Genomic DNA, 111,812 nt, shown 5'->3' with positions numbered 1-111,812 from the left:
TGCACATTGCAGAGCTTCGGTAATGAAATATGCTAGCGATTGGGAAGAATATGTAATTAGTCAAGCAAGATGGGTGGATTTTAAAAATTCTTATAAAACGATGGATAAGAATTTTATGGAATCCGTCCTTTGGACGTTTAAAGAACTATATAATAAAGGGCTATTATACGCGTCAATGCGGGTAATGCCTTATTCTTGGGCATGCGAAACACCGCTTTCTAATTTTGAAACAAGGCTTGATAATTCTTATCGTGAGAGAGCAGATAAAGCAATAACGGTGAGTTTTGTACTATGTCATCCCGTGGCTACGACCACGGGATCTTTTAAAGAATACCGTATACTCGCTTGGACGACTACGCCTTGGACATTGCCGTCGAACCTAGCCCTCGCAGTCGGTAGTGATATAGATTATGCATTAGTCCCAAAAAATGGTGTTTGTTATATTATAGCTGCTTCTTCCGTCTCTAAATATGCTAAAGAATTAGGACTTAGCGGTGAGGAAAATTTTGAGATAATTAAAGGCTCAGAGCTTCAGGGATTAAGTTATAAGCCTTTATTCGACTATTTCGAGAATCATCCAAACAGCTTCAAGATATTTGCAGGTGATTTCGTGGTTGAGGGTGACGGCACGGGCGTTGTTCATATGGCTCCAGGCTTTGGTGAAGATGACCAAATACTTTGTGAATCAAAGGGGATCTCACTTGTTTGCCCTGTTGATAATAGCGGTAAGTTTACCAAAGAAATTTCTGATTTAGAGGGTTTGCAAGTATTTGACGCAAATGACAAAATAATTATCAAACTGAAAGAGCAAGGAAATTGGCTAAAAACCGAGCAGTATATTCATAATTATCCTCATTGCTGGCGAACAGATACACCTCTTATATATAAGGCTGTTCCGTCATGGTATGTAAAGGTTACACAGTTTAAAGATAGAATGGTAGAATTAAATCAGCAAATAAATTGGATTCCATATCACGTTAAGGATAATTTATTCGGTAAGTGGCTTGAAAATGCCCGTGATTGGTCAATAAGCCGTAATAGATTCTGGGGAACGCCGCTGCCTGTATGGAAATCAGACGATCCAAAATATCCACGCATAGATGTTTATGGCTCTATAGAGGAATTAGAGAAAGATTTTGGAGTTAAAGTTACTGATTTACATCGTCCGTTTATCGACAAACTTACTAGGGCCAATCCTGATGATCCAACCGGTAAATCAACAATGCGTAGAATCGAAGACGTGTTTGATTGCTGGTTTGAAAGCGGCTCAATGCCATATGGGCAAGCCCATTACCCTTTTGAAAATAAAGAATGGTTTGAGGATCATTTTCCGGCTGATTTTATAGTTGAGTATTCAGCTCAAACACGAGGATGGTTCTATACTTTAATGGTGCTATCTACTGCTTTATTTGATCGTCCACCATTTTTAAATTGTATATGCCACGGCGTAATTTTGGATGCTACAGGTCAAAAACTTTCAAAGCGTCTTAATAACTACGCCGATCCGCTGGAGCTATTTGATAAATACGGCTCAGATGCCTTAAGAGTTACGATGTTATCTTCAAACGTTGTTAAAGGTCAGGAGCTATTAATTGATAAAGACGGTAAGATAGTGTTTGATACGCTTCGTCTATTTATCAAACCTATATGGAATGCTTACCATTTCTTTACGATGTATGCTAATGCCGATTCACTTAAAGGCGAGCTTAATTTTGCTTCCGAAAACGTGCTTGATGTTTATATATTATCCAAGCTTAAAATAGCCGTACAAAAAATTGAAGAGAGCTTAGATAATTTCGATACGCAAACGGCTTATCATACAGTTTTAGAATTTTTTGAAGTATTGAATAACTGGTATATAAGGCGAAGTAGAGCTAGATTTTGGAAAAGTGAAAAAGATACAGATAAGCAAAATGCTTATAATACTCTGTATTCATGCCTTGAAACTATGGCTATTGCGATGTCAGCACTAGTGCCTATGATTTCGGAGGCGATATATAAGGGATTACGTCATTGCGAGGACACTCTGTCATCCCGTGGCTTGACCACGGGATCCAGTAAATCAATAAACAACAACACTACAAGTTGTTTTTTGGATCCAGTGATCAAACCATGGGATGACACCCCATCAGTGCCTCGCAATGACGAGATTAGTGTACATCTCTGCAACTACCCTACTCTCTCAGACTTTGAAATAAATCACGAACTAGTTGCTACTATGGATAATGTGCTTGATATTTGCAGTAATAGCCTGTTTATCCGAAGCACTGAAAATATCAGAGTAAGGCAACCACTAGCTAGTATAACTATCATTAGTAAACATAATGATAACCTTAAAGATTTTAAAGATTTAATTAAAGATGAAATTAATGTTAAGGCGGTAATTTATCGTGACGATCTAGAGAATTACGCAAGCAAAAAACTATCGATTAATTTTCCAATGCTTGGTAAACGTTTGCCGCATAAAATGAAAGAGATTATAGCCGCTTCTAAAAAAGGTGAGTGGGAAGCTATCGCAGGCGGTTTAGCTATATGCGGTGAAACCTTAAATAGTGACGAATATAAGCTAGTTTTAGAACCATATTCACATATAAAAGGAGCAGCAAGTTTTGAGAATAATAGTAGCTTGTTAATACTTGATTTAGAGCTAACACCTGAGTTAATAGAAGAAGGATACGCAAGAGACATTGTACGCTTCATACAACAGGCTCGAAAAGATGCCGATTTCTCTATAACTGACAGGATTTTAATTGAGATAATAAGCGAGTTTGATTTATCCAAGATAATTGATAATTATGGAGACTTTATTAAAGAACAAACTTTAGGCGAGTTTGCTAAAAATTTCACGCCTGATTATGTAAGTAAAGTAGAATTAGAGAACCATCAAATACAACTTAAAGTTAAGAGATCGTAAATTATTTTACTATCAATTAAGATATTGGTAATTTACTTAGATTAATCTATAGTACGCACGCTATAAATTAATTTAAGGTAAATTACGCATAAAAGCTTCTCTTTTAAAGCTCTAAGAGATTCTTTGAAAACTGAAAAACAAAAATGATAGTCTTTATGAAGCGGTTCTTCAAGGTCGTTTAGATTTAGTTAAATATTTTATTGAAGAAAAATGGTTTGATGTTAATACTACAATTGATGATCCTGTATACGGAAGTGCTATATTAAGTATTGCTACTATGGAGGAGCATACTGATGTAATGGATTACCTCCTAACAAAAGGTGCTATCCCATCTCAAGGTGTTATATCCGCAATAATAAAAGTTAATGTCAAAATTTTAGAAAAGTTGTTTGAATATGGTGCAACAGCTCGTGGTGATTATTCAGAAGATCCTGTTGCTTTAGTAGTATGCGGTACGATCGAAGCCTATGAACCCAATTATAATAAAGCCCACCTAAAGAACAAGATCTGCTTAAGTATGTAGAAATGCTTAAATTTTTATTAGAGCATGATGGTAATCCTAATGCTCTAATTTTAGAAAGAGGTATAGTAGTCCTTGTAGCATTAAATGCACTTATAGATAAGCCGGAAAATCCTATATATAAAGATATTTGCAAATTATTAATTAAGCATGAAGCTGATACTTCTAAGCATAATAATGATAAGCATAAGAAATATATAGCAATTATAGAAAAGTTAAAAGCATAAATAATGTAAATGTTTCTGAGGCTAATATTGAAACTAAAACAGGTTTTAGATTAGGAGAAACTGTTATCAAAATTCTTTTCACTTGATGAAATTAATACACTTGGTGAAAGTCAAACTCCTTTAGGCGGTGATATAAAAAATATATTTAATTCTGAGCTTGAATAATGTTATTCCTACGGAGACAGTAAAGTATTGTTGAGTAGATACCCAATTCGTCATTGCGAGGAAAAACTATAAGTTTTGACGAAGCAATCTCAGGAGTTTGTTATTATTTCATGAGATTGCCACGCAGCCTACGGCTGCTCGCAATGACGATTTGCTATCCATGCTGGAGTGATATCAACTACTTTATGCAAACTCCAATAATACCTGCCCTCTTACAACATTATCCTTTTCATTAACAAAAATTTTAGCTATTTTTCCGTCTCTTTCGGCTAAAATAAGATTTTCCATTTTCATAGCAGTTAAAATCATAATTTCTTGTCCTGCCGTCACTTCCTGCCCTTCTTTTACCTTTATTGCAGCAATCTGACCGCTTAGAGGAGCTTGTAGTTCGGAGCTTTCTTCCACCACTACTTTTGAGACCATCAACGCTTCAAGTTCTGATATACGAGGAGAGCGTACAAAGGCTTTTACGCTAATACCGGCATGCGATAATAAATAACCGGTTCTGATATTTTCAATTTTAACATTTGTCTTTTTACCGTTAATGATAGCCGTAAAAAGTTCATTACCTAAATTCCAGTTACTACGAATATATATTCTATCGCTTTCATGACGTATATTATAGCCGTTTTCAACAGGTGTAATTAATACGGGGAATAGTTTATCATCGATAGTTACTACCCACCTTGTACCTATTTTGTTAGCCTGATTGTTAATATTGCCGGAAATTAAAGAAGCACGTCTTTGCTCCGATATATAAATAAAAATAGCCGTTGCTAAAAATACAGTAGTTACTTCTGAAGTTAGACTAGCCCCGGAAAAACCGTCAGGATATTCTTCTTGAATAAAGGCAGTAGAAATATCACCGCTAACAAAGCGTGGATGTAGCATTACCGCTTCTAAGAAACTAATATTATGAGCAATACCGTTAATTATATAAGAACTCAAAGCAGAACGCATTACTTCAATTGCCTGCTCTCTTGTTTCACCGTAAGTACATAATTTCGCAATCATTGAGTCATAAAACATACTTACTTCACCGCCAAGCCCAATCCCTGTATCTATACGGATATTAGGACTCTTTGCAGGTTCGGAATAAGCTATAATTCTACCGCTAGAAGGTAAGAAACCTCGGCTTGGGTTTTCGGCACAAATTCGTGATTCAAATGCCCAACCTTTTAATTTTACATCATCTTGTGTAAATGATAATTTCTCGCCGGCTGCGATTTTTATCATCTCTTCAACGATATCTATACCGGTAATTAGCTCAGTAACAGGATGCTCGACTTGCAACCTAGTATTCATCTCTAAAAAATAGAAATTTTTATTGCTATCTACTATAAACTCAACGGTACCAGCCGAATAATATCCCACTTTTTGAGATAAGGATATTACCTGCCGATACATTTCTTGCCTTATATCTTCGGTAATAAAAGAACTTGGTGCTTCTTCAATTACTTTTTGATGGTGACGCTGTATTGAACATTCCCGCTCTCCGAGACATACACTATTGCCGTATTGATCGGCAATTAGCTGAATTTCGATATGACGGGGAGTTTGAATTAACTTCTCAATAAATAATCTATCATCACTAAAACTATTGGCTGCTTCAAGCTTTGCCGACTCAAAAGCATTTGCCATTTCAGCGGGATTATTCACTACTCTCATACCACGTCCACCGCCGCCGGCAGCCGCTTTTACTATTACCGGAAAACCAATCTCTTTAGCAATATCCACCGCTTGCTTAACATCGTTTATAGTTCCCATATAACCCGGAACGGTGCTAACTCCGGCTTCTATCGCTATCTTTTTTGCTTCAATTTTATCGCCCATTTTTTTAATAGTTCCGGCACTCGGTCCTATTAAAACAACACCTTCTCTTTTAAGAATATTAGCAAAATTTGGATTTTCCGATAAAAAACCGTAACCTGGATGTACTGCACTTGCTCCACTTTCACGAATCGCCGAAATAATATTTTTAATAGATAAATAACTTTCCGTTGCAGGGGAATCACCTATATAATAAGCCTCATCTGCATGCTGCACATACATTGAGTTTGTATCTGCTTCAGAATATACTGCAACCGACTTTATCCCCATCTTTTTTAAGGTACGTATTATCCTAACGGCGATTTCGCTACGATTAGCAATTAAAATTTTATCAAATAATGGTTTATTCATAGTTTTTTGTTACAATTTTAGTTTTTGTCATCGCGAGAAAAATTACAAAGTAATTTGACGCAGCAATCTCAGGAGTTTGTTATTGTTTCATAAGATTGCCTTGCAGCCTACGGCTGCTCGCAATGACGATTTGGTATCCACACAGGAATAACGGTTATAACGGCAAGTTATCATGTTTCTTCCAAGGCAGTTCTACTTTTTTAGTACGCAGGAAATTTAATGCCTTACATATTCGCCATCTAGTATTTTGCGGTCTTATAATATCATCTAAATATCCCCTAGATGCCGCAACAAAAGGCGATGTTACTACTTTCCTATATTCATCGATTTTTTGTTTTTTAGCTTCAGGGTTTTTACATTCTTCCTTAAATATTATCTCGGCTGCTCCCTCTGCCCCCATAACGGCGATTTCTGAATTAAACCAAGCATAGTTTATATCACCTCTAAGATGCTTGGAGTTCATAACTATATAAGCACCTCCGTAAGCCTTACGGGTAATTACAGTAATCTTTGGCACTGTAGCTTCCGCATAAGCGTATAACAGCTTAGCCCCATGCTTAATAATACCATCATGCTCTTGAGATGTACCAGGCAGAAATCCAGGCACATCAACAAGGCTTACTATAGGAATATTGAAAGCATCGCAAAATCTAATAAATCTTGCTGCTTTTCTCGAGGCGTTTATATCTAAACATCCTGCTAAATGCAAAGGCTGATTAGCCACAAATCCTACCGGATAACCTTCCATATAACCAAAACCAATAATGATATTCTTAGCAAAATCAGGTTGTAGTTCAAAAAATTCTCCCTCATCAACGATACGCTCAACAAGCTCTTTCATATCATAAGGCTTATTAGGAGTGTTAGGTATTAACGTGCTAAGAGACATATCGACTCTATCGGCAGGATCAACAGTCGAACGAACAGGGAGAGGACTACGATTGGATGACGGAAGGAAATTAAAGAACTTACGAATTTCGAGCAATGCTTCTATATCATTGTTGAATGCAAGATCGACAACGCCGCTTTTAGTGGTATGCATCCTAGCACCGCCGAGCTTTTCTTGGCTTACTTCTTCACCTGTAACGGTTTTTACTACATCGGGACCGGTTACAAACATATAAGAGCTATTCTTAACCATAAATATAAAATCGGTTAAGGCAGGAGAATATACCGCACCACCGGCACAAGGTCCCATAATTAGGGTAATTTGCGGGATAACACCCGAAGCTAAAACATTACGCTGAAATAATTCACCGTATCCGGCAAGAGCATCAACCCCTTCTTGAATTCTTGCTCCCCCTGAATCGTTAATACCGATTACGGGAGCACCGGTTGCTATAGCTTGATCGATAATATCGCAGATTTTCTTAGCATGATATTCGCCTAGAGAGCCGCCGAGTACGGTAAAATCTTGGCTATAAATAAATACCAATCTACCGTTTATCGTACCGTGTCCCGTTACAACACCGTCACCTAAAAACTTTTTATCCTGCATCCCCAAATTATCGCATCTATGGGATACAAACATACCTGTTTCGGTAAAGCTATTCGGATCTAATAATACTTCTATGCGTTCTCGTGCAGTTAACTTACCTTTTTGATGTTGTGCGTTGATCCTAGCTTCACCGCCCCCTTGCCTTGCAATATTTTTTCTTTCATCCAGTAACTCAGGAGAGATTATATTACTTTGATTCATAGATTATTTATAGTTTTATTTTCCAAAATATTCATAATATAATATAATAATGCTAATGTGAAAAGATAATTATTTATGTCATCTACCGAAGATACCAAAAAAAAAACTTCAATAGCCAAACCGGCAGCTAAATTTAATAACTTATCAACTGCTTTAAAAAAGAATTTACAAAGAAGAAAGAAAATACAAAAAGAAAAGAATAATAAAGAAAAAATTGATACTAAGCTCTGTGAACATTTCTAATTGATTTGTTATTTTGAGGAGAATAAAATATGAATTTACATGAAGTAATAATTAAAATTAGTAAAATTTTTTCTCTTTTTATTCCCAAACAAGATATAGAGGAATCTAATAATAATATTCCTGCTAATAGAGAAGCAATGCGCGATTATTATGAAGATTTAAATAATCCTCATTAAAAAGTATTTATCTATATGCAATTTGACATATTAATATAAATTGCTAATATTATTTGACAAAAACCTTAGGTTAGGGTAATAGTTAGAAACTATGACATAATTAAAGTAATATGACAAAATGGTAATTTATGCAAACTATGCGTACTAAACTTGGAGAAGGTGGCAGAATTGTTATTCCTGCATCATTCCGTCAGAATCTTCACCTACTACCAGGTGATGATATAGTATTACATATGAAAGAAAATATAATCTATATTACAACCCCAAATCAAGCTCTAGCTGAACTACAAGCAATGGTAAAAAATTACACTGATTCTACAGGAGAAAGAATCTCTCTTGTAGATGAATTAATAAAATCAAGACGTTTAGAAGCAAGTCATGAGTAATAGAGTAGTACTTGATACTTCAGCACTTTTAGCCTTACTACAAAATGAACCAGGTAGCACAATAGTTAAGCCTTTGATACAATTTTCTTGTATGTCTACAGTAAATATTACAGAAGTATTAACTTCATTGCAACGTATGAAAATTACTATGGATACAGCTTACACCTTAGTTACAGAAATAATACCGTCTATTATTCCATTTGATCTAGAGCAAGCCGCTCATACAGCCCAATTACAACCATACACCCAACCCAAAGGCTTATCACTCGGTGATCGAGCGTGTATTACTTTAGGTATCAAACTACAAGTTCCTATATATACCGCAGATAAAATATGGGCAGAATTAAAATTAAATAATGCTGATATTAAATTGATTCGTTAATTGTAAGTATTAAAATAGAGTATTATATAATATGGACACAAACAAATTATATCTTTTCAAAGATAGACGATTTTTACCAAATTTTATAGTGCAGTTATGCGGTTGTCTTAATGATAATATATTAAAAAATGCCCTAGTAATCCTTATAACATACGGTATTACCGGTTCTTTAAGTAAATATAATAATCTACTTGTTTTAATTGCTAATGCTACTTTTGTACTACCTTTCATAATATTCGCAAGCATAGCAGGACAAATTGCCGATAAATACGAGCGTGCAAATCTTATTAAAATTATTAAGATTTGTGAAATCGGTATAATTGCCTTTGCAATTTATGGATTTCATCATAATAATCTGCTAATTCTGTTTTGTTCTATTTGCTTAATGGGTATACACTCTACTTTTTTCGGTCCAATCAAATATAGCGTATTACCTGATCACCTAAATAAAGACGAACTACTTGGAGCTAACGGCTTTGTTGAAGCCGGAACTTTTATCGGTATTCTTATCGGTACTATAATCGGCAGCTATTATAATACAATCAGCAATAATTTTATAATTTATTCCTTAATTACCATCGCTTTTCTTGGCTTTATTACAAGCCTTTTTTCCCAAAAATCTAAAAACGCAAATCGTGATATTAAAATAAATTTTAATATTATAGATGAAAGCATAAATATGATTAAATATACCAAAGCAAAAAAACAGATATATTTAGCTATACTTGGTATTTCATGGTTTTGGTTTATTGGAGCTGCTATAATTTCTCAAATACCTTTACTTGCTAAGATAACTTTTAAAGCCGATGAGAATGTTGCTAATTTATTTTTAGCGGTTTTCTCGCTTGGTGTTGGGGTCGGTTCATTTTTATGTAGCAAAATATTTGAAGATGAGATTACCGTTAAATATCTATTTATTTCAGCCCTAGGCATTAGTATTTTCGGTATTGATTTATTCTTTGCAAGTAGAATTAGCTCAGTTAACTACGAACCTACTCAACTAAAAAGTATTTTAGTATTTTTATCGAAAAGACATAATTGGCGAATAGTTATAGATTTATTTTTCTTAGCGGCAATAGGCGGTTTATATATCGTTCCTCTTTTTGCGATATTACAGCATTACGCAAACCCTGCTCATCGTAGTCGAATTATTGCCGTTAACAATCTTATCAATTCCATTTTCATGGTGGGATCAACAATTATTTTATCTTTATTATTTTATCTAAATTTCACTATACCTTGGATTATATTATTTATTAGCCTAGCTAATATAATCATTACTATACATATTTACCGTTTAATACCTGAAGTTAAAATTATTCCGTTTAAGCTATTGCGAAGAATATTCCAAATCTGTTTTGATCTTATGTATAAGGTTGAAGTTAAAGGATTTGAAAATTTTCAAAAAGCAGGTAAAAAAGTAGTAGTTGTCGCTAACCATATTTCATATCTCGATCCGCCGCTAATTGCTACTTACTTACGAGAAGAAATGACTTTTGCAATTAGTCCCGATATACAAAAAGTATGGTGGATTAAACCGTTTTTACGTATGGCAAGAACTTTGCCGGTTGATCCAAGTAACCCAATGGCAATAAAGACTTTAGTAAAAGAAGTACAAAGGGATCAGAAAGTAGCAATTTTCCCTGAAGGTAGAATAAGCGTTACCGGCTCTTTAATGAAAATATACGAAGGACCGGGAATGATTGCCGATAAAGCCGGTGCTACCGTTTTACCGGTTAGAATAGACGGTACTCAATTTACTCATTTATCAAAATTAAAAAACATATTAAAAAGAAAAATATTTCCTAAAATTACTATAACCGTTTTACCACCGGTAAAATTCGCTAATATGGATGCTGCAAGCAATCAAGAACGACGCAGTTATATATCTAGGACTCTTTATGATATCATGGCTGACATGATGTTTGAGAGTTCAGACTATAAAAATACTTTATTCTCATCTCTTATAGAAGCTGCTAAAATTCATGGATTTAAGAAAAAAATAGTTGATGATTTTGAAAATAATGCGGTTACTTATCGAGATTTAATATTAAAATCTTTTATCCTAGGTGATTTAATCAAAAAGAATAATATCTTTGGCAGAAATTTAGGCTTAATGTTGCCTAATACCACGAATACGTTAATTACTTTTTACGCTATGCAATCTAGTGGTTATGTTCCTGCTATAATTAACTGGAGCAGCGGCATAAGTACTATTATTAACTCCTGTAAACTTGCACAAATTAAAGTAGTTTACACTTCAAAACAATTTATCGAGAAAGCAAATTTACATGAATTAATAACTAACTTATTAGATTTCGGTATTAAAATAATATATTTAGAAGATTTTAAAAATCAGATTGGTACAGCTCTAAAACTAAAAGCAAAAATAGGAAGTTATTTTGCCCAAACTTATTACAATTATTTTTGTCGTAATCGTGATGACGAAAAACCGGCAGTGATAATTTTTACTTCGGGTACTGAAGGTGAACCTAAAGCCGTATTATTATCTCACAGAAATTTACAAACTAATAGATATCAAATAACTGCTAAAGTACCTTTTAGCCCTGAAGATATAGTATTTAACTCATTACCTTTATTTCATTGTTTTGGTCTTGGTGGTGCAATTATTACAACTTTAAACGGTATTAAGCTGTTTCTATATCCTTCTCCACTAAATTATCGCAGCATTCCCGAAGTTACATACGATATTGGAGCAACTATATTAATGTCTACTGATACTTTTTTAAACGGTTATGCTAATTACGCTCACCCATATGATTTTTACTCATTACGCTATATATTTGCCGGTAGCGAGAAATTAAAAGAATCTACAAGACAATTTTGGCTTAATAAGTACGGCATACGTATTTTTGAAGGGTATGGGATTACAGAAGCCGCACCTATTATAGCTTGCAATACCCCTATGCATAATAAAGCAGGCACGGTAGGAAGATTATTACCGAAAATTGATTATAAGCTTGAGAAAGTAGAGGGAATAAATGAAGGGGGATGTTTATTCATTAAGGGTCCTAACATCATGCTTGGTTACTTAGACTTAGAAAGCAACTATACTTATAAAGAATGGTATGACACCGGCGATATAGTCAAAATAGATTCTGAAGGATACATAACAATTTTAGGACGTTTAAAACGCTTTGCTAAAATAGCGGGAGAAATGATATCTCTTACAAAAATTGAAGAACTTGCAAGCGAAATTGATCCTGATTCCTTACACGCTGCTATTTCTATCCCCGACAAAACACACGGAGAAAAGATTATTTTACTTACTACCGGTTCCGATATAAATAGCGAGAATTTTGCAGATGCCGTATCTAAAGCTCAAATTTCTTTACTACATTTACCGAAAGTAATTATTACCGATTCAGAAATACCTCTGCTTGCAAACGGCAAAATTGACTATCTTGAGATTATGAAAAACCAACAACGTCATCACATGGCTTGACCGGCATTGTTGCATGGCTCGAAAAACCCGTTCATTGTCATCCCGTGGCTTGACCACGGTATCCGGAAAAATAACTAAAAATACTAATATTATTAGTATTTTTAACTAGACCCCGTGGACAAGCGAACTAGGTGACGGTGGTGAAACCGATTCACACAACAACACCGGCTTGACCACGGGGTGACATTTATTTTTTCTTTTGACTATTAATAGCAGCATTCAAAACTAATTTAAACCACTTGCCTAATAACTCTTGATCCTCCATAATTTCAGGTAACACCTTCCAATATGATAGAGTTACAAGTTTATCTTTACTTTGATATACAAATGGCTCAGAACCGAAAGATTGAAAATATTCATAAGTGCTTAGGTCTGACTTAAAATATAATTCATTGCTCTTAATAATTCCCATCATAACACCACCCTTATATATACCATATCCACCAAACATTGCACGAACGGCTACTGAACCATATGGTTCTAACAATTCTTTGACATATTCAGTAAATTCATTTTTGTTCATAATAATCGCTTTAAATACAACAAACCATAAATAAACGTACCTAATATAATAAACAATGGAGTTAAAGGTAAATCAAAGTAGAAAGAGCTAAATGCGGCACAAAAATTAATAAATAAAGATATAAGAATTGATATTATAATCATCTGGGAGGGGCTATATGCTACAAACCGTGCAATCATTGCAGGAATAAGTAAAATAGCAGTTACCATAAGTACTCCGACAATCTTTATAGCAGAAAATACCGATAATGAGAGAAGAAGTAAAAATATTAGCTCAATAATATTAACCTTTAAGCCTTTTATGACTGCAATATCTCTATTGATAATGATAAGAAGAATTTGATTATAAAAATATACTATAAAGCCTATAATAGTTATTAGGACTACTCCTAGTATAATCAAATCATTAAAAGACACGGATAAAATATCCCCAAACAACAAATTCACTATATTATTCTGCAAAGAAGTAAAATAATTAATAACTAAAGCAACAGCTAGCATAAAGCTAGAAATCAAATTAATAACTGCGTTTTTTTCAGAATTATTTTTAAAAATAAACACAAAAAACGAAAAAAGAATTGCAACTATTATGCCTGAATATATTAATGGAAAATGTGCTATAATACTTATGCTAGCCGCTAAAAAACTACTATGAGCAAGCCCATCGCCGAAATAAATATATCTCTTCCATAGGGCAATACAGCCAAGGGGAGCAAATATGCAGCTAATTAAAATTAAGGCTAGTATTATTAAAGTCATCTGAATATATTATATATGTTTGTTGTATGGCCTCTTGTCATCCCGTGGTCAAGCCACGGGATGACATTGGAAAGAATCATAGACTATGTCTTCAATCGATAAAAAAGAATTAGAAAAATTTGAGAAAATTTCTCACAATTGGTGGAATAAGGACGGGGAATTCGGTATCTTACACCGAATAAACCCTATTCGCCTTGAATATATAATAGAGAAAATAACTACGCATTACAATAGACACCTTTCCAAACTCGCTTATAGAGAGGAATTTGTAGGAAACACGCAGCACAGCACCGCAGCGTACATAGAAGTACGTGAGGATGCAAGCAGCGGATTGACGCACAAATTACCTCTAGAAGTAGAGTTTGAGAAGATGTTTAACGATATTTCTAAATTAGAAATATTAGACGTCGGTTGCGGTGGAGGATTAATTGCAACGCCTTTAGCGGCTCAAGGTTTTAACGTTACAGCCATTGATGCATTGCAAAGTAACATTGAAACGGCAACTGCTTATGCTAAGGAAAACGGCATAAAAATAAATTATTTACAATCTACTATAGAAGAATTACAGAGTGACAAACTATATGATGTGGTAATTTGTCTTGAGGTTATTGAGCATGTAGAAAACGTGCAGCAATTCATACTGAATTTGGTGAAGCATATTAAGCCCAACGGTATGGCAATAATTTCCACGATTAACCGCACTAAAAAAGCTTATGTACTTGGAATAACAGTTGCTGAATATGTTTTAGGTTGGGTGCCTAAAAACACTCATGATTATAGCAAATTCCTAAAACCATCGGAAATTTACGAAATGCTTACGGATACCGATGTTGAAATTAAAGAGCTAAAAGGCTTGGTATATGATCCGATTAAAAATGAATGGAAATTAAGCGATGATATAGATGTAAATTATTTTATGTGTTTGGGGAGAAAGAGTATATATCATCCCGCGACTTGATCGCGGGATCCAGTTAACAATACTAATAATATTAGTATTTTTAGTTGTTTTCTGGATACCGTGGTCAAGCTACGGTATGACACAGTTCTTAGTATATATTTAAAAAAGATAATAAATGACTAATAGCGTAATTACTAGATTTGCTCCGTCACCGACGGGGTTTTTACATATAGGTTCAGCAAGAACTGCCCTTTTTAACTACTTGTTCGCAAGGCATCATAACGGTAAGTTTTTGCTTCGCATTGAAGACACTGATAAAGAAAGATCAACGAACATCGCAGTAGAAGCTATATTCTCAGGTCTAAAATGGCTAGGGCTTGATTGGGACGGTGAGGTTATATTCCAGGCTAAACGTAACAATCTTTACAAAGAAACTGCACTAAAATTACTGCAAGACGGTAAAGCATATTATTGTTTTACTAGCCAAGAAGAAATAGAAAGACAGCGACAAAAAGCTTTAGAAAATAAACAGCATTTTATTTTTAACAGCGAGTGGCGTGACAAAGAACCATCTACCTACCCTACTGATATTACACCGGTAATACGTCTAAAAACTCCAAGAGAGGGCAGCATAACAATTCATGATACCTTACAAGGCGAGGTAGTAATTGAAAACTCTCATATAGACGATATGGTACTATTAAGAGCAGACGGCACTGCTACTTACATGCTAGCCGTTGTAGTAGACGATCATGATATGGGTATAACTCATATTATTAGAGGTGACGATCATTTAACCAATGCAGCAAGGCAAATCGCTATTTATCAGGCTTTCGGCTATGAAGTACCTAGCATGACTCATATACCGTTAATTCATGGAGCAGACGGGGCGAAATTATCCAAAAGGCATGGAGCATTAGGCGTTGAAGCTTATAAGGGTATGGGATATTTACCGGAAAGTTTATGTAATTATTTATTGCGTCTTGGATGGAGTCACGGCGATGATGAAATTATCTCAATGACTCAGGCTATAGAATGGTTTAATCTTGATTCACTCGGTAAATCACCTTCTAAGCTTGATTTTGCTAAGATAAATAGCCTTAACGCTCATTACTTAAGAATGCTTGACAATGATAGCTTAACTTCAAAGACTGTAGAGATATTGAAACAAAACTATAAGGTTAGCGAGAAGGAAATAAGCTATATAACCCAAGCAATGCCAAGCTTGTTAGTTAGAAGTGAAACATTACTAGAACTAACACGCCTTGCTCAAATTTATCTCGTAGATTCGCCTATCATCTACAACCAAGATGCAAAAGAAATTATAGAAAATTGCGATAAGGATTTAATCAAACAAGTTATAGAAAACTTAAGCGAACTTGAGCAGTTTGATAAGGAATCCGTACAGAATAAATTTAAAGAAATAGCAACAGCAAACGGCTTAAAGCTGAATGACATTATGAAACCATTAAGAGCTTTAATAACAGGTATGACGGCTTCACCTAGCGTATTTGAAATTGCAGAAATTTTAGGAAAAGAAAATATTTTAAAAAGGTTAAAAATTATATGAAAGATTGTATAAAAAAAATTGCTTTTGTTTTTAGTGGGTTATTTATAATAACCGGCACTTTTGTTTTGTATAGCATAGCAAACATCAACGCATCAACAGCACCAAAAAAGTACGGAGCTTGGACTTTAAATTGTACTCTTAATAATGAGAAAAAACAACTTTGCTTCTTATCACAACAAATTAATAATCTAGAGAAAGATAAAGAAAAGGAAATATTAGCCATTTATCACATAGGTTATTTCAATGGGGAGCAAGAAGAACAGGAATTAAAGATAATCGAAGTAGTCCCATCAAATGTTCAAATTCCGGCAGGTACAGTTATTAATAGCGGTAACAAACGAATATCAGCCGGAAAATACGTAAATTGTACGGTAAACGGCTGTCAGGCTTTAGCTATTATTACAAAAGACGATCTAGACATGATTTTATCTAATGATAATTATTTAGAACTAATCACCACTGACGGTAAACAAGCTAAAATTTCATTTATAAAAGACGGTCTAAAGGAAGGTCTAAAAGCTTTGAGTAGATAGTAACGGAATTTAAGTGCTATGAAATGCTTTTCATCATGATTGCGAGCGACTGAAAGAAGCGTGACAATCTCAGGATTTTGGCACGAGATTGCTTCGTCAAAATTTTCAATTTTTCCTCACACAATGACGACTTGGGTATCCACACAATAACACCTTGTGTCGCTTAACCCATGACGATACGCTATTAAGTTGCTTTAAAGCTTAATTAAGCATCGTGATGGTGTCCATGTCCAGACCCTTTACCACCTAAACTTGCTTCATATTCAAGAACCCCTGATTGATGAAATGCCATGTCTGTATCATCTACATCCATCTTTCTAAAAGAACATGAAATCCTGCTTCTCTTTCCGGAAGAATTATTGAGTGATCCGTAGAAGCAGGTAATTGATGACTCCAAAATGGTTTTTCTTGGCTTATATTTTCAAAAAATGTCTTAAACTCATTAAAAGTTAGTCTTTGAGAAAAGTCAGTAGGATGATCAGTGATCGCATATGTATAACCACGTGTTTTATGTGCCATGGTATAATCCCAATGTATATCAAACTTGTCACCGGCTTTTACTTTATGAACATGATGGTACTTGCTTCCATCTCTCCAATCAAATGTTTTGTCAGATGAAAATTGTCGCATTTCTGCATTAGTATAATTAACAGAATCTCTCTCATCTTCTTTTCCACCGCTAAGAAGAGGTCCCTCTTTAATTGCCGGTGCACTTAGAGTATCATCAGGAAAGTCAACATCACCAGGAAAGGATTTTTTTCCTCCTTCCATCTCATTTTTCTGTGAGCTATCTTAACAACTTTAACTCTTCGCAAACTAAAGCCATTGTCTTCGGTAAGATTACTGCCCCATGATATGGGGTAACATCTAAGATATGCGAAAATTTCTTATCGTACTCTGCTTTATTAGGAGCTATTTTGTTATCAACTAGTTTTTTAGTCATAATTTACCTATTAATTTAAATTGTATTTCGATATATATAAAAATAGATTGAATAATAATCTACCTTTACAATTAACAATGCTTACTAAATTTTTAATATATTGCAAGAAGTTATAAACCATTAAAGTGAAAAAATATTTGAGAATAAATAAAAAAATACCTTTCTTTTTATTAAGTTTTATTAACTATTTTTATATTTTTACTTAAGCTACTAGCTATTATTATAGTAATATATTCAATTTATCATGTTAACAAAAATATAATCCTATTTAAAAATCAAGATATAGTTTAACTTGTGCTTAACCATTGATTATCAATAAATTTAAAAAACAAATATCATGTCTTTCTAAAATCTTATTAATTTTCTTATAAAAATATTTTATACTAATTGTATACATATATTCCTTTTAAAAGAAGTTTAAATAATTAGTAGGTTTATGGAAGATATTGATACTTGGCAGAAAAAATTTGAGGTTTGTGATTATAGTAAAAAATTAATTGATCGAATTAAATATTTGAATACTATAGTAGATTCACCTATAGATATAACAGAAATTGAAAAAGGTCTTTATTATACCCATAAATATCATGCTTCTCAAATGCGTCAATCAGGAGAACCTTATTATTCTCATCCTATAAAAGTTGCAATCATGCTTGCAGATTTTACAGCTCTTGAAGCTCCTAAACTTTACAAATCATATATGATAAATATTGCCCTTCTTCACGATACTATAGAGGATACAATACTTACACATGCTGATATTAGCAAAATTTTTGATAAGAATATTGCCGATAGCGTGAACGTTTAACAAGAATTAAGCCATACGGTAAAATTAGCTCCGGTGAAATGTTAAATTTACTAATCCAAGAACAAAGATATGATATAGCACTTATTAAAGTATTTGATCGCCTACATAATTTACAAACTATAAATGCTAAATCGCCGGAAAAGGCTTTAGAAACAGTAAAAGAAACTATAGAAAGCTTCTTACTCATAGCAGCTTATTTAGAAATACGAACCGTAGAACAACAACTATTAAGTTTGCACTAATTTTATCAAGCAACATTTCCCTTCAGAACAAAAAGAAATATTTCAAAAAATCGGTTTACGAAATTTCTTTTTAAAACTTCAAAATAATACAAAATAAATTAAAGAGTATGCAATACTACTTTAGAAAGAAAAAAAGTGTATATCAGCTAAAAACTATTTTTATATTTCCAGTGTGCAGCTTCACCGCTCTCTGCATGATAATGCATCTTATGATCACGTATTTGTATCTCTATTTTATAATTATCCTCAGTTGTAATAATAGTATGTAAAGATTGATAGCCGTTTGGTTTAGGATTAAGAATATAATTTTTAAATTTATCCTTTTCATGCTCATAAAGATCATGAATTACTTTTAAAGCTTTATAACATTTCTCTTCATCTATTACTACTATTCTTATCGCAAAAATATCTGTTAATTCTTCTAACTTTATACCCTTACGATATAATTTATATAAAATTGATATTGGATGTTTGATCCTACCTGTTATTTGAGCAACAATATCATGTTTAGATAAATTATGATTTAAATGTTTAATAACCCTTTGGAGCAAAAATACCTCCTTAATTTATACTAATTCAGTTAATAGTTATACTTACGAATAACTAAACACCAATTAAAGCAATAAACTTATTAAGTTCTATTAATATTTCTAGTTAATTTGCTATTTTCAGTAAATATTAATAAAACCTAGCTTTAGTTAATATTAATAGGAAAAATTAAGCTTGTGGCGAGCTTCGTACTACCCTACCCTATTATTTTATCTTTTATCCTAAATTCACATTATTTAGATTTCTTTTAGAACCTAATTTTTTAAGTTTTATATATAAAATTTAAATTATCTTATTTTAGTCTTTCTTAACTGTATAAATTATAAGATTTTTTAAAAATAAGAATAGTAATTTTTCTAAAACCTTACTAATTTTAGTTAGCGTAGTTTAACCGACCAAAAGCTAGAAACTTTTATTACTAATTTTTTAAATTAAACGAATATATACATTGTAGATTAACCTTGCCTATAGCTTTAACAAGAAATCTATTCTTATTTAAACCTTTTGATCATCCTATGAGACTGTTTACAGTCTCATAGGATAAATACCAAAGGTTGAGCTATTTTAACTAATTAAAAAATATTTACAATCATTTATTAAAATAATTACAAGAAATTCTATATTTTATTTTTTGAGGAAGAGAGGGAGTTTTATTAAAGAATTTATTTTCAAATTAAGCAAAGAATCGCTTTAAAACCCATTTGTTGCATAAATCAGTTTTTCAGTGTCCTACTGCGACTTGATAATGTGTTGTACAGCACGTTGTTAAAATCGTCATTGCAAGCAGGCATGGCCTGCGTGGACCAGTTTCTTAATTGTCATCCCGCGAGCTTGTAGCGGGATCCAGTTTAAAATACTAATATTATTAGTATTTTTAGTTGTTTTCTGGATACCGTGGTCAAGCCATGATATGACATTGAACAGGTTTTTCGGTCCACGCAACAATGCCTCCTCGCAATGAGGGAAACGAGCAATACAACAAAACGGGTTTATAGACCTATTGCATAACCTATCTTATGGAGATATAGACTTAGAAATCCATACCTCCCATACCGCCACGCGTTGGCATTAGCTCTTTCTTATCAGAAGATTCGTCAACAATTAAAGTTTCCGTGGTAATAATTAACGAAGCAACGGAAGCAGCATCTTGAAGTGCAGTACGCACTACTTTAGCCGGATCAATAATTCCTGCTTTAATCATATCGACATATTGCATATCTTGAGCATTAAAGCCATAATTTTTATCCTTATGTTCTTCTAGTAATTTACCAACTACTACGCCACCGTTTTCACCGGCATTTTCAACAATCTGTTTTAGCGGATCCTTTAAAGCTTCTATTACTATTTCAATACCTGCTTGTTGATCCTTATTCTCTACTTTAAGCTTTGTTAAAGTTTGTGATGCATGAAGTAATGTTACACCGCCACCGGCAACAACACCTTCCTCAACTGCCGCTCTTGTAGCAGCAAGTGCATCTTCAACACGATCTTTACGCTCTTTCACTTCAACTTCCGTAGCACCACCAACCTTTAATACGGCGACACCGCCGGAAAGTTTAGCTAAACGCTCTTGTAGTTTTTCTTTATCATAATCAGAAGTAGTTTCAGCTATTTGAGATTTAATTTGTAATACTCTATCTTCAATATTTTTCTTATCACCATTACCATCAACAATTACGGTATTTTCTTTAGAAATTGTTACTCTTTTTGCCGTCCCTAAACTCTTAATACTCACATTTTCAAGCTTCATACCTAAATCTTCAGTAATAAGCTCACCTTTAGTTAGGATAGCAATATCTTCCATCATTGCTTTTCTTCTATCGCCAAAACCGGGGGCTTTTACTGCCGCAACTTTTAAACCACCACGTAATCTATTGACTACAAGCGTTGCAAGAGCTTCGCCCTCAACATCCTCAGCAATAATTAATAGTGGGCGTTGTGATTGCACTACAGCCTCAAGTATAGGTAACATCGGTTGTAAATTTGATAATTTTTTCTCAAATAGTAAGATGAAAGGGTTTTCAAGCTCAGCAACCATTTTCTCGGAATTCGTTACAAAATACGGAGATAGATAACCTCTATCAAACATCATACCTTTAACTACTTCAACATCGAAGCTAAAATTCTTTGCTTCTTCAACGGTTATCACGCCTTCTTTACCGACTTCCTCCATTGCCTTAGCAATTTTCTCACCGATTTCCTTATCACCGTTTGAAGAGATAGTACCGACCTGTGCGATTTCCTCTTGGCTATTAATCTTTTTACTAGACTTTTTAATTTCCTCTACTACTGCATTTACCGCTAAATCCATACCACGCTTTAAATCCATAGGATTATAACCAGCAGCTACTAACTTATTACCCTCACGAGCTAATGCTCTAGCAAGTACCGTAGCTGTAGTAGTACCGTCACCAGCTACTTCTGCAGCTTTTGTAGCAGCTGATTTTAATAGCTGAGCTCCTGTATTTCTAATTTTATCTTTTAACTCAATCGATTTTGCAACCGTCACACCGTCTTTGGTAATTTTCGGTGAACCAAATGATTGCTCGATAAGTACATTTCTGCCTTTTGGACCTAAAGTAACTTTTACTGCATCTGCAAGTATACCAATGCCCTCTAGCATTTGCTCACGAGCTTTTGAACCGTGTTTAATAAGTTTTGTTGCCATATTTAATTTCTCCTTAAAACAAATAATTAATTAATAATACCAAATACGTCGCTTTCTTTCATAACGATCAGTTTTTCACCTTTAATTTCAATTTCGGTGCCTGCCCATTTACCGTATAAAACTTTATCGCCTACTTTTAGCTCTAAAGGATGAATTTCGCCTTTTTTATTACGAATACCGTTACCTACGGCTACTATTTCACCTTGCATTGGCTTTTCTTTTGCGGTATCCGGAATAATAATTCCACCTTTAGTTTTTTCTTCGTGTTCGATAGGCTTTATTGCAATTCTATCATGCAATGGTTTAAAAGACATTTTAACCTCCAATTATTAAATCTTTAAATGTACATACTATATATATTCTATTTTTGTTAATTCAAGGGGCAAGAATAAAAATTTTTTTATTAGAGGTCTATTCTTTCTCAAAATCCTCTAAACTAGTGCCGTGTTTAATTTTACTCCATTTGAAAGGACAAAAAATTATTTCAAATACGGCTTTATATGAAGCTACAGTATATACTATAAAATAACTAGCCCATAAGATTAAAGCTACTATATCCTGAAATTTTACTTTTCCGCTTTTTAAAGAATTTTTTAATATATACAGAGCAACACTATAAAGATATAAAAGCGAAAAAATACTATTAATAAGCCATAAATAATTAATTATAGAATTTTTATTTATAACAATAGAAAATATTATAAAGGGTAAACTCCAAAAATTATAAGTAGATAAGCCGATGAAAAATGTCAATTGTTATTACTTGCAATAAAGTAAACTTTTGGTATTTATCTTTTTGTGCTTTAAATACAAAAAATGTTTGCAAAAAGCCTTTAATCCAACGTGATCTTTGATTTAGCCAATTACCTAAACTATTCGGAGCTTCTTCTAGAGTATAGGAATCAAGGATAGCTACTTTATAGTTTTGTGAGTAAATTCTTATACCAAGCTCGGCATCTTCTGTGACATTATAAGCATCCCATCCGCCAAGCTTATTTAATATATCCGTTTTAAAATGATTACTAGTACCCCCAAGAGGTGTAGGAAGTTTTAGCAAACTTAATCCTTTCAAGATATATTCAAACCATAAACTATATTCTATATTAAACATTTTGGTTAAAATATTCTCATTTTTATTATAAAAATTGAGCTTAGCTTGAAGACAAACATATTCATCAGATAAACTTCTAAACATTGTTAGAGCTTTAAGTAGCTGTTCAGGTTCAGGTTTATCTTCAGCATCATATACTACTAGATACTCACCACGTGAATATTCTAGAGCATAATTAAGGGCTTTCGGCTTAGTTCTTGGTAAACTTTTCGGAACAGATATAACATGAAAATAAGACGGTAAATTATATAAGGCTACTTCTTTAATCATTAGATAATCGTCATCTTCGATAATAATTTTAACGTCTAGCTTATCTTTTGGGTAATTAATTAATGAAATATTTTTAATTATTGACCTTAACTTACTTAATTCTTTATATAATGGTACTAAAACTGTATAAACTGGTAAAGCTTTTTCCTCATTCTGAGAAATTTTTGGTTTCGCCTGATAATCTTGGATACTACTTGCTTTGTCGTCTATGTAAGATCTCATGTCATGCCCACGAAAGCAGGAATGACATAGAGGAGTGTAGGAATGACATTTGTACCGAAGGCAATTCCTTTACTGCCCTTATAAATAACAGAGATTTTAAAATATTTTGCAAACAATAGCTTATATTATTAGCAACATGAAATAAAACCGGCAGATAAATCAATGTGGATATAAACACGACGAAAAATATTATTATTTTATTGGTATAATTAATATTCTTAGCAATAATCGGTCCGACTTTAAATTCAAGAGCATATTTTGCTTTGATACTAGTTACATGGGCGAAATTTTTTTCTAATAATTTATAAAAATAATATTTCTTGATCAGCATTATAGATCTAAAAATATTATTATTACTAAACAATATTTTTAGATCATTTATAGCAGTTATTTTATTACCATGAACATCTTCATATATAAAATAACCATTCACTACATAGGCTTGTATATAAGAATAATTATAAATTTTAATATAAGCAATATTGCTTATTAGCGGCAATATTTTATTTTCATATAATATATCAATCATTATCTCATTATCGATAATAGCTTTTAAATTAGTAGCTTGTTTTTTACCTAATAAGTTTTTATCTCTGATTATCGGTAATACCGTATTCTACAGTACTACTTACAAATTGCTCTCTTGGTAAGATGATAATTCTACTATCTTCTGCTCTAATCTTTTTATTTGTCGTAAGATTTTTGCATGAAGACTCGGCTGATCACTCACTTTTTTGAGGTATTCCCATAGATAAGCTACTCTTTCTCTTATGTATAAAACGGCTTCTTCTCTTGGCTTTTTCTCGTTTTTTGATATCTTATTAACTTTATTACCCCCTACACTATATCTATATCTTCCCTGCTCTAACGACCATGCCGAGGCATGCACCTTATTAATATTTAAAATAATTATAAGACATATTAGACAATAATATAATCTTAATGCCATAGACGCTTAAATTTAAAAAATACACTGTAATAATAATTATAAATTAAGTAAAGAGCTAAATTAAAAAAAATTTAATTGAAGTAGTATATGGCATATTGTAGTAATAATTTTACAACTTAAAATTCATTCAAAGAGGAAAATATGAACGATCCGAAATATGGAACTATTACTTTTACCAAAGAAAGTAGAACAGCAAATATTAATATATCCCGTGATAAAATAACAATTGGAGCTAATCAGCGTGTTACGTTTGAAACCATAGGTGATATTAAGGAATTGATCTTAGGACCACATAGTAATGTTAAAGTAACAGACCTTAATCATAAGGTATTTATAAATAATACCAATCGAGATAAGATAATTACATTATCAGGTGAACATATTGCTTTTGATGATAATCTATACGCTTAATAAATATGTTATTCCTGTGGAAGCTTGATTGCGTGGATACATGAACCGTCATTGCAAGGAGGCATTGTTGCATGGACCGGTAAAACCCACTGTGTCATCCCGTGGTCAAGCCACGGGATGACAGAGGTGAAATTGATCCACACAACAATGCTTTGCGAGGAGCGAAGCGACACGGCAATCCAGAAAAATAACAAAAAAATGCTATAAATCAGCATTTTTTACTGGATTGCTTCGTCAATAATGACGGGAAAACTGATCCACGTAGCAACTTTCTAAGACCCAAGTAGTACTTGATTTTGTAGTTTAAACAATTCTGCCACGCCGCCTTGGGCAAGTTTTAACATTGCTAAAAACTGCTCTTCGGAAAAAGGATTTTTCTCTGCCGTGCCTTGTACTTCAATTAAATTACCGTTACCTGCAAACACAAAATTACTATCCACTTCGGCATCACTATCTTCCAAATAATCCAAATCTAGTATTGCCTCGCCTTTATATATACCGCAAGAAATAGCTGCAATTTGACTAATTAACGGGTTCACCTTTAAAACTCTCTTTTTCATCAAGGATCTAATAGCTAGGTGCAATGCTACATAGCTCCCTGTTATTGCTGCCGTTCTAGTACCGCCGTCAGCATTAATAACATCACAATCTATGATAATTTGCCTCTCCCCTAGTTTCTTCAAGTCAATTACACATCGCATCGCCCTACCTATCAAACGCTGTATCTCTTGCGTTCTTCCGCCTTGTTTTCCGAGTGCTGCTTCTCTTTTAATACGCTGTGATGTAGAACCGGGAAGCATACCGTACTCGGCAGTAATCCAACCTTGATTTTGTCCCCTCAAGAATGGCGGTACGGTAGTTTCACAAGTAGCACTACACATAACATGCGTATTACCGATTTTAATAAGGCATGAGCCTTCCGCATTAACAAGCGGGGATAATTCTAATGAAATAGGACGTAATTGGTTGCTTTTTCTTCCTGACTGTCTCATAATATTAATTTACCATTGAAAAAATTTTTATTATATCTATATATATCTCAAAAAAGAATATAAATATATAAGTAAATAATATGATAGATTATAATATAGAAAATAATGAACAAACAATAAATGATATTGCTGAAGAGATAGTTGAAACAGCAAATCCAGAGATAACAGCGTTAAAAGCAGAAATTGAAGAGCTAAAAGACAAGCTAATTAGAACTACTGCCGAAATAGACAATACAAGGAAGCGTTTAGAAAAAGCACGTGACGAAGCAAAAGATTATGCAATTGCTACATTTGCTAAAGAACTACTAAATGTTAGTGATAATCTTTCAAGAGCATTAGCACATAAACCGGCAAATTCTGATATAGAAGTCACAAATATTATTGCAGGCGTTCAGATGACTAAAGATGAGCTGGACAAAATCTTTCATAAACATCATATTGAAGAAATAAAGCCGGAAATAGGTTCAATGTTCGACTATAATTTACATAATGCAATTTCGCAGATAGAACATCCTGATCATGCACCGAATAGCATTATTACTTTAATGCAATCAGGATATAAAATTAGAGATAGACTACTTCGTCCTGCTACCGTACAAGTAGCTAAAAAATCTTAATACTAAGATAGAGCTTCAAAAATTGGCTCAATGTTCTACAAGAGCTGCGGTTCGAACTATATTAAGTATACGCAGCTCACCTTGCCTTGTGAACTCCTAGCTCTTTTTGAAGTTGATCTTCGTATAGAAAATGGGGAAAATAATATGAATAGAACCGCTATATTTTGGCTAGTTTTTTTAGGGCTTTTTATAAGCAGTTTTATGCTAATTTCAGACACAGTAAAACCATTTTTTATCGCATCTATAATATCTTACTTACTACAACCTGCTATAGGTTTTATCGCATCAAAATTTAAAATATCAAATAAATTTGCATCAAGCATAATTTATCTGATATTTTTGAGCATATTTTTCTTAAGCTTAACTATTTTAGTGCCGATAATTTATGGACAAATTTTTACTTTTATAAATAATATTCCAAAATATAAAAATTATTTACAAGCAGAAATATTACCGCCTATAATGGCAAAAATTTATTCGATAGAACCTGATATTGCTGATAAAATCAAGAATTCTTTAAGCAATTTTATAAATAGTATATTTACTATACTTGGCAGTATTGCTAATAATTTTTGGCGTTATACCATTATTACTATTAACATATTTGTTTTATTTTTACTTATACCTATAATATTATTCTATTTCCTACGTGATTGGGCTAAAATTATTGCAAACATGAAATCATTATTACCTATAAAAACCCGACCGAAAATCCTTGAAATATTATCGGCAATTAATAATCTGTTATCTGCTTACATAAGAGGACAGCTAAATATTTGCTTATTATTATCTACTTATTATAGTATTGCATTTACCGTAATAGGTATTGATCTCGCTCTTTTACTTGGCATTTTAACGGGATTTTTAGTTATTATTCCTTTTATCGGTACTTTTATATCGTTTCTTTTGACTCTAATTATCGGTTATTTAACTTTCGGCATGACCACAAAATTATTATATATAATGATAATTTATTTAGTTGGGAATATTTTTGAGTCTTATATTTTAACTCCTAAAATTATCGGTGATAAAATAGGGTTGCATCCTCTTTGGATTATATTCTCGATTTTTGCCTGCGGCAGTTTATTTGGAATTATTGGAATATTTTTTGCTATACCGATTGCGGGGATTACAAAAATTTTACTCCTGAATCTAATTAAATTTTATAAATCTAGCAAATTCTATCGAACAGACGGCTAAAAAATTCTTATAACAGTGCAGCAATATATATTTCGTTTTACTACTTCTAATAAATATCATCCTGATGAGTTTATTGTTTCTAGTTCTAACGATCAAGCTTATAATATTATAAAAAATTGGCAGTGCAGCTTTGGCGTTAATCCTTATAAATTTACTTTATTAATTAAAGGACCTTCTTCGTCAGGCAAAACTTATTTAACCAAAATATGGCAAAATTTAAGCAATGCCTATATTATTAAAGATATTTTTTTTAGTGAAGAAATTTTAGAAAAATATAATGCTTTTATCATTGAAGATATTGAAAACTGGCAAGAGCCGGCATTACTTCATATATTTAATATTATTAACGAAAAACAAAAATATCTTTTACTTACCTCATCTGATAAAAGCAGAAATTTTACTTTATCCGATTTATCTTCACGTATTAAATCAGTACTTAGTATTGTATTAAACTCACCTGACAATGAATTAATCAAAATTCTAATATTTAAGCATTTTTCTATTTCTTCGGTAACAATATCCAGACAAATAATAGATTTTCTTTTAGTAAATTTGCCTAGGGAATATTCCAAAATTATAGAAATATTAGAAAATATTAACCATTTTGCTTTAATTTCCAAAAGAAAAATAACAACTTCATTAGTCAAAGAAGTTTTAAATAACTATAATCATAAAATATTGTAACTTTTTCCTTGACTTTAAATCTTCTCAATATAACCTTTCTATAAATTAACTTTTTAGAAAAAAGTGTGTTGGGATACGAAAAAAACAAAAAAGTTTAAACAGAGAACAAAAACGGGCTATAGGCTTACTATCCATAGGTACTTTTTTAGAGTATTTTGATCTTATGCTATATGTTCATATGGCAGTACTACTTAATGAGCTTTTCTTTCCGCAATATGATACTCACGTTAATCGCCTTCTTGCAGCTTTTTCTTTTTGTTCTATTTTTATTTTTAGACCCTTAGGAGCTTTATTATTTGGCTGGATAGGCGATAATATAGGTCGGAAATCTACAGTCATTATTACCACTATGTTAATGTCGTTTTCTTGCATCGTTATGGCTAATCTTCCTACTTATGCCCGTAGGTGCTAGTGCCGCTTGGATAGTAACCATATGCCGTATAGTGCAAGGTATGTCATCCATGGGAGAAAGAGTAGGAGCAGAATTATATTTAACGGAATCTGTCGGAGTTCCTAAACGCTTTCCTGCCGTAGCATTTGTAGGAGTATGTGCTAGCTTAGGATTAACTGTGGCCCTTGGCGTAACAACCTTAGTTACATCCTATGGCTTTAATTGGCGTATCGCATTTTGGGTAGGTGCAGGAATTGCATTAATAGGTAGTGCTGCTAGGACTACTTTACGTGAAACACCGGATTTTGTTGATGCTAAGCGTAGAATACAAGAAACTATAAAAGATAGTAATATAATTGATGTAGCAAAGATAAAAAATAATCCTGTATGGCAGGAAAAAGTTAATAAGAAGACTGCAATCTATTATTTTTTAATACAACTAGCACAACCGGTGTGGTTTTATTTTGCTTATATTCATTGTAGTAATATACTTTAAAGATTCGTTGCACTATACCGCTGAAGCAGTAATACATCAAAATTTTATTATTTCTATAGTAGAATTTTTTGTAGCACTAGCACTTACGTGTTTATGCTATAAATTTCATCCACTAAAAATTTTAAAAACGCAATTAGTAATATTTTTAACTTTTCTTCTATTTAGTCTATTAATATTAGATAATATAACGCAAGGCTGGCAAATTCTCTTAATTCAACTAATTGTAGTTACTTTTTCTCCAAGTGAATTTCCGGCAATTCCAATATTTTATAAAAGTTTTCCGGTTTTTAAACGATTTACCTATGCTAGCTTTATATATGCTTCTTCAAGAGCCGCTATGTATGTAATTAGTTCTTTCGGGCTTGTTTATTTACAGAACGTTTTAATAATTTAGGGTTATTGATGATAGTAATTCCTATTATTATAGGGTATAGCCTCGGTATATCACATTTTAAAAAGCTAGAAGTTGAAGCAGGAAATTATTATTGAATATAAAAGGCGAAATGCGGCGTTCACCTTTTATATAAATTAAATTAGTTATATACTTTATCTTCTTCAGCTAGTTCGGTTTTAATTATTTCAAGCAGAGAAAAAACCTTACAATATTCTTCAAGCTTTTCGTTTATTTTTTGTAGTTCGCTTAAAGCACTACTAAAATCTTCTTGTACTAAATAGGTTTCTACAGTTTTATTCTGTTCTAATGTTTTAAGCATGATATCTTGTAACAATTTATTATAGTGATTTTCTAACTTAGATGTATTTGACATAATGATTAATAAATAACTTTGTATTTTAATTAATATATGAATTTTTTAATAATACAATAACTTTTAGTTAGTTTATGTTATTATTTATTTCTCTTTGCTCTATTAACACTAATTCACCACAAATATTTACTCTAAATTTGCATTTTAAGTAATTTAATTATAGATAACTATTAACAAATTTTAATAATTATCTATAATGCACCCTAAAACAGATTAAAGGCATACAAATAGAACGAATAGAATGGCGAGACCTATAGAAGAAGAAAATAAATATGCACAATTACTAGAAAAAGATTTAGATATTGTAAAGGAACCGAGAAAAAAGCATAATCCAATAATATAAACACAGTACCTAAAAAGCAGCCTCCAATATTTAGAAGTATGGATGATATAGAAATTATACAAAGGCGTAACTTGGAGCGTATAATTTCTCAAGAAACAGTAAAAAGTAAAGATGATTTATATATAATAGAGCAAGAACAGATACAAAAATTAATGAGTAGAGGCACAAACGCCTTAAAAAACCATGAACAACACCCAAATACTATTTATAAAAGTGAGCATAAAGCACAAACTAACTCAAGAACATCCAATATTATAAATAGTATTAAGACCTCAAAAACATGTGGTAATGTAAAGAAAATAAGCAACGTAACAGGAACACAGCTAGCGTACTCGGATTAATAGCAAGTAGTATTATGCTGGCAACTATAGCACCCGCAACAGCTCCATTTATGTTTGTATCAGCTACTGCCATGGCAACATCTATAGTAGGTAAAGCAATAATAGATGTAGTACATACTCGAAAGATACATCTTCTTACACAAGAAAATAAATTATTAGAAAAACATCATGATGATTTGAGTAAACAACAAGCCCTTTTAAAAATTAATCCAAAGTTAAAAGATATTTTAAAAGATGATTGACATATACATAATGATAAACAGCAAACGAAAGACAACAGTAATAAAGGTACCAAATCATTATTTATAGCATCGGTTATAACAAATGGAATAAGTAATATAGTAAACGTGGCGGGGATATCTGCAACTATAGTCGGTAATAATGTAGCACAAATAATTTCATCAATAAATATAGGATTGCAATCATTAAAAGGTTCTAAAGATTCGGTAAATCAGATCCAGGATAGGATAAAGTTAATTAAGGAGCTAAACCATAATATTAATCAAGAAAAACAAAAAGCAGATATAGGTAATTATAAAAATATACAAGCATTAGCAGAGATAGGGTATAAACAAACTATTCAAACCGAAGCATTAACCGCTTTATTACAAGATAAGAATTACTTTAAATTTACCGATCAAGAAAAACAACAGAGATTTAATCAGCTTAGTAAAGAAATAACATTAAGGACAGCATCAGAATATGCTGATACAAAAAAATAACATCACAAAATATAATAGTAGATATACTGAAAGATATAGGTAGAGCACATAGTCCTTTTTATAAACAACCGGAACAAATAACTACTCATAAAAGCGTGTTAACAAAAGCAGTTGAAAATGCAAATACTAACGATCATAAGAAATATAAAACAATACAGTTACAAAAGAAATTAGAACTAAGCGGCACAGAAAATATAGTAAATAGAATCGGGAAACAATTAATTAATAACAATACTATTTCTAATAAAAATACAGGTACGCCAAATAATTATATAAAAAGAATTGCAAAAAAAGATTTAGGGTTCATAAGGTAAAATAGGAAACCATCAATAGACCTCTTGCATAACCTAATCTTATAATGAGGAAACACTCACCTCACACTGCAGTATACAAAAAATATGTGAGGATGTGAGTACCGGATTGACGTACAAATATTTTTTCTCTCAATTAGTTTATTATCATATCATTAAGTCATTAATGAATAGGTAAAAATAAGCTAATAATAAGTTGCACTTCATTGCTTTATTTATCGTATAAAACGAAATTTCCTATTGACTTTTATGTAAAACAGTATAATTTCTTTACAATTTAACTTTCGTAAAGAAATTATGCTCGGCTATGAGAAAGAACAAAGAAGTTTAACACGTAATCAAAAAGAAGCAATAGGATTAATATGTTTTGGAACATTTTTTGAGTATTTTGATTTAATGCTATATATACATATGGCAGTAGTTATCAATGAATTATTTTTTCCTAAAACTGATCCTCAAGTTACTTCGCTTTTATCTGCTGCCGCATTTTGTTCTACTTAACTATTAAGATCATTTGCAGCTTTGGTACTTGGATGGATAGGTGATAATATAGGTCGTAAATCAACCGTTATTATTACCACATTTATAATGGCTATATCATGTTTTATTATGGCTACTACTTTACCTACTTATGCAGAAAAAGGCATCGTAATTTCGTGGATTCTGATAATTTGTCGTATGTCTCAAGGCGTATCTTCTATGGGAGAAATAGTAGGAGCAGAGTTATATGTTACTGAGACTACTAAACCGCCAGTTCAATATACCTATGTTGATATAATAAATATAGCTGCTCAGTGGGGTGGCATTATGGCATTAGCATTTGGTATTATTAGTATTACTTATCTTTTTAATTGGCATTATGCCTTTTGGGGAGGAACTTATAATAGCTTTAGTAGGTTTTATAGCAAGAACTAATTTACGTGAATCAACGGAGTTTATAGATGCAAAACGTCGAATAAAAAATATTTTAGAAAATTTTGGAATAAATGATAAAGAATTATCATTTAAAGAATATGTAGAAGAGAAAATTAATATAAAAACTATTTTATTTCTTTCTTGTAAATTCTGGTTCTGCTTGTGCTTATCTTACTTATATTTATTGTGCATCATTATTAAAAACAAATTTTAATTATACTGCACTCGAAATTATGCAAAATAATTTTTGTCTTGCTATTGCTCAATTAATCTTAATGATTACATTAGTTTTGTTAACAAAAAAATTTCATCCTCTTAAATTATTAAAAGTTAGAGCAATTATATTTTTAATTTGTATGCCCTCTAGTATTTATTTACTAAATAATATAACTACTTCTTCAAGTTTATCTAAAATTCAATTACTATTAGTTATGACAAGTATAACTACCGGTACTGCTGCATCAATACTTTATAAAAACTTTCCAATATTTAAAAGATTTACGTTTACTACTCTTATTTATGCATTTTCATCAATTTTTATATACGTAGTTACTTCGTTTGGCATAGCTTACTTAGTAAATATATTAGGAACTTACGGAATTCTTCTTATTATGATACCGGTAGGTATAGCGTTCTACTGGGGAGTGACACATTTTGAATCACTTGAAAAAGTTCGGTATAATTATTAGAGTTAAAAATCTGTTCCTTCAAATTTAATTCGCTTAAGTTAGTTTGTTGTTTAAATATATTCCAACAAAGTTGAACCAATATATATATTCTATTTTATATATCTCAAGATATGCACAAACTTGTAAAAAGCTCATTAAAGTTTCTTTTATTATTTTTAGCTTTCTCAGGTGATTTAGCTCCTAAAGTCTGTATATTATAGACTCTATCAAAAAGTTTTATAAGTGCCGTATTATATCTTTTCTGTTTAATTAATAGATTTAAGCTTTCTTCAGCAGTGATTTTCCCGTAAGGTTTAATTCTAGTTAGGCCCTATACATGTTTCGCTACCTCTGCTCCAAAAATGCCGTTAATCATTTCTTCAGTTAATTCTGTATCCTCAACAGTATCATGAAGTAAAGCATGGTCGTAAAAAGCTTAGGAACTTCTTCAGCTACAAACTCCGCAAGCATAATCGTCACCTCAATCGGATGAGAATAATAAGGATCACCTGATTGACGCATTTGAGAACCATGATATTTACGAGCGTAGTAAATGCCTTTTTTAACCTCCTCTATATCAATAGGATTTTTTACTTTAGTGTTTAATCTTCGAGTTTATCAAGTAATTTTTTAGCGTAAACGCATACTTCAAACTTTTTTTTCCAAGAGCTTATATCTTCCATAAAAGTTATTTTTTATTTTTGCTAATAATAGTTGATTACAATTAAAGCAAAACTTAAAAAATTGCAATAACAAGTAATTTTTTAACTTTAAATATATTAGTAACTTTTGGTTATTTTGTATTTTAGCAACTATCATTTTACTTTATTAGCTGCTTTAATTTCTACTTCCTCTTGTAATGTATACTTTGCTATTTTTTCCTCTACATTTGAAAAGTTAGCAAAAATAATAGCAAAAGTAATAAATAATGCGGAAAAGGGTTACAGTAGAATTCAGGAAGGTTCCGGCAAGATAAATTTAAAGGAGAGAGTACAAAATTCGCTTGTATCAAGCTTTATGAATTACGCTGTATATGAAAGATTCTAAAAACTCGTATGGATCAGGAAACTCATTCAGTGTCATATCGTGGCTTATTGACCACGATATAGCATTATTACGTGAATCAATTCATCCTATCATCCTAGCCGCTTGGCATTGTTGCGTGGATCGAATCCACTGTGTCACCCCAAAAACAATACAAAATACTAATAATTTTAGTATTTTTAACTGGATCCTAACCCATCTACGGTAGAGATATATTGTTAAAAAATTAAAAGATAAAATAGAAATCGCACCTAATTTAAGGTGATTTACTATACAACTATAATAAAGAACATGGGAATTTAGAAAAAGTAATAAAAAATGCTAAAATTTAGTATTTTTTTACTGGATTGTCTCGCCAATTACTTCGTAATTTTCCTGCAATGGCATTAAATTATTAACTAATATATACTTAGTTAGAAATGCCATTTCACAAAAGTACTGTCTTTCTTGATAGGTTTAACTATTGTAACATTTAAGACTGAAAAGCTTGAGTTTAAGCTTCATGCATTGTTTGATGTTTTCGTTGAAATACTAAAAACTTTTGATTGGTGGGCGATGACGGACTCGAACCGCCGACACTCTCGGTGTAAACGAGATACTCTACCAGCTGAGCTAATCGCCCATATTTTTTATTAATTAGTAAAATAACATTATTTATAATTAATAAGAAGTATATATAAATAATTTAGCAAAATTTTATTAGTTTTTGCTTTTAAATTACCTATAAAGTGTTATTTACTTTCATTCAAACTTTTTATTTGTCTTGATAATCTGCTGATTTTCCTTGAGGCGGTATTTAATTTAATTATATTTTTTTTCACACCTTGCATTATTTTAGACTGAGCAACAGATAAAGCTAAGTTAGCATTTTCTTTATTACCAAGACTGATTTCATGTACAACTTTCTTTATAAAAGTTTTTATTGCACTAGATCTTTTTTTATTGATTAGAGTTCTTTTTACTGTTTGTCTAGCAGCTTTTTTTGCTGAAGAATGATTAGCCATTACCGAGTCCCTTATATTTTAATTTTTAATTCCTTCATTAGCATCTTGCTGTATATTTCCTTTAGCATTAATATCTCTATCTACAAATTCAATATATGCTATCGGTGCTAAATCACCATAACGGAATCCGGTTTTTATTATTCTAGTATAACCGCCAGGTCTATCTTTATATCTAGTACCTAAAATATTTATAAGCTTTTCTATTGCTTTTTTATCTTTTATTTTTGATAAAATGCTTCTTCTTACCATTAAATCAGCTTTTTTAGCTTTAGTAATTAGAGTTTCAATGTAAGGTCTTAATTCCTTAGCTTTTGGTAAAGTAGTTTTAATTTGTTCATGGGTTACAAGTGCTACAGCCATATTAGCGAGCATTGCTTGCCTATGACTACTTGTTACATTTAACTTTCTACCTTTAATTTTATGTCGCATTTTTATTAGTCCTTAATTATAAGAATCTTCATAACGTTTAGATAATTCTTGAATATTTTCCGGTGGCCAATCCGGTACATCCATACCGAATCTTAAATTAAATTTTGCCAATATTTCTTTAATCTCATTTAAAGATTTTCTACCGAAATTTGGAGTTCTCAGCATATCGGATTCCGTTCTTTTTACTAGATCCCCTATATATATTATATTATCATTTTTTAAACAATTTGCCGATCTAACCGATAATTCCAATTCATCAACTCTCTTAAGTAAATAAGGTGAAAACGGTAAAGCATCAGTTTTAACTTGCTTATCTTCTTCCTGTTCTTCAAAAGAAATAAATAATTGTAATTGCTCTTGTAAAATACGTGCAGCCAAACCTACAGCCATTTCAGGTAATAAATCACCGTTAGTTTCTACAAACATAATTAATTTATCATAGTCAGTAACCTGACCTACCCTAGTATTTTCTACCTTATAAGTAACACTCTTTACTGGGTTAAATAAAGCATCTATAGCTATTTCACCAATAGGTAAATTATCCTCATAACTATTTGTGCTAAGTACATATCCTTTACCAACCTTACAAGTTAATTCCATTTCAAGCTGCTTGTTCTTAGCTAGATTACAAATTACATGATCCGGATTCAGTATTTCTACATCATGACCTGTTTCAATCATACCGGCCGTTACAACACAAGGTCCTGTTGCTTTTAATTTCATGATACGTTTTTCTGCAACATGCATTTTTACTTCAATACCTTTAATGTTTAAAATCACTCCCGATACATCTTCTTTTACACCGGGTATAGAAGAAAATTCATGTTCTATAGCAGGGATCTTTATAGAAGTGATAGCTGCTCCTTGTAAAGAAGAAAGTAATACTCTTCTCATAGCATTACCGAGTGTTAAACCAAAACCTCTTTCTAAAGGTTCAACTACAATTTTAGCTTTATTATTGGTTTCCGGAAAATTTTCATAAGCGACTTTATTCGGCTTTATTAAAGTATTCCAATTTTTACTTAACGATAACATTTAATACCTATCTCTTATACTCTTCTTCTTTTTGGTGGTCTTACTCCATTATGAGCAATTGACGATACATCTAAAATTGACGTAACCACAAAATTTTGCCCGAATAAAGCTCTCATTGCTGATTCACGCTGAGCTCCCGGTCCTCCAATCCTAATAGAAATAGTTTTTAGACCATATTCTTTTGCTTTTTCCGACGCTCTATCAATTGTTACTTGAGCTGCATAAGGTGTTGCTTTTCTTGCCCCTTTAAACCCATTACCTCCTGCCGATGCAGAAGAAATAGTATTACCTTGGATATCAGTAAATGTTACTATAGTATTATTAAATGATGCTCGGATATGCACAACACCAAGAGTGATAGTTTTTTTCTTTTTCTTAACTTTAACCGTCTGATTCATTATTTTTTATACTCTATACTTAAACTATTATTTTACAGCTTTTTTCTTTCCAGCTATCGCAATAGCTTTACCTTTTCTAGTTCGAGCATTAGAATGAGTGTTCTGTCCTCTCACCGGCAACTTACGTATATGTCTAAGCCCTTGATAACATCTTATATCTTTCTTTTTCTTAATATTAAGCGTAACTTCTCGTCTTAAATCACCCTCAACTTTATACTCGCTTTCAATAATATTACGTAAGCTTATTAACTCTTGATCCGTAAGTTCTTTAACTTTTTTATCTTTCGATATTTTTGCTTTATTACAGATCTCTGCTGCTATAGTAGGTCCAAGACCGTAAATGTAAGTTAAACTCACAACTAAACGTTTATTATCGGGAATATTAACACTTGCAATTCTTGCCACAAATAATCTCCAAAATTTTACTGGTAACTAGAAAATAATATAAAAATCTTTAATAAAGTCAATTTATTTTTAGTATTTTCTGTATATCAATTTCTATTTCTTGTTCATTTTTACTTCCATTAACTATATAAAAATTACCACTATTTTTATAATAATCTATTAACGGATATGTTTCTGTTTTATATACTTCAATTCTTTTTTTTATTACTTCTTCATTGTCGTCTTTTCTATAATCAAATGTACTTGAACCGCAAACATCACATACATTATCAGTTTTAGGCTGCAAGAAGTAACTATTATATATTTTACCGCAATTTTTACAACTATATCTTCCTAAAACTCTTTTAATTAATAATTCATCTGAAACATCAAAATATATTATTTTAATTTTTTCTTTAATAAATAATTCAAAGAATTTCGCTTGCTCTAAATTACGCGGATATCCATCTAATATATAGCCGTTTTTATATTCAGAGGATAATAAAAAATTTTTGATTACTTGATTAACTATTTCATTAGGGATAAGCTCCCCTTGCTTAACATAATTATTAATTAACTCAGCTTCACTAGTTGATGTTTTAATAATTGTTCTAAATATATCACCGATTGCTATATGTGGTACATCAATTTTTTTAGCTATCTTTTGTCCTTGTGTTCCCTTTCCAGCTCCTGGAGGACCTAAAAAAATTACTATCACTATTTAAGCTCATTTTTAATTTTTTAATTTTACTTTCTTCATTAAACCTTCATACTTACTACTAAATAAGTAAGTTTGAATCTGAGTCATAGTATCAAGTACCACGTTCACTACAATTAAAAAACTCGTACCTCCTAAAGAAAGAGAGATTACATACTTATTCATTAATAGCTCCGGAATTACACATATTACACTTAAATATATCCCACCTATAACCGTAAGCCTTGTAAGTATATAATCAAAATAATCAGACGTATTTTTCCCTGGTCTTTTACCCGGAATATAAGCACCGTATTTTCTCAAATTATTAGCAGCTTCTTCAGAATTAAATACTATTGCAGTATAAAAAAAACTAAAAAACATAATTAATGCTACATACAATAAAATATATACGGGTTTTCCATGCCCTAAGTAATAAGTAAGCATGCCCATAGTTTCTGAATTACTATTAGAAAAATTAGCAAGCGTAGCAGGAAATAGTAAAATTGAACTAGCAAATATTGGAGGTATTACACCAGAAGTATTTAACTTGAGAGGCATATGCGTTGCTTCTCCTCCATAAATTTTATTTCCTACTTGTCTTTTAGGATACTGCACCAATAATTTTCTTTGGGCTTTTTCAAAAAATATAATTATAGCTATTAATACAACTACTCCAATACAAACAGCTATCGCTATTAAAGGCGATAATGCTCCTTTTCTTGATAATTCAAACATACTAATAATAGCACTAGGTACTCCCGAAATTATACCTATAAATATAATTAAAGACGTACCGTTACCTATTCCACGTTGTGTAATTTGTTCTCCTAACCACATTAATAGCATAGTACCTACAACCAAAGTAATTACGGTTGTAACTCTAAAGAAAAAACCCGCTAAAATTACTACAGGACCGGTATTTGTTACAATTGACTCTAAACTTATAGCAACTCCATAAGCCTGAAAAGAAGCAAGCAGAACCGTTAAATATCTCGATAGCTGATTTACTTTTCTTTTGCCGACTTCCCCTTCTTTTTTTAAATTTTCCAAAGGTTTATATGCAACTGACATTAATTGAATAATAATTGAGGCGGTAATATACGGCATAATTGCTAAAGCAAAAATGGACATTCTACCTAGCGACCCTCCGGATAGCATATTGAACATCCCGAGTATTCCGGACTGATTCTTTTCAGCCACACTACTTAAAGCAATTGAATCTATACCGGGTATAGGTATAAAAGACCCAAATCTACATACTATAAGAATGAGAATAGTAAAAACAATACGACTAACTAAATCATTACCGGATTTTTTAGAAAAATTCTGCCCCATATACTATAATAATTTTCCACCTGCTTTCTCGATTAAATCCTTAGCTTTAGAAGAATAAGCATCTAATTTTAATGATAGAGGAGAAGCGAAATTATCACTACAAATAGACAATAATTTCACTAATTTCTTATTATTTTTATTATTAACTACTCCAGCTTCTACCAATTTTTCTTTCGTAATAGTATCATCAGCACTTAAACGCCCATCGGCTAATGCTTCTTCAATATTATAAATATTTATTATATTGTATTTTTTAGTTGAAATACAATTAAACCCTCTTTTAGGTAGTCTTTTGATCATAGGTGTTTGACCACCTTCAAAACCTTTTATTGCAACGCCGGATCTAGATTTTTGACCTTTAATTCCTCTACCGCCGGTTTTGCCTTTACCGCTACCAATACCGCGTGCTATTCTTTTCTTATTTTTTTTAGCACCTATATTATTAGGTAATTCATTTAATTTCATTTAAAAACTCTAATTACATATTTTCTATTTTTAACAAATGCTTTACTTTTTCAACCATCCCTTTGATTGAATTAGTATTTTCAAGAATAATGGTTTTATTAATTTTGTTTAAACCAAGCCCAACTAATGTCAATCTTTGATCATACTTACGACCTATAGCACTTTTAACTTGAGTAATTTTTATATTATTGATCTTATTATTCATAACTTCACCTTACTTATGCAACATTATTCATTAACTTGAATATCAGAAGATTTTACAGATATTTCATTTACTTTTTTATCTCTTCTCATAGCAATAGACTTTGGTGATGCAAGTTTATTTAATGCATCAAATGTTGCAGAAATCATTGCGTAAACATTCGTTGAACCTATTGATTTAGCAACAATATCATGAACGCCTAAAGAATCAAAAATTGCTCTCATAGATCCTCCGGCTATAACGCCTGTACCTGCTTTAGCTCTTCTTAAAATCACTTTAGCAGCTCCACTTTTACCCACAACATCATGGTGAATAGTCCTATTTTGATATAAAGGCACTTTTATCATTCTCTTTTTAGCGGCTTGTTTTGCCTTTCCTCGAGCTTCGTTTACTTCTTTAGCTTTTCCGTGTCCCGCTCCGACTCTGCTGACTTTATCACCGACAACTACATAAGCAGAAAAAGCAAATCTTCTACCGCCTTTTACTACTTTTGTAACTCTATTTACATCAACTAAAACTTCACTTAAAGTCTCTTCATTTGTTTTAACTTTAGACATTACTACAACCTTATAACCTAAAATTTTATTTTCTCTCTAGCTGCATCAGCTAGAGCTTTTACAACACCGTGATACTTATATCCGCCTCTATCAAATACTACTTCTTTTATCCCTGCAGAATCAGCTTTTTTTGCTATTTCTTCACCTACTTTGATAGCATTTTCAATATTACAATGAGATTTTTTTAATTTCTCATCTAAAGTTGAAGCAGAAGCAATCGTTATAGACTTAGAATCATCAATAATTTGTGCATATATATGTCTACCTGACTTAAATATCGATAATCTCACTCTATTAGATGTTTTAGATATTTTATGTCTTACTCTACTTCTTCTTTTTTCAAATTTTAGCTTAGCACTACGCATATTTAACTCTTAAATTTAATTTTTCTTACCTTCTTTACGCGGTATAAATTGATTTTCAAATTTAATCCCTTTTCCTTTATAAGGCTCAGGTGGTCTCTGTTTTATAATAATTGAAGCAAATTGTCCTAACTTTTCTTTATCTGTTCCCTCAAGAATAATAATATTTTGCTTAGGCACCTCTATTTTAATATCTGAAGGTATTTCAATTTTTGTATTATGGCTTTTAGCAAGCATTAAATTTAAATATTTACCTTTTATCATTGCCCTGTAACCGACTCCGTTAATTTCGAGTTTAAGCTTAAACCCTTCTTTAACGCCGGTAACCATATTTGATATTATGCTTCTTGCAGTACCCCACATAGCACGTGCATTTTTATTTGCGGCTAAAGGTTTTACTAAAAGCTTATTTTCTTCCAATGAAATTGCTATATTACCTTTAAAAGTTTTTGATAATTCGCCTTTAGGTCCGGATATTTTTACTTCTAAATCATTTAAACCAACTTTTACACCTTCAGGTATAGTAACCGGCAATTTTCCAACACGTGACATTTTTTTACCTTAAAATACTTTACAAATTACTTCGCCGCCGACATTTTTAATATGAGCTTCTCTATCAGACATAACACCGTAAGGAGTAGAAAGAATATATATACCCATATTATTATAATATCCTTTCAAATCTTTAATAGCAGAATATACTCTTTTTCCGGGCTTTGATACTCTATGAATTTCGCATATAGAAGCATCACCGTTAACAGAGTATTTTAAAGCTACTTCAGTATAACTAATATTATTTTTTTGAGTAGTTACATAATCTTTTATATAACCTTCTTTTTGTAAAACATCTAAAATTGAAGTTTTAATTTTAGAACTAGGAAAAGAAACATTTATTAATTTACTTTTATAAGCATTTCTAATTCTAGTTAACATATCTGCTACATTATCCGTCATTGACATATTATTTACCTATCGACTTTTACCAACTTGACTTAACTACACCAGGAACTAAGCCTCTACCTATTAATTCCCTAAGCTTATTCCTCGATATACCGAATTTTCTTGTAACACCTCTTGGTCTACCTGTAAGCTCACATCTATTTCTTATTCTAGTAGATGATGAATTTCTAGGTAATTGTGCAAGCGACATTACCAAAGAAAAACGCTCTTCTAATGAAATATTTTTATCATAAATTTTACTTTTTAACGCTAAACGTTTATTATGTAAACTTTGTGATTTTTTTTTCCTACTTTCGTTCTTTTTTATAGAACTTACTTTTGCCATTATATATATCCTAAAAATTAATTATAAAAAGGTAAATTAAACCCTGATAACAAAAACTTACTTTCTTTATCTGTTTTAGCAGATGTAACGATTGTAATATCCATACCCCTTATTGTATCGATTTTATCGTAATTAATTTCAGGAAAAACTATCTGCTCTTTTAATCCAAAAGTAAAATTTCCTTTACCATCAAAACTTTTATAAGAAAAACCACGAAATTCTTTAACACGAGGTAACGCAACAATTACTAGCCTTTCTAAAAAATCATACATTCTATCTTGACGTAATGTAACCTTGCAGCCTATTTTCATATTTTCGCGTAACTTAAAGGTTGCAATAGATTTTCTTGCTAACGTTACAACCGGCTTCTGAGCGGAAATCAAAGTAAGATCATTTACTGCATTATTAATTACTTTGGAATCGGCTATTGCTTCCCCTACTCCCATATTTATAACAATTTTCTTAATTTGCGGTATTTCGTGTTTATTTTTATAAGAAAATTCTTTTTGTAAGTATTCAATAATTTTTTGCTGATATAATTCTTTAAATCTTAACATTATTTACCTTCCTTACCGATAATTTCCCCTGATTTCTTTGCTACTCTAACCTTAGAACCGTCTTCTAAGAATTTAAAAGCTACTTTGGTAGGGTTACCAGTTTTTGGATCGATGTGTGCAATATTTGAGATATGTATAGGTAATTCTTTAGTTATTATCCCGCCTTCACTCATTTGATTAGGTTTAGTATGCTTTTTTACTAAATTTACTCCAGAAACAATTACTTTACTGTCCTCAGGAAAAACTTTTAATATTTTACCTTTTTTTCCTTTGTGCTTTCCGGTAATAACAACAACTTCATCACCTTTTTTTACTTTTAATTTAATCATTTATAACACTTCCTCTGCAAGCGACATTATTCTAACATATTTTTTCGCTCTAAGTTCTCTTGTAACAGGACCGAAAACTCTAGTACCGATAGGTTCATCTTGTTTATTCAAAAGCACTAATGCGTTTTTATCAAATTTTATTGTACTACCGTCAGGTCTTACTACTCCGGTTTTTGTACGAACAATCACGCCTTTATAAACATCACCCTTTTTAACCTTACCGCCGGGTATAGCTTCTTTAACAGATACAACTATAACATCACCCAGCTTTGCCACCATATGGTGAGAGCCACCTAAAACTTTAATACACATAACTTTTTTAGCACCGGAATTATCTGCAACTTCCAAGATGCTCTGCATTTGAATCATAAACTACTTCCAATTTTTTATACACGAGAGATAAAATAAACAATCTACCTTATAAAGTCAAAGATTAAAAAACTTTATTCCCCATTTACCACTACCCATGTTTTGGTTTTTGAGATAGGACGACTTTCAATTATACTAACTTTATCTCCTTCTTGATATTTATTTTCTGAATCATGAGCAGCATATTTTTTAGATACTTTCACGAATTTTTTATAAATAGGATGCTTAAACTTTCTTTCTACTTTTACTGTAACCGTCTTATCAGCTTTTGAACTTATAACCACGCCTTGTAACACTCTTTTCGGCATTTTAATATTCCTCACTATTAGATCTTTTTGTTAATTCAGTTTTAATACGTGCTATAGACTTTTTGACTAACGAAAACCTACTAGTATTTTTTAACTCACCTAAAGCTTGTTGAAATCTTAAATTAAACAATTCTTTCTTTAAAAGATTAAGGCTTTTACAAAGCTCTTCTATTGTTTCAATAGATAACTTACTTCTTAATAATTTCAAATCATTCATAACGTCTCACTATCCTTGTTCTAACAGGTAATTTTGCACTTGCAAGCTCCAAAGCTCTAAGTGCAACATTTTCTTCTACCCCTTCAATTTCAAACATAATTCTTCCAGGCGAAACTCTAACTGCAAAAAATTCAGGAGAACCTTTACCTTTACCCATTCTTACTTCGGCAGGCTTTTTAGAAACGGGAACATCCGGAAAAATGCGAATCCATAATCTTCCTTGCCTTTTCATACATCTAGTAGCAGCTTTTCTTCCTGCTTCTATTTGTCTTGCAGTAACACGCCAACCGTCTATAGATTTTAGACCAAATGATCCAAAAGCAAGCGTCGTACCTGCTTTTGCTTTTGAAGCAACTCTACCCTTATGAGCTTTTCTAAATTTTTGTTTTTTCGGAGCTAACATTTTAATACTTCAAATTAATTATATCTTTTATTTTCTGTATATTCACCTTTATAAATCCACACTTTAACCCCTATAACTCCATAAGTAGTTATAGCCTCAGCTGTTGAATAATCAATATCAGCTCTTAAAGTATGTAACGGCATTCTTCCTTCTATATACCACTCGGTTCTAGCAATTTCAGCACCTCCAAGTCGTCCTGAACAATTAACTCTTATACCTTGTCCACCTTGTTTAAATGAAGCCTGAATTGCTGTTTTCATGGCTTTTCTAAAAGAAACTCTTTTTTCAAGCTGTAGTGCTATAGTTTGAGCTACTATAGCAGCATCTATATTAAACTTTCTAACTTCGTGAATATTTATATAAACTTCTTTTAAAGAAGTCATTTTTTCGATAGCTTTTTTTAGCTTATTAATTTCACTACCGTTTCTACCAATAATGACATTTGGTTTTTTAGCATTAATATTAATTATAATACTTTTATTAGAAGGACGTTCGATTAAAACTCTGCTAATTTGAGCTTGATTAAAACCCTTATTTATTAAATTCCTAATTTTTAAATCTTGTATAAAAAGAGTTTTATAATGTTTTTCTGCATATAATACGGAATCCCAACCTTTAATTAAAGTCGGTCCAACTCTAAAACCATGTGCACAAACTTTCTGCCCCATTTTAATTATCCTCTTTTTCTGTAACAGTTATATAAAGATTACTAAAAAACTTATTTATTCTAGTTGCTCTTCCTTTTGCTCTTGGCATAACTCTTTTCATTACTAAAGCCTTACCTACAGTCGCTTTAGTAATAACCAATCTATCTATATCTAGACCTAAATTATTTTCAGCATTTGCAACAGCAGATTGTAAACAATCTTTTACAACTTTTGCAATTCTTTTAGGAGAAAAAGTTAATTGTACCAATGCTTCAGATACTTTCATATTTCTAATAAAGGCTGCAACTAAATTTAGCTTCCTTGGGCTTACTCTAATAGATTTAGCTTTTGCCGTAGCAAAATTTTTATTTTCCTGTACCATATAAATCTTTACTTTCTTTTGACTTTTTTATCTACTCCATGACCGTGAAATGTTCTAGTAGGAGCAAATTCACCTAATTTTCTTCCAACCATTTCTTCATTTACAGAAACCGGAATAAATTTATTTCCATTATGAACAGAAAAGGTAAACCCTACAAAAATAGGCAAAATCGTTGATCTTCTAGACCAAGTTTTAATCATTTCAGATTTACCTAATTCCATTAATTTTTGAACTTTCTTTATTAAATAACCGTCTACAAAAGGCCCTTTCCATATTGAACGTGCCATACTAATACCTAATTAATTTAAAATCTATTTTCTTTTCTTTATGATAAATTTTGAAGTACGTTTATTTTTACGTGTCTTCTTACCCTTTGTTGGGAATCCCCAAGGAGTAACAGGATGGCGTCCTCCTGAAGTTTTACCTTCACCACCGCCATGAGGGTGATCTACAGGATTCATTGCTACACCTCTAACATGCGGTCTCCAACCGAGCCATCTATTTCTACCTGCTTTGCCTAAATTAATATTTTTTTGATCCGGGTTAGATATACTACCTATAGTAGCTTTACAATCTAAAGGTACTAACCTAAATTCACCTGATCTTAATTTAATCTGAGCATATCCTGAATCTTTACCTACTAGATCTACTGAAGTACCTGCAGATCTTGCAATTTGGCCACCCTTACCGACTTTCATTTCAACATTATGTAAAGTAGTACCGATAGGAATAAATTTTAAAGGTAAACAATTTCCTATTTTTATATCAGCATCTCGACTTGATATTACTTTATCACCTACAGATAATTTTTGCGGTGCTAGAATATAAGAATATTCCCCGTCTTCATATTTTATTAAAGCAATAAAAGCAGTTCTATTAGGGTCATACTCTATTCTTTCAACAATAGCAGAAATATCTATTTTATTTCTTTTAAAATCAATAACACGATATAATTTTTTATGTCCTCCACCTCTGTGCCAAGAAGTAATTCTACCTTGATTATTTCGTCCACCGGTTTTAGATATACCTTTAGTCAAAGATTTTAAAGGTCTGCCTTTCCATAAACTAGTTTTATCAACTTGAACTAGCTCTCTAAGAGAAGGAGTAATTGGATTAAAGTTTTTTAAAGCCATTTATTTAATTCCTCCGGCAAAATCGATATTATGGTCTTTTTCTAATGTAACAATAGCTTTCTTTCTATTGATTTGAGTCCCTATAATTCCTTTAAATCTTTTCTTCTTACCTTTAACGTTTAAAATATTCACTTTTTTTACTTTTACTTTAAATATTTCTTCCACAGCCTTTTTAACGGTAAGTTTTTCAGCAAATTTATCTACATAAAAAGCGTATTTATTTTGTTCCGAAAGGGTTGTAGTTTTTTCTGTAATAATAGGTTTTCTAATTAAATCGTAGTATTTATAAGAACTCATCTTAACCTCTTTTCTAAAACGCTCACTGCTTCTTGTGATAATAAGACATATTCATGTCGTATTATATCATAAACATTTGCTCCTATTTGCGGAACAATCATAGTATTATAAATATTTTTTGCAGCTAAAGAAAAATTAATATCTACTTCATTTCCGTCTATTACAAAGAAACTTTTTCCTTGAAACTTGTTTAATATATTTACAAGAGCAGAAGTTTTAGGCTTATCTAGCTTTAAAGAATCTATTATTAATAATTTTCCTTCAGCGAACTTCTCGGATAAAGCATGAATTAAACCAAGTTTTCGTACTTTTTTAGGTAATTTTGTTGCATGACTACGTACTCTAGGTCCGTGAGCTACACCACCACCACGCATCTGTACCGATCTAATGGAGCCTTGTCTTGCATTACCTGTACCTTTTTGCTTAAAAGGTTTTTTTGTGGTTCCTGATACTTCTGATACTGTTTTAGTTTTGTGGTTACCGGACATTGCTTTAGCTCTCTGCCAATCAATAACCTGCTTTATTATATCATCTCTGATAAATTCAACAGCAAATATATCTTCATTTAAGCTAATCTCACCAACTTCTTCATTAGCAAAACTTAATATTTTAGTTTTCATCTTTATTTAACCTTATACAGTCTTATATAAAACTTTTATATAAATAATATTGCATGGCGTTTTGTTAATTTAATAATCTTTAACCTCAACAAACATGTCTAAATATCTATTATCAGTTATTGAAACCTTTTTTATTGCATCTTTTACTGAAAGATACGAATTTTTGTGACCGGGTATACTACCCTGAATCATAATAAGCTTACGCTCTTTATCAACGGCAAATATTTTCAAATTTTGAATAGTAACTTGGTTATATCCCATATGACCGGCCATTTTTTTGCCTTTGAAAACCTTTCCTGGATCTTGTCTTTGTCCTGTAGAACCGTGCGAACGATGGGATATAGAAACACCGTGAGAAGCTTCAAGACCTCTAAAATTATGTCTTTTCATACTACCGGCAAACCCTTTACCTATAGTAGTTGCTGTTATATCCACAAATTGTCCTGCCGTAAAATGATCTACTTCTAGACTTGCTGCTATATCAATAAAATTCTCTTCAGAAATTCTAAATTCTTTTAATTTAGTTTTAGGAGATATTTTAGCATTAGCAAAAACTTGTTTCATAGGTTTGGTTACTCTAGAGATTTTTTTATCTTTTACACCTATAACCAAAGCATTATATCCATGTTTTTCTAGAGTTTTATGCCCTACTACTTGACAATCATCAACTTTTACTAATGTTAAAGAAATTCTTTCTCCTTTATCATTAAAAACACTAGTCATCCCAATTTTTTGAGCAATTATACCGGTTCTCATTTATTCCCCACTCTCTAATTCAATCACTACATCGACACCTGCTGCTAAATCAACTTTACTTAAAGCATCAACAACCGCCGGATTCGGATCATCTATAACTAATAATCTTTTATGCTTTCTAATTTCAAATTGTTCTCTTGACTTCTTATGTACATGAGGAGACCTATTTACGGTAAATCTTTCAATTTTTCTAGGTAAAGGAATAGGACCATTAATGTTAGCAAATGTTCTTTTAACAACACTAACTATCTCTTTTGTAGCTTGATCAAGACTACGATGATCAAATGATTTTAAACGAATTTTGATTTTATTTTTCATTCAGTAAACCTAATATTTAAACAGCAAGATGTTTGTAGACATATTCCCAAACTTCACTTTTAGAGGTAATTTGTACGTCGAGCCGGTATTCGAATCCTCATGTACTTTTATGTACACTGCGGTTCTGCGTTCCGTGTCTTCTTCAAATTCCTCTCTATAAGCCGGTTCAGAAAGATGTCTATTACATCTTAAAATATAAATACCTATTATTAAAAAATAATAGGTATTTATAAAATTAATTATTTATTTTAGTTACTACGCCGGCCCCCACTGTTCTACCACCTTCACGTATAGAGAATTTTAACCCTTCCTGCATAGCAATCGGTTTAATTAATTCCACTGTAAAAGTAGCATTATCTCCAGGCATAACCATCTGCTTATCAGCAGGCAATTTTATTGTACCAGTAACGTCTGTTGTTCTAAAATAGAACTGCGGACGATAGTCATTAGTAAATGGGGTATGACGCCCACCTTCTTCTTTACTAAGCACATACACTTCAGCTTCAAACTTATCATGCGGTTTTATGCTACCAGGTTTTGCGAGAACTTGTCCTCTTTCAACTTCTTCTCTTTTTGTACCGCGTAGTAATATACCGACATTATCTCCGGCTTGTCCTTCATCAAGTAATTTTCTGAACATTTCTACACCGGTACAGGTAGTTTTTTGTGTATCTTTTAGACCGACTATTTCAATTTCCTCACCTACCTTAATTATTCCTGACTCTACTCTACCGGTTACAACAGTACCTCTTCCTGAAATAGAGAACACATCTTCTATTGGCATTAAGAAAGGTTTATCCGTAGCTCTTACAGGCTGCGGTATATAGCTATCTACTGCATCCATTAACTCATTAATAGCTTTTTCACCTTCAGGCTTTCCTTCTAAAGCTTGAAGTGCAGAACCTTTAATAATAGGTATTTCATCACCTAGGAAACCATATTTTGATAATAATTCCCTTACTTCCATCTCTACTAGTTCTAATAGATCAGGATCATCCACCATATCTACTTTATTTAAGAATACTACCATAGCAGGTACACCTACCTGTTTTGCTAGTAATATATGCTCTCTAGTTTGCGGCATAGGACCATCAGCAGCAGAAACTACTAATATTGCACCGTCCATCTGAGCAGCACCGGTTATCATGTTCTTTACATAGTCAGCGTGTCCCGGACAATCTACGTGTGCATAGTGTCTATTTTTAGTCTCATATTCTACGTGTGCAGTAGAAATAGTTATACCTCTTTCTTTTTCTTCAGGAGCAGCATCAATTTGATCATACGCTGTAGCTTTTGCTCCACCTGTCTTAGCAAGTACTATAGTTATTGCTGCCGTTAAGGAAGTTTTACCGTGATCTACGTGACCGATCGTACCTATATTAACGTGCGGTTTAGTTCGTTCAAATTTTGCTTTTGCCATATTATTACTCTCTACAATTTTTTAGGTTTAATACAAGTTAATTTTGTATAAGTGCATTTTTTTGCTAAATTTATTTGTTACCACTATCTCTGGAGCGGGTGATGGGAATCGAACCCACACAACCAGCTTGGAAGGCTGGAACTCTACCATTGAGCTACACCCGCATTGTGGCACTGTTAATAAAATAATTTCAAAGCTATTTTGTTAACAATGCTATATCAATTTTATTCAGATTTATAAATATACACAATTATGTTTTATTTTTAAATAAAATTAAACATAATATACATGAAATCTTTTAAAATAAAATGATATGCTTCCCTGAACCATTTAAGTGGTGGAGGGAGAAGGATTTGAACCTTCGAACGCTTACGCGGGCAGATTTACAGTCTGCTGCCATTGACCACTCGGCCACCCCTCCTAAAGAACTTTACTGTATTAAATAGACTAATTCACTGTAAAATACAATATGTAATTAGTATTAGGACTTAATAAAACTTCTTGCCGAATCATCAAATAAACAAATAGCAGCTTGCACATTTATTTAGTTGTAACTTTCTATAATAAATAGTAGTTTCTGTCAAGAACAAATTACTGACGGTTTTCAATAAGATGCAAAATAAAAAACTTGATTCTAAAAATTGTTATTATATGTATGGGAAACATCCTGTATTTTCTGCTCTAAATAATCCAAAACGTCAAATTGAAAATATTTTATGCACTAGGGAAATTTTTGATACAAACAAAAAATTAATAGGTACTAGATCTTATGAAATTGTTAATAACGATATTTTATCTAAATTACTGGAAAACCAAACACATCAAGGAATAGCTGCAAAAGTTAGACCAATTTTTTCTTACAATCTAGAGGACATAGATATAAAAAACCCAAAATGTAAAATTGCGATTCTTGATCAAATAACAGATACACAAAATATTGGAGCAATTATTCGTAGTGCTGCTGCTTTTGATATAAATGCTATAATATTACCTCAAGATAATTCTCCGAATGAAAGCGGCGGCATTGCTAAAGCGGCTTGCGGTACTTTAGAATTAATACCTATAATTAAAGTTACTAACTTACGCTCATGTATGAATTATCTTAAAAAACACAGCTTTTGGATTATAGGCCTAACAGGTTCTGCAAATGACTACTTTACCGATAAATTAATTTCCGACAAAATAGCATTAGTATTTGGCTCAGAAGATAAAGGCATGCGAAGATTAGTCGAAGAAACATGTGATTATTTAGCCAAAATCCCTATTTCTAAGAGAGTAGAAAGTCTTAATGTATCAAATGCCGCTTCTATAATTTTTCATTCATTACATAAATAATATTTTTAATAAATCAAATATTGTTTTTTATTTACTTCGATATAAATATTTAGTCTACTAAAATTAAAGTCATAAACTTTTATTATATCAATTAATTTGAGAGAAAAGTCATGAAAAGGGGACCAAATGAATAAATTATCGAGAGTTTTGAAAAGCAATTAGACATATTTATAAATGAACTTACAGAAGAAGAGATAACAACGGCTATATTAAACAATTTTTTTGATAAAGTGATAAATAACCTCAAGAATGAAAGATTAATTAATAATACTATATTTGATATATATCAAGGTAAAGCAGTAATTACTAAACCTATATATTCCAATTATATAGAATCTTCCGAACCTAAATATAACGAACATTGGCAAAAATTTTATAGTTTTAATCGTAATCTTATGATAGAAAGCACATTAGTATTTATTGCTAAGAATCTAAAAAAAGCTTCTTTAACAGACAAATTATATTATAGCTTTGCTAAATTAGCCAAGCAATTAGACTTGAATGCAGTAAGTGATCATTTTATGAAAAAAATAGATAATTATATAACATTTAACAATTTATGAAAAATTACAGAACCGAAAGCGATTCTTTTGGAGAAATTCAAATAGAAGAAAAATTTTATTGGGGGGCTCAAACTCAAAGATCTTTAGAAAGTTTTAAAATAGGCAAGCAAAAAATGCCTGAAATTTTAATTCGTGCTCTTGCTATTTTAAAAAAATGTACAGCACAGGTTAATCATGAGCTTGGTGATTTAGAAGCTAAAATAGCTACAAGTATCGATAAAGCCACGGATAGAATCTTAGAAGGTGAATTTGAGGATAATTTTCCTTTAGTAGTTTGGCAAACAGGTTCAGGTACACAAACAAACATGAATATGAACGAGGTTATTGCCTCTATTGCTAATGAAGAATTAACAAGCAAGAAAGGCGGCAAATCTCCAGTACATCCTAACGATCATGTTAATAAAGGACAATCATCCAACGACTCTTTTCCAACCGCTATGCATATAGCAACCGTACTTGCAACTAAACAGCAACTTATACCGGCTTTGAATAATTTATTTACCTCTTTGCAAGACAAGTCAAAAGATTGGGATAAAATCATAAAAATAGGACGTACCCACTTGCAGGATGCAACTCCTTTAACTCTTAAACAGGAATTCTCCGGATATATTACACAAATAGAGTATGCTTTAGAACGCATAGAAGATGCACTAAAAAAAGTTTATCTACTTGCTCAAGGTGGAACAGCAGTCGGCACAGGTATTAACTCAAAAATAGGCTTTGATATAAAACTTGCTGAGAAAGTGGCAGAGTTTACTAAACAACCCTTTAAGACGGCTCCTAATAAATTTGAAAGTCTAGCTGCCCATGACGCACTAGTAGAATTTTCAGGAACTCTTAATACTATAGCAGTTAGCTTAATGAAAATAGCAAATGATATAAGACTGCTCGGCTCCGGTCCAAGATGCGGTCTTGGTGAGCTGCATTTACCTGAGAATGAACCTGGTTCTTCGATTATGCCCGGTAAAGTAAACCCTACACAAGTCGAAGCTTTAACAATGGTGTGCAGTCAGGTGATGGGAAATCATGTTACGGTTACTATTGCCGGCTCAAACGGGCATCTTGAACTTAACGTATTTAAACCCGTAATAATATACAATATCCTACAATCTATAGAGCTGTTATCCGATAGCGTAAATAGCTTTGTTACTCACTGTGTTAAAGGATTAGAACCCAATATAGCACGCATTAATGATTTACGTGATAAATCGCTAATGCTTGTTACAGCTCTTAATCCGCATATCGGCTATGATAATGCCGCAAAAATTGCTAAAGAAGCACATAAGCACCAGATCACTTTAAAAGAAGCAGCTAAAAAACTCACTCTTTTATCCGAAGAAGAGTTTGATAAAATAGTAGTACCTGAAAAAATGGTTGGTCAATCCTAGATTTTAGATAAAGATATTAGTTTAAACTATTAATATTACTGTACAAAATCTTATAAATTAGGATAATATTAAATTAGTCTATTTATTATATTATCTATTTAATGTTATCCTAATGTGAAACAAAATTTATCTAATCAAATTAACCTACTCGAAGCAAAAACTCATTTCTCAAACCTCATACAACGTGTGCAAGACGGAGAGCAAATTACCATTTGTAAGCATAATACGCCGGTTGCCAAAATTATACCTATAACTCAAAAGCCTAAAATGGATAATATAGTAGAAAAATTCGTTGAATTTAGTAAGGGTAAAACATTAGCTCCTTCCTTATACTATTAAAGAGCTTAGAGATGAAGGTAGAAGATGAATAACCGCTCTTTTATATTTAGACTGCTAATTATTGTATGAAGCATGGAGCTACAGTACCATATCTTTGGAAACTTGAAATAACTAATACACTATTAGTATCAGAAAAACGTAATAGATTACATATAGCAGATACAGTTAAATTTATAGATTTATATAATTCTATCCCCCTTAATATATCAAATTTTAATTTTTCCATACATAAAATTATACAAACTGCAAGAGCCAACAATCTTACTGCATATGATACAACTTATTTATTAACTGCCATGCATGAAGGGCTTCCTATGGCCACTAACGATAAAGCATTAATCAAAGCATGTCATAATAACGTCATTCCGCTATTATATAGTGAATTAACTTAAATTACGGACAATTTCTATATCATCTTTTAATTTTTTAAAAACATATATACTCGTTTAATTTGAAAAATTGGCGTCGTCTACCTACTTTTCATTTATTATAAGTATACCGTAAATGGATTAGCATTAGCGGTATTCGCTATGCCCTTAAAAAAATAAAATATTTCTTATAAATCATCCCTAATTCAAGTTAATTCACTATAAAAGAAAATAATCCACATTTTTCATAAAAAGTTTATGGAAATTTCTAAATCTTTTATTATACTTAAACATTAATTATATAAAATAAAAGATTCTCATGGTTTTAAATATAAAAGCTCCTGAAAATATAGTATTAAAGCCGACCATTACGGTTTTCGGCGTTGGGGGTGCAGGTAGTAATGCAGTAAATAATATGATTATTGCTAATCTGCAAGGTGCTAATTTTGTAGTAGCTAATACTGATGCACAATCGCTTGAACATTCTTTATGCACCAACAAAATACAACTCGGTGTTTCTACGACTAGAGGTCTTGGGGCAGGAGCTTCTCCTGAGGTTGGAGCACTTGCTGCTCAAGAATCAGAAAGCGAAACTCGTAGTTACCTAGAAAATAGCAATATGGTATTTATTACGGCAGGTATGGGCGGTGGTACAGGTACCGGTTCTGCACCGGTTATTGCACGCATTGCTAAAGAACTAGGCATCCTTACGGTTGGGGTAGTAACTAAACCTTTCCATTTTGAAGGCGGTCATCGTATGAAAACTGCCGATAAAGGACTTATTGAATTACAGCAATTCGTTGATACTTTAATTGTAATACCGAACCAAAATCTATTCCGTATTGCTAATGAACAAACGACGTTTGCCGATGCTTTCAAAATGGCAGATGACGTATTGCATGCCGGCGTTAGAGGAGTAACGGATTTAATGATTATGCCGGGACTTATTAATCTTGATTTTGCTGATATTAAAGCAGTAATGAGCGAAATGGGTAAAGCAATGATGGGCACGGGTGAAGCTAGTGGCGAAGATAGAGCTATTAAAGCGGCAGAATCTGCAATTTCAAATCCGCTGCTAGATCATAGCTCAATGTGCGGTGCAAGAGGTGTATTAATCAATATTACCGGTGGTTCCGACATGACCTTATTTGAAGTTGACAACGCTGCTAATAGAATTAGAGAAGAAGTAGATAACCTTGATGCTAATATTATTTTCGGTTCAACATTTAATCCGGAACTAAAAGGAATTATCAGAGTATCGGTTGTTGCTACCGGTATTGATGCCGATAAAGTACCGACATATAAACCCGCAATAGCTGAAACTACCAATACAGTTCCTGAAGAAACTTATTCAGGAATTTCTTCTAATGAAGCTATAGCACAACCTACACAAATAGAAGAAATTCCTGATTTTAACAGCTACAGTACCGAAAATATTGAAATTACCGACTCTCCAATGAATCAAAATTTTATCGGAAATGAAAAAGAGCTCGGGTTACATGCAAATACTTTCAACAAATCTGAAGATGACTCACCAAAACCATCATTTTTAGGAAAAATATGGGGTTCTCTGCGTGCTTCAAATAATCAAACTTTAAAACGCAAAAACGTTGTTGTTAGTACTCTAGATCAAGATAATAAAGAATCTGATATTCATGAAATACCGGCTTTTTTAAGAAAGAAACGGGATTAGAATATGAATATAATTTCAGAACAGAATAAAAAAGAATTATTAGAAATAACTGAAAATTTTCCTGCAGATATTGCATTACTAATAAATTATATAAATAAAACATTTAAATGTCACATTCATGATTTATCTTTATCGGATCAAAAAGATTTAAAGTTTTTTATAGCAAAAAGCTTTGCAAATCAAATTGATGTTTGTAAAACTAAAGAACATGCTCAAAATTTTTTACAAGAGATATTGGAAGATAAGCCTGTATATAGTTTAGACATTGACGGAGCAACATACTATGCCGCATTAGATTTTACCGAACTAAATCAAAATAATATGCTGAATACAAGATTTAGCGGAACCTCTCTTGATTTTATAGAAACACTACCTAACTTTTCTAGTGATAAACAAAAATATAAGGCTGAACTAGTTTTTACAGAATTAAAACAAAATAATTTTGCAAATATATATTTGGAAAAACAGCAATATAACTCTCAAAGTATTCTTATTTTAAATATATAAAATAATCACAATAATTACATATTATTTCCTAAAATTATAAACCTTGAAGAACAAGTTATCATAGATGTATTAAATAATTTATTATTATTAGGTGCTTATAATAAATGTAATTTTTTTGAATCCAATAATGGATCAGAAATATATTTTAGATTACCTAATAATGAAAGGCTTGCCATGAAAGTTTTTAGTTTAAATAATCAGCCTATATTAAAAGAAAATAAATTTGAAAATGCTATATTATTTTTAAGTAAAAAATAAACGAAAATGGTGATGTTGACTATAATGAAGGCTTTAGTGCTGATATAGCCGATGGCAAAATAAATTCTTCTTATGTAACTCCTTTAGGCGAGATAATGGATTTGAATTAAAAAAATAATAATATGATAAACAAAATTATACTACTTCTTACATTATGTTTTTTAAATACTCATTTACTAGCTAATAGCGATAAGCGGTTAAAAGATATTGCACTCTACCCTACGCCACTTAAAAATCAAAAGCGTTATGTAATTCATTTACCTACAGAACCTAATGAGGAAAGGTTGAAAGTAGCATTACAAGCTATAAAAGATGCAATGAAAGATTGTAATCGTGTTTGGTTTGGCGGTAAGCTGGAAACAAAAACTTTAGAAGGTTGGGGATATAATTATTATGTAATCGATCAAGTTAGCGATCACCCTGCTAGTACAATGATGGTATACCCAAACGTAAAAGCAACCATACAACCGGTTAGTGTATTTTTAGGCGATAAAACATTTTTTAGATATAATAGCAAACTACCTATCGTAGTATATGCTCCAAAAGATGTTGAACTACATTACGTTATTTGGGCATCAAAATGATATAATCAATTCTGCAAAGGAAGAATAGCTTCTTTAACGTGAGCGTTCACAGGTTTTTCACTGTCACCCCGTGGCTTGACCACGGGGTCTAGAAAAAATAACTTCAACATTGTTATCTACACTACATGTTTAACAAAATAAACATATAAAAATAAATTTTTCTATGTTTTACTGGATCCCATGAATAAATCACGGGATGACAGAGAGGAATAATAAGCCACTCAACACCCGTGAACGGTCACTCTTTCACATCAATATAAACATTGCCCTGTTAAATCCAAAAAATCTTTTTGAACATCGAGGTAGTTCTCTTTTAAACTTGTATAGTAAAAGGATTTACATTGGCATTGCTTAGAAAAAGTTGTTTTATAGTGTAGTTTAGCCTTCCGATGTCATTCCCGCAAAAGCGGGAATGACATCGAAACTTTAGATTAACTCTTTTAGTCAATGCCTAAATTACTCAAAATCTTCCTCTACAGCTTCAACCTCTTGCACTTCCGGTACAAAATGTTTAAGCATGGACTCAATACCGTTTTTTAAGGTAATAGTGGAACTAGGACATCCAAGGCATGCACCACGAAGTGCTAATTTAACTATACCGTTTTCAAAGCCTTTATATATTATATCACCGCCGTCTTGTGCAACAGATGGACGCACCCTAGTTTCAATAATCTCTACGATTTGCTTCTCTATTTCTGAAAGCCCATCAAGGCTATGATTTACATTATCTGCTTTGGTGCTTTCTTCAAATACCGGAAATCCTGCAACAAAATGATCCATAATAACCATTAAAATTTCAGGCTTTATAACTTGCCAATTATCTTCAGCTTGTTTAGTTACTGTTATAAAATCACTACCAAAAAATACTGATTTTACATTATTAATATGAAATAGCGATTCTGCAAGTTTGCTTCTTCCTTTTACTTCAGCAAGCTCACTAAAAAATACCGGCTGATCACTACTTATTTCCTGCCCCGGGAAAAATTTTATTGCATCGGGATTGGGAGTATCTTCAGTTTGAATAAACATAATTAAAGCACACTAATAAATTTGTTGATTATTATAAATTGATAGTACTACTTTTACAATATATTTGTATTTATCTTGGGCATTGTTGCATGGCTCTCAAAAGCCGTATATGTCATTCCTGCGGAAGCAGGAATCCAGTACTGCCTATCCCCGTTATTGCGAGAAAGCATTTATACCGACGAAGCAATCTCATGAAATTTAAGAGAGATTGCCACGTCGCTACGCTCCTCACAATGACAAGTATAAATATTTTTTTAGATTCCCGCTTTTAGCTAGGAATAACATAAGGCGGTAAATATCTAATTAATATATAAGCAGGTATAAAACAAAATCCTGCTACAATAAAGAAATAAGTCCAACCTAAATAAGTAGCTGCATAACCTGAAATACTACCAAACAATATGGTACTAATATGAGCAATAGAAGTAATTAAAGCAATTTGGGTTATACAATATTTAGAACTACAGCATCTTAATTGGTACGAAAAAAACGACGACATAGTTAAGCCATTGGTAAATTCTTGAAAAAAGACCGCTATATACAGACTTGTAATATCTCGATTATAAAAATAGAGAAATAAAAAAGATAGGCTAGATAAAGCATGATATATTAATGCTCTTTTAAGCAAATAAGAATATTCATATTTTCGGCACAAAACCCCGCCTATAAAACCTCCAAGGATTGCAGCACACATACCGAAAGCTTTATAGCCAAGCGCTAAGTCCTTTTTCGTATAACCGATATCGAGATAAAACATATTCGGCATAATTGAAAGAAAATTATCTTGAAGACGATATAGAAGCATAAAACTAACAATTATTAGCCATTTAGGTTTCTCGATAAAGTCATAAAAGGCATGCCAAAATCTATCAAAATCATTAATAATTATCTTATCTTTAAATTTAAGCGGATAGAATATAATTAATAGTAATGACGGTATACATAAAATTGCCATAACACGATAAACATCTTGCCAAGATATGATAGTAGATAAATATAACGCTCCTAAACCTGCTATAAGTATACCTATTCTAAAGCCTGTAGTACAGGCTGCTTCACTTATGCCCCAATTTTTATTTGTAATCAGTAACATCTGTGATGATTGAAGTAACATATCATAAATGGAAGAAAAAAATGCCACAGCTACTAAGCATAAAACAAATGGTATAAAATGAGTGTTAGGGTTAAAATTTGTCAGAACATATACACAAAAAATACAACTAACCAAAGCAATAATTAAACAATATTTATATCCTCGCTTACTTAAAGGAGCAAAACTTACTTTTTCAAGTAAAGGACCCCATAAAAATTTAAATATATGAATAAAATTAACTAAACTAAAAAGCCCGATAGTGATTTTATCAAAACCGGATTCTCGAAGCCAAAAAGAAAGAGTTGAACTGGTAAGTAAATAAATTAAACCTCCGGGAAAAGAAATTATTAATATAAAGAAAATATTAGATATATATTGAAATCGTGAAAAATTTAAACTTATGAACTTATTCTCCTTTTTTATATTTGTCATCACACGCCTTGATCGGCGTTTCTGCATATATCAATTCCACTTCTTTCATCCCGCGACTTGATCGCGAGATCCAGTTTAAAATACTAATAATATTAGTATTTTAAGTTGTTTTTTGGACCCCGTGGTCAAGCCACGGGATGACAATGTAATAACCACCCACACGATCAAAGATCACTCACAATGACGTAAATCTAAACTACGATACTTTCTTTCTTTTATTACCGTAGCTGTTACCGTCAAAGGTTCTTTTACGGCTACTATCAAAAGAATTAAACTTTTTACCGTCACCGCCGGCTCTTTTACCGAATGATCTTTTACGATTATTTTTATCACTTCTAAACTCACTACGTGGCGTAGATTCTCCTTTATTTACTAGACGATCGATTGCACGCCATCTAATAACATCATCAGGAGAAATAAAAGACAACGCATGTCCGGTAGCCCCTGCTCTACCCGTTCTACCTATTCTATGTAAATAATCTTCAGGACACATAGGTAAATCATAATTAATAACATGCTGTGTATGAGGAATATCAAGCCCACGAGCCGCTACATCAGTTGCTACCATTATTCTATGGTTTGACTTACGAAATGATAAAATTACTCTTTCACGTTGATGCTGACTTAAATCACCGTGTATAGCTTCTGCTTTATGATTTTCATATTTCAACATTTTAGCTAGCTGATCGGCAGAGCGTTTAGTTTTCACAAAAATAATTACCGATCCTTCCCTATTACCAAGTTGTTTAGTTAATTCACTAAATTTTTCTTTATCAGAAATATGTAATGATTCCTGTTTTATTTCTGCAGCTGCTTTATTAGTAGCACCTACCGTAATACGTACCGGATTGTTTAGATATTTTTGAGAAAGAGCAATAATATGTTTTGGCATAGTAGCAGAAAACATTAAAACTTGTCTTTTTTCCGGTAAAAATTTATTGATTTCTTCTAACTGTTCTTTCATCCCCATATCAAGCATTCTATCCATTTCGTCAAGTACGGTTATACCTATGCAATCAATTTTTAGACTTCCCCTATTTAAGTGATCGATAATACGCCCCGGCGTACCGATAATCACTTTTGGATTCTTTTTTAATTGCATAAATTGTTTAGGCATCGTTTCACCGCCTATCAAAACTGCACTATTAATTTTATAGGATGTAGTTACTTTATTTAAAGTACTATGTATTTGTATTGCTAGTTCTCTAGTCGGAACAAGAATTAAAGCAGTAGTTTTATTTTTAATAAATGAATCAATTAATGGCAATAAATAAGCGAGAGTTTTTCCTGAACCTGTTTGGCTAGAGGCGAGTATGTCCGACCCCGCTATTGCAACCGGAATCGATTGCTTTTGTATTTCAGTCGGCTCAGTGATATTCATTGTCTCAAGAGCAATAATTAATTCTTCAGATAAATTAAAATTTTTCATTATATAATCCAATATAGTTTTAAATCAAAATATGCACATTATTGATTAGACCTCTTACATAACCCATTTCTAAAGATAATTAAGACATCGACTCTATCCTCTCATCCTCACGCACTTAACTATAGTACGCTTGCGTAGAGTAGAAATCTCTTAATTCCTTTTATAAGATAAATTATGCAAGAGGTCTATCGTATAAAAAATAAGTTATAGTAAATTAAAATAACGACTTATATAATTATCCTGAATCAAAAAATATGCTTAACTAGATTACAAAACACCAACTAAATATATAAAACGATAATGAATAATGAAACTATTTTAGAATCTTATTCAAGCCAGAATAATATTATTAGATTTAGGGCATTTTCACGCCCTTTAGTAAAAATAATTTATTATACTTAAATTATATAGGTTATTATAAGACAAAAATAAAATATTTACTATTTTGATAAAAATAACTAGGCTACCCTAAATTATAAACAATTTTGGATAACTTCTTAATAAATATATTTATTTAATTCTGAGGTTAACAGCATAGGCTTTTCCTTGCTTTTCTTCAAGATCAAAAATTACATCTTGTCCTTCTTCAAGGCTATGTAAACCTGCTGCGTCTACAGCTGATTTGTGTACAAACACATCTTTGCCGCCATTTTCCTGTTCAATAAATCCAAAATTCTTCGTAGAATTATACCACTTAACTTTACCTACTATATTTGTAGCCATAAAAACCTTTATTAGATAGAAATTACTTATTTGAACTTAACACACGCTTATAATAACTAAAACTTAAATTTTACTTTAAGCCTTACTTAAATATAAGAGCCGATAAAAATTCATTATGCAAAACTACCTTACCTTGCAGCATTTGTCAATAAACATGTCAATAACATGCAAAAGAAAGTATTGCTTTCTGAAACTAATCTATCATATTATTACTATTTTGTCACTATTTAAGTTAATTATCTAATAAATTAATGAGTCAACTAACTATTTTATAAGGTGTTTAATAACTTTTTCATATCAGACTAATATATTAACGATAAAAGTACTTGCTTTTTTGTATTTTTTTTATTAACCTGTCACCGTGAATTAAATAGTATACAATATACTGTACACTGATCTTGCCCGCGTGATGGAATGGTAGACATAACAGACTTAAAATCTGTGGAGCGTAAGCTCTTGCCGGTTCAAGTCCGGCCGCGGGTACCATTAACATTAAAACGTACAAGGCTCAACTTTCAGCTATAATCCTAAAGGATTTAATAAAGACCCAATATTATCAAAACTTGGGTTACCTTTGCTAGATAACACTTTTTAATAATTAGTTTATAGAGTATAATTAACATTTTAATAAGTTGTAAATGTTAATATCGTTAATCAATATAACCCAAAACTTACTGTATAGTATAAAAATAAGATTAAATCCTAATGACCCTAAAGTTTATTATGATAAAGGTAGAACTTTAGAAAAGTTAGGAAAGTATAAGGCAGCTCTTAAATGGTTTAATAAGGCTCTTGAATTAGATCCTAGCAACACTGAAGCATACATGGAACATGGCGCGAGGCTGATGTTCTTTAATTTAAATTCAGCACTTCCTAACAAGAATGAACTAGCACTTGAAGCATTTGAGAAAATAATAGAATTAAATCCAAAACATTTTCATGCATATCTTAATAAAGGTATGGTATTAGTTAGGCTAAAAAAATATGACTTGGCTTTAGATGCTTACTCAAAAGCAATAGAGTTAAACCCTACTCATCCTTATGCTTATCATAATAAAGCACAAATTTTAAGGCAACTACAACAATATGATTTAGCATTAGAGTTTTTTGATAAAGCAATAGAATTAGACCCTAATAATCCTACACCTCATATTGATAAAGGTGTTACACTATTTAATTGGAAAAAATATAACTTAGCCCTCAAATCATTTAATAAAGCGTTAGAATTGGACCCTGATAATCCAGATGCAAGTACTAGAAAACAATTACTATTAGATATGCAGAAATAATTTATATACTAAAAAGATCCTTAACGTAAATCATGAGTATTACCAATAGTTACAAACTATCCGACATAGCTAAAACATTAAGATTAACTACTCGTAGGATTCAGCAATTAGTAAAAAACGATATATTACCAAAGCCCATTAATAGCAATTATGATTTAGCGGTATATATTAGAGCTTATGAGAAGTATTTACAATAGTAGAATCTAGGCAAAAACAATTCCGGTAGGAATGGTAAGTACTAGATTAACAAATAAAAAGGATATTTTACAACAACAATCCTTAAAAATACGCAGCTTAAAAAATTAGGACAAGGCAGAGTTTAAGGTTCTCTGTATTATATTCCATGCTATTCAAAACGATTAGCTAATTCTGATCAATTTTGTTGCATAATAAAAGTATAGTTTATTTGTGTTCTAAAGTTTGTTGTAGTTACTAAACAGTCCTACTTACGGGTGCAGAACTTGAGCGTGACGCATCAAGTGAAGTAGTAAAAAGAATCGGCTATAATGCTGTGTTGCGTGGTCACTTAAAACAAACAGAAAAAACCGAACATTTCTATCAAACACCCTGAATCTTTTGCCGTTGCTAGGAAATAATCAACTAGCTTTTCTTGCTACTTCCATAGTACGAATACGATGTTTAATATGAGACCACTCGTTACGTTCTGCAACCTCTAAATCATAATGCGATTGTAGGTTAATCCACATTTGAGCCGAGGTTTGAAAATACTTACCGAGTCGCAATGCCATATCAGCAGTAATTGATCTTCTACCGTGTACTATTGCATGGATACGGCTAGGCGGTACATCAATATCACGAGCTAACCTGTTTTGACTTATATTTAAAGGCTTCATGAATTCTTCTTCTAATACCTCACCAGGCGTTACAAGATCTAGTAATTGGTGCATATAACCTCCTTAATGGTAATCAACAATTTCAACATTATGGGCGTTTCCGTCATGCCAAGTAAAACTATACGCCATTGATCGTTAATACGAATACTATGCTGATCTACTCTATCACCTTTTAATGACTTAAGATTATTACCAGGAGGAGAACATAAATCATTAATATTAATAGCCGAATTTAGTAATTTAAGCTTTCTTTGAGCTTGACGAGAGACTGCACTAAAACATTTTGTAAATTTATTATAAAATAACTTTTCAGTATCAGAACAAGCAAAAGATACAATTCAAGAACTAAATTGTATTTACCTAAATAGTATAAAGCAATACCTTTATTGTTATATGCTTTAGAATAACCAGGATTTAACTTAATGGCTTCATTGCAAACCTCAAGAGCTAATGCATATTTACCTAGTAAATAGAAAAAACCGTATTTTTGAGTAAGATAGATTTATTAAATATATAATTATTACAATTAACAATTATATTTATTGACTTCTTTTAAATTCCCCCTATAAATTACTTCTCTCAAATGATAATTAAACTCTATCATTAATATATAAGCTAATTTTAAAGAGTTAAAATATGAAAAATAAAGAAGAAGAAATTTTAACCTCTGAGTCTTATATTGATGAAGAGGAAGAAAAGAAATTAAAAGCTCAAAATGCAAGGAAAGAGCTTAAGTTAATACTAATAACTCTTGGCATAGTTTTGACTAGTTTTTTAACTTTCTGTTATTTCTTTTTTAATTATGCAGAAGAAAAAGCAGCAGAGTATAAATTACAGCAAGAACAAGAAGCCAAAGCAACTAATAAAACAGAATGATAGTAGCTAAAATACTAAAAGTTAAAATTATTAATACTTCTTTAAGATTAAAAAATTATTTATTATTGCAACCTTATAATTTTTACTTTAATTGTAATCAACTCTTATTAACAAAAATAAGAAATAACTTTTATGGAAGATTTAAGCTCTTGGAAGGAAAAGTTTGAAGTTTGCGTTTACACTAAAAAGCTGATTGATAAACTCGAATATTTAAACACTAAAGTAAAAAATCCTGTTGATATAGAGGAAGTCAAAAAAGGTATCTACTACGCTCATAAATATCATAGTTTGCAAATGCGTCAATCAGGCGATCCTTACTATTCTCATCCGATTGAGGTGGCGATTATGGTAGCAGAATTTGTAACAAATGAAGCTAGTAAACTTTTTACCCATGTTATACTGCAAGCGGCATTGTTACACGATACAATTGAGGATACAGAACTTACTAAAGAAATAATTACCGAAACTTTTGGGATAGAAGTAGCAAAGCACGTAGAAGGGTTAACTAGGGTTAAGCCTTATGGAAAAATTAGTGCAGCAGAAAGCTTAGACTTATTAATAAAGGATATTAACGAAAGTGCATTAATAATTAAATTCTTTGATCGCATGCATAATATGCAAACTATAAGTGCTAAATCACCTGAGAAAATAAAAAAATTGTTGAAGAAACATTACAATCTTTTTTATCACTTGCAGTGTCTTTTGATGTGTGTGAATTAGAACAAGAATTTATAAAATAATGTTTTAAAAGCTATGCAATTGAAAGACCTATTTTTTGATTAAAATCAATTTCTGTTTTATCGAGTTTTTCAAAGTGATTTAATCCAAACATAAACCCTATGCTTATAGGTATCATAATTACTAACATTCCCCAATGTCCGAAAAATTCTGTTAAATAAATAAGCCCAAAAGAAGTAAGAACATACATCATAGCACGGGATAGAGCATATATAAAACTGGTATAAGTAAAGCGTTTAAATACTGGGAAATGTCTATAAAATATAGGCATTGCTGGTGTATCACAAAATCTGAATAAAACTATAAATGATTGAATTAATAATATATCAAAACCGCTTGTACTATAGTTTAATAAATATGGAAATAACAGTATAAAAATTCCAAATATAATTGCTTTTACTCTTAGTATAATTAAAGGATAAATGTAATAACTTAAATATGTTATTATTATGTAGCTAGCAACATGTACTATAGAAACTAAAAAGTTTTGATGGATTATTTGTGCAGGAGTATAGTTAAAAGAATTTTTTAAAATATTTCCACAATGTACGTATATAAAATAAAAACATACAGGACCTGCACACTGAATACAAAATAAAGCTAAGGAAGTTTTTATACTCACTTTCTGGTTCCATAAAGGATTTTCTTCTAATTTGCTTATATCTAAATTAGCTTTTTCAAGTATATTTTTTACTCTTCTTTTTGCATCAGCAAATTCAGGCGTCTCTCTGAGGCGTGTTCTAGCCAATCCTCCAATCATTGCAATACCTGTCTATCCAAAAAGCATATCGCCAATTTGCTCCTGTCGTAGTTGTTAAATATGCTACAAACAATGCTCCCATCCCTCCTAACGAAGTAAAAACAGAAGTTAAAGCTACCCAGCTGCTTTTATCCCTATTTCAGCGTATGTAGGTAAAATTGCCACTATAAAGCAAGATAAAGCCATAATTAAAGCTGTTATAACTACAGCAGTAGATTTACGTCCTAAGTGATCAATATAACCTATAATTATTGCCCCTACAGGTCTACAAATATATGTAGAACAAAAGGCAAAAGCAGAAAGTAAGAAAACAACTTGAGGATCTGAAGTTGGAAAAAATATATCGTTGAGTAATACTGCCATATGAATATATAATAGAAGATCAAAATACTCTAAAAAAGTACCAATAGACAATAATCCTACCGCTTCTTGCTGTTCTCTATTTAACCTTAATTGCTTTTTTTATAGGTCAGCATAATTTCGTTACAAAAAGTTAAATTGTAAAGAAATCTATACTGTTTTATATAGAACGTCAATAGGATTTTTCGCCTTATACGATAAATAGAGAAATGAAGTGCAACTTAACACACTTCACATGTAGTGGAATGTAAGAAGTTAAGATATTTCACAACTTTCTTTAGATATTTGCCCTATATGTTCTACTTCATACTTTTTTTTTCTTGAGGTACTAGACCATGATGAACACAATATCTTTTTATAAACAGCAAATTCTTAAATAACCTTGGTATATATTTGGCACTTGAAGAAATTAAACAATATTTTCAGCTAGAAAAAGTAAGATTATTATCACACATAAAACTCGTTATTTAAAGATGTTTTAAACTGTTCTGACGATAATTTTGGAACAACTGTAATACATAGATTTTTTAAATCAATAAATAGCAACTATCATTAACTATTAAAATCTTCTATTATTTCCTTTAATCCCCTATAAATTCATAAACTCTTTAAATTACTTTCAAATTTTTATTTATATCTTTAATTAAATTTCTATTGCATTCTTAAAACTTTTTATTATGATTTTGTCTATAGCTCATTCTTTAACAAAAAATTAAAATTTATAGAATTTAATAAGAGGATAATATGTATAATTAGAATATTTTTCTAGAATCAATATGCAAAAATTAATAAGATTTTAAAAATTAATTTTTTAATAACTTTCTTGTCATAGATATGAAAATCGATTAGTTGAGTTGAAAGTTAATTTATACAAATCTCATGTTCTATTAGCAGCACAATAAATATGTGATAAATAAACTAATTGAAAGAAAAAAATAAGTAATATACAGTAATGGTTCATTTTTAGATTGAAAAGCAAAAAAATCTATACTATCTTTGGTAGTTATAATTAAATATATTGAAAATATGCTTTTTCAATCACTAAATTTATACTCTATCTTAGTTGCAGGTCTTACAGCTACCGTTATCGTTTTTATGCGTCAGTTATCTTATTACAAACAGCAAATTATTAATAAGGATTTAAAAAATAATACCTGCATATTTTGATAAAAAAATGTTATATAAAATTCTTAATAATAACTGCGACAAATATTCTGCTCTTGAAATGATGAGCAATTAAGCGAATTATTTAGAGATTCTTTAAACTATTTTATTAATGCTTTTATATCAAAATCCGATAAATCAGTTGCAGCAAATAAAGCGTTTAGTATACAAGATGAACATAACAATACTCACAAATTATATGCGTTTTTAGAGAAAAATAAAATATCGGACAAAACACATCAAATGCTTATATATGTCAAAGTACCTTATATAATGACCAAAGACGACGAAGAAAGCTTAAACACTTTCATACACTTGGCTAAGATAATGTAGATTTCCCAAAAATAAAATCAGAACCTCAAGAAAGAAGAATAACTAATTTCAAAACTGTCTATTAGAAAATTATTTTAAAAAGCACCAGTCATTTATATTAAATCACAACTAATAATTAAAAATTGTTGACTTATTTTAAGTATCTTTATATCATAATTTACTTAAATGATATTTAAACTCTATCATTAATTTTTAATAAACTTAAGATATGGTAACACATGGAAAATAAAGAAGAAGAATCAAATATATTACCTGAGTTTATAATTGATGAAGAAGAGGAAAAACGATTAAAAGCTGAAAACTCTAAAAAAGAACTTAAGTTAATATTAATAACGTTTGCAATCATTTTAACTAGTTTTTTAACATTTTGTTATTTCTTTTTTAACTATATAGAAGAAAAAGCAGCAGAATATAAACTACAGCAAGAAGCAGAAGCAAAAAAGTGAGATAAAGCTGAATGATGCAAGCTTATAATATTTCAGCAATTCTCAAATAATCTTGAGGGGTAAGGTTTTCAGCACGATAATTATCATTGATTTTCAACTGAGTTAATACTTCATGTATATTAGGTACAAGATTTTTCAGTGATGACTTGATCATTTTCCGTCGTCCTGCAAAAACAAGTTTTGTTATTCGCTCAACTTTATTTATCAGAGCAATAGACGGCGGATTTTCTAAAGGTATTAGTTTGACTATCGCAGAATATACTTTAGGAGGTGGATAGAAAGCAGTCGGTGCTACGTCAAAGCATTTTTCCACTTTAGCAATTAACTGACATATTACCGATAACCTGCCATATGCTTTAGTTGATGGCATAGCACAAATACGTTCTACTACTTCCTTTTGTAACATGAGAGTCATATTAGTAATTAGTCGTGCTTCTTTCAGCCATCTAATTACTAACTCAGTACCTATATGATACGGTAAATTAGAAATTATAGTTACTTTATAGTCAATTGATTTGGACTCGCCTACATCGTTACTCGTCACTCTCCTATTAGTTATAGGCTTCGCTTCTCGCTTCTTGTATGCAAATCCAACTGAATTGACTATATCATAGCTTAAATCGGTTAAATTTATTTTAAGCGCATCTTGTTTAATAATATTTAGATTAGGATAATATTCTTTAATCTCATTAAGGAGCGGGATGCATCTCTCATCTGTTTCTATAACAGTTAAGGATTCAGGTTTTTTTTGCAATATTGACCTAGTTAACCCTCCGGTGCCTGGTCCTATTTCTAATACTCGGCTATTTTCTGCAAGGTTACTCGCACGTACAATTTTATCACATAGGCTACTGTCAAAAATAAAATTTTGTCCGTGCTTTTTAAGAGGATTAATTTGATGAGATGCTGCATGTTTTGCAATTGAAGGGAGCATGGAGTAATGTTGTTCTAGCTAAAAAAGTTGCATGAATCAATTTTCATCGTCATTGCGAGTGACTGAAAGGAGCGTGACAATCTCATGAAATAGTATAAAATCCTGAGATTGCCGCGTCGAGGCTTTGCCTCTCCTCGCAATGACGAAAAACAGGTATCTCAAGATGACAACATTATTTTTATAGCTGCCTTTTTACGCATATTTTCAAACATTTTTTGTGCTTTTTGCGAAATCTTTTTATTGGTTAGGAAGTTTACTACATAATTATTTTCATCTTCATTAACATTTAAGATTTTTTTGCTGCACACTAATATTATTTCAAATTTGTTATTTACTTCAAAAACATTGCTTGCTTTATCAGGAGTTAAGTCCTTTACAATAGTTTGTTTTATGCCTTCTATCTTGTTAAGCTTATCGGTAATAATTTGCATAGTAGCAAAATTATCATAAAGCGATTTTTTAACATCCGCACATTTTTTTAGTCGATTTTTCAAATTATTCATCTGCGTAAACGCTTTATTGCCACTATCTTTAGATATAAATACTTGCATTGAAATTTCTACGTCTTTTTGATCGCTAGATAAAATTGCGACATCTATTTCTTTATTACTTACTTGTACCGATCTTGATAGACTTGATAAAATATTCATTTTAATCAACTCGGATTTAATTTGGGAAATAAAACTATCAGGATTAACCGATCTGCTTTTTAGATACTGAAGAAGAGAACCGTGAGGCATTTTATTACGATCTTCAATAGATTTAATAGCGTTATCTATCTCTTCTTGCGGAATTTCTCTATCTCCGGCATATTGAAAAAGCAAAGATTCGTCAATTAAGCTCTTGATTGCTAAGTCACTTAGCTGCTTATCTTGAGCAGGCGTTAGACTTTCAACATTATTTAGTGCCATAATCATTTTTTTTCTAGCACGGAACTCATTAAAAGTAATAGGTTCATCATTTACGGATGCTACTATATTCGGTAATGATGCTTGTGCTACATTAAAAGTAAAAAAAACGGTAATGATTAATAATAATTTTCTCATGTGATACTCTGAATAAGTGACCAGTAAGTAGACGAAGTTTTATTTGGAAAAGAGCAAGGAGTCTATAAGTCAAGGAGCGGAGCGTACATTTAGTACGTGAGCACCACAAAACTTATAAGACGACGTAGCCAATTTTTCAAATAAAACGAGTATACTCACATGTTTAAAACTTTTAAACCGATAGAAATAGTCGGCGAAGAGGTAGTCTTTTTGATTCCTCTACTTCCATCGGCTAGATAATCGGAATAAATCTTTGCAGTAATTCTAACACAATCTTTCGCATATGTCACCCTAATAGTTCGAGTAAGCAAATTTGGAGATCGTCTAGAGAGATCAATACGTGCACCAAAGCCTATAGTCCAATTTTCCGCTAGCTGATAATTTATGTCCCCATAAAATTGTCGCACTCTATTATTTGAAACCTTTATACTTTCTACGGAATAATATTTTTTAAGATTGGTAAGCTGAATAAAACTACCTAGAAAGTTAATCTTATCATAGTTAAAATTTCCTCCCACTTCATCTCTAATAGGTCTGAAATATCTATCTTTCCGAAAGCTATAAAACACTTCTAAATTATCAGAAAGATTACCTAGAACCTGCCCTACATTCTCCGTATTATCAGCAGGCAAATCTATACTATATCTTGTATTACGCGACTGTCCTAAAAATAATTTTAAATAATTTTCTTCTTTAGCAATACTAGTATTTAAGCCGTAACTTAATCTATTACCGAAATCATGGCAATCAATACCGCTATAACGGTTGGATAAAAAGATATTTTTTTCGGATAATTCATATTTAGCAGGATCAATTATAACAAAATTTTTATCTTTCTTAGATAGTTTACGTCCCATAGTAAAAGAAACTACCGGCTCAATAAGTAAATTTATCGTTTTTGTTATATTACCTACTAACAAATAACGCCATAAAGTTTGCAATTCCGGTATATTCCTTTGAAATGATTTACTTTCTCTCGGCTTATCTAAATAAGCCCGTCTAGCAAGATAAAAATCGCCTCTATCTTTTGCTACAAAATCAAAAATTTGCCCTGAAGACGTCAGCACATTATGCATCAAGGATAATTGTAAAGAGGTTCTAGCAAGTTGTTTTCCTATTCTTTCTTTGTACATTAACGTATTATTTTCAACAACGATATGGCTATTGTCATTATCATTCAAATTTATCACGTTTTTTGTATTGATTTTCGGTAATACTAGAGGATCGGTATATTTACTATCATTACTACCTAAGCCTTGAAAACTTAATCCTTCCGCCGAAAAATAATCAGTCTCATGAATTTTATTTAAGAATATTTTAGAAGTTAAATATGAAGCGTAGTTATTATAATAATTTTTTAAATAAGCTTTATCCGATGTACGTTCCACCCTGAAACCGTAATCATAAACTTTATCGGTACTAATAAAATTACCGCTTGCTATATAATGATAAGAAGAAACTTTTTTATTTTTCACTACACTTCCGTCTTTTGTTAGAAAATACGGTAATTTACCGTAACTACCTTGAAAATTCATATTATCGGTATCATTCGGGCGATAGCGTGCTTCTAGCTCATAAATTTGATATTTACTAAAAATCCTTGGAGTGAGAGTAAAATCCATATTAGGTTTTGCACGTAGATATAGAGGGATACCAAACCCTTTATTTTTGACGTCAGGCACTAATAATCCGGAAGTTGCAGGTGCTGTAGGAGTCGGATGGAAAAAATACGGTAAGTACAAAATCGGTACGCCATATACTTCAAAAAATACGTTTTTATAAACTACTCTATGTTCTTCGGAATGAATATAAGTATCCTTAGCAGCAATTTGCCAAATAGGGTCTCTATTACAAGTAACATCGCAAGGGGTAAATTCGGCATGGTGCAGCTTAAGATTATTTTCATCTATTCTTTCGGCAAGTTTAGCAATTAAAAGATTATTATCACCGGAAAGCAAAATGAATTCCGATATGATACCTTTCTTAAATTCATCTTTTAAAACCGCTTTGTCTCCCTCTATTATCCGGTTTTGTTTATCCTTAATTCGGATATTACCTTCTGCCCATAAAATATCGTTTTCTATATCATAAAGTAAATTATCTGCCGTTAATAAATACTCATCCGTGATAATTCTTATATTACCTTTAGCATATATCAAATCCTGACTTTCATTATACTCTACGAAGTCGGCTATCATATTGCTTATTTTAATATTTTGACCATTCTTAGAAAGATCGGCAAAACTTACCAAAGAAAATATTATGATAATAAGCAAGCATATTATTCGCAGTAGCATTTATATTAATAAATATATTTTAACAGTAAAAAATAATAGCAAGCTATTAGCAATATATCAAATAATAAAAAATTTTGCTTGCTCTTTTGCAGTGCAAGGTTATTCTATGGAGATGATAACCGTCATTGCGAGTGGACATTGTTGCGTGGATCGATTCCACTACTGTCATACCGTGGTCAAGCCACGGGATGACATCGGAACATTTTTCAAGAACCATGCAACAAAGCCACTCTCAGCTCAAAAAACCAAGTACTAATAAAATGCTAGACAATTTCATTGCAAATCAAGCAACTAAAGAGTTTTCAGTTAGTGACATTTCTAATAAAATTAAAGAATTATTAGAAAATAATTTTAGCTATATTAAGGTAAAAGGAGAAATTTCAGGTTTAAAAATAGCAAGCTCAGGTCATGCTTATTTTAACTTAAAAGAAAATACCGCTATTTTAGCCTGTACTTGCTGGCGTCCTATTCTTGCTAAAATCAAATTTCCTTTAAATGACGGTATGGAAGTGGTGATTAGCGGCAAGCTTTCAAGCTATGCAGGTAATTCACGCTATCAATTATCGGTAGATAATTTGCAACCTGCAGGACTTGGTGCTATGTTGCAAATTCTAAATGAACGCAAAGCTCGTTTAGAAAAAGAGGGACTATTTAATAAGAAACGTATTCCTATACCTTTTTTACCTGATAAAATAGGCGTTATCACTTCAATAACCGGTGCTGTTATTAAAGATATTATTCATCGCATTCGCGAACGTTTCCCGACTCGGATAATAATATGGCCGGTTAGCGTACAAGGCGAAAATTCCGGCAATGAAATTGCTGAAGCAATTGAAGGATTTAACAATTTAGAAGAGATAAATAAACCAAGTGTTATAATTGTTGCTAGAGGTGGCGGTTCTATAGAAGATCTTTGGTCATTTAACGATGAGATCTTAGTACGTGCCGCTTATAACTCAAAAATTCCTATTATTTCCGCAGTAGGCCATGAAGTGGATTATACTTTAATAGATTTAGCAGCCGATAAAAGAGCTCCGACGCCAACTGCTGCCGCAGAATTTGCCGTACCGGTACGATCTATTTTAAATAATACTCTACAATCTTATGAAAAAATATTATTGAATAATACTAGCCGGTTAATTAAATATCACGAACAAAATATAGTAAATTACGATAAAATACACAGATATCTCTCTCACTATATAAATAATAAGCAACAATTACTAGACGAAACCGTTTTTAATTTACTAGATGCTTTACCGTGCTTTATTGAACTACAAGAAACAAAGCTTAAATCTTTTTCTAAAGAAAGAGTTAATCCTGCTAAAATACTCAATTACAAAACATTAGAATTAACACATCAAACAGCTTATCTATCAAAATCGGCAAATAATACTTTGAAAAATTTTGAGTATAAATTAGAATTAAATAGCACGTTACTTGCAAGCCTTGATTATCATAACGTATTAAAACGAGGTTTTGCTATAGTTAAAGGAGAAACGGGTAATTTTTTATCTTCTAAAATTACTGCTGCAAATGAAAAAATTTTTAATATTAAATTTTCTGACGGCGAAATTAAAGTAGTTCGTAATTAAAAATGTCATCCTGTGGCTTGACCACAGGATCTTGTATCACAGGCTGTATCCTGAGATCCCGCAATCAAGTTGCGGGATGACATTAAAAATTACTAGATTCCTGCTTTCGCAGGAATGACAAAACATAATTCTAAAAAAATACAAACCATGAAAATTTTAAAGCTTTTTATTTTTATACTTCTCATTTCTAAAAATTTTTATGCTTTGAGCATAGGTACGAACGAACAACAAGCAATTTTAGAATGCAAAGGGACAGCCGATAAAAAAACTTTGATAAATGCATGGTATGTAAATGAGCCTTACCAATACTTAATTGCTACTTCAAACGGTCGCACTACCGTTTCCGGTATGGATATAGAATTAATTAACGCTATTACCGCAAAAATAGGTATCAATATTGAGTATAATCAAGATAGTTGGTATCAAGATCAATTAGATATTCAAAGTGGCAATGCCGATATGGCTGCAGGAGCTACTTATACTGCTGAGAGAAGTAACTACGCTCATTTTTCAAAACCTTATCGCTTAGAAGAACTATCATTATTTATTATTGAACCACTTGCCAAAAAGTTAAATTTTCAAAATGTTAATGAACTAACAGCACAAATACGCTTATTGAATCTTCATTTAGGAATAGTAAAAGGTACCGTATACGGAGACCCTAAATTTACGGATTTTTTATATAATGAGAAAAATCGGGATATAATTGAAATATATCAAAATGATATAGAATTAGTAAACGGAATAATAAAGAAAGAAATTGACGGTTTTATTAGTAGTAGAATAGTAGGTTCCGTTAATATACTCGGAAGAGCGATAGACAGGAACATATTAGAAGTTCCTTTAAATATTAAAACTCCTATACATTTGATGTTTAGCAAAAAAACCGTATCTTTAAATATAATTGAGCAATTTAATTTTGCGATAGATGATTTTCTTACAAGTAACGAATATAAAAAAATTATTAAGACATACATATACCATATTCTATTACCTAAATCTATAGATTCTCGTTGGTGTCATATTATAGGATTACTTGGCTGCCTTGCTTTTGCTTTTTCAGGAATTATTTTAAGTAGAAGAAAAAATAGTACTTTATTCGGTACATTTTTATTTGCAGTATTACCGTCTATTAGTAGCTGTATAATACTCGACTTAATAGTAAATCATGATACCGGACATTTAAACTTCTATTTTACTCCTTCTTATTTCTATTATATATTTGTAGTAGTTTTACTTAGTTTTACAATTATTAAATTATTCAGCTATTATAATAAACAGATTGCTGAAGATAATTATTTAGAACAATCACTAAATAATATAGTAGCAATTTGCGATTCATTTGGACAAGCAACTTTTATCATTATAGGAGTTGCAATGGTTATTATTCACAAAATCGAGCCTCTAAGTTTTTGGGGACCGTTTTTTGCTTTTATTACAGCTAATTGCGGTGCGATATTACGAGATTTTATTATGAAAGAACATTCAATTAAGAGAATACCAAGAGGAGTGAGTATTGAAATAAGTATATTATGGGGTATAGCCTTTAGCGTATTATTAGATATGTACGGCAGTAATCCAAATTACAATACCATAAAATATTCAATGATTATAGTAATTTCCGGAGCATTCATTACTAATCTTTTAGCTTATCATTTTGGTTTTCTTGAGTGGCGATTCCGTAATGAAAACACAAGCTTAGAAAAACAAACATGAAGATAGTTACTTGGAATATTAATTCCATAAAAACAAGACTTAATTTATTGCGTAATTTTTTATCTAAAGAAAATCCGGATATTTTATTATTGCAAGAAATAAAATGCGAAACCGAGAAATTTCCTTTTGATGAATTATCCGATTTACCTTATAATTTTTATGTTCACGGACAAAAATCATATAACGGCGTTGCTATAATTTCAAAATTTCCTGCCAATGAACTAATTAAGGATTTTCCGAATAATTACTACAGTGATCAAGCAAGATTCTTAGAAATAAAATTATCATTACCTATAGGATTCTGTAATATAATCTCGCTCTATGCTCCTAACGGTTCATTTGTCGGTAGCGATAAATTTGTAGCAAAGCTAGCATTTTATGATAATTTTATTAATTATCTATCAACTAAAAAATCTTTTGACGAAAAAACTATCATTGGCGGTGATTTCAATATTGCACCGTTCGATATAGACGTATATTCACCTAAGCTACTTGCTGAAACTACTTGTTTTACTGAGATTGAACAAAAAAAATTACGTACTATTCTAAATTCCGGGTTTGAGGATTTATATAGATTGATGCATCCGAGTAAACAAGAATTTTCATGGTGGGATTATAGAGCCGGGTGTTTTGAACAAAATAAAGGTATGAGGATTGATATGATCCTTGGTTGTAATAATACTATTGACTATTTAGAAAATTGCTATATGGATTATAATTTAAGGACTCAAGAAAAACCTTCAGATCATATACCGGTAATTGCGAGTTTTAAAAAATAGTCAGTGAATGTCATTGCCTGCGTGGATACCAGACCGTCATTGCGAGGAAAAACTGCAAGTTTTGACGAAGCAATCTCATGCTAAAGTCCTGAGATTGCCACGCTCCTTTTAGTCGCTCGCAATGACAATTTGCTATCCATGCAACAATACCTACGAAAATGACATAAATCACTTTTTAAGAAATAAATATATGTCTCCAAAATTCATGAAATTTTACGAAAAATATATGACGATTGTCGGTACAATCGGCAATTTTATGTTTTATATACAGGCTCATAAGATTTTCACCTGCAAATCTTCAGCTTCCGTTTCTATGCCCGCCTTTACTATAAGTGCTATTGCTCTTTGTAGTTGGCTTATATACGGCATATTAATAAAAAATACACCTATTATAATAGCAAATATAGTAGGTTTTATCGGGGCATTATTAGTTTTCTTAACCATAATAATATATTAATAATGACTAAGAAAATCATTACTTTAGTTGGTCGTCCGAATGTAGGCAAATCAACGCTTTTCAATAGATTAAGCATACATAAAAAAGCTATCGTTCACGATTTGCCGGGAGTCACTAGGGATAGAAAATATACAAAAGGCAAAATTGGCTCTTTTGAATTTTTGTTAATTGATACCCCAGGACTTGAAGAGAATCCTGATAGTATGGGAGCGAGGTTAATGGAACAGACTACTAAAGCAATTTTAGAAGCAGATTTAATTTGCTTTATGGTTGACGGTAGAAGCAGAATATTGCCCGATGATAAGCTACTTGGTAGCTTTGTTAGAAAATATAATAAACCTGCTATATTGGTAGTTAATAAATGCGAGAAAGCTTTTGATTTTGATAAAGAGTACTACAAATTAGGGTTTGATAGTATGGTGGCTATCTCTGCCGAGCATGGCACAGGCTTAATTAATTTATATGACGAGATTATTGCCAAGTTACCAGAATCAATCGAGACAAATATAGCCGATCCAATTAAAGGAGATTGTTTGCAGATAGTAGTTAGCGGCAGACCCAATGCCGGAAAATCTACTTTTATAAACGCTCTTATTAATGATGAAAGATTATTAACCGGTCCTGAAGCCGGCATTACTCGTGAATCAATTGAAATTGATTGGCAATACAAAAATAATCATATTAAATTAATCGATACGGCAGGACTGCGCAAAAAATCTACTATTACAGAATCTTTAGAAAAATTATCGGCATCAGATGCTATTAACAGTATTAAATTTGCTAATACCGTAATCTTAATGATTGATGCTTTAGTCCCTTTAAAACAGCAAGATTTAAATATTGCAAGCCATGTGGTAAATGAGGGAAGAAGTATAGTTATAGTAGTGAATAAATGGGATTTAGTTAAAGAATCCGAAAAAGAAGCATTTCAGGAAGAATTTTATTATCAGATAAATACTCATCTGCCTCAGGTTAAAGGGGTACCAGTTCTATTCATTTCAGCAATAAATAAACAAAATATAGAGCAGGTTTTAGATGCTTGTCTTAAAATCTATAAAATTTGGAATAAAAAAATAACTACCAGCAAATTAAATGAATGGCTTAATTTTACTATGGAAGCACATCCACTACCTCTACAAAAAGGCGGTAAAAGAGTGCGTGTAAAATATATGACTCAAACAAAAACCCGCCCACCTACTTTCAAATTATTCTCTAATAACCCGGAAAAAATTACCGATAGCTATACTCGTTATCTAGTAAACAATATGCGTGAGGCTTTTGACATGCCGGGCATTCCTATTAGATTCACTTACGTAAAAACTAAAAATCCTTATGTGTAGTTTAAAATTAATTAATTTACAAAATTTAAATTTACGTATATACTCGTTTATACAATAATCAAGTATATTATTATGCAAAGTCAAATTAAAAAATGGGGAAATAGTTTAGGTATTAGAATACCTAAATATTTAGCTGGAAAATGACATGTTAGTGAAGGCACATTAGTTAATTTAAAATTAACTAATAACGGTTTAATTATTAGCACAGAAGAATCTGAATTAGATATATTACTAAATAATATTACTGACTCTAATCGTCATCATGAATTATTAAGTAATGATAAGACGAAAGGTAATGAAACATGGTAAATTATATACCTGAAAAAGGTAATATAGTTTGGCTTGATTTTGAACCGCAAAAAGGTAAAGAAATTCAAAAGACACGCCCTGCGGTTGTACTTAGCTCTTACAAATATAATCTTAAAAGCGGTCTTGCTTTATTTGCTCCTATTACTAGTCAAATAAAAAATTATCCTTTTGAAGTAATAATAGATTTTCAGCAAATACAGGGGGCGGTATTATGTGATCAAGTTAGATCAATGGATTTCAAAGTACGTAAAGCAAATAAAATTCTAACATTAAATAAAATACTTATAAATGAAATAATATATAAATTAAAATTACTTCTATAGTTAATATAAACTTTTTCCTTTAGTATTACTATTTTGTAATATAATACTTATTAAGAAAGCAATAGTATCGAGAAACTGCTAGAAAACTTGTTAGTTGATTATCAAGCCGCCTTATTGTTCCAAACACTATTAGATTGACTCGTAATTAGTACACTTTAACCAAACTGTAAATTAGATAAGTTCTCTATTCCAACTACACTTTTTTCTGTTTTTTTATATGTATTATTCCCGGCATTATACTTCATCCTTGTAATTTCATAATGATACTTTGAATTTACAATATAATTTTAATCAAATAATAGCAAGATTTTTCTATGCTCCTCTACCGGATTTTCCTATCTCTCTTTGTCTTTCTTCTAATACCTTATTTGTATGCGGTCCTGCCGCTTCTTTATCTTTACTAAATTTACTATAGTTTCTGCTACTACTCCTAGAACTTTCGGGTCTGATAATAATTTTAACGCCGGCACTATAATTTTACCGTATTCATGTTTGCTAAATTTATCGGCAATCTTAATTAATTCAGGTGCATGTTTCCGGCTATCTTTACTAATTTTTCATCGTCTAATTTTAATTTTTGCCCCTTAGGTTGTTTTATTTAAAAACTCATCTACAACCGGTCCTAAACTACTTGCATGTTTTGTTAATAGTTCAGGAAGGTCTTTTTCAATTATTTTGCTTATTTCCGGATTATGATTTTTAATTTGTATTAAAGTACTAATCAATTCCTTTACCTCTTTTATCTTTTCTTCTTTTGATTTCTCTTCCTTTGGAAGTGACTTAATTAACTGAAATTTTTGTATTACATCGGCAACTTTATCGCTATCGGCAAGAGCGAGGCTTGCAAATTTAGTAATTGACGGCAGAGCATCTTTTAAAAAAGGCGTAGATGCATCTAGTGCCTTATGTATAAACTTCGGATCTTTCCCTTTTGACTCTATTCTTTCCGTTACTTTAGGATGTTTTAAAACATCTAATATACCCTGTTTATTACCATCTAAATATCGCGGTAATTCTTTTTCTAAAACAGGAGATAAATTATCAATAATTTTTTTTTGCATTTTCAACTAACTCTGTTATTTGAGGCTTTTTTCCTTTTAATAACTCTTTTTTAGTTTCAGTATCTAACCCTTCCATATTTAGGTTAATTTTAGTCCAACACTGATTTTCTTTAAGCTGACTATAAGCTTTTATAGCTGAAGGAGTACTTTCAATTAATTTTTCGCTAGAATTTGCAAGTAGTGTTACTGTATTTGCAATTAATTCAGGTTTAGCGATCTTTTGTGCTTTATTATTTATTATATTTTCCGTAATCTGAACTAACCCCTTTTGATTATCAGGATTTTTTAAAAATTGTACTAAATCATGATTAAGAAGGGGGTTTACTTTATCTGAAGTAATAATGTCATGTATATTTTTTAATATAGCACCTTGAGATGACTCGTTTTTTTGTTTAATATTCTTATATATTTCTTGTACTTTTGGGTTTAAATCGCTTTCTAGTGCTTTAGATATTAAATCTACTCCTAGTGTAGATAATTCTCTGATAAATTTAGGAGTTATTTTGTCTAATACATTTATTTTTTCTGTTTCGGAAGTTTGAAAGTTTTTTGTTATTTTGCTAAGCCTCTTACTTAAAATAGGCGTGAGAAGATATGGGATAACTTTAGATTGTAAAAGTGTTTCTTTTGAGCTATTGGATATAGTTTCGGAATGTAAAACAGAAGCACATTTTTTTATAAGCGATTCTGCATCTGCTATTATCTTGCAACCGGCTTCAATAGAACCTACATTAGTGGTAGCACTTCTCACTTTTCTGAGGTTATTAAGCTCCAGTGCAAGATCAGGTAAAACTTGAGAAGCCTTCCATGTAAATTGCAATGCACTAGGAGCATTCCCGACTGCTTGGATAACACTTTGTATTATACCTAAATTATCTTTATTAAGATCTAGATATCGTTTATTTAACTCATCATATTTTTTATTACCTGTTTCAGCCCCAAGAGCTAAATATCCAACTTGAACCCACGAAAGGTTTTTATATTCTTCATCAAGCTGTTGCCTTATATTATGGATTCCTGCTCTTGGCTTTTAGACATTTAAATATCTTTATATAATTTAATATTATTTTACTATAATTATTTAAAGGTTTATAAAATTTTAGTTTTTGTTAATTTTTAAAGTCATGGTTATCTTGCAATAGAATTTTTTACTATAATTCTTCCCTTTCATTCAAAAAGTCTCTAGGTTTTGTAGACATTTAATTAATGATTATAATTATGACTCTTTTTTGCTGCAAATTATAAGATTTTTTTGAAATAGGAGTAGCTATTCCGGCAAAAATCTTATTAATTTTCGCTTCAAAATATCTCATAATTATAATCATTAATTAAATGTCTACAAAACCTAGATCTATACTAACCTCTCCACATAATGAAACAATATTATCCATTATCTTTGGGTCTATATTTGAATTGTTGCACGCTGTATTTTTCTTAAGCCAGTTAGGGTCATGGAATAGGAAGGCTTTGGCCATAGCTCGATGATTTTTGGTAGAGGCTCTATTTTTCTAATACCAGTCCGATACCCAGGCATTAAAGCTTTAACCGGCATCCACCCTACATCACCGATAAAATATATTTCCGAGTAATGCCAAATCAATTTAACCTTATTATTTGTATTCACAAAGATTTTATAATATTCACATTGTACATCATTAAGAAATTCCGTTGCTATAAGGATATATCGGGATGCGTTTCTATACTTACTAAAGCTATATTTTCTAAGTTTTCGGGGCATTGAACAATTCTATCTGAAGCCGTTAATTTCTTAAACTCTTCCTCTCCTATTTTTTCTTTTAGGCTACTTTTGTATTCTTGCTCTTTATCTGAAGGAAATACTAATTTATCATTTTTACAATCAACCAAAAAAGGAGTTTCAATAACATATTTAATAAATAAATCTTTTAGTTTCACAATAATAAATTTCTTAATATATAAGGCTATACTATTAATAATTTTTATATGTCAGATAATATCCTCTAGGCTATCTAGGTAATGCTTTACCAGTCGTAACAACTTCGCTTCAGGGCTTAGATTTTTCACTGCCCATTTTTTAATCCAAGGTTCGGCGAGCTGCCACATATTAACATTACCGTCTAACTGTCTGCCTATCCCTTCCACCATTATCAAAGTCTTTTGTAATAGCAACAACTCCGGTTGTACTTCCATGCCGAAATCTTCCGTGATTTTAAATAAATGTGCAAGCAGCTTACCTATGGAAATATTTTTCGTGGGCATACCTACTATAGGCTCAGTGACTGCTCTACAACTTTGAGCGAATAAACCTAAATCGGTATTTGATGGGATGTAGCCGGCTCTTAAATGTACTTTAGCAACTAATTTATAATCACGTTTTAAAAAGCCGAATAGACTTTCAGCAACGGCTAAACGATCTTTTTCTTTAAGTCTGCCCATAATACCGAAATCGAGTAGAATTATCTTACCTTGCTTGTTTACTAAAATATTTCCTGCATGTAAATCAGCATGAAAAAATCCGTCTCTATAGGCTTGATTGAAAAACATTACGGCAAAATCCTGAGATATTTTTGCAGGTTCTAATCCCATTTCCTTTAGTAGCAAAGTATCATATATAGAAGTTCCGTCTAACCACTCGGTGGTTAGTATATTTTCTGATGTTAAATCCCAATATATTTTAGGGATTATTACATTAATATCATTACGCATATTGTCCATAAGCTCGGAGCTAGCTGCCGCCTCTAAACGTAAATCAAGCTCAAATTTCATAGTTTCATGAAATTTATCAACTACTTTAGTCGGTTTTAGCCTTTTTGCTTTAGAAAATTTTAAGATAATTTTTGCAAGAAAATATAACAGCTTAATATCTCTATTATATCTTTTATGAATATCAGGACGCAAAATTTTTACCGCAACATATTCACCGGTTATAAGTTGTGCTTTATGTACTTGCGAGATTGAAGCAGCGGCGATTGGGGTGTTGTCGAAGTGTGAGAAAGGGAGGGCGTCATGGCTACTCTCTCTTATGTCATTCCCGCGTAGGCGGGAATCCAGTATTGTTTTTTCTGGATCCCCGTTTTCACAGGGATGACATAATGGAGTGCGAGAATGACATAAAAACTCCTTCGTTATCAACTTTCTAGCCACCCCACCATCAAACGGAGGTAGCTTATCTTGCAATAACCTTAAATAATCTGCTATTTCTGCTCCTACTAAATCGGCTCTTGTCGAAAGAGTTTGTCCGAATTTTATATAAATAGGTCCAAGATCGCTTAAACAATCTATTAAGCGTTTGCCGTAATTTTCCCGTGATTTTTTTATTAACGAGACCGGAGCAAACAATAAGGCTAATATATAACCGATAAACCTGAAATATTTAGGGCTTCTTGAATCAATTAAGATTTGCTTTTTACTGATGATACGAAAAATACGTATTAAATTAAAAAAATTACTTATCATATTTTATATGCACTGTGAATAGCAACTATTCCGCCGCTCAAATTTTTATAACCGACTTCCTCAAAACCGGCTTCTTTAATCATTATTCTAAACTCGTCTTGTGAGGGGAATAAATATATACTTTCGACCAAATATTCATACGCCTCTTTATTACCCGCTATCATTTGACCAATACTCGGTATAATATTAAATGAGTAGAATTTATAGAAATCTTTTATGTACCCTTCCTTTACTTTTGAAAACTCAAGACATATAAACTTACCCATCGGTTTTAGAATTCTATAAGCTTCTTTTAAAGCTTTATTAATGTCAGGTACGTTTCTAATGCCGAATGCTATAGTATAATAATCGAAACTATTATCCGGAAACGGCAGTTCTTCAGCACTTGCTACAGTAAATTTAAGGTTCTGAAATAAATTAAGATCAATTGCTTTTTTCTTAGCTTGCTTTAACATTTCTTCATTAATATCGCTTAAAGTTAAAGCGATATTATTACCTCTATCTCTTGCTTTTTTAGCAAGCTTTAAAGCAATATCACCGCTACCGCTAGCGACGTCTAATATATGAGAGTTAAGATTTGGGATTTGCCTAATAAATTCATCTTTCCATAAACGATGTAATCCAAAACTCATTAAGTCATTCATTAAATCATACTTATCAGCGACGTTAGAAAAAATGTTATTTACTAAACCTTGTTTTTTAGTGTAGTCTACTTTTTTAAAGCCAAAATTTGTTTGGTTCATAGTTTTTTATTATAAATATTAGTATCAAATGCCGGAACTTCCTGAAGTAGAAACTCTTAAAAACTCCCTAAAAGATAAGCTAATCGGGCTTATTATAGAAAATGTAGAGTTAAAAAGAGATAAATTACGTTATAAGCTATCCTCGCTTTTAGCTACAGAAATCTCAAATACTAATATACTGGATGTTAGGCGTCGTGCAAAATATTTAATTATAGATTTTAATAATGATTATTCTTTAATAGTTCATCTAGGCATGAGCGGCAGATTTACTCTGCAATCTGCTAATTATAAAACTCAAAAACACGATCATGTGATTTTTGATTTAAATAACTGTGAAAAGCTAATTTTTAATGATACTAGACGATTCGGAATGGTTTATAGCTTTAAAACTAATTTCTTGGAAAAAGAATTTTTTAATGATTTAGGAATAGAACCGCTTTCTGATTCATTGACGCTAGAATATTTAAAAAACAAGCTAAAGATTAGAAAAATACCGATAAAAAACTTGATTATGGATAATAAAATTATAGTTGGAGTCGGTAATATTTATACTTCTGAAAGTCTTCATTTAGCTAGAATTCATCCGGATAAATTAAGTAACGATTTAAATGACGATGAAATAGAAAGTTTAATTAAATCGATTAGAGAAGTATTAACTAAAGCTATAACTGCCGGCGGTACTACTCTTAAAGATTTTGTAAACGGCGATAACAAACCTGGCTATTTTACCCAGCAACTTACGGTTTACGGTAGAGAGGGACAAAATTGTTTAAGCTGCTCTAGCACTATTATCAAGACAAAACATTCAGGCAGGAGTACTTTTTATTGTAAAACTTGTCAATATAGTTAATTCACTTGACATATTTTTTAAAACTATTTATAAACCTCTCTATTACTTATTCAATTAATAGTTGTAAAGTAGACTCCTTGCATAACCTATCTTATAAAGAGGAATTTGAAGGAGACACGAAACGCAGCACCGCAGCGTACAAAAAGGTACGAGAGGATGCGAGTATCGGATCGACGTACAAATTACCTTTAGAAAGAGGTTATGCAAGAGGTCTAATAAAGCCGGTGATTATGGCAGGAGGCAACGGTAAAAGACTATAGCCTTTGTCATCTAAGGATAAACCGAAACAATTTAAAAAAATATTGAGTGATCTAACTTTACTTCAGCAAACATTAAACCGAAATAAATTTTTAGGGCAACCTACTGTTATTATTTCCAAAAAATATGAATCAATCAATAAAAAACAAGCAGCAGAAATAGAATTAATTACCGAGCCTTTACAAAAAAATACTGCCGTTTGTGCCATTATTACGGGATTATCGGCTAAAGCACAAGGATTTGATATTGTAGTGTTACTACCTTCAGACCATCATATAGCGGATAATATAAATTACCTTAATACTATAAATAAGGCTTTACATTATGTTAATGAATTCGGTATTTGCACTATAGGTATTCCTATAAATGTTATAAGTGCCGAGGCTATATAAACACAGGATTATCAATTGCAGAAAATGTTTATCTAGTTGATCATTTCATTGAAAAACCTATATTAGAGCAAGCAAAAAAACATTTTCAAAGTTTCAAAGTAATGAATATTTTTGGAATTCAGGAATTTTTGTATACGATATTAACTTCTTCTTAAACTTAGCAATGAACCTTCAACCTGATTTATTTTATATTGCAGAAAAAGCATTTAATACTGCTGTAAAAAATGAGAATAGTTTGGCAATAGATGATGAGGCTTATAATGAAATCGAAGCAATTTCTATAGACAATGCCATAATGGAATATATTTCGGGAATGGTCATGATAAAAGCTGATTTTGCTTGGAACGATCTTGTCTTGGTACTTGGCATTCCTTATTACAGGTAAAACACCGGAATATAAACGATAATTATTGCGAGGGAAACGTAGTAACAAGTAATACCACAAACTCTTTCATTAGTTCTAATAATAAATTAACCACCGTAGTAGGTCTTGACAATGTCATAATTATCGATACTATGAACGGTCTTTTGGTTGCCGATAAATCAAAAATGAATGATCTAGAGAAAGCTAAAATCCTATTTACCGCTCTTTTTAACGGAAAATCTGATTCATCACTGAATTATGAAATATATGAAAAAGCTTTTCTAAAGAATATTTTATCTTCTGAAGAAATAAAATTAGAAATTATGAAAGGAAATAACGAAGCTTGTTATATTCTTGCTAAAACTTACGAAATAATATTGTAATCCCCAAGATGAATATAACTCTATGTTATTAACATTGATTGGAAGTAAATTAGGAAATACAGAATGTACACAGCTTGTTTATTCATATCCTACAAAATATACAAGCTTTAAATCTACTGTTAACAATTTTATTCAAAACTATATAGGACAGCTTAATATCACTTTTGATGATGCTATATTATCAGCTGCTTACTCCGATACTTTAAATACTTCAATGTTAGGAGACCCAAATTATAATAATACGTATAACCCTGCTTGAACACATATTATTACATAATTTACTGCTAATATTCAAGGCTATTGACATAGTATTATTGCTTATATATCCTATTTTGATGAGGCTTAAACCTCATCATTAAAATATAGCTAATCTTATAAACTTCAAAAATCTGTAAGTTATAGGAACAACTTAGTAATCAAGAGGTTCACTTTAGTTGAGTTACAACATGGAAAATACTACAGAAGAACAAATAATAATATCTGAATTCAAAAATGATGAAGAAGGGAAAAGATTAAAAGCAGAAGATTCACGGAAACAACTTAAAGCAATACTAATAACATTTGGTATTATTTTTGACCGGTTTTTTAACTTTTACTTATTTCTTTTTTAATTACATAGAAGAAACAGTGGAAGAATACAAACAACAGCAACAACAAAAAATTCAAAAAACTAATAAGAGTTGAATATTAGATTACCACACTTCTCCTTTAATTATGGTCTTGTTGCATAACTGCTATGTCATCATTCCAGCAAGGCATTGTTGCGTGAATACCACCCCGTCATTCGAGCGACTGCAAGGAGCATGGCAATCCAGAAAAAATAATAAAAAAATTCTGTAAATCAGAATTTTTTACTGGATTGCTTCATCAATTATTTCATAATTTCCTCGCAATGACGGAAAAAACGATCCACGCAGGCAATGCCTGCTCGCAATGATTATTTTTATACTGCCTTAAGTTTAGATTGCTTGAAATTAGTTTTATCAAAATCATAGATAAAATCTTTAATAATAGGTACTATAACTGCTTAAATTTACTTCCGCTAAATACCCCGTAATGCTCTGCCCCTTTTCGTAAATGGTATCTTTTCATTGATTCAGGTATATTTGAACAAAGTTTTAAAGCAGCTTTTGTTTGCCCTACCGCTGCAATATCATCTAATTCCCCTTCAATACCGAGTAAAGCACATTTAGTAATATGTTTTAAATCGATCGGACGCTTCTCAAAAACTAATTTACCTCTTGCTAGCGAAAATTGTTGGAATACTTCATCTATAGTTTATAAGTAAAACTCTGCCGGCATATCCATACCTGCTAAATACTCATCATAAAATTTAATAGTATGATCGGCTTTTTTATAATCAGAATTTAATAAACTTTGCCATAATTCTAAATGTGAATCTATATGACGGAATAAGTTTAAACTCATAAAGCCAGCAAGTTGGAGGAATCCAGGATATACTTTTCTTCCATGTCCGGGATAGTTTGGCGGCACCTGCATTGTAACCATTTTGCAGAACCATTCTAAACTTTTACTTTGAGCGAATTCATTAACTGCCGTGGGATTTTTTCTAGCATCTATAGGACCGCCCATCAAAATCATTGAACTCGGCACATTTGGACTATTACTCTCCGACATTAAGCTAATGGCGGCAAGCAGTGGAACAGTAGGTTGGCAAACTGCCATAGTGTGAACATTCGGTCCTATAAAATTGATAAACTCCATTACGTAATCAATATTAATCATCCATATCAAAATGCCCTACTTCAAGCGGCACATAACTGGCTTCCGTCCAATCTGTAATATAAATATCGGTATACGGTAATAATTCTTGTACAGTTGATCTAAGTAAAGTAGCGTGATGTCCACCATGGGTGCTACTATTAATAATTTAGGTAATTCTTTTTTAAAACCTATTTTCTGAAAATGCCTTAGTTCACAAAAAGACTTTTTTAGTATAACTTTTTCATTAATGTTATAGGTTTTATCATCAATAATTGTTTCAACAATATTAAATTCAGGTTTTTCATATTTTCTAGTCATGCGTTCACAAAGCGTTAAATAAGCATACATAATTCTTGTAAAACCGTTATCTTCTAGAGACTCATGTTCATATGCTTCTTTTAGAATTTTTATACCTAAATGCATTAGAGCAATTTGTGTTCTAAGCCCCTCTAACATATAATATGTATAATTAGTACTTAAATCGCAGTTAATCATAATTTATCCACAAATTTAAAAATAATTAATATATATCTAGTTTAGATTTCATAGTAACATTAATTTTAGGATTCACGGCTTAAATTTTTATAAATGCGTGATAATAATGGGCTATATATAAATATGTTTATTTTTTTGTTTTGCTTAGGAATCACATGTTTATCAATATTATACCATATACTCTACACCACTTCTTTTGTTGGTTTTTTACAAAACATATCAACCTTATTTAGATAATTCTCAAAATCTTTATTTTCTTCTGCCAACCTATTAGCCCTATTCCAATCTATTTCAGATTTTTCTCTAGCAGGGATTAATATTTCACTATTTTCAGGAAATTCCATATTTATTAAAATAAAACCTATCCCATGCCTAATACATAACATTTCAAGTTCATGCCTAGTATCGGACCTAATTTCGTCTAGAATAGGTACGACTAAATAACCATAATGTGCCCATGATGAATTTGATAAAGCCTAAAAAAAAGACTCTCTTACATTACTATGGCTTATTTTCTTTTTTACTTCAAAGGACCAAAGCCTTGCTTGTTTTCCTCCATAATATTTAGCACAATCTTTAATTAGCAGACTCCATTTTTTATTAAGAACTTCCATGCCTACCCAATCAGGATGTAATCATATATTACTTCCGGCTCCTTGTTTGTTTGAAGAAAAATTATGTTTAATTTGCATATTATTTATAGATACCTAATTCATCAAGATATAATTCAAGTACTTCATATGCGTCTTCTTCAGTTATATTATTTTCTTTGCTTACTTTATTTTTAAGGTTTGTTACTTGTTCATTATTAATTTGATAATCAGGATTTTGACTATAGTACAACCTTACTTGAGGTTCTGACTCTATTCTAATATTAGGCTTTGATTTCCACTCATTAAACCTACCTCTACTAATTTCACCTGCATAAGCCTTTATAACTTCCTTAATTTTTTCTTCTTGAGTTCTTGCTGCTATTATCCTCTTATTTCTACTTGCCACCGCTTTACGTCTAGCTTCTTCAGGATAATTTTCTACAAGCCATTCTGCTATTTTGTAGGGGGTAAATTTCTGATCTTCATGTTCTTTTAAAAAACCAATGATGGCATTTTTGCGATTAAATTCCATATTAAATATACTAATAATTGAAATACTGTAAAATATACATGTTATTTTAAAAATTTCAACTTTCAATCTTGATTATTTTATAAAGTATTATTTATATCTTTTTCAAATTTAGAAAATAATGTTTTGAAGTTATGAGTAGTAACATTTGCTACTTCTTTTGATGTGATATTTTTGAGTTCGGCAACTTTTTCAGCGACATACCTAACAAATGCCGGTTCGTTTTGTTTGCCTCGCATAGGCGTAGGAGCTAAGTAAGGAGTGTCGGTTTCTATTAATAACCTATCAAGCGGTATATATTTAACTATTTCCTGCACATCGGTTGTATTCTTGAAAGTTATAATACCGGACATTGAAATATATAAACCAATATCTAGCATTTTTGTTGCTAGATTTTTTGATGAGGTAAAACAATGGATTAGCCCAGGAAATTTACTATTACGCATTTCCGAGGTTAAAATATCAATAGTATCTTCGTCTGCTTCTCTTGTATGAACAATAATAGGTAGGTTTGTGCTAGACGCCGCATGTATATGTGCTACAAACGAATCTTGCTGTAATTTTTTATCGTAAGGCTGATGATAATAATCAAGCCCCGCTTCACCGATTCCGATAATTTTTGGATGCTGGGTTAGCATAATAATTGCCTCAGCGTCATTGCAATGACTAATAAAAGAATTCACTTCACACGGATGCACCCCAACACTCGCAAAAACATTTTCATATTTTTCAGCTATCTCTAAAATAATCGGTAAATCTTCAATTTTAGTGCAGATAGTTTGCATATACTGCACATTATTTTCTAATGCTCTTTGAATGACAGAGTCTAAATCCGTATCTTTGGTAAGTAAATTAAGGTGACAATGTGAATCTATTAACATGACACACTATTCAAACTTTGGAAATATTATGATAGGTTCTAAAATATTGCTACCCGCCGTTAAAGCATAGTCACATACTAAATGCTTAAATAGACGTTCTTCTTTATTTACCCCTAACTGATCAAGCATTTTATTTGCTGAACTTGGTATAAAAGGCAGAAGCATTATTGCAATATAACGTAAAACTTCTAGTAAAGTGTATAACACTTCTAGCATCTTATCAGGATCGGTTTTTTTCAAATTCCAAGGTGCTTCACTATCAATATAGATATTTGCCTCTTCGGCCAAATTAATAATATTTTCAAGAATTTTATTAATCTCTGTTTTATCCATCAATAAAATATTCTGCTTGGCAAATTTACTTGCGTTTTTTAAAATCGGTAGTTCATATATTTTATCTATGACATCCTGAGTAAGTAGCGGTACTTTGCCGTCATTATTCTTATAAACAAAAGCTGTAGTACGCTGTAATAAATTACCTATCTTGTTTGATAGATCGCTATTAATCCGAGTAATTAAATTACTACGAGCAAAATTACCGTCCGCACCAAAAGTTACTTCACGCATCAGAAAATACCTAACTTGATCAACGCCAAATTCATCAATTAACTTAATCGGATCAATGGTATTACCAAGAGATTTAGAGATTTTCTGCCCCTCATTCGTCCACCAACCATGAGCCATAATTGTCTTCGGCAGCGGAATTTCTGCAGCCATTAAGAAAGCAGGCCAATAAACGGCATGAAAACGTAAGATATCTTTACCGACTACATGTAAATTAGCAGGCCAAAATTTACCGTAATTACTTTGTTCATCAGGATAATCAAGGGCCGAAATATAATTAGCCAGTGCATCAAGCCAAACATAAATTACATGTTTTTCATTATTTGGGACTTTGATACCCCAATTGAAAGTAGTACGTGATACGGATAAATCTTTTAGACTTGATTTAACAAAGCTAACTACTTCGTTACGCCTTGATATAGGTCTGATAAAATCAGGGTTTGCTTCATAAAACTCAAGTAATTTATCTTGCCATTTTGAAAGATTAAAGAAATAGCTAGGCTCTTTAACCCATTCAACTGGAGCACCCGTCGGTGCAAGCTTACCTTCAGTTAGCTCTGATTCACCATAAAAAGCCTCATCTCGCACTGCATACCATCCTTCATAAAAACCTTCATAAATAGTGCCGTTATCTAGTAATTTCTGCCAAAAAACAGCTACAGCTTCTTTATGCCTGTTTTCCGTTGTTCTGATAAAATCATCATTGGAAATATGCATAGCAGTCATCAGATGACGAAAACTCTCGGATGTCTGATCGGTAAATTTTTGTGGGTCAATATTTTTATTAATAGCTGCTTTTTCTACTTTCTGCCCATGTTCGTCAGTACCTGTTAAAAACATTACATCGAAACTGCAAAGTCGCATGAAACGAGCAATTACGTCACTTACAACACTAGTATAAGCATGACCGATATGGGGAACATCGTTAACGTAATATATAGGGGTAGTAATGTAGTAAGTATTGTTCATAAATGCTTTTTTATTAACTCATGTACTTCAAGTGGGCTTAAATCTGAAGCTTTAATTGTCTTTATTCTTTCAGGAAATCTATTACTTAATTCTTTAAAGCAATCATAGATTTTTTTATAAAAATCTATACCTCTTATGTCAAATTTATTGCTCATATTTCGTGAATTGACTCTCTTAATAGCAGTATCCGGCTCTACGTCAATAAAAAACGTAATATCCGGCATAAGAGAAGGCATTAAAGTTTTGTGCAAATTATAAACTAAATCTATGCCGTTTTCTAGCTCTAATCCTTGATAACATGCAGTTGAGTCAATAAATCTATCACATATTACGATGTGTCTCTCTTGTAGAGCCGGTATAATTTTCCGTGCCATATGATCATAACGTGCTGCCATAGCTTGTAATAGCTCGGACATGGGTAGTAATTCTTCATGTACTAGAATTTCACGCATTTTTTCGGCAACTAAGGTACCGCCGACTTCACGAGTTAAAATAACGGGAGTATTTTGAGATTTTAAATATTCATAGAGCATTTGAGATTGGGTAGATTTACCGATTCCCTCCCCTCCCTCAAATGTAATAAACTTTCCTTGTTTCAAATTATTCATTAATTACAATTACTTTAAGCTATAACTTTATAATCATATCTCTTAAAAAAATATTTACAAGGAAGATTACATACTTATATACTGCTACAAAATGAAGAGCGGTTATACGAAGATCAACTTGGAAAAGAGCAAGGAGTCTGTAAGCCGAGGAACGGAACGTATATTAATACGTGAGTATCCGAGGACTTACAAAGACGACGCAGCCAATTTTTCAAGTTCATCGAGTATAATCCATTATAAATTTTAAATTATTAATAGATGAACAATTCGTTAAGCAAAAGGGATTTTTCGATCCTAATCAGTAATTCAATGGATCATTTTGATACCGCACTTTATGGGTTTCTAGCCCCTCTACTTGTAGGTATTTTTTTTCCGAATCATGATAAAGTCGTTGCTTTAATACTTACCTATAGTGTTCTTGCTACGTCTTTATTTACTCGCCCAATCGGTTCTTATTTTTTCGGTGTTATCGCTAAAAAATACGGCGGTGTTTTTGCTTTATCTCATTCTTTAATCGGCGTTGCTTTAACAACTAGCCTAATCGGTTTAATACCTTCACATGCTCAAATAGGATGGCTTGCACCGCTATTATTAGTTTTGCTTAGAACGTTGCAAGGAGTATATTCCGAGGGTGAATGTGCCATTGCTAAATTACTTATTTTAGAGAATAAAGAAGAAAAAAAAGCGTTTAAAGCTTCTTACCTTTATCAAACATCTACTATACTTGGTATTATTCTTGCTTCATTTATCAGCACTATAGTTTTAAATATAGAGTATAATGAATATTGGCGTTTATGCTTCATATTTGGCGGGTTTACGGCTCTTATAGGTTATTTTTTAAGGAAGAGCGAGGATACTGTAGTAAAGCCCTCATTGTCATACCGCGGCTTGACCGCGGTATCCAATAAAAAATATAAAATTACTTTACGTAATTTTTGGATACCGTGGTCGAGCCACGGTATGACACAGTCCTCTCCTCGCAATGACGTAGTATCATCACTATTACAAGACTTAACTACAATTTGGAACAGTAAACTAAGTATCTTACGCATTAGTTTTGCCATAGGTTTCTCATATATGACTTATATAGTGCCTTTCGTCTTTATTAATAGTTTTATTCCACTTATCACTGATATATCACTGGAAATAATGATGAAATTTAATACCGAGTTTCTGATTTTTGATATGATTATGATTCCGATAATAGGGCATCTAACAAAAAAGCTACATTACCTTAAAATACTAAACGGTACTCTTATTTTAATGAGTTTAAGCATAATTCCTTTATGGCTATTCTTGAATAATTCATCTATATGGTATGTTAATTTTGTACGTATTTGGATTATAATACTCGGTGTCGGGTTCTTGGCACCTTTGAACTGCTGGCTAAATGATTTATTTAAAACTGCCGATAAATATATGTTAGTAGGTATCGGCAGTAGTATAGGTGCTTCATTAATCGGACGCCTTACTCCGTCAATCTGTCTAATGCTATGGCATGTAACCGGCAACTCTTTATCAATTGCGATTTATATAGCGGTAATATCGATTGTAACCTTGTGGGCTGTTAGCAGTTTTGCCTGTATGGATTGATGTCATTCCCGCGTAGCATTGGCTTTGTTGTATGGCTCGTTTTTTTTGTTGTCATCCCGTGATTTATTCACGGGATCCAGGAAAAATAGACAATGAATGTATGTTATAAGTTGTTTTTCTGGATACCGTGGTCAAGCCACGGTATGACAATAATTCATTTTTAACAAAATACCAAACTCAAAAGTACCCCGACATAATTATTAGCTCTGAATCTTGTCATACAATCAGCTGGGTTCTCAATATCAAGAGTTGCTACTTGCAATATTAGTATAATTAAAGCAGATAAAATAGGTAAATAGTCGATATTATGGTTAGCCATTTTTGTTGCTAGAATAAATAACAATATAAAACCTATATAACATATATAAAGCCAAAGCTTAGGATGCTTGTTCTCTAAATATATACTTAACGATTTCACTCCTATTTTCTTATCGTCTTTTATATCCATATATCCGTAAATCGTATCATAACCGATTGCCCAAAAACAGCATGCTATATACATAATAATCGCTGCCATATCAAGTTTATCCTGAACTGCCGCATAAGCTATTAATGCCCCTAGCTTAAAGGTAAATCCCAAAAAGATTTGCGGGAAATAAGTAATACGTTTCATTAACGGGTATAGGCTAATCATTATTACCGCAAAAAAACCTGTATATATGGCTGTTTTGTTTAAAAGTAGCAAAATACAAAGTGAGATAACGCTAAGAATAAAGAGTATAAAAATAGCATAAGAAACAGATAAAGCCTTACTAGCTAAAGGTCGATCTTTAGTTCTTGCGACATGCTTATCAAATTTCCTATCAAATATATCGTTAATAATACATCCGCTGCTCCTTGTCGTTATGCTTCCTAAGATAAATAATGGTAATAAATGAGCTAATTCCGTGTTAGAAGGATTTGCAAGCAATAACCCAAATAAAGCAGGAAAAAAAACTAACAAATAAGCTACCGGCTTATCCGCCCGTATTAATTTAATGGTAAGTAAAAGTTTGTCTAGAATTAGCATATTAAACTTTAAATTTAAATAAATATGGATATTATAGATAATTTAAGATAAAATACGCCACAAAATAAAGCTACTAGATTTTTATGGCTAAAAAATTAAAACACGATTCATTAGTAAAAATAATAATGAACGACCCGGTAGCAGCACAAGAATTTTTGGAATATTATTTACCCGATGATTTTAAGAGTTTAGTAGATTTATCAAAAATAACGGTAGAACAAGAAAGCTACATTGAGGAATCTTTAAATAAGAAATATAGTGATATAATATATAAAATTAGCACCAATAATAAAGAAGAAGCATTTGTTTATGTATTAGTATAGGCCCAATCAACAATTGATCATTGGACGGCTTTACGGTTATGGAAATATACACTATTATTATGTGAAAGACATAAGAAAGGAAAGGATAAATTGCCGCTAGTTTATAATTTAGTTATTTACAACGGTAAAGAAATTTATAATGCTCCAAGAAATTTGTGGAGTTTATTTACTGATAGTGTGATGGCAAAGAAATTAATGATGGAAGATTATCAATTAGTAGATTTGCAAGCTATGACAGATGATGAAATCGTCAAGAAAAAACATTTAGGTATGCTAGAATATATGATGAAGCATATCCATATGCGGGATATGATAAAACTATGGGAGAAGTTTTTAACAGAGTTTAAGCATATTATAATATTGGATAAAGAAAAAGGTTATATTTACCTAAGATCGTTCTTATGGTATACTGACGCAAAATTATCAAAACAAAAACAACCGGAATTAGTAGAAGTATTTACTAAGCATTTATCATCTAAAGATAAGGATAGCATTATGAAAACTATAACACAAAAATATGCAGAAAAATATATGGGAGAAGGTCTGATACGAGGAAGACAAGAAGGTATTAAGATAGGAGAGTCTAAAGGCGAACATAATAAGGCAGTAATTATAGCAAAAAAAATGCTCTCTCAAGGATTCAAAATTCCTATGATTGCTGAACTTACTGATCTTAAAGAAAGTGTTGTCCGCTCAATTGTAAAAAGTAATTAATTGTACAAGCACCACTTGCACAAATCCTAAATTCCATATCCTTCCAAAGAAAAGCATCTATTGTCATAATCACATATAACCTTTATAATAATATTCTTGAATCAACTACAAAATCTATGAAAGAATTTCCAAAAAATTATAATTTTACCGAAAACGAAAAAAAGTGGCAGCAAATTTGGCAAGAGAAACAAATTTATGCTTATAATCCAAACGTTTCAAAAGAAGAAACCTATGTAATCGATACTCCGCCTCCGACAGTTTCGGGGCAGTTACATATCGGTCATGTTTATAGCTATACGCAAACAGATTTTATTGTACGCTTCCAGCGTATGATCGGTAAAAATATCTTTTATCCTATGGGTTTTGACGATAACGGGCTACCGACCGAGAGACTTGTTGAAAAACAGAAGCAGATCAAAGCTTATAATATAGATCGATCTGAATTTATAAAAATTTGCGAAGAGGTAGTAGCAAGTGAAGAAAAAAAGTTTAGAAGTCTATTTAACCAAATAGCTTTATCGGTTGATTGGAGTCTAGAGTATCAAACTATCAGTCCATTATCACGAAAAATATCACAAATTTCTTTTCTTGATTTAGTACAAAAAGAGGAAGTTTATCGTGCTAATCAACCGATTTTATGGGATCCAGTAGATGGTACAGCTCTTGCCCAAGCCGATATTGAGGATAAGGAAAAAACCTCTTGCATGAATTATATTACGTTTAAAACCGAGCAAGGAGACCCGCTTACTATAGCAACTACCAGACCTGAGTTATTACCGGTTTGCGTAGCCGTATTTTATCACCCTGACGATGGACGTTATAAGCATCTAGCAGGTAAATCAGCTATAACCCCGCTTTTTAATGAGAAAGTTCCACTGCTTGCTGATCCTTTAGTACAACAAGATAAAGGTACGGGGCTGGTAATGTGCTGTACGTTTGGTGATCAAACGGATATTACTTGGTGGAAGACGCATAATCTACCTTTAAAAACTATTATCACTAAAAAAGGTACAATAGACTTCCAACATGAAATTTCTATAGACGGATTGAAAATTAAAGAAGCTCGAACAAAAATAATAGATATTTTAAAAGAACAAGAGTTGCTTATTAAACAAGAAGAAATCACTCATACCGTTAAATGTGCTGAGAGGTCAGGTGCTCCTCTTGAGATACTAACCGTACCCCAATGGTTCGTTAAAACTATATCACATAAAGAAGAATTGCTTAAAAGAGCAAATGAGTTAAATTGGCATCCTAAAAATATGAAGATTCGTTTAGAGAATTGGATTAATGCCATTAGTTGGGATTGGTGCATAAGTAGGCAGCGTTATTTTGGCGTGCCGTTCCCTGTTTGGTATTCTAAAAAAGTAGGTGAAGAAGGCAAGATTTTATATGCTGATATTTCACAGCTACCTGTTGATCCATTAAGAAATTTACCTATAGGTTACAGTAAGAAAGAAGTAGAGCCTGACTTAGACGTTATGGATACTTGGGCAACAAGTTCCGTTTCGCCTCAACTTTCTACTCATGGCATTTCTGATGATTTTGCTGTTAATAAAGATAGACACGATAAATTATTTCCGATGGATTTAAGACCTCAAGCACATGAAATTATCAGAACTTGGGCGTTCTATACTATTTTAAAAGCTCATTTACACCAAAATACTTTGCCGTGGAAAAACATCATGGTAAGCGGTTGGTGTTTAGCTGAAGATCGAAGTAAAATGTCTAAATCTAAAGGCAATGTTTTAGTTCCTGAAAAGCTGCTAAAACAATATGGTTCCGACATAATACGTTATTGGTCGGCAAATTCAAAGCTAGGTGCTGATACCGCCTATTCTGAAGACGTTATGAAAAACGGCAAAAGGCTTGTTAACAAGCTATGGAATGCCGCTAAATTTGTTTCTATACATTTTGATAAACTGAAAGGTGAAGATAAAAAAGCAAAGCTTTTAGATGTTAAAGAAAAAATCACTAACGAGTTTGATCAGTGGATAATTAATAAACTAGTAGAACTAGTTAAACTAGCTACAAATGAGTTACAAAACTACGAATATGCAAATGCTATGCATCTGACGGAAAAATTCTTTTGGGCGGTATTTTGTGATAATTATTTAGAAATAAGCAAAACCAGAAGCTATGACGAGGAAAACAAAAATCCACAAGGACAACATAGTAGCATATTAACTTTATATCATGTTATGCAAACGTTACTGAAACTATTTGCACCTTTCATGCCGCATATTACCGAAGAATTATACCAAATATTATATAGTGAAAATTCTATTCATGTTAAAGGTAACTGGGTTAATTACGGTGACTTAAATTATGAAATCGATGCAAAAGGAGCAGAAGGGCTGCTTGAAATACTAGATATCGTCAGAAAATTCAAAGCTGAGAAGAATCTATCTATAAAAGCTCCAATAAAATTGCTTGAAGTTAGCGGCATAGTATTATCTGCAGAATTAGCAGAAGATTTAAAAAACGTCACATCGGCAGAAGAAATACAATTTGAGATGAAAGATGATAAAATTAAAGTCAATGTTATTCTTTAAAAATATTATAGGTTTAATATTACTTATATTTGCCGGGATATTTTTTATGCTTATATATTAGAACATGACTGGCGATATGTAACCTTAAGTGATGAACAAGTAAAAAAATACAGGATTAGCGAGAAAAAAGCTATTGCCCTTTATCAGTTAATGAAAGACACTCTGAGCTACTTGGTAAGAATAATATTAATTATTGGATAGAAGGCGGCACTCTACTTGGAGCCGTTAGACATCAAGGCATAATTCCTTTTGACGATGATTTAGATATCGGTATTATGCATGAAGATGAAATATTTCTGCAACAAATATTACCGCAATTTGAGCAACTCGGTTATACTGTTTCCTACGAGAGAGCTTATAATATATGCAAAAAAGCTTGTTTAGGTATTTCCATTTTTCATAAAGAACAAAACAAATTTATATATACTAATTTAGCGACTCGAGATAAGTATCCGAAGAGTTCATTTTATGATAATGAATTATATCCTTTAAAAAAATATAAATTCGGTAGTATAGAGGTTTACGGTCCCGCTGATCTTATAGGAAATCTAAATAGGCAATATCCAGAATGGGATAAATATGCAATAATATACAGACCTCATAGCTTACATTTACCTTTTTTATCGAATATCGAGAAAAAAACCAAATTTATACTTACTCTGGAATTGTTAAAACCTGCTCAGCCGCTCGGACCGCTAGAAGATAAAGTGAATATAGTCAATTCAACTACATTTATTGGTATGTGCGAGGATATAGCTTATAATTAAATGTCGAATTGGTAATAACTATTTCGATATAAGCAACGAAATAGTCATATGATTTACATTTGACTAGATTACTTTTTTGCAAAAATTCATATCAAACAAGTTGAGATAAGAAAGTAATAGTCGGTACTATCCATAAGCCCGGTTTATCAAAGCAAGAGCCGGAAATAGCTTGTTTATTTTGAATTACTTGAAAACTAAACTCAGGTTTAAGTGATTCATGAAAATATTTTAAGCTTGAAGAAAGGCTTGTATCACTTACTTTTGCTTCCACTAAAATCCAAGTCTTCTCATCTTTTGTTATTACTAAATCGACTTCACGTTTTTGTTTATCACGAAGATAGTATAAGCTAAAATCACCAAGCCCTGTTTCGTTCCAAAAATATACGGCTTTTAACAGGTGAGAAGCTACAAGATTTTCAAATCTATCTCCTATATCTTTTATTTGCGACCAATCCCAAAGGTAGTATTTAGGCTCTTTTATTAAGCTTTTTACAACATTTTTAGACCAAGGCTTGATAGCAAAACAATAATAATGCTTTTCTAGCAAAGAGAGCCATCTTCTTATTGTTTGGTCTGAAACCCTAACTTTGTTAGCAAGATTCGTATAGCTTATTAATGAGCCGACCTGTTCATTTATAACGGTAGCAAGTAATTCTAACGCATAAATATTGTTGATATCTTCAGTATTTCTGACATCTTCTCTAAAGAATTGTTCGAATCTTTGATTACTCCATATTCTATGAAATTTAGCAGTTGCTTTTAAATAGCTTTCCGCAAATCCTCCAAAATTTATTAGAGCTTCAAATTCATCTATAGTGATATTTTTGGGGCTTTTTATATAATCAACATTATTATCAAAATTTTTAGCTATTTCAGATACCGATAACGGATACACGGTTAAATTTATATAACGCCCCATTAGGCTATCGTCGCCTTTTTTATATATATTTAATTTGGCACTACCTGTTATAATAAATTCAATATTTTCTCCGAATTTATCATAAAACCCCTTTACAAGATTTTTCCAATCTTTATATTTATGAATTTCATCTAATATTAAACACGGTTTCTTATCAGATATAGTATAGTAGACAGTAGATGTTCAAAAAGTTCGGTGTGTTTGTTTAGGATTTTATTTATATCTTCTAGATAAATTGAATTGGGATTAGGCTTGATTACTTGTTTTGATATTGTAGTTTTTCCTACTTGCCTTGCTCCGCTTATAAATACAAGTTTACCATAGTTTGTTAGATATTCTTCAACTTGCTTTTTATATAACCTATCCATTATAATATTTCTATAAGTTTACAAAAATATTATAGGCTAATATCGAAATGGTCAAGACTATTTCGATATCAGTAACGAAATAGTCTTACTTGGTAGCAAAACTGAACAGCTATACTTTATTATAACTGATCGCCCATCAGGGGAATTTCATTTGTATACTCATTAATATCTACCGGAATTAAACTACTCTCTTGATGATGTTCAATACTACCATCAAGCAACGGTTGTAAATGCTTAGATATTATTCCAATAACCTCAGGCTTACCTGTGCTATTTGCTATTTCCATATACTCACCTTTTTGAGGCATATACGAAGTAAGCTGCTCCATATATTTTAAATAAGATTTTATTAATGCTCTTGAAGTTGCCATAATACAGTTTATTAACAAAATATCAATCAAATTATTAATTTTTTAATATTTAATTAATGTATTTAAAATAATTAGTGCAAAGTATTAGGTACTTTAGTATTATTTAACATTAAACTTTGCTTCATTCTATGCCTTATTTATTACCAACTATTATAACTACGCTACTTATTTTATTAGCTCTAATAATTTGGTTGTATGTAAAAACTAAAACCTTAAGGACGCAGCTACAATTTTTATCAGAGCAGAATCTAGAAATTAGCAATAACAACCAATTATTAAATCAAGAAAAGATAGGATATTTACAGAAAATTGAGCAATTGAAGTGTAAAGTAGAATATCAAGAACAGACTATTAAGGATTCAGAAAAAATAAGAGAAGAGTCGTTTTCATCGGCTAAAGCTGCGTTATTTGATTTAGGTAAAGATTTGTCTAAGCAATTAATAGAGATACATAAAATGGAAAACACGGCGGCAAGAGAGCTAGCCGAGAAAAATATCGCTACTGCTTCAGGAAAATTTAATAGTGAGTTTGAGCGGTTGATTACGATGGTGGGAGCATTAAATAAAGATATAGAACAATCAAAAGGTACGGTTGATTTGATAAAACAGTCGCTGCTTTCTCCGATCGGGGCGGGGTTGCTTGCCGAAATTACGCTTGAGAATATCCTAAAATCTTCGGGCTTACGTCCTAATTTAGATTTCATTATGCAATACGGCTTAACTACAACAGATAGCGGAAAGTTAAGACCAGATGCCCTTATTTTTCTTCCTTCCGGTAATTTAATGGTTATTGATTCCAAAGCTTCCAAATTTCTAGTTGATGAGCAGGATAATAGCGAGAATCTTAGCAAAACTATGAATTATCATTTAAAATCTTTAACTAATAAAGACTATGCCGAAAATATTTTAACTAATCTAAACAAAAAGGATCAGAGCTTTAACAATGTTATTACTTTAATGTTTTTGCCAACTGAACAAGCGGTTGAGAAAGTTATTGCAGCCGACCCTGAATTTTTACGAAAAGCTTGGGGCTGTAATATCTTTCCGGTAGGACCTAGCGGACTTATGAATATGCTATCATTTGCAAAATTTCAAATTACCGATCATCGCCGCTCGGAAAATTATAAGGTAATCATTGAAGAAGTGAGAAAGCTGTTAAGTTCTATCGGTACTATGGCTTATTATTCTCAAAAGATCGGTAATAACCTGCAAAATATGGTTACTAATTATGATAAATTTGCTGCCTCGTTTAATCGTAATTTTATGTCAAGAGTAAAGAATATTCAAAAACTCGGCATTGATTCAGGGAATAAAGCCATGCCGGCTACCTTAGAGCGTTATCAAATCGTTTCCTCCAAATCAGAGATTATTGAAGTAGAAGCAGAAAATCCACCGCAAATAGAGGAAAAATTATAAATAAATTTTTCTCGTAATAGGTAATTTAAATGTTAAAAAAACTTTCCATAGTTTGTATAGCCATATTGTTACTATGTGTAAGCATATATAAGATTAAAGCTCCTGAAAAAGAAAATAAACATGTTATAAGAGTGAGCTTTATTAATATGTGGCCGGGCTTTACAATAGACGAGCTACCGATGATAAAAGAAATCATTGAAGAAAATGGACGAACAATTGTTATAGATCATAACAATTATGACCTTATTATTGATAGTGTTTTTGGTCAAAGAACTATTAGTAATAAAGATAGTATAAAGATATTTTGACCGGTGAATCTGTTAGACCAAAGCTAGAAAATTATGATATATCTATAGGTTTTGATTATATAGATCATCCAAATTATATAAGAATACCTTTATATTATATGTATTTTACTAATGAAGTCAGTACTGAATATAAACGATCAAAATGCAATCCAAACAAACCGTATTTTACTTGTTTCTTAGTCTCTAACGGTATAGAAGATCCTGAAAACGACGGCTGCATAGCAAGAAATTGATTTTTTCATAAATTGTTGCTGTATAAAAAAGTAGTAAGCGGCGGTAAATATTTAAATACTGAATCTACAATTATACCAAAAAAAAACTCGTGAATGGTTATCTAAATGTAAATTTGTTATTGCTTTTGAAAATAAAACATATGAGGGGTATGTTACTGAAAAACCTTTTCAAGCTTATTTAGCAGGAGCAGTACCTATATATTATGCAGATAAAAGTTATATCAAAGATGTAAACCCTAATGCAGTAATATTTGCTAAAGATTATTCAGAAGAAGATTTATATAATTATATTATTTCTGTTGATAAAGACGATGAAAAATATTGTAAGATATATAACAATCAGATTGTACCGACTTCAGAAAATAATCACATCGCAGTAAAAGAAAAATTAAGAAAAAAAATTATTACCTTTATTAAATAACCTATAATGCGACAAATTAAAAAATATTTTTTTATAATATCAATTATAATTATTTGTTTATCATTGATTTTCATATTTTTAAAAACTTATCAAATAGGTTCTGCTCCACTTGAAGAAAAAGATATTAAAATTTTTATAGTAAACCTAGATCGCAGCACTGATAGATATAACAATATTAGTAAACAATTCAACAATAATAATTTATCCTATGAAAGGTTTAGTGCAGTAGACGGTTATAATTTATCCATAACAGATGCAGCGGGAAAAAGATTTACCGGCTTAGATGTAAAAAATAACCCTACTCTCTTATCCCTTGATAACGGTTATATTGTATTTTGTCCTTCAGAAAATATAAATTATTTTTCCGATAGCAAAATATTAAATCATACTTTAACGGCAGGTGAACTTGGTTGTTATTGCAGCCATAGAGAAATTTGGCTTAAAATGGTTAAAGAAAATATACCTTATGCCCTAATAATAGAAGATGATGCATAAAACATTGGATCTTCATAAAATTCTAATTCTGGATTACGAAAGTAAAAACAGATATAATCCAAAATCAAGGTGGCTATTGCCGAACACATAGCAATACTCTTCTATCCATGATAAGTACTAATGTCTGATTCAATATTGTTAAAATCTATATCTTGATTGGTAAGTTTATTATATACTGCCTGAAGTTTTATTTGCGTATTCTTATCTTTTTCGGAATGTTTATATAGTAACTGAAAATATGGTCTAATTTCTTCAGCTGTAAATTTCTTATTCTCAATTAAAGCCGGTACAATTTTATCATGCAAAAATTTAATTAATTTATTTTGCATAAAATTTGTAACTTTACTTTGTTCTTCTACTACTCCTGCAGCTGCAGACCATCGTAAAGCCGTATATACAATTATACGATTAATAATATCATTATTTAATAAATCAATAGGCTGCAACCCTAAATTAGTAGCCTATCTAAAACAAATCGTAGTTGTATTTACGGCATCATTAGCAAAGCTTGGAATGTGATCAAATAAAAATTTAATATCTTTTCAGTGTTATTTTCTAATGCTTAAAACATATTATTATTAATCTCTTTAGTTTGTCTATTTGATAAGACCGTACCGGGAAAAGATAATAAAATTTGTAGCATCGCAAGGCTAGTGGTTGGTAAAGCACATAATTCATACCAAGGATCCTCTTCGTCAATTACATATGAACGTAAAGCAATTACACCCACTATAAGAGAAGCATAAGTAATTGCTATTTTACCTGAATGATTACTAACTAAATCTGATTTTTCGGTTAACCAAGAGGCAATTTTGTGATCTTCATTATATTTATTAGTAGCTTTTTCTATTCTAGTAAGACTTTGCTCTAATGAGTTAAGATAATTTGCAAAATTTAAATGAGTTTTTTTACTATATTAAACTCGGTTTCATAAGAGGAAGGTACATTTAAAGTGTTTGTAAGTAATATTGCTTTAGCTATATAGAGCGATATAAAAAATACTCGCTCATCAGAGGATATGCCATAGCATCGATTTCTTTGGCTGCTTTAATCAAGTTTTCAGATTGATCTAAATTATTTTTTAAAAATACTTGGAGCTTTAGTAACAAGGGTACTAAACTATAGTGAATTTATATCCCCTATATTATCTAGCATAGAATCAATGATATTCTTGTTTTCTATTCCTATTAGCTCCTGTAGCTTCATACATAAAAAATGATCTCGATTATTTATCTCTTCAAAACAATTGCTCCATTGAGAATGATCAATATTCTTATCTTGATACTTTCCGGTAGTAGCTAATTTACTTAGCATTGTTTCTAAATATTGAGTATAAATAAAACTTTGATCTAGTGTTGTTAAATCTTTAAAATTTTTATCACAGAACCATATTTTCAATACCTCACCTAAATTAAAACTAGCAAGTGCTGTAGTAGTCTTCCATAATCTTACGCCTAAATTTGATATATCATTATAATATTTTATTATTACTTCTAGTTTATTACTCATAATTTCAATTAAATAAATATTAAAGTTAAAATAAAAAATATAAAAATCTCTTAATATTTATTCAAATCTTTTATATGTAATTATTTATAATTGTTAATTATTTTTCTATGAGACAACATTAAAACCACACACGGGCAACGCCAGTTTATGATAAAAGAAAAGAGTATTGGGGTACAAAAGTTTTTAACCAAAAAAACAATAGCTGTGGACATAACATATCTTTTTTTATCTTCTATTTGCAACAGGACCTGATTAATGATATAAAAAATGTCAGTACCTAAATCGTCTATATTATAATGAGAATACTAGTAACAGGAGCTAACGGCTTTATTGGATCATATATTACAGCTGAATTATTAAAGAATAATTATGAGGTAACATGCTGTGTTAGAGATGTTGAATCTACCAAGAAAAAATTCCCTACTGCAGAAGTTATATATTGTGATTTTAATATAGACCTAACACCACAAAGCTGGATAAATAGATTAAATAATATAGATATAGTTATTAATGTATCAGGTGTATTAACGTCTAGCATGCTAATAATATTGAAAATGTTCATGTCAATGGTCCAAAAGCTCTATTTAAGGCTTGCACCCTTACTAACGTAAAAAGAATTATTCGTATTTCAGCTATTGGAATAGATGAAAAAAACACTGCTTATGCTTTAACTAAAAAAGCAACTGAAGAATATTTACAAAAATTAGAAAATATAGATTGGGTAATTTTACAACCATCTCTTGTTTACGCAAGCGGTTGTTACGGTGGTACCTCACTATTTAGGGCTCTTGCAACATTACCGTATTTTATTCCTTTAATAGGCGATGGTTTACAACAATTTCAACCTATTCATATTGATGTATTTAACGAAAGTAATTATTCACTGTATAGAAAGGGAAGGAAAAATCCACAAATTATTAAAAATAGTTGGACCAGACATAGTTACCATGAAGGATATCTTGCTTGGATTTAGAAGATGGCTTGGAGTTAATCCTGGAAGACTAATAAAAATTCCTCTAATATTCATTAAAATAGCAGCTAAATTAGGGGATTTTCTAAAAATAGGATCCATTAATTCTACTGCGTATAATATGTTACTTCAACCTAATATTGCTGATAAAAAAGATTTTATCAATTTTACTTCTATAATCCCTAGAAACTTGCAACAATGTTTTGCAACCGAACCTTTAACCGTACAATCCATATGACACGCTAGGCTCTATTTTTTAAAACCTATAATAAAAATTGTCTTAGGACTATTTTGGATAATGACAGGAATTATTTCAAGTATTTTTGCTTATGATGCTAGTATGCAAATTATAATATCACTAGGATTTGATAAACAAATAGCACCTTACATATTATATGGAAGCTGCTTTACAGATATTATTCTTGGAATTCTACTAATTATCAAAAATAAAATAAGTAGGATATGTAGTTTACAAATTTTATTAATACTAGCTTATACTCTACTATTAACATATCTTAAGCCAGTATTATGGCTAGATCCGCTTGGTCCAATATTTAAAAATATTCCAATAATATTACTTACTTTAGTATTAATGGCTATAGAACAAGATAAATAATGGATTATCTTTTTATAAAAACTATTCATATTATTAGCTCTACCATTTTATTTGGTACTGGAATTGGTACTGCTTTTTTTATGTGGTGGGCAAATAAAACCGGCGACTTGAATGCAAAGGCATATGCAGCTCGCACTACAGTTATAGCTGATCTTCTTTTTACTACTCCAACTGTGATAATTCAACCGGTTAGCGGCATAATATTAGTAAATATGCTTGGCTATAATTATTCTGATTTATGGATTACCTTAACTTATATTGGATACATAATCGCCGGTAGTTGTTGGCTTCCGGTGGTATGGATTCAAATTCAACTACGAAATATGGCACTTGAAGCATTAAAACAGCGAACTCCCCTACCGGAAAAATATTATAAATTATTTAAATTATGGTTCTACCTAGGCTGGCCAGCATTTATCAGTTTGATTATTTTTTTTCTTAATGGTGTTTAAACCGCTATAATACTAGTTTAGGATAAATTTTATACTAAATTAGTATTGTCCCGTGGTCAAGCCGGCATTGTTGTGTGGATACCACCCCGTCATTGCGAGCAGCCGTAGGCCTTGTTGCAGGCTCATTTATGTCATTCCCGCGTAGGCGGGAATGACATATAGAAAAAATAATATTTACGCCGGTATATCTTCAATAATCGGTTGTTTTTTGTTTGATTTTGTAGAAATGAGAGAGGTCATTATCGGTTCTACTAAACCGTTAACTACCTTTTTTGTAATAGTAACACGCTGCTTTTTTAGCTCGGCAATTTTATACATACTATCAAGCAAAAGATGCTCAAGTATTGAACGAAGTCCCCTTGCTCCCGTCTTTTTAGCTAGAGCTTTTTCGGCAATGGCTTCTAGGGCTGAATCGTCAATTACAAGCTCAGCATCATCAAGCTCAAATTGTTTCTGATATTGCTTTACTATAGCATTCTTAGGCTTAGTTAGAATTGTAATTAAAGCTTCTTTGTCTAGCTCATCTAAAGTAGTAACGATAGGTAACCTACCGATAAATTCAGGAATTAAACCGAATTTAGTTAAATCTTCAATCTCCAAGGATTTAAGAATCTCACTATTATTTTTCTCTTTATCTATATTTACGTTAGCTGCAAAGCCTATAGAACTATGATTAGTTCTTGAGGTTATAATGCTATCAATCCCCATAAAAGCACCACCGCAAATAAATAAGATATTTGAAGTATCTAACTGTACGAAATCTTGTTGCGGGTGTTTCCTACCGCCTTGAGGAGGCACAGCAGCAACTGTTCCTTCCATAATTTTAAGTAATGCCTGCTGTACTCCTTCACCCGATACATCCCGTGTAATAGAAGGATTCTCCGATTTACGGGCAATTTTATCAACCTCGTCAATATAAATTATACCTTTTTGTGCTTTTGCTATATTAAACTCAGCTGCTATCAATAAACGTAGTAATATATTCTCAACATCTTCACCGACATAACCGGCTTCCGTTAAAGAAGTAGCATCCGCCATAGTAAAAGGTACGTCTAAAATTTTAGCAAGCGTTTGAGCAAGTAAAGTTTTTCCTGAACCGGTAGGACCGATCAATAAAATATTCGACTTATTAAGCTCAACACCATTATTGCCGGATTGTACATATTCAAGTCTCTTATAATGGTTATAAACCGCTACTGCTAAAATCTTTTTAGCCTGATCTTGCCCAACTACGTAATCGTTTAGAATTGCACATATTTTTTGCGGCGTTGGAATTGAAGAAGTAATTTGCTTTAACGCAACTTTAGTTTCTTCTTTCATAATATCCGTACATAAATCTATACATTCATCACAAATAAATACTGCAGGACCTGCTATCAGTTTTTTTACTTCATGTTGTTTTTTACTACAAAACGAACAAATCAATTCTTTTTTATCAGCTTCTACTACCATTAACTTTCTTTTTTATATTTATTTTAACAATTCTTACTATAGTACTCTTGCGTACATATAATAATCTTTATGCTCATTTGCAACGATTTCGCATTTTTTAAGGATTCCCTCCTTAGCGAAACCACATCTCTCAAGAAGATTAATTGAACGAAAATTATCTGTAATAACTGTTGCTTGGACTCTTACAATGCCTATATAATCAGCAAATTTTAATATATTCTTTATAGATTTTAACATCATACCTTGACCCCAAAAATTAGGATCTAGATCATAGCTTATTTCTGCTCTATGATGCTCTAGATTTATTATATTAAAACCGGCAGTACCTATTAATTTATTATCGTCTTTAAGGGCAATTCCCCAATAAAAGCTTCTATGATTTTTATATAAACTAGACCAATAACGTATTTCTTCTCTAGCTTCTTCTAAGTCTTTAGGTCTATTACTATCAGTTATATAAATAGCCATTTCCGACTTACTCATATAATTAAAATAATCTTGTGCATCATCTTCGACTAACGCACGTAAAACTATATCATTTAAATCAAGTACGGGAAAAGGAGCATATAAATATTCTCTATTTATCATACATATTCTTCTTTTCTTTGAAAAGTAGTATTTTTAAAGAAGGGTTAAAATAATTAGTAATACGAAGAGCAACTTCAAAAAGAGCAAGGAATCCACAAGACGGGAAACAGAAGCCGTTACTTAAACGTTCAATACCGCAGTACTTGTATGATGACGTAGCCAATTTTTGAAGTTCTATCTAAGTATTAACATATTTAATCGGGTCTTGTATATTATTCTTTTTAAAAGCATCAAGCCTTATCATACAAGCAAGGCAATTACCGCAAGATGAATCATCTTCAGTAGGTTCATAACATGATATAGTATTTTTGTAATCTACACCAAGCTCAATACCGGTTCTAATTATTTGCTCTTTAGTCATATCAATTAAAGGCGTATGAATAGTAATTTTTTTACCTTGTATTCCCATACTGGTTGCTAAATTCGCCATTTCTTCAAAAGATTTAATATATTCAGGACGACAATCAGGATAATTTGCCGAATCGCTTGTATGCACACCTATAAAAATGTCTTTTGCTCCTGTTACTTCTGCAAAACCGAGTGCATAACTTAAAAATATCGTATTACGAGCAGGCACGTAAGTAACCGGCACATCTTCAGGTAGTTCGTTTACGCCGTGATAATGCGGAACATCTATATTATCATCGGTTAAAGCAGAACCACCGAAAGCTCGTAAATCTATATCAACAATCTTATGCTGCTTGACGTTATATTCTTTTATAAACTCCTTAACTTTCCGAAGTTCTGCATTATTACGTTGTCCGTAATTAAAACTCATAGCATGAATTTCATAACCCATTTCCCTAGCTATTGCAAGAACCGTAGCAGAGTCTGCCCCGCCACTAACCAAATTAACTGATTTTTTTGCTTCTTTCATTTATATATACTAATTACTTATAAAAATAATTATAATATAATTAAATAGAAATTATATAGAAATTTTTATGACTATGAAAATATTACCTAAAGAACAAATTACTACTAAAAATAAAGACAGTGTTTTAATTAAAAAAGAAAAAAACTTTAATCTAAAAGGTATAAAATGAATACAACAATTATCAGGCAAGAGTACATCAAACATATCTACCGATGAAATAATGAAATTACCACGAGGTGAGTTCACATTAATAGATTAAACATCATTACGTACGATTAAAGATTTTATTACATGTATCGAAAAAATGCCTCTATGTCATTCCCGCGAAAATGGGCATCTAGTAAAACATATAAATATTCTTGACTAAATCCTCCTGATAATCTAAATTTACGTTGTTAATTTATGGCGGGTGTAGCTCAGTTGGTTAGAGCAT

General features: G+C 31.6%; 138 protein-coding genes, 5 tRNA genes and 11 pseudogenes (2 of these 154 cut by a window edge). 70 read left to right on the top strand and 84 right to left on the bottom strand.

Annotated features, from left to right (window positions below):
* The 3 genes from ileS to D6968_RS03385 form a co-directional block, all read left to right on the top strand.
* Nucleotides 1-2,914, top strand: the 3' portion of a protein-coding gene (gene ileS / locus D6968_RS03395) for an isoleucine--tRNA ligase (protein WP_121543384.1). Its footprint begins 365 nt before the window's first position; 2,914 of the gene's 3,279 nt are visible here — the last part of the coding sequence; its start codon lies beyond the left edge, outside the window; it ends in the stop codon at nucleotides 2,912-2,914.
* Nucleotides 2,915-3,212: 298 nt separating this feature from the next.
* Nucleotides 3,213-3,437, top strand: a complete 225-nt coding sequence (locus tag D6968_RS03390) for a hypothetical protein (protein WP_177717250.1) — start codon at nucleotides 3,213-3,215, stop codon at nucleotides 3,435-3,437.
* A gap of 2 nt (nucleotides 3,438-3,439) precedes the next feature.
* Nucleotides 3,440-3,661 carry a hypothetical protein gene (locus D6968_RS03385; protein WP_121543380.1) on the top strand — a complete coding sequence of 74 codons (222 nt, stop codon included), beginning with the start codon at nucleotides 3,440-3,442 and terminating at the stop codon, nucleotides 3,659-3,661.
* 348 nt (nucleotides 3,662-4,009) lie between these two features.
* Here the strand turns inward: D6968_RS03385 and D6968_RS03375 are convergent, their stop codons facing one another.
* Both D6968_RS03375 and D6968_RS03370 read right to left on the bottom strand, forming a co-directional pair.
* Nucleotides 4,010-6,007 carry an acetyl-CoA carboxylase biotin carboxylase subunit gene (locus D6968_RS03375; protein WP_023507730.1) on the bottom strand — a complete coding sequence of 666 codons (1,998 nt, stop codon included), beginning with the start codon at nucleotides 6,005-6,007 and terminating at the stop codon, nucleotides 4,010-4,012.
* Between the two features lie 154 nt (nucleotides 6,008-6,161).
* Entirely contained in the window at nucleotides 6,162-7,706 is a 1,545-nt protein-coding gene (locus tag D6968_RS03370; RefSeq protein WP_121543378.1) for an acyl-CoA carboxylase subunit beta, read from the bottom strand.
* 75 nt (nucleotides 7,707-7,781) lie between these two features.
* Between D6968_RS03370 and D6968_RS05230 the strand changes: the two genes are divergently transcribed.
* The 5 genes from D6968_RS05230 (at nucleotide 7,782) to D6968_RS03355 (ending at nucleotide 12,359) form a co-directional block, all read left to right on the top strand.
* Nucleotides 7,782-7,949, top strand: a complete 168-nt coding sequence (locus D6968_RS05230; RefSeq protein WP_177717247.1) for a hypothetical protein — start codon at nucleotides 7,782-7,784, stop codon at nucleotides 7,947-7,949.
* A 29-nt stretch (nucleotides 7,950-7,978) separates the two neighbouring features.
* On the top strand, nucleotides 7,979-8,125 hold the full coding sequence (locus D6968_RS05225; RefSeq protein ID WP_177717245.1) for a hypothetical protein: 147 nt from the start codon (nucleotides 7,979-7,981) through the stop codon (nucleotides 8,123-8,125).
* 128 nt (nucleotides 8,126-8,253) lie between these two features.
* Entirely contained in the window at nucleotides 8,254-8,511 is a 258-nt protein-coding gene (locus D6968_RS03365) for an AbrB/MazE/SpoVT family DNA-binding domain-containing protein (RefSeq protein ID WP_032138869.1), read from the top strand.
* Entirely contained in the window at nucleotides 8,504-8,893 is a 390-nt protein-coding gene (locus tag D6968_RS03360) for a type II toxin-antitoxin system VapC family toxin (RefSeq protein WP_121543376.1), read from the top strand. Before D6968_RS03365 ends, D6968_RS03360 begins: the two co-directional genes overlap by 8 nt.
* A gap of 31 nt (nucleotides 8,894-8,924) precedes the next feature.
* Nucleotides 8,925-12,359 carry an acyl-[ACP]--phospholipid O-acyltransferase gene (locus D6968_RS03355; protein ID WP_121543374.1) on the top strand — a complete coding sequence of 1,145 codons (3,435 nt, stop codon included), beginning with the start codon at nucleotides 8,925-8,927 and terminating at the stop codon, nucleotides 12,357-12,359.
* Nucleotides 12,360-12,546: 187 nt separating this feature from the next.
* On the opposite strand, the gene D6968_RS03345 is transcribed toward D6968_RS03355, so the two are convergent.
* Nucleotides 12,547-12,882 (bottom strand): TfoX/Sxy family protein, encoded by a 336-nt coding sequence (locus D6968_RS03345; RefSeq protein WP_121543370.1) that lies wholly within the window; start codon nucleotides 12,880-12,882, stop codon nucleotides 12,547-12,549.
* Nucleotides 12,879-13,640 carry a metal ABC transporter permease gene (locus tag D6968_RS03340; RefSeq protein WP_008580849.1) on the bottom strand — a complete coding sequence of 254 codons (762 nt, stop codon included), beginning with the start codon at nucleotides 13,638-13,640 and terminating at the stop codon, nucleotides 12,879-12,881. Before D6968_RS03340 ends, D6968_RS03345 begins: the two co-directional genes overlap by 4 nt.
* Nucleotides 13,641-13,725: 85 nt before the next feature.
* On the opposite strand from D6968_RS03340, the gene ubiG reads away from it, so the two are divergent.
* The 3 genes from ubiG (at nucleotide 13,726) to D6968_RS03325 (ending at nucleotide 16,641) form a co-directional block, all read left to right on the top strand.
* On the top strand, nucleotides 13,726-14,598 hold the full coding sequence (gene ubiG, locus D6968_RS03335) for a bifunctional 2-polyprenyl-6-hydroxyphenol methylase/3-demethylubiquinol 3-O-methyltransferase UbiG (protein WP_121543368.1): 873 nt from the start codon (nucleotides 13,726-13,728) through the stop codon (nucleotides 14,596-14,598).
* A 115-nt stretch (nucleotides 14,599-14,713) separates the two neighbouring features.
* Nucleotides 14,714-16,108 (top strand): glutamate--tRNA ligase, encoded by a 1,395-nt coding sequence (gene gltX / locus D6968_RS03330; RefSeq protein WP_121543366.1) that lies wholly within the window; start codon nucleotides 14,714-14,716, stop codon nucleotides 16,106-16,108.
* A complete protein-coding gene (locus D6968_RS03325) occupies nucleotides 16,105-16,641 on the top strand; it encodes an invasion associated locus B family protein (protein ID WP_121543364.1) in 537 nt (178 codons plus the stop codon). The genes gltX and D6968_RS03325 overlap by 4 nt, the downstream gene beginning before the upstream one ends.
* Before the next feature lie 303 nt (nucleotides 16,642-16,944).
* Here the strand turns inward: D6968_RS03325 and D6968_RS03320 are convergent, their stop codons facing one another.
* Together D6968_RS03320 and D6968_RS05220 are read right to left on the bottom strand one after the other, a co-directional pair.
* Complete coding sequence (locus D6968_RS03320; protein WP_245969218.1) at nucleotides 16,945-17,412, bottom strand: lytic polysaccharide monooxygenase; 468 nt, start codon at nucleotides 17,410-17,412, stop codon at nucleotides 16,945-16,947.
* 16 nt (nucleotides 17,413-17,428) lie between these two features.
* The gene (locus tag D6968_RS05220; RefSeq protein WP_177717242.1) at nucleotides 17,429-17,584 is read right to left on the bottom strand and encodes a hypothetical protein; all 156 of its coding nucleotides are present in this window, start codon (nucleotides 17,582-17,584) and stop codon (nucleotides 17,429-17,431) included.
* Nucleotides 17,585-18,020: 436 nt separating this feature from the next.
* Between D6968_RS05220 and D6968_RS06660 the strand changes: the two genes are divergently transcribed.
* Both D6968_RS06660 and D6968_RS06655 read left to right on the top strand, forming a co-directional pair.
* Nucleotides 18,021-18,392, top strand: coding sequence for an HD domain-containing protein (locus D6968_RS06660; RefSeq protein WP_245969216.1), 372 nt, complete (start codon nucleotides 18,021-18,023; stop codon nucleotides 18,390-18,392).
* 38 nt (nucleotides 18,393-18,430) lie between these two features.
* Nucleotides 18,431-18,634 (top strand): hypothetical protein, encoded by a 204-nt coding sequence (locus D6968_RS06655; protein ID WP_245969214.1) that lies wholly within the window; start codon nucleotides 18,431-18,433, stop codon nucleotides 18,632-18,634.
* Between the two features lie 146 nt (nucleotides 18,635-18,780).
* On the opposite strand, the gene D6968_RS03310 is transcribed toward D6968_RS06655, so the two are convergent.
* The 8 genes and pseudogenes from D6968_RS03310 to D6968_RS03285 form a co-directional block, all read right to left on the bottom strand.
* Nucleotides 18,781-19,185, bottom strand: a complete 405-nt coding sequence (locus D6968_RS03310; RefSeq protein WP_121543362.1) for a bifunctional (p)ppGpp synthetase/guanosine-3',5'-bis(diphosphate) 3'-pyrophosphohydrolase — start codon at nucleotides 19,183-19,185, stop codon at nucleotides 18,781-18,783.
* 775 nt (nucleotides 19,186-19,960) lie between these two features.
* Nucleotides 19,961-20,125: pseudogene (locus D6968_RS05215) on the bottom strand (MFS transporter); the annotation flags it as partial.
* Nucleotides 20,126-20,213: 88 nt separating this feature from the next.
* The gene (groL, locus tag D6968_RS03305) at nucleotides 20,214-21,851 is read right to left on the bottom strand and encodes a chaperonin GroEL (protein WP_121543360.1); all 1,638 of its coding nucleotides are present in this window, start codon (nucleotides 21,849-21,851) and stop codon (nucleotides 20,214-20,216) included.
* A 26-nt stretch (nucleotides 21,852-21,877) separates the two neighbouring features.
* Nucleotides 21,878-22,165: a co-chaperone GroES gene (locus tag D6968_RS03300; protein ID WP_014412487.1), complete on the bottom strand. Its 288-nt coding sequence runs from the start codon at nucleotides 22,163-22,165 to the stop codon at nucleotides 21,878-21,880.
* A gap of 97 nt (nucleotides 22,166-22,262) precedes the next feature.
* Nucleotides 22,263-22,604, bottom strand: a complete 342-nt coding sequence (locus D6968_RS05905; protein WP_245969212.1) for a hypothetical protein — start codon at nucleotides 22,602-22,604, stop codon at nucleotides 22,263-22,265.
* Entirely contained in the window at nucleotides 22,573-23,454 is an 882-nt protein-coding gene (locus D6968_RS03295; RefSeq protein WP_245969210.1) for a glycosyltransferase family 2 protein, read from the bottom strand. Before D6968_RS03295 ends, D6968_RS05905 begins: the two co-directional genes overlap by 32 nt.
* Nucleotide 23,455: 1 nt before the next feature.
* Nucleotides 23,456-23,983, bottom strand: a complete 528-nt coding sequence (locus tag D6968_RS03290; RefSeq protein WP_245969207.1) for a hypothetical protein — start codon at nucleotides 23,981-23,983, stop codon at nucleotides 23,456-23,458.
* Nucleotides 23,984-24,082: 99 nt separating this feature from the next.
* Complete coding sequence (locus D6968_RS03285) at nucleotides 24,083-24,403, bottom strand: hypothetical protein (RefSeq protein WP_245969205.1); 321 nt, start codon at nucleotides 24,401-24,403, stop codon at nucleotides 24,083-24,085.
* Nucleotides 24,404-24,544: 141 nt separating this feature from the next.
* Here D6968_RS03285 and D6968_RS03280 point away from each other — a divergent pair, with 141 nt between their 5' ends.
* Complete coding sequence (locus tag D6968_RS03280) at nucleotides 24,545-24,814, top strand: hypothetical protein (RefSeq protein ID WP_023507710.1); 270 nt, start codon at nucleotides 24,545-24,547, stop codon at nucleotides 24,812-24,814.
* An 8-nt stretch (nucleotides 24,815-24,822) separates the two neighbouring features.
* Here D6968_RS03280 and D6968_RS05210 read toward each other — a convergent pair whose 3' ends face one another.
* Together D6968_RS05210 and rph are read right to left on the bottom strand one after the other, a co-directional pair.
* A complete protein-coding gene (locus D6968_RS05210) occupies nucleotides 24,823-25,008 on the bottom strand; it encodes a hypothetical protein (protein ID WP_177717240.1) in 186 nt (61 codons plus the stop codon).
* 78 nt (nucleotides 25,009-25,086) lie between these two features.
* Nucleotides 25,087-25,806: a ribonuclease PH gene (gene rph / locus D6968_RS03270; protein ID WP_121543354.1), complete on the bottom strand. Its 720-nt coding sequence runs from the start codon at nucleotides 25,804-25,806 to the stop codon at nucleotides 25,087-25,089.
* A gap of 80 nt (nucleotides 25,807-25,886) precedes the next feature.
* Between rph and grpE the strand changes: the two genes are divergently transcribed.
* The 6 genes from grpE to D6968_RS06515 all read left to right on the top strand — a co-directional run bounded on the left by grpE (nucleotide 25,887) and on the right by D6968_RS06515 (nucleotide 29,588).
* Nucleotides 25,887-26,423 (top strand): nucleotide exchange factor GrpE, encoded by a 537-nt coding sequence (gene grpE, locus D6968_RS03265; protein ID WP_121543352.1) that lies wholly within the window; start codon nucleotides 25,887-25,889, stop codon nucleotides 26,421-26,423.
* Between the two features lie 144 nt (nucleotides 26,424-26,567).
* Nucleotides 26,568-27,623, top strand: coding sequence for an AI-2E family transporter (locus D6968_RS03260; RefSeq protein WP_121543422.1), 1,056 nt, complete (start codon nucleotides 26,568-26,570; stop codon nucleotides 27,621-27,623).
* Between the two features lie 15 nt (nucleotides 27,624-27,638).
* Nucleotides 27,639-28,307, top strand: coding sequence for an HdaA/DnaA family protein (locus tag D6968_RS03255; protein WP_121543350.1), 669 nt, complete (start codon nucleotides 27,639-27,641; stop codon nucleotides 28,305-28,307).
* Between the two features lie 163 nt (nucleotides 28,308-28,470).
* The gene (locus D6968_RS06525; RefSeq protein WP_121543348.1) at nucleotides 28,471-28,719 is read left to right on the top strand and encodes an MFS transporter; all 249 of its coding nucleotides are present in this window, start codon (nucleotides 28,471-28,473) and stop codon (nucleotides 28,717-28,719) included.
* Complete coding sequence (locus D6968_RS06520) at nucleotides 28,703-29,194, top strand: MFS transporter (RefSeq protein WP_342767350.1); 492 nt, start codon at nucleotides 28,703-28,705, stop codon at nucleotides 29,192-29,194. The genes D6968_RS06525 and D6968_RS06520 overlap by 17 nt, the downstream gene beginning before the upstream one ends.
* Before the next feature lie 7 nt (nucleotides 29,195-29,201).
* Nucleotides 29,202-29,588 carry a hypothetical protein gene (locus D6968_RS06515; RefSeq protein ID WP_342767349.1) on the top strand — a complete coding sequence of 129 codons (387 nt, stop codon included), beginning with the start codon at nucleotides 29,202-29,204 and terminating at the stop codon, nucleotides 29,586-29,588.
* A gap of 139 nt (nucleotides 29,589-29,727) precedes the next feature.
* Here D6968_RS06515 and D6968_RS03240 read toward each other — a convergent pair whose 3' ends face one another.
* Nucleotides 29,728-29,961, bottom strand: coding sequence for a hypothetical protein (locus D6968_RS03240; RefSeq protein WP_023507708.1), 234 nt, complete (start codon nucleotides 29,959-29,961; stop codon nucleotides 29,728-29,730).
* Between the two features lie 381 nt (nucleotides 29,962-30,342).
* Between D6968_RS03240 and D6968_RS05205 the strand changes: the two genes are divergently transcribed.
* The 7 genes from D6968_RS05205 (at nucleotide 30,343) to D6968_RS05890 (ending at nucleotide 33,282) form a co-directional block, all read left to right on the top strand.
* Entirely contained in the window at nucleotides 30,343-30,645 is a 303-nt protein-coding gene (locus D6968_RS05205; RefSeq protein ID WP_177717197.1) for a hypothetical protein, read from the top strand.
* Between the two features lie 14 nt (nucleotides 30,646-30,659).
* Complete coding sequence (locus tag D6968_RS03230) at nucleotides 30,660-30,887, top strand: hypothetical protein (RefSeq protein ID WP_245969203.1); 228 nt, start codon at nucleotides 30,660-30,662, stop codon at nucleotides 30,885-30,887.
* Nucleotides 30,888-30,992: 105 nt separating this feature from the next.
* Nucleotides 30,993-31,367: a hypothetical protein gene (locus tag D6968_RS03225; RefSeq protein WP_121543346.1), complete on the top strand. Its 375-nt coding sequence runs from the start codon at nucleotides 30,993-30,995 to the stop codon at nucleotides 31,365-31,367.
* Nucleotides 31,368-31,462: 95 nt separating this feature from the next.
* Nucleotides 31,463-31,681: a hypothetical protein gene (locus D6968_RS03220; protein WP_121543344.1), complete on the top strand. Its 219-nt coding sequence runs from the start codon at nucleotides 31,463-31,465 to the stop codon at nucleotides 31,679-31,681.
* 294 nt (nucleotides 31,682-31,975) lie between these two features.
* The gene (locus D6968_RS05900; RefSeq protein WP_245969200.1) at nucleotides 31,976-32,179 is read left to right on the top strand and encodes a hypothetical protein; all 204 of its coding nucleotides are present in this window, start codon (nucleotides 31,976-31,978) and stop codon (nucleotides 32,177-32,179) included.
* A 21-nt stretch (nucleotides 32,180-32,200) separates the two neighbouring features.
* On the top strand, nucleotides 32,201-32,593 hold the full coding sequence (locus D6968_RS05895; protein ID WP_245969199.1) for an MFS transporter: 393 nt from the start codon (nucleotides 32,201-32,203) through the stop codon (nucleotides 32,591-32,593).
* Nucleotides 32,594-32,826: 233 nt separating this feature from the next.
* Nucleotides 32,827-33,282 carry an MFS type sugar transporter gene (locus D6968_RS05890; protein WP_245969191.1) on the top strand — a complete coding sequence of 152 codons (456 nt, stop codon included), beginning with the start codon at nucleotides 32,827-32,829 and terminating at the stop codon, nucleotides 33,280-33,282.
* A gap of 33 nt (nucleotides 33,283-33,315) precedes the next feature.
* Here the strand turns inward: D6968_RS05890 and D6968_RS05885 are convergent.
* A pseudogene (locus D6968_RS05885) lies at nucleotides 33,316-33,944 on the bottom strand (HD domain-containing protein).
* A gap of 350 nt (nucleotides 33,945-34,294) precedes the next feature.
* Between D6968_RS05885 and D6968_RS04970 the strand changes: the two are divergent.
* On the top strand, nucleotides 34,295-34,513 hold the full coding sequence (locus D6968_RS04970) for a hypothetical protein (RefSeq protein WP_146624402.1): 219 nt from the start codon (nucleotides 34,295-34,297) through the stop codon (nucleotides 34,511-34,513).
* Nucleotides 34,514-34,851: 338 nt separating this feature from the next.
* On the opposite strand, the gene D6968_RS03200 is transcribed toward D6968_RS04970, so the two are convergent.
* The 32 genes from D6968_RS03200 to D6968_RS03040 form a co-directional block, all read right to left on the bottom strand.
* A tRNA-Val gene (locus tag D6968_RS03200) sits at nucleotides 34,852-34,927 on the bottom strand.
* 109 nt (nucleotides 34,928-35,036) lie between these two features.
* Nucleotides 35,037-35,309 (bottom strand): 30S ribosomal protein S20, encoded by a 273-nt coding sequence (gene rpsT / locus D6968_RS03195; protein WP_014365557.1) that lies wholly within the window; start codon nucleotides 35,307-35,309, stop codon nucleotides 35,037-35,039.
* 18 nt (nucleotides 35,310-35,327) lie between these two features.
* Complete coding sequence (gene rplQ / locus D6968_RS03190; protein ID WP_121543340.1) at nucleotides 35,328-35,738, bottom strand: 50S ribosomal protein L17; 411 nt, start codon at nucleotides 35,736-35,738, stop codon at nucleotides 35,328-35,330.
* A 12-nt stretch (nucleotides 35,739-35,750) separates the two neighbouring features.
* The gene (locus tag D6968_RS03185) at nucleotides 35,751-36,773 is read right to left on the bottom strand and encodes a DNA-directed RNA polymerase subunit alpha (RefSeq protein ID WP_121543338.1); all 1,023 of its coding nucleotides are present in this window, start codon (nucleotides 36,771-36,773) and stop codon (nucleotides 35,751-35,753) included.
* A gap of 14 nt (nucleotides 36,774-36,787) precedes the next feature.
* A complete protein-coding gene (rpsK, locus tag D6968_RS03180) occupies nucleotides 36,788-37,171 on the bottom strand; it encodes a 30S ribosomal protein S11 (protein ID WP_008580920.1) in 384 nt (127 codons plus the stop codon).
* Between the two features lie 27 nt (nucleotides 37,172-37,198).
* The gene (rpsM, locus tag D6968_RS03175; RefSeq protein ID WP_121543336.1) at nucleotides 37,199-37,576 is read right to left on the bottom strand and encodes a 30S ribosomal protein S13; all 378 of its coding nucleotides are present in this window, start codon (nucleotides 37,574-37,576) and stop codon (nucleotides 37,199-37,201) included.
* A 58-nt stretch (nucleotides 37,577-37,634) separates the two neighbouring features.
* A complete protein-coding gene (locus tag D6968_RS03170) occupies nucleotides 37,635-38,273 on the bottom strand; it encodes an adenylate kinase (protein WP_121543334.1) in 639 nt (212 codons plus the stop codon).
* A 15-nt stretch (nucleotides 38,274-38,288) separates the two neighbouring features.
* Entirely contained in the window at nucleotides 38,289-39,590 is a 1,302-nt protein-coding gene (gene secY, locus D6968_RS03165) for a preprotein translocase subunit SecY (RefSeq protein ID WP_121543332.1), read from the bottom strand.
* 3 nt (nucleotides 39,591-39,593) lie between these two features.
* Nucleotides 39,594-40,055: a 50S ribosomal protein L15 gene (gene rplO / locus D6968_RS03160; RefSeq protein WP_121543330.1), complete on the bottom strand. Its 462-nt coding sequence runs from the start codon at nucleotides 40,053-40,055 to the stop codon at nucleotides 39,594-39,596.
* A 13-nt stretch (nucleotides 40,056-40,068) separates the two neighbouring features.
* The gene (gene rpmD / locus D6968_RS03155; RefSeq protein WP_121543328.1) at nucleotides 40,069-40,260 is read right to left on the bottom strand and encodes a 50S ribosomal protein L30; all 192 of its coding nucleotides are present in this window, start codon (nucleotides 40,258-40,260) and stop codon (nucleotides 40,069-40,071) included.
* Between the two features lie 23 nt (nucleotides 40,261-40,283).
* Nucleotides 40,284-40,814, bottom strand: coding sequence for a 30S ribosomal protein S5 (rpsE, locus tag D6968_RS03150; protein ID WP_121543326.1), 531 nt, complete (start codon nucleotides 40,812-40,814; stop codon nucleotides 40,284-40,286).
* A 17-nt stretch (nucleotides 40,815-40,831) separates the two neighbouring features.
* Nucleotides 40,832-41,179, bottom strand: coding sequence for a 50S ribosomal protein L18 (gene rplR, locus D6968_RS03145; protein WP_121543324.1), 348 nt, complete (start codon nucleotides 41,177-41,179; stop codon nucleotides 40,832-40,834).
* A 15-nt stretch (nucleotides 41,180-41,194) separates the two neighbouring features.
* Nucleotides 41,195-41,728, bottom strand: coding sequence for a 50S ribosomal protein L6 (gene rplF, locus D6968_RS03140; RefSeq protein ID WP_121543322.1), 534 nt, complete (start codon nucleotides 41,726-41,728; stop codon nucleotides 41,195-41,197).
* Nucleotides 41,729-41,737: 9 nt separating this feature from the next.
* Nucleotides 41,738-42,136, bottom strand: coding sequence for a 30S ribosomal protein S8 (gene rpsH, locus D6968_RS03135; protein ID WP_011270641.1), 399 nt, complete (start codon nucleotides 42,134-42,136; stop codon nucleotides 41,738-41,740).
* 19 nt (nucleotides 42,137-42,155) lie between these two features.
* Nucleotides 42,156-42,461 carry a 30S ribosomal protein S14 gene (rpsN, locus tag D6968_RS03130; RefSeq protein WP_008580947.1) on the bottom strand — a complete coding sequence of 102 codons (306 nt, stop codon included), beginning with the start codon at nucleotides 42,459-42,461 and terminating at the stop codon, nucleotides 42,156-42,158.
* Nucleotides 42,462-42,478: 17 nt separating this feature from the next.
* Nucleotides 42,479-43,018, bottom strand: coding sequence for a 50S ribosomal protein L5 (rplE, locus tag D6968_RS03125; protein ID WP_121543320.1), 540 nt, complete (start codon nucleotides 43,016-43,018; stop codon nucleotides 42,479-42,481).
* Nucleotides 43,018-43,347, bottom strand: coding sequence for a 50S ribosomal protein L24 (gene rplX, locus D6968_RS03120; RefSeq protein ID WP_011270638.1), 330 nt, complete (start codon nucleotides 43,345-43,347; stop codon nucleotides 43,018-43,020). Before rplX ends, rplE begins: the two co-directional genes overlap by 1 nt.
* Nucleotides 43,348-43,716 (bottom strand): 50S ribosomal protein L14, encoded by a 369-nt coding sequence (gene rplN, locus D6968_RS03115; RefSeq protein WP_008580952.1) that lies wholly within the window; start codon nucleotides 43,714-43,716, stop codon nucleotides 43,348-43,350.
* 74 nt (nucleotides 43,717-43,790) lie between these two features.
* Nucleotides 43,791-44,024, bottom strand: a complete 234-nt coding sequence (gene rpsQ, locus D6968_RS03110; protein WP_004997812.1) for a 30S ribosomal protein S17 — start codon at nucleotides 44,022-44,024, stop codon at nucleotides 43,791-43,793.
* 1 nt (nucleotide 44,025) lies between these two features.
* The gene (gene rpmC, locus D6968_RS03105; RefSeq protein ID WP_121543318.1) at nucleotides 44,026-44,241 is read right to left on the bottom strand and encodes a 50S ribosomal protein L29; all 216 of its coding nucleotides are present in this window, start codon (nucleotides 44,239-44,241) and stop codon (nucleotides 44,026-44,028) included.
* The gene (gene rplP / locus D6968_RS03100; protein ID WP_011270636.1) at nucleotides 44,234-44,644 is read right to left on the bottom strand and encodes a 50S ribosomal protein L16; all 411 of its coding nucleotides are present in this window, start codon (nucleotides 44,642-44,644) and stop codon (nucleotides 44,234-44,236) included. The genes rpmC and rplP overlap by 8 nt, the downstream gene beginning before the upstream one ends.
* Before the next feature lie 14 nt (nucleotides 44,645-44,658).
* Nucleotides 44,659-45,312: a 30S ribosomal protein S3 gene (rpsC, locus tag D6968_RS03095; protein ID WP_121543316.1), complete on the bottom strand. Its 654-nt coding sequence runs from the start codon at nucleotides 45,310-45,312 to the stop codon at nucleotides 44,659-44,661.
* A 1-nt stretch (nucleotide 45,313) separates the two neighbouring features.
* A complete protein-coding gene (gene rplV / locus D6968_RS03090; RefSeq protein ID WP_008580961.1) occupies nucleotides 45,314-45,673 on the bottom strand; it encodes a 50S ribosomal protein L22 in 360 nt (119 codons plus the stop codon).
* Between the two features lie 8 nt (nucleotides 45,674-45,681).
* On the bottom strand, nucleotides 45,682-45,960 hold the full coding sequence (gene rpsS / locus D6968_RS03085) for a 30S ribosomal protein S19 (protein ID WP_121543314.1): 279 nt from the start codon (nucleotides 45,958-45,960) through the stop codon (nucleotides 45,682-45,684).
* Nucleotides 45,961-45,984: 24 nt separating this feature from the next.
* Complete coding sequence (rplB, locus tag D6968_RS03080; protein WP_121543312.1) at nucleotides 45,985-46,806, bottom strand: 50S ribosomal protein L2; 822 nt, start codon at nucleotides 46,804-46,806, stop codon at nucleotides 45,985-45,987.
* Complete coding sequence (gene rplW, locus D6968_RS03075) at nucleotides 46,807-47,103, bottom strand: 50S ribosomal protein L23 (protein ID WP_008580967.1); 297 nt, start codon at nucleotides 47,101-47,103, stop codon at nucleotides 46,807-46,809.
* On the bottom strand, nucleotides 47,100-47,723 hold the full coding sequence (rplD, locus tag D6968_RS03070) for a 50S ribosomal protein L4 (protein ID WP_121543310.1): 624 nt from the start codon (nucleotides 47,721-47,723) through the stop codon (nucleotides 47,100-47,102). Before rplD ends, rplW begins: the two co-directional genes overlap by 4 nt.
* A 69-nt stretch (nucleotides 47,724-47,792) precedes the next feature.
* Entirely contained in the window at nucleotides 47,793-48,479 is a 687-nt protein-coding gene (gene rplC, locus D6968_RS03065) for a 50S ribosomal protein L3 (RefSeq protein ID WP_121543308.1), read from the bottom strand.
* Entirely contained in the window at nucleotides 48,480-48,797 is a 318-nt protein-coding gene (rpsJ, locus tag D6968_RS03060) for a 30S ribosomal protein S10 (protein WP_121543306.1), read from the bottom strand.
* Between the two features lie 235 nt (nucleotides 48,798-49,032).
* Nucleotides 49,033-50,217 carry an elongation factor Tu gene (gene tuf, locus D6968_RS03050; protein ID WP_040256144.1) on the bottom strand — a complete coding sequence of 395 codons (1,185 nt, stop codon included), beginning with the start codon at nucleotides 50,215-50,217 and terminating at the stop codon, nucleotides 49,033-49,035.
* 90 nt (nucleotides 50,218-50,307) lie between these two features.
* Nucleotides 50,308-50,381 (bottom strand) — tRNA-Gly (locus D6968_RS03045).
* 171 nt (nucleotides 50,382-50,552) lie between these two features.
* Nucleotides 50,553-50,638, bottom strand: a tRNA-Tyr gene (locus D6968_RS03040).
* 191 nt (nucleotides 50,639-50,829) lie between these two features.
* Here D6968_RS03040 and rlmB point away from each other — a divergent pair.
* From rlmB to eco, 8 genes and pseudogenes are all read left to right on the top strand, one after another.
* The gene (gene rlmB, locus D6968_RS03035; RefSeq protein WP_121543302.1) at nucleotides 50,830-51,552 is read left to right on the top strand and encodes a 23S rRNA (guanosine(2251)-2'-O)-methyltransferase RlmB; all 723 of its coding nucleotides are present in this window, start codon (nucleotides 50,830-50,832) and stop codon (nucleotides 51,550-51,552) included.
* A gap of 134 nt (nucleotides 51,553-51,686) precedes the next feature.
* On the top strand, nucleotides 51,687-52,115 hold the full coding sequence (locus tag D6968_RS03030) for a hypothetical protein (RefSeq protein ID WP_245969251.1): 429 nt from the start codon (nucleotides 51,687-51,689) through the stop codon (nucleotides 52,113-52,115).
* Nucleotides 52,112-53,503 (top strand): class II fumarate hydratase, encoded by a 1,392-nt coding sequence (gene fumC, locus D6968_RS03025; RefSeq protein WP_121543300.1) that lies wholly within the window; start codon nucleotides 52,112-52,114, stop codon nucleotides 53,501-53,503. Before D6968_RS03030 ends, fumC begins: the two co-directional genes overlap by 4 nt.
* Before the next feature lie 114 nt (nucleotides 53,504-53,617).
* Nucleotides 53,618-53,870 (top strand): annotated as a pseudogene (locus D6968_RS03020) (type II toxin-antitoxin system Phd/YefM family antitoxin).
* A 37-nt stretch (nucleotides 53,871-53,907) separates the two neighbouring features.
* Nucleotides 53,908-54,234, top strand: a complete 327-nt coding sequence (locus D6968_RS05880; protein ID WP_245969189.1) for a type II toxin-antitoxin system VapC family toxin — start codon at nucleotides 53,908-53,910, stop codon at nucleotides 54,232-54,234.
* 295 nt (nucleotides 54,235-54,529) lie between these two features.
* Nucleotides 54,530-55,903, top strand: a complete 1,374-nt coding sequence (gene ftsZ, locus D6968_RS03010; RefSeq protein WP_121543298.1) for a cell division protein FtsZ — start codon at nucleotides 54,530-54,532, stop codon at nucleotides 55,901-55,903.
* A gap of 3 nt (nucleotides 55,904-55,906) precedes the next feature.
* Nucleotides 55,907-56,410 (top strand): hypothetical protein, encoded by a 504-nt coding sequence (locus D6968_RS05875; RefSeq protein WP_245969187.1) that lies wholly within the window; start codon nucleotides 55,907-55,909, stop codon nucleotides 56,408-56,410.
* Nucleotides 56,411-56,790: 380 nt separating this feature from the next.
* Nucleotides 56,791-57,252, top strand: a complete 462-nt coding sequence (gene eco / locus D6968_RS02995) for a serine protease inhibitor ecotin (protein WP_121543296.1) — start codon at nucleotides 56,791-56,793, stop codon at nucleotides 57,250-57,252.
* Nucleotides 57,253-57,708: 456 nt separating this feature from the next.
* On the opposite strand, the gene D6968_RS02985 is transcribed toward eco, so the two are convergent.
* The 4 genes from D6968_RS02985 to D6968_RS02965 all read right to left on the bottom strand — a co-directional run bounded on the left by D6968_RS02985 (nucleotide 57,709) and on the right by D6968_RS02965 (nucleotide 61,958).
* Nucleotides 57,709-58,281: a NifU family protein gene (locus D6968_RS02985; RefSeq protein WP_121543292.1), complete on the bottom strand. Its 573-nt coding sequence runs from the start codon at nucleotides 58,279-58,281 to the stop codon at nucleotides 57,709-57,711.
* A gap of 268 nt (nucleotides 58,282-58,549) precedes the next feature.
* Entirely contained in the window at nucleotides 58,550-59,806 is a 1,257-nt protein-coding gene (locus D6968_RS02980) for an MFS transporter (protein WP_177717238.1), read from the bottom strand.
* A 196-nt stretch (nucleotides 59,807-60,002) separates the two neighbouring features.
* The gene (locus D6968_RS02970; protein ID WP_121543288.1) at nucleotides 60,003-61,235 is read right to left on the bottom strand and encodes a DEAD/DEAH box helicase; all 1,233 of its coding nucleotides are present in this window, start codon (nucleotides 61,233-61,235) and stop codon (nucleotides 60,003-60,005) included.
* A gap of 510 nt (nucleotides 61,236-61,745) precedes the next feature.
* Nucleotides 61,746-61,958 carry a cold-shock protein gene (locus D6968_RS02965; protein ID WP_008579233.1) on the bottom strand — a complete coding sequence of 71 codons (213 nt, stop codon included), beginning with the start codon at nucleotides 61,956-61,958 and terminating at the stop codon, nucleotides 61,746-61,748.
* 400 nt (nucleotides 61,959-62,358) lie between these two features.
* Between D6968_RS02965 and D6968_RS02955 the strand changes: the two genes are divergently transcribed.
* The 3 genes from D6968_RS02955 (at nucleotide 62,359) to D6968_RS05200 (ending at nucleotide 63,444) form a co-directional block, all read left to right on the top strand.
* Nucleotides 62,359-62,444: transfer RNA gene (locus D6968_RS02955), tRNA-Leu, on the top strand.
* A gap of 152 nt (nucleotides 62,445-62,596) precedes the next feature.
* Nucleotides 62,597-63,247 carry a tetratricopeptide repeat protein gene (locus D6968_RS02945; RefSeq protein WP_177717236.1) on the top strand — a complete coding sequence of 217 codons (651 nt, stop codon included), beginning with the start codon at nucleotides 62,597-62,599 and terminating at the stop codon, nucleotides 63,245-63,247.
* A gap of 32 nt (nucleotides 63,248-63,279) precedes the next feature.
* Nucleotides 63,280-63,444 carry a hypothetical protein gene (locus D6968_RS05200; RefSeq protein ID WP_177717234.1) on the top strand — a complete coding sequence of 55 codons (165 nt, stop codon included), beginning with the start codon at nucleotides 63,280-63,282 and terminating at the stop codon, nucleotides 63,442-63,444.
* Nucleotides 63,445-63,843: 399 nt separating this feature from the next.
* Here the strand turns inward: D6968_RS05200 and D6968_RS02940 are convergent, their stop codons facing one another.
* Nucleotides 63,844-64,155 (bottom strand): HigA family addiction module antitoxin, encoded by a 312-nt coding sequence (locus D6968_RS02940; protein WP_121543284.1) that lies wholly within the window; start codon nucleotides 64,153-64,155, stop codon nucleotides 63,844-63,846.
* Entirely contained in the window at nucleotides 64,140-64,439 is a 300-nt protein-coding gene (locus D6968_RS06650; protein WP_245969248.1) for a type II toxin-antitoxin system RelE/ParE family toxin, read from the bottom strand. The genes D6968_RS02940 and D6968_RS06650 overlap by 16 nt, the downstream gene beginning before the upstream one ends.
* 298 nt (nucleotides 64,440-64,737) lie before the next feature.
* Here D6968_RS06650 and D6968_RS02930 point away from each other — a divergent pair, with 298 nt between their 5' ends.
* Together D6968_RS02930 and D6968_RS02925 are read left to right on the top strand one after the other, a co-directional pair.
* Complete coding sequence (locus D6968_RS02930) at nucleotides 64,738-64,977, top strand: RP671a family tick cell line-upregulated protein (RefSeq protein WP_121543282.1); 240 nt, start codon at nucleotides 64,738-64,740, stop codon at nucleotides 64,975-64,977.
* Between the two features lie 132 nt (nucleotides 64,978-65,109).
* A pseudogene (locus D6968_RS02925) lies at nucleotides 65,110-65,717 on the top strand (HD domain-containing protein).
* Nucleotides 65,718-65,728: 11 nt separating this feature from the next.
* Here the strand turns inward: D6968_RS02925 and D6968_RS02920 are convergent.
* Both D6968_RS02920 and D6968_RS05870 read right to left on the bottom strand, forming a co-directional pair.
* Complete coding sequence (locus tag D6968_RS02920) at nucleotides 65,729-66,475, bottom strand: MFS transporter (protein WP_245969186.1); 747 nt, start codon at nucleotides 66,473-66,475, stop codon at nucleotides 65,729-65,731.
* Nucleotides 66,476-66,589: 114 nt separating this feature from the next.
* Nucleotides 66,590-66,889: an MFS transporter gene (locus tag D6968_RS05870; RefSeq protein WP_410519442.1), complete on the bottom strand. Its 300-nt coding sequence runs from the start codon at nucleotides 66,887-66,889 to the stop codon at nucleotides 66,590-66,592.
* 942 nt (nucleotides 66,890-67,831) lie between these two features.
* On the opposite strand from D6968_RS05870, the pseudogene D6968_RS06505 reads away from it, so the two are divergent.
* Nucleotides 67,832-68,332, top strand: a pseudogene (locus D6968_RS06505) (hypothetical protein).
* Nucleotides 68,333-68,550: 218 nt separating this feature from the next.
* Entirely contained in the window at nucleotides 68,551-68,778 is a 228-nt protein-coding gene (locus tag D6968_RS02910; RefSeq protein ID WP_121543280.1) for an RP671a family tick cell line-upregulated protein, read from the top strand.
* A 22-nt stretch (nucleotides 68,779-68,800) separates the two neighbouring features.
* On the opposite strand, the gene rsmA is transcribed toward D6968_RS02910, so the two are convergent.
* From rsmA to D6968_RS02895, 3 genes are all read right to left on the bottom strand, one after another.
* Complete coding sequence (gene rsmA / locus D6968_RS02905) at nucleotides 68,801-69,712, bottom strand: 16S rRNA (adenine(1518)-N(6)/adenine(1519)-N(6))-dimethyltransferase RsmA (RefSeq protein WP_121543278.1); 912 nt, start codon at nucleotides 69,710-69,712, stop codon at nucleotides 68,801-68,803.
* Between the two features lie 158 nt (nucleotides 69,713-69,870).
* Nucleotides 69,871-70,758, bottom strand: a complete 888-nt coding sequence (locus D6968_RS02900; RefSeq protein ID WP_121543276.1) for a SurA N-terminal domain-containing protein — start codon at nucleotides 70,756-70,758, stop codon at nucleotides 69,871-69,873.
* 155 nt (nucleotides 70,759-70,913) lie between these two features.
* Nucleotides 70,914-73,055: an LPS-assembly protein LptD gene (locus tag D6968_RS02895; RefSeq protein WP_121543274.1), complete on the bottom strand. Its 2,142-nt coding sequence runs from the start codon at nucleotides 73,053-73,055 to the stop codon at nucleotides 70,914-70,916.
* A 260-nt stretch (nucleotides 73,056-73,315) separates the two neighbouring features.
* Between D6968_RS02895 and xseA the strand changes: the two genes are divergently transcribed.
* From xseA to D6968_RS05195, 7 genes are all read left to right on the top strand, one after another.
* A complete protein-coding gene (gene xseA, locus D6968_RS02885; protein ID WP_121543270.1) occupies nucleotides 73,316-74,650 on the top strand; it encodes an exodeoxyribonuclease VII large subunit in 1,335 nt (444 codons plus the stop codon).
* A gap of 114 nt (nucleotides 74,651-74,764) precedes the next feature.
* The gene (locus D6968_RS02880; RefSeq protein WP_245969184.1) at nucleotides 74,765-76,366 is read left to right on the top strand and encodes a transporter substrate-binding domain-containing protein; all 1,602 of its coding nucleotides are present in this window, start codon (nucleotides 74,765-74,767) and stop codon (nucleotides 76,364-76,366) included.
* The gene (gene xth, locus D6968_RS02875) at nucleotides 76,363-77,145 is read left to right on the top strand and encodes an exodeoxyribonuclease III (protein WP_121543268.1); all 783 of its coding nucleotides are present in this window, start codon (nucleotides 76,363-76,365) and stop codon (nucleotides 77,143-77,145) included. Before D6968_RS02880 ends, xth begins: the two co-directional genes overlap by 4 nt.
* 190 nt (nucleotides 77,146-77,335) lie before the next feature.
* On the top strand, nucleotides 77,336-77,602 hold the full coding sequence (locus D6968_RS02865) for a SemiSWEET family sugar transporter (protein WP_121543266.1): 267 nt from the start codon (nucleotides 77,336-77,338) through the stop codon (nucleotides 77,600-77,602).
* A gap of 2 nt (nucleotides 77,603-77,604) precedes the next feature.
* Nucleotides 77,605-78,942: a ribosome biogenesis GTPase Der gene (der, locus tag D6968_RS02860; protein WP_121543264.1), complete on the top strand. Its 1,338-nt coding sequence runs from the start codon at nucleotides 77,605-77,607 to the stop codon at nucleotides 78,940-78,942.
* Between the two features lie 302 nt (nucleotides 78,943-79,244).
* Nucleotides 79,245-79,574, top strand: coding sequence for a type II toxin-antitoxin system PemK/MazF family toxin (locus D6968_RS02855; protein WP_121543262.1), 330 nt, complete (start codon nucleotides 79,245-79,247; stop codon nucleotides 79,572-79,574).
* A 268-nt stretch (nucleotides 79,575-79,842) separates the two neighbouring features.
* On the top strand, nucleotides 79,843-79,989 hold the full coding sequence (locus D6968_RS05195; protein WP_177717232.1) for a hypothetical protein: 147 nt from the start codon (nucleotides 79,843-79,845) through the stop codon (nucleotides 79,987-79,989).
* Nucleotides 79,990-80,158: 169 nt separating this feature from the next.
* Here D6968_RS05195 and D6968_RS02850 read toward each other — a convergent pair whose 3' ends face one another.
* The 6 genes from D6968_RS02850 to ubiE all read right to left on the bottom strand — a co-directional run bounded on the left by D6968_RS02850 (nucleotide 80,159) and on the right by ubiE (nucleotide 84,813).
* The gene (locus D6968_RS02850) at nucleotides 80,159-80,635 is read right to left on the bottom strand and encodes a hypothetical protein (protein ID WP_121543260.1); all 477 of its coding nucleotides are present in this window, start codon (nucleotides 80,633-80,635) and stop codon (nucleotides 80,159-80,161) included.
* Entirely contained in the window at nucleotides 80,616-81,455 is an 840-nt protein-coding gene (locus D6968_RS05865) for a hypothetical protein (RefSeq protein ID WP_245969182.1), read from the bottom strand. Before D6968_RS05865 ends, D6968_RS02850 begins: the two co-directional genes overlap by 20 nt.
* 582 nt (nucleotides 81,456-82,037) lie before the next feature.
* Nucleotides 82,038-82,235 carry a hypothetical protein gene (locus D6968_RS02835; RefSeq protein WP_245969180.1) on the bottom strand — a complete coding sequence of 66 codons (198 nt, stop codon included), beginning with the start codon at nucleotides 82,233-82,235 and terminating at the stop codon, nucleotides 82,038-82,040.
* Nucleotides 82,236-82,306: 71 nt separating this feature from the next.
* Nucleotides 82,307-82,549: a hypothetical protein gene (locus D6968_RS02830; protein ID WP_177717194.1), complete on the bottom strand. Its 243-nt coding sequence runs from the start codon at nucleotides 82,547-82,549 to the stop codon at nucleotides 82,307-82,309.
* Nucleotides 82,550-82,600: 51 nt separating this feature from the next.
* Nucleotides 82,601-84,070: a 2-polyprenylphenol 6-hydroxylase gene (gene ubiB, locus D6968_RS02825; RefSeq protein WP_121543258.1), complete on the bottom strand. Its 1,470-nt coding sequence runs from the start codon at nucleotides 84,068-84,070 to the stop codon at nucleotides 82,601-82,603.
* Entirely contained in the window at nucleotides 84,067-84,813 is a 747-nt protein-coding gene (gene ubiE, locus D6968_RS02820) for a bifunctional demethylmenaquinone methyltransferase/2-methoxy-6-polyprenyl-1,4-benzoquinol methylase UbiE (RefSeq protein WP_121543256.1), read from the bottom strand. The genes ubiB and ubiE overlap by 4 nt, the downstream gene beginning before the upstream one ends.
* 28 nt (nucleotides 84,814-84,841) lie before the next feature.
* Here ubiE and mutM point away from each other — a divergent pair, with 28 nt between their 5' ends.
* From mutM to D6968_RS02790, 6 genes and pseudogenes are all read left to right on the top strand, one after another.
* Nucleotides 84,842-85,663: a bifunctional DNA-formamidopyrimidine glycosylase/DNA-(apurinic or apyrimidinic site) lyase gene (mutM, locus tag D6968_RS02815; RefSeq protein ID WP_121543254.1), complete on the top strand. Its 822-nt coding sequence runs from the start codon at nucleotides 84,842-84,844 to the stop codon at nucleotides 85,661-85,663.
* A gap of 53 nt (nucleotides 85,664-85,716) precedes the next feature.
* Nucleotides 85,717-86,313: pseudogene (locus D6968_RS06495) on the top strand (palindromic element RPE1 domain-containing protein).
* A 163-nt stretch (nucleotides 86,314-86,476) separates the two neighbouring features.
* Nucleotides 86,477-86,698, top strand: a complete 222-nt coding sequence (locus D6968_RS02805; RefSeq protein ID WP_245969174.1) for a glycosyltransferase family protein — start codon at nucleotides 86,477-86,479, stop codon at nucleotides 86,696-86,698.
* Complete coding sequence (locus tag D6968_RS05850) at nucleotides 86,653-87,060, top strand: hypothetical protein (protein ID WP_245969173.1); 408 nt, start codon at nucleotides 86,653-86,655, stop codon at nucleotides 87,058-87,060. Before D6968_RS02805 ends, D6968_RS05850 begins: the two co-directional genes overlap by 46 nt.
* Before the next feature lie 22 nt (nucleotides 87,061-87,082).
* Nucleotides 87,083-87,319, top strand: coding sequence for a hypothetical protein (locus D6968_RS02795; RefSeq protein ID WP_121543252.1), 237 nt, complete (start codon nucleotides 87,083-87,085; stop codon nucleotides 87,317-87,319).
* Nucleotides 87,320-87,506: 187 nt separating this feature from the next.
* A pseudogene (locus D6968_RS02790) lies at nucleotides 87,507-87,744 on the top strand (RP671a family tick cell line-upregulated protein).
* 259 nt (nucleotides 87,745-88,003) lie between these two features.
* On the opposite strand, the pseudogene phaZ reads toward D6968_RS02790, so the two are convergent.
* The 6 genes and pseudogenes from phaZ to tmk form a co-directional block, all read right to left on the bottom strand.
* Nucleotides 88,004-89,280, bottom strand: a pseudogene (gene phaZ / locus D6968_RS02785) (polyhydroxyalkanoate depolymerase).
* 182 nt (nucleotides 89,281-89,462) lie between these two features.
* Complete coding sequence (locus tag D6968_RS05845) at nucleotides 89,463-89,666, bottom strand: hypothetical protein (protein WP_245969170.1); 204 nt, start codon at nucleotides 89,664-89,666, stop codon at nucleotides 89,463-89,465.
* Between the two features lie 307 nt (nucleotides 89,667-89,973).
* The gene (locus tag D6968_RS02775) at nucleotides 89,974-90,405 is read right to left on the bottom strand and encodes a hypothetical protein (RefSeq protein WP_245969169.1); all 432 of its coding nucleotides are present in this window, start codon (nucleotides 90,403-90,405) and stop codon (nucleotides 89,974-89,976) included.
* Between the two features lie 77 nt (nucleotides 90,406-90,482).
* Nucleotides 90,483-91,283 carry a TatD family hydrolase gene (locus D6968_RS02770; RefSeq protein ID WP_121543250.1) on the bottom strand — a complete coding sequence of 267 codons (801 nt, stop codon included), beginning with the start codon at nucleotides 91,281-91,283 and terminating at the stop codon, nucleotides 90,483-90,485.
* Between the two features lie 6 nt (nucleotides 91,284-91,289).
* Entirely contained in the window at nucleotides 91,290-92,816 is a 1,527-nt protein-coding gene (gene metG / locus D6968_RS02765) for a methionine--tRNA ligase (protein WP_121543248.1), read from the bottom strand.
* The gene (tmk, locus tag D6968_RS02760) at nucleotides 92,813-93,424 is read right to left on the bottom strand and encodes a dTMP kinase (RefSeq protein ID WP_121543246.1); all 612 of its coding nucleotides are present in this window, start codon (nucleotides 93,422-93,424) and stop codon (nucleotides 92,813-92,815) included. The genes metG and tmk overlap by 4 nt, the downstream gene beginning before the upstream one ends.
* A gap of 258 nt (nucleotides 93,425-93,682) precedes the next feature.
* Between tmk and D6968_RS02750 the strand changes: the two genes are divergently transcribed.
* The gene (locus tag D6968_RS02750; RefSeq protein ID WP_121543243.1) at nucleotides 93,683-95,017 is read left to right on the top strand and encodes an MFS transporter; all 1,335 of its coding nucleotides are present in this window, start codon (nucleotides 93,683-93,685) and stop codon (nucleotides 95,015-95,017) included.
* Between the two features lie 160 nt (nucleotides 95,018-95,177).
* Here the strand turns inward: D6968_RS02750 and ubiA are convergent, their stop codons facing one another.
* Nucleotides 95,178-96,026: a 4-hydroxybenzoate octaprenyltransferase gene (ubiA, locus tag D6968_RS02745; RefSeq protein WP_121543241.1), complete on the bottom strand. Its 849-nt coding sequence runs from the start codon at nucleotides 96,024-96,026 to the stop codon at nucleotides 95,178-95,180.
* Nucleotides 96,027-96,109: 83 nt separating this feature from the next.
* On the opposite strand from ubiA, the pseudogene D6968_RS02740 reads away from it, so the two are divergent.
* The 3 genes and pseudogenes from D6968_RS02740 (at nucleotide 96,110) to D6968_RS02730 (ending at nucleotide 100,385) form a co-directional block, all read left to right on the top strand.
* Nucleotides 96,110-97,063: pseudogene (locus tag D6968_RS02740) on the top strand (Rpn family recombination-promoting nuclease/putative transposase).
* A 116-nt stretch (nucleotides 97,064-97,179) separates the two neighbouring features.
* Nucleotides 97,180-99,618, top strand: coding sequence for a valine--tRNA ligase (locus D6968_RS02735; RefSeq protein ID WP_121543239.1), 2,439 nt, complete (start codon nucleotides 97,180-97,182; stop codon nucleotides 99,616-99,618).
* Nucleotides 99,587-100,385 (top strand): annotated as a pseudogene (locus D6968_RS02730) (LicD family protein). Before D6968_RS02735 ends, D6968_RS02730 begins: the two are co-directional and overlap by 32 nt.
* A gap of 91 nt (nucleotides 100,386-100,476) precedes the next feature.
* Here D6968_RS02730 and D6968_RS02725 read toward each other — a convergent pair.
* The 4 genes and pseudogenes from D6968_RS02725 to D6968_RS02720 all read right to left on the bottom strand — a co-directional run bounded on the left by D6968_RS02725 (nucleotide 100,477) and on the right by D6968_RS02720 (nucleotide 102,061).
* Nucleotides 100,477-101,304 carry an ATP-binding protein gene (locus tag D6968_RS02725; protein WP_245969246.1) on the bottom strand — a complete coding sequence of 276 codons (828 nt, stop codon included), beginning with the start codon at nucleotides 101,302-101,304 and terminating at the stop codon, nucleotides 100,477-100,479.
* A 9-nt stretch (nucleotides 101,305-101,313) separates the two neighbouring features.
* A pseudogene (locus tag D6968_RS06265) lies at nucleotides 101,314-101,430 on the bottom strand (hypothetical protein); the annotation flags it as partial.
* A gap of 11 nt (nucleotides 101,431-101,441) precedes the next feature.
* Nucleotides 101,442-101,672 (bottom strand): AAA family ATPase, encoded by a 231-nt coding sequence (locus D6968_RS06260; protein WP_281269441.1) that lies wholly within the window; start codon nucleotides 101,670-101,672, stop codon nucleotides 101,442-101,444.
* Between the two features lie 119 nt (nucleotides 101,673-101,791).
* Entirely contained in the window at nucleotides 101,792-102,061 is a 270-nt protein-coding gene (locus D6968_RS02720; RefSeq protein ID WP_177717230.1) for a hypothetical protein, read from the bottom strand.
* Between the two features lie 110 nt (nucleotides 102,062-102,171).
* On the opposite strand from D6968_RS02720, the gene D6968_RS02715 reads away from it, so the two are divergent.
* The 5 genes from D6968_RS02715 to D6968_RS02705 are packed head-to-tail and all read left to right on the top strand — an operon-like array spanning nucleotide 102,172 to nucleotide 104,915.
* Entirely contained in the window at nucleotides 102,172-103,458 is a 1,287-nt protein-coding gene (locus D6968_RS02715) for a DNA recombination protein RmuC (RefSeq protein ID WP_121543235.1), read from the top strand.
* Nucleotides 103,459-103,487: 29 nt separating this feature from the next.
* On the top strand, nucleotides 103,488-103,766 hold the full coding sequence (locus D6968_RS05835) for a hypothetical protein (protein WP_245969167.1): 279 nt from the start codon (nucleotides 103,488-103,490) through the stop codon (nucleotides 103,764-103,766).
* On the top strand, nucleotides 103,763-103,999 hold the full coding sequence (locus D6968_RS05830) for a hypothetical protein (RefSeq protein WP_245969166.1): 237 nt from the start codon (nucleotides 103,763-103,765) through the stop codon (nucleotides 103,997-103,999). The genes D6968_RS05835 and D6968_RS05830 overlap by 4 nt, the downstream gene beginning before the upstream one ends.
* A 55-nt stretch (nucleotides 104,000-104,054) precedes the next feature.
* Entirely contained in the window at nucleotides 104,055-104,420 is a 366-nt protein-coding gene (locus D6968_RS02710) for a glycosyltransferase family 10 domain-containing protein (RefSeq protein ID WP_177717263.1), read from the top strand.
* Nucleotides 104,421-104,426: 6 nt separating this feature from the next.
* Entirely contained in the window at nucleotides 104,427-104,915 is a 489-nt protein-coding gene (locus tag D6968_RS02705; RefSeq protein ID WP_245969164.1) for a glycosyltransferase family 25 protein, read from the top strand.
* A gap of 101 nt (nucleotides 104,916-105,016) precedes the next feature.
* On the opposite strand, the gene D6968_RS05825 is transcribed toward D6968_RS02705, so the two are convergent.
* The 3 genes from D6968_RS05825 to D6968_RS02690 form a co-directional block, all read right to left on the bottom strand.
* On the bottom strand, nucleotides 105,017-105,361 hold the full coding sequence (locus D6968_RS05825; RefSeq protein ID WP_245969161.1) for a hypothetical protein: 345 nt from the start codon (nucleotides 105,359-105,361) through the stop codon (nucleotides 105,017-105,019).
* A gap of 116 nt (nucleotides 105,362-105,477) precedes the next feature.
* On the bottom strand, nucleotides 105,478-105,645 hold the full coding sequence (locus D6968_RS05820) for a hypothetical protein (protein ID WP_245969159.1): 168 nt from the start codon (nucleotides 105,643-105,645) through the stop codon (nucleotides 105,478-105,480).
* A gap of 389 nt (nucleotides 105,646-106,034) precedes the next feature.
* Nucleotides 106,035-106,424 carry a hypothetical protein gene (locus tag D6968_RS02690; RefSeq protein ID WP_121543233.1) on the bottom strand — a complete coding sequence of 130 codons (390 nt, stop codon included), beginning with the start codon at nucleotides 106,422-106,424 and terminating at the stop codon, nucleotides 106,035-106,037.
* Nucleotides 106,425-106,720: 296 nt separating this feature from the next.
* Here D6968_RS02690 and D6968_RS05185 point away from each other — a divergent pair, with 296 nt between their 5' ends.
* The 4 genes from D6968_RS05185 (at nucleotide 106,721) to D6968_RS02675 (ending at nucleotide 108,462) form a co-directional block, all read left to right on the top strand.
* Nucleotides 106,721-107,035 carry an NAD-dependent epimerase/dehydratase family protein gene (locus D6968_RS05185; protein WP_177717227.1) on the top strand — a complete coding sequence of 105 codons (315 nt, stop codon included), beginning with the start codon at nucleotides 106,721-106,723 and terminating at the stop codon, nucleotides 107,033-107,035.
* Nucleotides 107,036-107,281: 246 nt separating this feature from the next.
* Entirely contained in the window at nucleotides 107,282-107,632 is a 351-nt protein-coding gene (locus D6968_RS05180) for a Rossmann-fold NAD(P)-binding domain-containing protein (RefSeq protein WP_245969157.1), read from the top strand.
* Between the two features lie 60 nt (nucleotides 107,633-107,692).
* Nucleotides 107,693-108,010: a DoxX-like family protein gene (locus D6968_RS02680; RefSeq protein ID WP_121543231.1), complete on the top strand. Its 318-nt coding sequence runs from the start codon at nucleotides 107,693-107,695 to the stop codon at nucleotides 108,008-108,010.
* Nucleotides 108,010-108,462: a DUF2269 family protein gene (locus D6968_RS02675; RefSeq protein WP_121543229.1), complete on the top strand. Its 453-nt coding sequence runs from the start codon at nucleotides 108,010-108,012 to the stop codon at nucleotides 108,460-108,462. The genes D6968_RS02680 and D6968_RS02675 overlap by 1 nt, the downstream gene beginning before the upstream one ends.
* 174 nt (nucleotides 108,463-108,636) lie before the next feature.
* Here the strand turns inward: D6968_RS02675 and clpX are convergent, their stop codons facing one another.
* The 3 genes from clpX to queC all read right to left on the bottom strand — a co-directional run bounded on the left by clpX (nucleotide 108,637) and on the right by queC (nucleotide 111,379).
* Nucleotides 108,637-109,914 carry an ATP-dependent Clp protease ATP-binding subunit ClpX gene (gene clpX / locus D6968_RS02670; RefSeq protein ID WP_121543227.1) on the bottom strand — a complete coding sequence of 426 codons (1,278 nt, stop codon included), beginning with the start codon at nucleotides 109,912-109,914 and terminating at the stop codon, nucleotides 108,637-108,639.
* 36 nt (nucleotides 109,915-109,950) lie between these two features.
* On the bottom strand, nucleotides 109,951-110,502 hold the full coding sequence (locus D6968_RS02665) for a GNAT family N-acetyltransferase (RefSeq protein WP_121543225.1): 552 nt from the start codon (nucleotides 110,500-110,502) through the stop codon (nucleotides 109,951-109,953).
* Nucleotides 110,503-110,680: 178 nt separating this feature from the next.
* Nucleotides 110,681-111,379, bottom strand: a complete 699-nt coding sequence (gene queC / locus D6968_RS02660) for a 7-cyano-7-deazaguanine synthase QueC (RefSeq protein ID WP_121543223.1) — start codon at nucleotides 111,377-111,379, stop codon at nucleotides 110,681-110,683.
* A gap of 405 nt (nucleotides 111,380-111,784) precedes the next feature.
* Between queC and D6968_RS02650 the strand changes: the two genes are divergently transcribed.
* Nucleotides 111,785-111,812, top strand: a tRNA-His gene (locus D6968_RS02650) (it continues 49 nt past the right edge of the window).

This window comes from Candidatus Rickettsia colombianensi (genome assembly GCF_003664375.1).
Lineage (GTDB): Bacteria > Pseudomonadota > Alphaproteobacteria > Rickettsiales > Rickettsiaceae > Rickettsia > Rickettsia tamurae.
The sequence above is the reverse complement of the archived record's forward strand: the minus strand, read 5'-3'. Positions and strand labels throughout refer to the sequence as shown.

What these genes read in the sequence shown, in the direction of transcription:
- rpsE (WP_121543326.1), bottom strand. Translation starts at nt 40,814, where the DNA reads ATGTCTAAAGTTAAAACAAATGAAGAGACTTTAAGTGAAGTTTTAGTT.
- rlmB (WP_121543302.1), top strand. Translation starts at nt 50,830, where the DNA reads ATGCAAAATAAAAAACTTGATTCTAAAAATTGTTATTATATGTATGGG.
- D6968_RS02680 (WP_121543231.1), top strand. Translation starts at nt 107,693, where the DNA reads ATGACAGGAATTATTTCAAGTATTTTTGCTTATGATGCTAGTATGCAA.
- D6968_RS02980 (WP_177717238.1), bottom strand. Translation starts at nt 59,806, where the DNA reads ATGACAAATATAAAAAAGGAGAATAAGTTCATAAGTTTAAATTTTTCA.
- D6968_RS02880 (WP_245969184.1), top strand. Translation starts at nt 74,765, where the DNA reads ATGACAAAACATAATTCTAAAAAAATACAAACCATGAAAATTTTAAAG.
- mutM (WP_121543254.1), top strand. Translation starts at nt 84,842, where the DNA reads ATGCCGGAACTTCCTGAAGTAGAAACTCTTAAAAACTCCCTAAAAGAT.
- rph (WP_121543354.1), bottom strand. Translation starts at nt 25,806, where the DNA reads ATGAGACAGTCAGGAAGAAAAAGCAACCAATTACGTCCTATTTCATTA.
- ubiG (WP_121543368.1), top strand. Translation starts at nt 13,726, where the DNA reads ATGTCTTCAATCGATAAAAAAGAATTAGAAAAATTTGAGAAAATTTCT.
- secY (WP_121543332.1), bottom strand. Translation starts at nt 39,590, where the DNA reads ATGGGGCAGAATTTTTCTAAAAAATCCGGTAATGATTTAGTTAGTCGT.
- ftsZ (WP_121543298.1), top strand. Translation starts at nt 54,530, where the DNA reads ATGGTTTTAAATATAAAAGCTCCTGAAAATATAGTATTAAAGCCGACC.
- gltX (WP_121543366.1), top strand. Translation starts at nt 14,714, where the DNA reads ATGACTAATAGCGTAATTACTAGATTTGCTCCGTCACCGACGGGGTTT.
- D6968_RS02775 (WP_245969169.1), bottom strand. Translation starts at nt 90,405, where the DNA reads ATGGAATTTAATCGCAAAAATGCCATCATTGGTTTTTTAAAAGAACAT.
- D6968_RS02910 (WP_121543280.1), top strand. Translation starts at nt 68,551, where the DNA reads ATGGAAAATAAAGAAGAAGAATCAAATATATTACCTGAGTTTATAATT.
- der (WP_121543264.1), top strand. Translation starts at nt 77,605, where the DNA reads ATGACTAAGAAAATCATTACTTTAGTTGGTCGTCCGAATGTAGGCAAA.
- D6968_RS02930 (WP_121543282.1), top strand. Translation starts at nt 64,738, where the DNA reads ATGAAAAATAAAGAAGAAGAAATTTTAACCTCTGAGTCTTATATTGAT.
- D6968_RS05890 (WP_245969191.1), top strand. Translation starts at nt 32,827, where the DNA reads ATGCAAAATAATTTTTGTCTTGCTATTGCTCAATTAATCTTAATGATT.
- D6968_RS03325 (WP_121543364.1), top strand. Translation starts at nt 16,105, where the DNA reads ATGAAAGATTGTATAAAAAAAATTGCTTTTGTTTTTAGTGGGTTATTT.
- queC (WP_121543223.1), bottom strand. Translation starts at nt 111,379, where the DNA reads ATGAAAGAAGCAAAAAAATCAGTTAATTTGGTTAGTGGCGGGGCAGAC.
- rplF (WP_121543322.1), bottom strand. Translation starts at nt 41,728, where the DNA reads ATGTCACGTGTTGGAAAATTGCCGGTTACTATACCTGAAGGTGTAAAA.
- rplX (WP_011270638.1), bottom strand. Translation starts at nt 43,347, where the DNA reads ATGATTAAATTAAAAGTAAAAAAAGGTGATGAAGTTGTTGTTATTACC.
- D6968_RS02900 (WP_121543276.1), bottom strand. Translation starts at nt 70,758, where the DNA reads ATGAGAAAATTATTATTAATCATTACCGTTTTTTTTACTTTTAATGTA.
- D6968_RS02675 (WP_121543229.1), top strand. Translation starts at nt 108,010, where the DNA reads ATGGATTATCTTTTTATAAAAACTATTCATATTATTAGCTCTACCATT.
- D6968_RS05220 (WP_177717242.1), bottom strand. Translation starts at nt 17,584, where the DNA reads ATGACTAAAAAACTAGTTGATAACAAAATAGCTCCTAATAAAGCAGAG.
- rplQ (WP_121543340.1), bottom strand. Translation starts at nt 35,738, where the DNA reads ATGCGACATAAAATTAAAGGTAGAAAGTTAAATGTAACAAGTAGTCAT.
- D6968_RS02735 (WP_121543239.1), top strand. Translation starts at nt 97,180, where the DNA reads ATGAAAGAATTTCCAAAAAATTATAATTTTACCGAAAACGAAAAAAAG.
- rplP (WP_011270636.1), bottom strand. Translation starts at nt 44,644, where the DNA reads ATGTTAGCTCCGAAAAAACAAAAATTTAGAAAAGCTCATAAGGGTAGA.
- D6968_RS03260 (WP_121543422.1), top strand. Translation starts at nt 26,568, where the DNA reads ATGAATAGAACCGCTATATTTTGGCTAGTTTTTTTAGGGCTTTTTATA.
- D6968_RS06655 (WP_245969214.1), top strand. Translation starts at nt 18,431, where the DNA reads ATGTTAAATTTACTAATCCAAGAACAAAGATATGATATAGCACTTATT.
- D6968_RS03280 (WP_023507710.1), top strand. Translation starts at nt 24,545, where the DNA reads ATGAACGATCCGAAATATGGAACTATTACTTTTACCAAAGAAAGTAGA.
- rplV (WP_008580961.1), bottom strand. Translation starts at nt 45,673, where the DNA reads ATGGTACAGGAAAATAAAAATTTTGCTACGGCAAAAGCTAAATCTATT.
- metG (WP_121543248.1), bottom strand. Translation starts at nt 92,816, where the DNA reads ATGAACAATACTTACTACATTACTACCCCTATATATTACGTTAACGAT.
- D6968_RS02865 (WP_121543266.1), top strand. Translation starts at nt 77,336, where the DNA reads ATGTCTCCAAAATTCATGAAATTTTACGAAAAATATATGACGATTGTC.
- fumC (WP_121543300.1), top strand. Translation starts at nt 52,112, where the DNA reads ATGAAAAATTACAGAACCGAAAGCGATTCTTTTGGAGAAATTCAAATA.
- rpsH (WP_011270641.1), bottom strand. Translation starts at nt 42,136, where the DNA reads ATGTCAATGACGGATAATGTAGCAGATATGTTAACTAGAATTAGAAAT.
- D6968_RS02770 (WP_121543250.1), bottom strand. Translation starts at nt 91,283, where the DNA reads ATGTTAATAGATTCACATTGTCACCTTAATTTACTTACCAAAGATACG.
- D6968_RS03375 (WP_023507730.1), bottom strand. Translation starts at nt 6,007, where the DNA reads ATGAATAAACCATTATTTGATAAAATTTTAATTGCTAATCGTAGCGAA.
- D6968_RS03320 (WP_245969218.1), bottom strand. Translation starts at nt 17,412, where the DNA reads ATGGAAGGAGGAAAAAAATCCTTTCCTGGTGATGTTGACTTTCCTGAT.
- D6968_RS05180 (WP_245969157.1), top strand. Translation starts at nt 107,282, where the DNA reads ATGTATTTAACGAAAGTAATTATTCACTGTATAGAAAGGGAAGGAAAA.
- D6968_RS02965 (WP_008579233.1), bottom strand. Translation starts at nt 61,958, where the DNA reads ATGGCTACAAATATAGTAGGTAAAGTTAAGTGGTATAATTCTACGAAG.
- D6968_RS03285 (WP_245969205.1), bottom strand. Translation starts at nt 24,403, where the DNA reads ATGGCATTAAGATTATATTATTGTCTAATATGTCTTATAATTATTTTA.
- clpX (WP_121543227.1), bottom strand. Translation starts at nt 109,914, where the DNA reads ATGGTAGTAGAAGCTGATAAAAAAGAATTGATTTGTTCGTTTTGTAGT.
- rpmD (WP_121543328.1), bottom strand. Translation starts at nt 40,260, where the DNA reads ATGAATAATAAGATCAATAATATAAAAATTACTCAAGTTAAAAGTGCT.
- D6968_RS02920 (WP_245969186.1), bottom strand. Translation starts at nt 66,475, where the DNA reads ATGATTGGAGGATTGGCTAGAACACGCCTCAGAGAGACGCCTGAATTT.
- D6968_RS02895 (WP_121543274.1), bottom strand. Translation starts at nt 73,055, where the DNA reads ATGCTACTGCGAATAATATGCTTGCTTATTATCATAATATTTTCTTTG.
- D6968_RS05880 (WP_245969189.1), top strand. Translation starts at nt 53,908, where the DNA reads ATGAAGCATGGAGCTACAGTACCATATCTTTGGAAACTTGAAATAACT.
- D6968_RS03340 (WP_008580849.1), bottom strand. Translation starts at nt 13,640, where the DNA reads ATGACTTTAATAATACTAGCCTTAATTTTAATTAGCTGCATATTTGCT.
- eco (WP_121543296.1), top strand. Translation starts at nt 56,791, where the DNA reads ATGATAAACAAAATTATACTACTTCTTACATTATGTTTTTTAAATACT.
- grpE (WP_121543352.1), top strand. Translation starts at nt 25,887, where the DNA reads ATGATAGATTATAATATAGAAAATAATGAACAAACAATAAATGATATT.
- D6968_RS03385 (WP_121543380.1), top strand. Translation starts at nt 3,440, where the DNA reads ATGCTTAAATTTTTATTAGAGCATGATGGTAATCCTAATGCTCTAATT.
- rplD (WP_121543310.1), bottom strand. Translation starts at nt 47,723, where the DNA reads ATGAAAACTAAAATATTAAGTTTTGCTAATGAAGAAGTTGGTGAGATT.
- D6968_RS06660 (WP_245969216.1), top strand. Translation starts at nt 18,021, where the DNA reads ATGGAAGATATTGATACTTGGCAGAAAAAATTTGAGGTTTGTGATTAT.
- D6968_RS03185 (WP_121543338.1), bottom strand. Translation starts at nt 36,773, where the DNA reads ATGTTATCGTTAAGTAAAAATTGGAATACTTTAATAAAGCCGAATAAA.
- D6968_RS05225 (WP_177717245.1), top strand. Translation starts at nt 7,979, where the DNA reads ATGAATTTACATGAAGTAATAATTAAAATTAGTAAAATTTTTTCTCTT.
- tmk (WP_121543246.1), bottom strand. Translation starts at nt 93,424, where the DNA reads ATGAATAATTTGAAACAAGGAAAGTTTATTACATTTGAGGGAGGGGAG.
- D6968_RS02850 (WP_121543260.1), bottom strand. Translation starts at nt 80,635, where the DNA reads ATGCAAAAAAAAATTATTGATAATTTATCTCCTGTTTTAGAAAAAGAA.
- D6968_RS06520 (WP_342767350.1), top strand. Translation starts at nt 28,703, where the DNA reads ATGCCCGTAGGTGCTAGTGCCGCTTGGATAGTAACCATATGCCGTATA.
- D6968_RS02725 (WP_245969246.1), bottom strand. Translation starts at nt 101,304, where the DNA reads ATGGGGCGTTATATAAATTTAACCGTGTATCCGTTATCGGTATCTGAA.
- D6968_RS02690 (WP_121543233.1), bottom strand. Translation starts at nt 106,424, where the DNA reads ATGAGTAATAAACTAGAAGTAATAATAAAATATTATAATGATATATCA.
- D6968_RS03230 (WP_245969203.1), top strand. Translation starts at nt 30,660, where the DNA reads ATGCTGGCAACTATAGCACCCGCAACAGCTCCATTTATGTTTGTATCA.
- rplN (WP_008580952.1), bottom strand. Translation starts at nt 43,716, where the DNA reads ATGATTCAAATGCAGAGCATCTTGGAAGTTGCAGATAATTCCGGTGCT.
- D6968_RS03300 (WP_014412487.1), bottom strand. Translation starts at nt 22,165, where the DNA reads ATGTCTTTTAAACCATTGCATGATAGAATTGCAATAAAGCCTATCGAA.
- ubiA (WP_121543241.1), bottom strand. Translation starts at nt 96,026, where the DNA reads ATGCTAATTCTAGACAAACTTTTACTTACCATTAAATTAATACGGGCG.
- rplW (WP_008580967.1), bottom strand. Translation starts at nt 47,103, where the DNA reads ATGAGTTCTTATAAATACTACGATTTAATTAGAAAACCTATTATTACA.
- D6968_RS05900 (WP_245969200.1), top strand. Translation starts at nt 31,976, where the DNA reads ATGCTCGGCTATGAGAAAGAACAAAGAAGTTTAACACGTAATCAAAAA.
- D6968_RS02985 (WP_121543292.1), bottom strand. Translation starts at nt 58,281, where the DNA reads ATGTTTATTCAAACTGAAGATACTCCCAATCCCGATGCAATAAAATTT.
- groL (WP_121543360.1), bottom strand. Translation starts at nt 21,851, where the DNA reads ATGGCAACAAAACTTATTAAACACGGTTCAAAAGCTCGTGAGCAAATG.
- rpsK (WP_008580920.1), bottom strand. Translation starts at nt 37,171, where the DNA reads ATGAATCAGACGGTTAAAGTTAAGAAAAAGAAAAAAACTATCACTCTT.
- D6968_RS02805 (WP_245969174.1), top strand. Translation starts at nt 86,477, where the DNA reads ATGAACCTTCAACCTGATTTATTTTATATTGCAGAAAAAGCATTTAAT.
- D6968_RS02945 (WP_177717236.1), top strand. Translation starts at nt 62,597, where the DNA reads ATGTTAATATCGTTAATCAATATAACCCAAAACTTACTGTATAGTATA.
- D6968_RS05185 (WP_177717227.1), top strand. Translation starts at nt 106,721, where the DNA reads ATGAGAATACTAGTAACAGGAGCTAACGGCTTTATTGGATCATATATT.
- D6968_RS05205 (WP_177717197.1), top strand. Translation starts at nt 30,343, where the DNA reads ATGGATGATATAGAAATTATACAAAGGCGTAACTTGGAGCGTATAATT.
- D6968_RS03370 (WP_121543378.1), bottom strand. Translation starts at nt 7,706, where the DNA reads ATGAATCAAAGTAATATAATCTCTCCTGAGTTACTGGATGAAAGAAAA.
- rplO (WP_121543330.1), bottom strand. Translation starts at nt 40,055, where the DNA reads ATGAAATTAAATGAATTACCTAATAATATAGGTGCTAAAAAAAATAAG.
- rplR (WP_121543324.1), bottom strand. Translation starts at nt 41,179, where the DNA reads ATGCGTAGTGCTAAGCTAAAATTTGAAAAAAGAAGAAGTAGAGTAAGA.
- D6968_RS03290 (WP_245969207.1), bottom strand. Translation starts at nt 23,983, where the DNA reads ATGATTGATATATTATATGAAAATAAAATATTGCCGCTAATAAGCAAT.
- rplE (WP_121543320.1), bottom strand. Translation starts at nt 43,018, where the DNA reads ATGTTAAGATTTAAAGAATTATATCAGCAAAAAATTATTGAATACTTA.
- D6968_RS04970 (WP_146624402.1), top strand. Translation starts at nt 34,295, where the DNA reads ATGAAAGATTCTAAAAACTCGTATGGATCAGGAAACTCATTCAGTGTC.
- xth (WP_121543268.1), top strand. Translation starts at nt 76,363, where the DNA reads ATGAAGATAGTTACTTGGAATATTAATTCCATAAAAACAAGACTTAAT.
- D6968_RS05845 (WP_245969170.1), bottom strand. Translation starts at nt 89,666, where the DNA reads ATGTTATGTATTAGGCATGGGATAGGTTTTATTTTAATAAATATGGAA.
- D6968_RS03360 (WP_121543376.1), top strand. Translation starts at nt 8,504, where the DNA reads ATGAGTAATAGAGTAGTACTTGATACTTCAGCACTTTTAGCCTTACTA.
- D6968_RS05875 (WP_245969187.1), top strand. Translation starts at nt 55,907, where the DNA reads ATGAATATAATTTCAGAACAGAATAAAAAAGAATTATTAGAAATAACT.
- xseA (WP_121543270.1), top strand. Translation starts at nt 73,316, where the DNA reads ATGCTAGACAATTTCATTGCAAATCAAGCAACTAAAGAGTTTTCAGTT.
- D6968_RS02940 (WP_121543284.1), bottom strand. Translation starts at nt 64,155, where the DNA reads ATGCACCAATTACTAGATCTTGTAACGCCTGGTGAGGTATTAGAAGAA.
- D6968_RS02665 (WP_121543225.1), bottom strand. Translation starts at nt 110,502, where the DNA reads ATGATAAATAGAGAATATTTATATGCTCCTTTTCCCGTACTTGATTTA.
- rpsT (WP_014365557.1), bottom strand. Translation starts at nt 35,309, where the DNA reads ATGGCTAATCATTCTTCAGCAAAAAAAGCTGCTAGACAAACAGTAAAA.
- rpsN (WP_008580947.1), bottom strand. Translation starts at nt 42,461, where the DNA reads ATGGCAAAAGTAAGTTCTATAAAAAAGAACGAAAGTAGGAAAAAAAAA.
- ubiE (WP_121543256.1), bottom strand. Translation starts at nt 84,813, where the DNA reads ATGAACCAAACAAATTTTGGCTTTAAAAAAGTAGACTACACTAAAAAA.
- D6968_RS03240 (WP_023507708.1), bottom strand. Translation starts at nt 29,961, where the DNA reads ATGTCAAATACATCTAAGTTAGAAAATCACTATAATAAATTGTTACAA.
- rplC (WP_121543308.1), bottom strand. Translation starts at nt 48,479, where the DNA reads ATGAGAACCGGTATAATTGCTCAAAAAATTGGGATGACTAGTGTTTTT.
- D6968_RS02855 (WP_121543262.1), top strand. Translation starts at nt 79,245, where the DNA reads ATGGTAAATTATATACCTGAAAAAGGTAATATAGTTTGGCTTGATTTT.
- D6968_RS03295 (WP_245969210.1), bottom strand. Translation starts at nt 23,454, where the DNA reads ATGAGATCTTACATAGACGACAAAGCAAGTAGTATCCAAGATTATCAG.
- tuf (WP_040256144.1), bottom strand. Translation starts at nt 50,217, where the DNA reads ATGGCAAAAGCAAAATTTGAACGAACTAAACCGCACGTTAATATAGGT.
- rpsC (WP_121543316.1), bottom strand. Translation starts at nt 45,312, where the DNA reads ATGGGGCAGAAAGTTTGTGCACATGGTTTTAGAGTTGGACCGACTTTA.
- D6968_RS02970 (WP_121543288.1), bottom strand. Translation starts at nt 61,235, where the DNA reads ATGAAAAATTTTAATTTATCTGAAGAATTAATTATTGCTCTTGAGACA.
- D6968_RS03390 (WP_177717250.1), top strand. Translation starts at nt 3,213, where the DNA reads ATGGATTACCTCCTAACAAAAGGTGCTATCCCATCTCAAGGTGTTATA.
- rpsJ (WP_121543306.1), bottom strand. Translation starts at nt 48,797, where the DNA reads ATGAAAAATAAAATCAAAATTCGTTTAAAATCATTTGATCATCGTAGT.
- ubiB (WP_121543258.1), bottom strand. Translation starts at nt 84,070, where the DNA reads ATGATAAGTAATTTTTTTAATTTAATACGTATTTTTCGTATCATCAGT.
- rsmA (WP_121543278.1), bottom strand. Translation starts at nt 69,712, where the DNA reads ATGCTCCCTTCAATTGCAAAACATGCAGCATCTCATCAAATTAATCCT.
- rpsQ (WP_004997812.1), bottom strand. Translation starts at nt 44,024, where the DNA reads ATGCCGAAAAGAGTGTTACAAGGCGTGGTTATAAGTTCAAAAGCTGAT.
- D6968_RS06260 (WP_281269441.1), bottom strand. Translation starts at nt 101,672, where the DNA reads ATGGATAGGTTATATAAAAAGCAAGTTGAAGAATATCTAACAAACTAT.
- D6968_RS02750 (WP_121543243.1), top strand. Translation starts at nt 93,683, where the DNA reads ATGAACAATTCGTTAAGCAAAAGGGATTTTTCGATCCTAATCAGTAAT.
- D6968_RS03355 (WP_121543374.1), top strand. Translation starts at nt 8,925, where the DNA reads ATGGACACAAACAAATTATATCTTTTCAAAGATAGACGATTTTTACCA.
- D6968_RS02795 (WP_121543252.1), top strand. Translation starts at nt 87,083, where the DNA reads ATGTTATTAACATTGATTGGAAGTAAATTAGGAAATACAGAATGTACA.
- rplB (WP_121543312.1), bottom strand. Translation starts at nt 46,806, where the DNA reads ATGGCTTTAAAAAACTTTAATCCAATTACTCCTTCTCTTAGAGAGCTA.
- D6968_RS02705 (WP_245969164.1), top strand. Translation starts at nt 104,427, where the DNA reads ATGCGACAAATTAAAAAATATTTTTTTATAATATCAATTATAATTATT.
- D6968_RS03365 (WP_032138869.1), top strand. Translation starts at nt 8,254, where the DNA reads ATGCAAACTATGCGTACTAAACTTGGAGAAGGTGGCAGAATTGTTATT.
- rpsS (WP_121543314.1), bottom strand. Translation starts at nt 45,960, where the DNA reads ATGGCACGTTCAATATGGAAAGGGCCTTTTGTAGACGGTTATTTAATA.
- D6968_RS05835 (WP_245969167.1), top strand. Translation starts at nt 103,488, where the DNA reads ATGTTAAAAAAACTTTCCATAGTTTGTATAGCCATATTGTTACTATGT.
- D6968_RS06525 (WP_121543348.1), top strand. Translation starts at nt 28,471, where the DNA reads ATGCTATATGTTCATATGGCAGTACTACTTAATGAGCTTTTCTTTCCG.
- D6968_RS05230 (WP_177717247.1), top strand. Translation starts at nt 7,782, where the DNA reads ATGTCATCTACCGAAGATACCAAAAAAAAAACTTCAATAGCCAAACCG.
- D6968_RS05200 (WP_177717234.1), top strand. Translation starts at nt 63,280, where the DNA reads ATGAGTATTACCAATAGTTACAAACTATCCGACATAGCTAAAACATTA.
- rpmC (WP_121543318.1), bottom strand. Translation starts at nt 44,241, where the DNA reads ATGAATGATTTGAAATTATTAAGAAGTAAGTTATCTATTGAAACAATA.
- D6968_RS03345 (WP_121543370.1), bottom strand. Translation starts at nt 12,882, where the DNA reads ATGAACAAAAATGAATTTACTGAATATGTCAAAGAATTGTTAGAACCA.
- D6968_RS02715 (WP_121543235.1), top strand. Translation starts at nt 102,172, where the DNA reads ATGCCTTATTTATTACCAACTATTATAACTACGCTACTTATTTTATTA.